The organism is Microbulbifer mixtoriginis (SeqCode) (assembly GCF_052466765.1).
Genome location: NZ_CP174289.1, coordinates 2,464,043 through 2,579,385 on the forward strand (window position 1 = coordinate 2,464,043; position 115,343 = coordinate 2,579,385).

General features: G+C 53.0%; 102 protein-coding genes (2 of these 102 running past the window's edge). 68 read left to right on the forward strand and 34 right to left on the reverse strand.

The genetic code is table 11. The features are described 5' to 3' along the window. The 6 genes from trkA to ACJJIV_RS10930 form a co-directional block, all read left to right on the forward strand. Positions 1–661 carry the 3' portion of a Trk system potassium transporter TrkA gene (trkA, locus tag ACJJIV_RS10905; RefSeq protein WP_252083983.1) on the forward strand. It extends 725 nt beyond the left edge of the window, so the window shows 661 of its 1,386 coding nt (coding positions 726–1,386); its start codon lies beyond the left edge, outside the window; the stop codon is at positions 659–661. Between the two features lie 89 nt (positions 662–750). After that, positions 751–2,202: a TrkH family potassium uptake protein gene (locus ACJJIV_RS10910; protein ID WP_252083982.1), complete on the forward strand. Its 1,452-nt coding sequence runs from the start codon at positions 751–753 to the stop codon at positions 2,200–2,202. 97 nt (positions 2,203–2,299) lie between these two features. After that, the gene (locus ACJJIV_RS10915; protein WP_444888977.1) at positions 2,300–3,334 is read left to right on the forward strand and encodes an efflux RND transporter periplasmic adaptor subunit; all 1,035 of its coding nucleotides are present in this window, start codon (positions 2,300–2,302) and stop codon (positions 3,332–3,334) included. Positions 3,335–3,381: 47 nt separating this feature from the next. Next, a complete protein-coding gene (locus ACJJIV_RS10920; protein WP_444883271.1) occupies positions 3,382–4,077 on the forward strand; it encodes an ABC transporter ATP-binding protein in 696 nt (231 codons plus the stop codon). After that, positions 4,074–5,234, forward strand: a complete 1,161-nt coding sequence (locus ACJJIV_RS10925) for an ABC transporter permease (protein WP_444888978.1) — start codon at positions 4,074–4,076, stop codon at positions 5,232–5,234. The genes ACJJIV_RS10920 and ACJJIV_RS10925 overlap by 4 nt, the downstream gene beginning before the upstream one ends. Before the next feature lie 67 nt (positions 5,235–5,301). Beyond that, positions 5,302–6,489, forward strand: coding sequence for an ABC transporter permease (locus tag ACJJIV_RS10930; protein ID WP_444887627.1), 1,188 nt, complete (start codon positions 5,302–5,304; stop codon positions 6,487–6,489). A 42-nt stretch (positions 6,490–6,531) separates the two neighbouring features. On the opposite strand, the gene ACJJIV_RS10935 is transcribed toward ACJJIV_RS10930, so the two are convergent. Continuing rightward, a complete protein-coding gene (locus ACJJIV_RS10935) occupies positions 6,532–7,419 on the reverse strand; it encodes a lysophospholipid acyltransferase family protein (RefSeq protein WP_444888979.1) in 888 nt (295 codons plus the stop codon). A 157-nt stretch (positions 7,420–7,576) separates the two neighbouring features. Here ACJJIV_RS10935 and glyQ point away from each other — a divergent pair, with 157 nt between their 5' ends. The 4 genes from glyQ (at position 7,577) to ACJJIV_RS10955 (ending at position 14,555) form a co-directional block, all read left to right on the forward strand. Continuing rightward, on the forward strand, positions 7,577–8,533 hold the full coding sequence (gene glyQ, locus ACJJIV_RS10940) for a glycine--tRNA ligase subunit alpha (RefSeq protein WP_444883267.1): 957 nt from the start codon (positions 7,577–7,579) through the stop codon (positions 8,531–8,533). After that, positions 8,533–10,614: a glycine--tRNA ligase subunit beta gene (gene glyS, locus ACJJIV_RS10945; RefSeq protein WP_444888980.1), complete on the forward strand. Its 2,082-nt coding sequence runs from the start codon at positions 8,533–8,535 to the stop codon at positions 10,612–10,614. The genes glyQ and glyS overlap by 1 nt, the downstream gene beginning before the upstream one ends. A 54-nt stretch (positions 10,615–10,668) precedes the next feature. After that, positions 10,669–11,220, forward strand: coding sequence for a D-glycero-beta-D-manno-heptose 1,7-bisphosphate 7-phosphatase (gmhB, locus tag ACJJIV_RS10950; RefSeq protein WP_252083974.1), 552 nt, complete (start codon positions 10,669–10,671; stop codon positions 11,218–11,220). Positions 11,221–11,573: 353 nt separating this feature from the next. Next, complete coding sequence (locus ACJJIV_RS10955) at positions 11,574–14,555, forward strand: S8 family serine peptidase (protein WP_444888981.1); 2,982 nt, start codon at positions 11,574–11,576, stop codon at positions 14,553–14,555. A 79-nt stretch (positions 14,556–14,634) separates the two neighbouring features. On the opposite strand, the gene ACJJIV_RS10960 is transcribed toward ACJJIV_RS10955, so the two are convergent. Next, the gene (locus ACJJIV_RS10960; RefSeq protein WP_444888982.1) at positions 14,635–15,909 is read right to left on the reverse strand and encodes a serine hydrolase domain-containing protein; all 1,275 of its coding nucleotides are present in this window, start codon (positions 15,907–15,909) and stop codon (positions 14,635–14,637) included. A gap of 331 nt (positions 15,910–16,240) precedes the next feature. Next, entirely contained in the window at positions 16,241–17,227 is a 987-nt protein-coding gene (locus ACJJIV_RS10965; protein WP_444883263.1) for a GlxA family transcriptional regulator, read from the reverse strand. Positions 17,228–17,605: 378 nt separating this feature from the next. Here ACJJIV_RS10965 and ACJJIV_RS10970 point away from each other — a divergent pair, with 378 nt between their 5' ends. Then, positions 17,606–18,793: a class I SAM-dependent rRNA methyltransferase gene (locus ACJJIV_RS10970; protein WP_444888983.1), complete on the forward strand. Its 1,188-nt coding sequence runs from the start codon at positions 17,606–17,608 to the stop codon at positions 18,791–18,793. 76 nt (positions 18,794–18,869) lie between these two features. Here the strand turns inward: ACJJIV_RS10970 and ACJJIV_RS10975 are convergent, their stop codons facing one another. Continuing rightward, the gene (locus ACJJIV_RS10975) at positions 18,870–21,038 is read right to left on the reverse strand and encodes a TonB-dependent receptor family protein (protein WP_444888984.1); all 2,169 of its coding nucleotides are present in this window, start codon (positions 21,036–21,038) and stop codon (positions 18,870–18,872) included. A 229-nt stretch (positions 21,039–21,267) separates the two neighbouring features. Here ACJJIV_RS10975 and ACJJIV_RS10980 point away from each other — a divergent pair, with 229 nt between their 5' ends. Together ACJJIV_RS10980 and ACJJIV_RS10985 are read left to right on the forward strand one after the other, a co-directional pair. Next, the gene (locus ACJJIV_RS10980) at positions 21,268–21,711 is read left to right on the forward strand and encodes a GNAT family N-acetyltransferase (protein ID WP_252083968.1); all 444 of its coding nucleotides are present in this window, start codon (positions 21,268–21,270) and stop codon (positions 21,709–21,711) included. Positions 21,712–21,848: 137 nt separating this feature from the next. Continuing rightward, positions 21,849–22,529: a phosphoadenosine phosphosulfate reductase domain-containing protein gene (locus tag ACJJIV_RS10985; RefSeq protein WP_444888985.1), complete on the forward strand. Its 681-nt coding sequence runs from the start codon at positions 21,849–21,851 to the stop codon at positions 22,527–22,529. A 260-nt stretch (positions 22,530–22,789) separates the two neighbouring features. On the opposite strand, the gene ACJJIV_RS10990 is transcribed toward ACJJIV_RS10985, so the two are convergent. After that, positions 22,790–23,296, reverse strand: a complete 507-nt coding sequence (locus tag ACJJIV_RS10990) for an SRPBCC family protein (RefSeq protein ID WP_444888986.1) — start codon at positions 23,294–23,296, stop codon at positions 22,790–22,792. Between the two features lie 96 nt (positions 23,297–23,392). Between ACJJIV_RS10990 and ACJJIV_RS10995 the strand changes: the two genes are divergently transcribed. Next, positions 23,393–23,653, forward strand: coding sequence for a LysR family transcriptional regulator (locus ACJJIV_RS10995; RefSeq protein ID WP_444888987.1), 261 nt, complete (start codon positions 23,393–23,395; stop codon positions 23,651–23,653). Then, positions 23,607–24,278: a LysR substrate-binding domain-containing protein gene (locus ACJJIV_RS11000; RefSeq protein ID WP_444888988.1), complete on the forward strand. Its 672-nt coding sequence runs from the start codon at positions 23,607–23,609 to the stop codon at positions 24,276–24,278. The genes ACJJIV_RS10995 and ACJJIV_RS11000 overlap by 47 nt, the downstream gene beginning before the upstream one ends. Before the next feature lie 82 nt (positions 24,279–24,360). Here the strand turns inward: ACJJIV_RS11000 and gyrB are convergent, their stop codons facing one another. From gyrB to dnaA, 4 genes are all read right to left on the reverse strand, one after another. Further along, positions 24,361–26,781 carry a DNA topoisomerase (ATP-hydrolyzing) subunit B gene (gyrB, locus tag ACJJIV_RS11005; protein WP_444888989.1) on the reverse strand — a complete coding sequence of 807 codons (2,421 nt, stop codon included), beginning with the start codon at positions 26,779–26,781 and terminating at the stop codon, positions 24,361–24,363. A gap of 21 nt (positions 26,782–26,802) precedes the next feature. After that, positions 26,803–27,906, reverse strand: coding sequence for a DNA replication/repair protein RecF (recF, locus tag ACJJIV_RS11010; RefSeq protein ID WP_444888990.1), 1,104 nt, complete (start codon positions 27,904–27,906; stop codon positions 26,803–26,805). Positions 27,907–28,031: 125 nt separating this feature from the next. Next, on the reverse strand, positions 28,032–29,138 hold the full coding sequence (gene dnaN, locus ACJJIV_RS11015; protein ID WP_444888991.1) for a DNA polymerase III subunit beta: 1,107 nt from the start codon (positions 29,136–29,138) through the stop codon (positions 28,032–28,034). A gap of 32 nt (positions 29,139–29,170) precedes the next feature. Further along, the gene (dnaA, locus tag ACJJIV_RS11020) at positions 29,171–30,883 is read right to left on the reverse strand and encodes a chromosomal replication initiator protein DnaA (protein ID WP_444888992.1); all 1,713 of its coding nucleotides are present in this window, start codon (positions 30,881–30,883) and stop codon (positions 29,171–29,173) included. A 507-nt stretch (positions 30,884–31,390) separates the two neighbouring features. On the opposite strand from dnaA, the gene rpmH reads away from it, so the two are divergent. The 22 genes from rpmH to ACJJIV_RS11130 all read left to right on the forward strand — a co-directional run bounded on the left by rpmH (position 31,391) and on the right by ACJJIV_RS11130 (position 51,505). Then, the gene (gene rpmH, locus ACJJIV_RS11025; protein WP_020413885.1) at positions 31,391–31,525 is read left to right on the forward strand and encodes a 50S ribosomal protein L34; all 135 of its coding nucleotides are present in this window, start codon (positions 31,391–31,393) and stop codon (positions 31,523–31,525) included. Positions 31,526–31,552: 27 nt separating this feature from the next. Next, positions 31,553–31,939 (forward strand): ribonuclease P protein component, encoded by a 387-nt coding sequence (gene rnpA, locus ACJJIV_RS11030; RefSeq protein WP_020413886.1) that lies wholly within the window; start codon positions 31,553–31,555, stop codon positions 31,937–31,939. Then, positions 31,936–32,169, forward strand: coding sequence for a membrane protein insertion efficiency factor YidD (yidD, locus tag ACJJIV_RS11035; protein ID WP_083922742.1), 234 nt, complete (start codon positions 31,936–31,938; stop codon positions 32,167–32,169). The genes rnpA and yidD overlap by 4 nt, the downstream gene beginning before the upstream one ends. Before the next feature lie 8 nt (positions 32,170–32,177). After that, complete coding sequence (gene yidC, locus ACJJIV_RS11040) at positions 32,178–33,845, forward strand: membrane protein insertase YidC (RefSeq protein ID WP_444888993.1); 1,668 nt, start codon at positions 32,178–32,180, stop codon at positions 33,843–33,845. A gap of 75 nt (positions 33,846–33,920) precedes the next feature. Continuing rightward, on the forward strand, positions 33,921–35,297 hold the full coding sequence (gene mnmE / locus ACJJIV_RS11045; RefSeq protein WP_444888994.1) for a tRNA uridine-5-carboxymethylaminomethyl(34) synthesis GTPase MnmE: 1,377 nt from the start codon (positions 33,921–33,923) through the stop codon (positions 35,295–35,297). 892 nt (positions 35,298–36,189) lie between these two features. Beyond that, positions 36,190–38,079: a tRNA uridine-5-carboxymethylaminomethyl(34) synthesis enzyme MnmG gene (gene mnmG, locus ACJJIV_RS11050; RefSeq protein WP_444888995.1), complete on the forward strand. Its 1,890-nt coding sequence runs from the start codon at positions 36,190–36,192 to the stop codon at positions 38,077–38,079. Positions 38,080–38,164: 85 nt separating this feature from the next. Next, the gene (rsmG, locus tag ACJJIV_RS11055; RefSeq protein WP_444888996.1) at positions 38,165–38,794 is read left to right on the forward strand and encodes a 16S rRNA (guanine(527)-N(7))-methyltransferase RsmG; all 630 of its coding nucleotides are present in this window, start codon (positions 38,165–38,167) and stop codon (positions 38,792–38,794) included. Between the two features lie 126 nt (positions 38,795–38,920). Further along, complete coding sequence (locus ACJJIV_RS11060) at positions 38,921–39,730, forward strand: ParA family protein (protein ID WP_444888997.1); 810 nt, start codon at positions 38,921–38,923, stop codon at positions 39,728–39,730. A gap of 12 nt (positions 39,731–39,742) precedes the next feature. After that, positions 39,743–40,645, forward strand: coding sequence for a ParB/RepB/Spo0J family partition protein (locus ACJJIV_RS11065; protein WP_444888998.1), 903 nt, complete (start codon positions 39,743–39,745; stop codon positions 40,643–40,645). 201 nt (positions 40,646–40,846) lie between these two features. Further along, on the forward strand, positions 40,847–41,209 hold the full coding sequence (locus ACJJIV_RS11070; RefSeq protein WP_444888999.1) for an ATP synthase subunit I: 363 nt from the start codon (positions 40,847–40,849) through the stop codon (positions 41,207–41,209). A 50-nt stretch (positions 41,210–41,259) separates the two neighbouring features. Further along, entirely contained in the window at positions 41,260–42,186 is a 927-nt protein-coding gene (gene atpB, locus ACJJIV_RS11075) for a F0F1 ATP synthase subunit A (RefSeq protein WP_252083952.1), read from the forward strand. Between the two features lie 59 nt (positions 42,187–42,245). After that, positions 42,246–42,491, forward strand: a complete 246-nt coding sequence (atpE, locus tag ACJJIV_RS11080) for a F0F1 ATP synthase subunit C (protein ID WP_020413895.1) — start codon at positions 42,246–42,248, stop codon at positions 42,489–42,491. Between the two features lie 52 nt (positions 42,492–42,543). Continuing rightward, the gene (locus ACJJIV_RS11085; RefSeq protein ID WP_252083951.1) at positions 42,544–43,014 is read left to right on the forward strand and encodes a F0F1 ATP synthase subunit B; all 471 of its coding nucleotides are present in this window, start codon (positions 42,544–42,546) and stop codon (positions 43,012–43,014) included. A gap of 12 nt (positions 43,015–43,026) precedes the next feature. Then, positions 43,027–43,563 carry a F0F1 ATP synthase subunit delta gene (locus ACJJIV_RS11090; protein WP_444889000.1) on the forward strand — a complete coding sequence of 179 codons (537 nt, stop codon included), beginning with the start codon at positions 43,027–43,029 and terminating at the stop codon, positions 43,561–43,563. A gap of 49 nt (positions 43,564–43,612) precedes the next feature. After that, positions 43,613–45,157, forward strand: a complete 1,545-nt coding sequence (gene atpA / locus ACJJIV_RS11095) for a F0F1 ATP synthase subunit alpha (protein ID WP_152455988.1) — start codon at positions 43,613–43,615, stop codon at positions 45,155–45,157. A gap of 77 nt (positions 45,158–45,234) precedes the next feature. Beyond that, on the forward strand, positions 45,235–46,095 hold the full coding sequence (gene atpG, locus ACJJIV_RS11100; protein WP_252083949.1) for a F0F1 ATP synthase subunit gamma: 861 nt from the start codon (positions 45,235–45,237) through the stop codon (positions 46,093–46,095). A 59-nt stretch (positions 46,096–46,154) separates the two neighbouring features. Continuing rightward, entirely contained in the window at positions 46,155–47,558 is a 1,404-nt protein-coding gene (gene atpD / locus ACJJIV_RS11105; protein ID WP_444889001.1) for a F0F1 ATP synthase subunit beta, read from the forward strand. An 18-nt stretch (positions 47,559–47,576) separates the two neighbouring features. Next, the gene (locus ACJJIV_RS11110) at positions 47,577–47,996 is read left to right on the forward strand and encodes a F0F1 ATP synthase subunit epsilon (RefSeq protein WP_020413901.1); all 420 of its coding nucleotides are present in this window, start codon (positions 47,577–47,579) and stop codon (positions 47,994–47,996) included. A gap of 191 nt (positions 47,997–48,187) precedes the next feature. Further along, entirely contained in the window at positions 48,188–49,177 is a 990-nt protein-coding gene (locus tag ACJJIV_RS11115) for a hypothetical protein (protein ID WP_252083947.1), read from the forward strand. A gap of 20 nt (positions 49,178–49,197) precedes the next feature. Continuing rightward, the gene (locus tag ACJJIV_RS11120) at positions 49,198–49,638 is read left to right on the forward strand and encodes a VOC family protein (RefSeq protein ID WP_444889002.1); all 441 of its coding nucleotides are present in this window, start codon (positions 49,198–49,200) and stop codon (positions 49,636–49,638) included. A 176-nt stretch (positions 49,639–49,814) separates the two neighbouring features. Then, positions 49,815–50,447, forward strand: a complete 633-nt coding sequence (locus ACJJIV_RS11125; RefSeq protein WP_252083945.1) for a glutathione S-transferase family protein — start codon at positions 49,815–49,817, stop codon at positions 50,445–50,447. A 263-nt stretch (positions 50,448–50,710) separates the two neighbouring features. Next, positions 50,711–51,505 (forward strand): formate/nitrite transporter family protein, encoded by a 795-nt coding sequence (locus ACJJIV_RS11130; protein WP_444889003.1) that lies wholly within the window; start codon positions 50,711–50,713, stop codon positions 51,503–51,505. A gap of 118 nt (positions 51,506–51,623) precedes the next feature. Here the strand turns inward: ACJJIV_RS11130 and ACJJIV_RS11135 are convergent, their stop codons facing one another. After that, entirely contained in the window at positions 51,624–54,965 is a 3,342-nt protein-coding gene (locus tag ACJJIV_RS11135; RefSeq protein WP_444889004.1) for an amidohydrolase family protein, read from the reverse strand. Between the two features lie 214 nt (positions 54,966–55,179). Between ACJJIV_RS11135 and glmU the strand changes: the two genes are divergently transcribed. From glmU to ACJJIV_RS11180, 9 genes are all read left to right on the forward strand, one after another. Then, a complete protein-coding gene (gene glmU / locus ACJJIV_RS11140) occupies positions 55,180–56,541 on the forward strand; it encodes a bifunctional UDP-N-acetylglucosamine diphosphorylase/glucosamine-1-phosphate N-acetyltransferase GlmU (protein WP_252083942.1) in 1,362 nt (453 codons plus the stop codon). 126 nt (positions 56,542–56,667) lie between these two features. Then, positions 56,668–57,759, forward strand: a complete 1,092-nt coding sequence (gene pdhA, locus ACJJIV_RS11145; protein ID WP_252083941.1) for a pyruvate dehydrogenase (acetyl-transferring) E1 component subunit alpha — start codon at positions 56,668–56,670, stop codon at positions 57,757–57,759. Beyond that, positions 57,759–58,754, forward strand: a complete 996-nt coding sequence (locus tag ACJJIV_RS11150) for an alpha-ketoacid dehydrogenase subunit beta (RefSeq protein WP_444889005.1) — start codon at positions 57,759–57,761, stop codon at positions 58,752–58,754. Before pdhA ends, ACJJIV_RS11150 begins: the two co-directional genes overlap by 1 nt. Beyond that, complete coding sequence (locus ACJJIV_RS11155) at positions 58,751–60,022, forward strand: dihydrolipoamide acetyltransferase family protein (RefSeq protein WP_444889006.1); 1,272 nt, start codon at positions 58,751–58,753, stop codon at positions 60,020–60,022. The genes ACJJIV_RS11150 and ACJJIV_RS11155 overlap by 4 nt, the downstream gene beginning before the upstream one ends. A gap of 114 nt (positions 60,023–60,136) precedes the next feature. Next, positions 60,137–60,913 (forward strand): DeoR/GlpR family DNA-binding transcription regulator, encoded by a 777-nt coding sequence (locus ACJJIV_RS11160; RefSeq protein ID WP_252083938.1) that lies wholly within the window; start codon positions 60,137–60,139, stop codon positions 60,911–60,913. Between the two features lie 46 nt (positions 60,914–60,959). Beyond that, complete coding sequence (glmS, locus tag ACJJIV_RS11165; protein WP_444889007.1) at positions 60,960–62,789, forward strand: glutamine--fructose-6-phosphate transaminase (isomerizing); 1,830 nt, start codon at positions 60,960–60,962, stop codon at positions 62,787–62,789. 23 nt (positions 62,790–62,812) lie between these two features. Continuing rightward, positions 62,813–63,661 (forward strand): alpha/beta fold hydrolase, encoded by an 849-nt coding sequence (locus ACJJIV_RS11170; protein ID WP_444889008.1) that lies wholly within the window; start codon positions 62,813–62,815, stop codon positions 63,659–63,661. A 557-nt stretch (positions 63,662–64,218) separates the two neighbouring features. Then, positions 64,219–65,838: a Na+/H+ antiporter gene (locus tag ACJJIV_RS11175; protein ID WP_444889009.1), complete on the forward strand. Its 1,620-nt coding sequence runs from the start codon at positions 64,219–64,221 to the stop codon at positions 65,836–65,838. A 41-nt stretch (positions 65,839–65,879) separates the two neighbouring features. Beyond that, entirely contained in the window at positions 65,880–66,242 is a 363-nt protein-coding gene (locus tag ACJJIV_RS11180; protein WP_252083934.1) for a cupin domain-containing protein, read from the forward strand. Between the two features lie 117 nt (positions 66,243–66,359). Here ACJJIV_RS11180 and ACJJIV_RS11185 read toward each other — a convergent pair whose 3' ends face one another. Then, positions 66,360–68,216, reverse strand: a complete 1,857-nt coding sequence (locus ACJJIV_RS11185; RefSeq protein WP_252083933.1) for a monovalent cation:proton antiporter-2 (CPA2) family protein — start codon at positions 68,214–68,216, stop codon at positions 66,360–66,362. Between the two features lie 13 nt (positions 68,217–68,229). Continuing rightward, positions 68,230–69,537, reverse strand: coding sequence for a cation:proton antiporter (locus ACJJIV_RS11190; RefSeq protein WP_252083932.1), 1,308 nt, complete (start codon positions 69,535–69,537; stop codon positions 68,230–68,232). Between the two features lie 442 nt (positions 69,538–69,979). Here ACJJIV_RS11190 and ACJJIV_RS11195 point away from each other — a divergent pair, with 442 nt between their 5' ends. Continuing rightward, on the forward strand, positions 69,980–70,378 hold the full coding sequence (locus ACJJIV_RS11195; RefSeq protein WP_252083931.1) for a DoxX family protein: 399 nt from the start codon (positions 69,980–69,982) through the stop codon (positions 70,376–70,378). A 65-nt stretch (positions 70,379–70,443) separates the two neighbouring features. Beyond that, complete coding sequence (gstA, locus tag ACJJIV_RS11200) at positions 70,444–71,043, forward strand: glutathione transferase GstA (protein WP_444889010.1); 600 nt, start codon at positions 70,444–70,446, stop codon at positions 71,041–71,043. A gap of 124 nt (positions 71,044–71,167) precedes the next feature. Here the strand turns inward: gstA and ACJJIV_RS11205 are convergent, their stop codons facing one another. Further along, entirely contained in the window at positions 71,168–72,157 is a 990-nt protein-coding gene (locus tag ACJJIV_RS11205) for a helix-turn-helix domain-containing protein (RefSeq protein WP_444889011.1), read from the reverse strand. Positions 72,158–72,300: 143 nt separating this feature from the next. Between ACJJIV_RS11205 and ACJJIV_RS11210 the strand changes: the two genes are divergently transcribed. Both ACJJIV_RS11210 and ACJJIV_RS11215 read left to right on the forward strand, forming a co-directional pair. Beyond that, positions 72,301–72,714, forward strand: coding sequence for a rhodanese-like domain-containing protein (locus tag ACJJIV_RS11210; protein WP_444887604.1), 414 nt, complete (start codon positions 72,301–72,303; stop codon positions 72,712–72,714). A 90-nt stretch (positions 72,715–72,804) separates the two neighbouring features. Then, complete coding sequence (locus tag ACJJIV_RS11215; RefSeq protein WP_444889012.1) at positions 72,805–73,254, forward strand: GNAT family N-acetyltransferase; 450 nt, start codon at positions 72,805–72,807, stop codon at positions 73,252–73,254. A gap of 57 nt (positions 73,255–73,311) precedes the next feature. On the opposite strand, the gene ACJJIV_RS11220 is transcribed toward ACJJIV_RS11215, so the two are convergent. Next, on the reverse strand, positions 73,312–74,571 hold the full coding sequence (locus ACJJIV_RS11220; protein WP_444889013.1) for a multidrug effflux MFS transporter: 1,260 nt from the start codon (positions 74,569–74,571) through the stop codon (positions 73,312–73,314). 119 nt (positions 74,572–74,690) lie between these two features. After that, positions 74,691–75,545 carry a transcriptional regulator HexR gene (gene hexR / locus ACJJIV_RS11225; RefSeq protein ID WP_108735063.1) on the reverse strand — a complete coding sequence of 285 codons (855 nt, stop codon included), beginning with the start codon at positions 75,543–75,545 and terminating at the stop codon, positions 74,691–74,693. 139 nt (positions 75,546–75,684) lie between these two features. Between hexR and uvrD the strand changes: the two genes are divergently transcribed. Together uvrD and ACJJIV_RS11235 are read left to right on the forward strand one after the other, a co-directional pair. Next, entirely contained in the window at positions 75,685–77,889 is a 2,205-nt protein-coding gene (uvrD, locus tag ACJJIV_RS11230; RefSeq protein WP_444889014.1) for a DNA helicase II, read from the forward strand. 139 nt (positions 77,890–78,028) lie between these two features. Beyond that, the gene (locus tag ACJJIV_RS11235) at positions 78,029–79,177 is read left to right on the forward strand and encodes a TRAP transporter substrate-binding protein (protein WP_252083924.1); all 1,149 of its coding nucleotides are present in this window, start codon (positions 78,029–78,031) and stop codon (positions 79,175–79,177) included. A gap of 70 nt (positions 79,178–79,247) precedes the next feature. Here the strand turns inward: ACJJIV_RS11235 and ACJJIV_RS11240 are convergent, their stop codons facing one another. From ACJJIV_RS11240 to ACJJIV_RS11260, 5 genes are all read right to left on the reverse strand, one after another. Continuing rightward, on the reverse strand, positions 79,248–79,646 hold the full coding sequence (locus tag ACJJIV_RS11240; protein WP_152455932.1) for an acyl-CoA thioesterase: 399 nt from the start codon (positions 79,644–79,646) through the stop codon (positions 79,248–79,250). A 170-nt stretch (positions 79,647–79,816) separates the two neighbouring features. Next, positions 79,817–83,398, reverse strand: a complete 3,582-nt coding sequence (locus tag ACJJIV_RS11245) for an ABC transporter permease/M1 family aminopeptidase (protein ID WP_444889015.1) — start codon at positions 83,396–83,398, stop codon at positions 79,817–79,819. A 19-nt stretch (positions 83,399–83,417) separates the two neighbouring features. Further along, positions 83,418–84,311 carry an ABC transporter ATP-binding protein gene (locus ACJJIV_RS11250; protein ID WP_444889016.1) on the reverse strand — a complete coding sequence of 298 codons (894 nt, stop codon included), beginning with the start codon at positions 84,309–84,311 and terminating at the stop codon, positions 83,418–83,420. Positions 84,312–84,614: 303 nt separating this feature from the next. After that, a complete protein-coding gene (locus ACJJIV_RS11255) occupies positions 84,615–85,979 on the reverse strand; it encodes a TRAP transporter large permease (RefSeq protein ID WP_444889017.1) in 1,365 nt (454 codons plus the stop codon). Continuing rightward, a complete protein-coding gene (locus ACJJIV_RS11260; protein WP_252083918.1) occupies positions 85,976–86,548 on the reverse strand; it encodes a TRAP transporter small permease subunit in 573 nt (190 codons plus the stop codon). The genes ACJJIV_RS11255 and ACJJIV_RS11260 overlap by 4 nt, the downstream gene beginning before the upstream one ends. A gap of 183 nt (positions 86,549–86,731) precedes the next feature. Between ACJJIV_RS11260 and ACJJIV_RS11265 the strand changes: the two genes are divergently transcribed. The 8 genes from ACJJIV_RS11265 to ACJJIV_RS11300 all read left to right on the forward strand — a co-directional run bounded on the left by ACJJIV_RS11265 (position 86,732) and on the right by ACJJIV_RS11300 (position 94,836). Then, on the forward strand, positions 86,732–87,784 hold the full coding sequence (locus ACJJIV_RS11265) for a PstS family phosphate ABC transporter substrate-binding protein (protein ID WP_252083916.1): 1,053 nt from the start codon (positions 86,732–86,734) through the stop codon (positions 87,782–87,784). A gap of 138 nt (positions 87,785–87,922) precedes the next feature. After that, on the forward strand, positions 87,923–89,302 hold the full coding sequence (gene pstC / locus ACJJIV_RS11270) for a phosphate ABC transporter permease subunit PstC (protein ID WP_252083915.1): 1,380 nt from the start codon (positions 87,923–87,925) through the stop codon (positions 89,300–89,302). After that, on the forward strand, positions 89,295–90,581 hold the full coding sequence (gene pstA, locus ACJJIV_RS11275) for a phosphate ABC transporter permease PstA (protein WP_252083914.1): 1,287 nt from the start codon (positions 89,295–89,297) through the stop codon (positions 90,579–90,581). The genes pstC and pstA overlap by 8 nt, the downstream gene beginning before the upstream one ends. Before the next feature lie 31 nt (positions 90,582–90,612). Continuing rightward, positions 90,613–91,491 (forward strand): phosphate ABC transporter ATP-binding protein PstB, encoded by an 879-nt coding sequence (gene pstB, locus ACJJIV_RS11280; RefSeq protein WP_252083913.1) that lies wholly within the window; start codon positions 90,613–90,615, stop codon positions 91,489–91,491. 25 nt (positions 91,492–91,516) lie between these two features. Next, complete coding sequence (phoU, locus tag ACJJIV_RS11285) at positions 91,517–92,224, forward strand: phosphate signaling complex protein PhoU (protein WP_252083912.1); 708 nt, start codon at positions 91,517–91,519, stop codon at positions 92,222–92,224. Positions 92,225–92,311: 87 nt separating this feature from the next. Further along, positions 92,312–92,641, forward strand: a complete 330-nt coding sequence (locus ACJJIV_RS11290) for an antibiotic biosynthesis monooxygenase family protein (protein ID WP_444889018.1) — start codon at positions 92,312–92,314, stop codon at positions 92,639–92,641. Between the two features lie 283 nt (positions 92,642–92,924). Continuing rightward, complete coding sequence (locus ACJJIV_RS11295; protein WP_444889019.1) at positions 92,925–93,719, forward strand: putative porin; 795 nt, start codon at positions 92,925–92,927, stop codon at positions 93,717–93,719. A 160-nt stretch (positions 93,720–93,879) separates the two neighbouring features. Next, positions 93,880–94,836 carry a putative porin gene (locus ACJJIV_RS11300; protein WP_444889020.1) on the forward strand — a complete coding sequence of 319 codons (957 nt, stop codon included), beginning with the start codon at positions 93,880–93,882 and terminating at the stop codon, positions 94,834–94,836. Between the two features lie 70 nt (positions 94,837–94,906). Here the strand turns inward: ACJJIV_RS11300 and ACJJIV_RS11305 are convergent, their stop codons facing one another. Continuing rightward, positions 94,907–96,193, reverse strand: coding sequence for a M48 family metalloprotease (locus ACJJIV_RS11305; RefSeq protein ID WP_444889021.1), 1,287 nt, complete (start codon positions 96,191–96,193; stop codon positions 94,907–94,909). Positions 96,194–96,262: 69 nt separating this feature from the next. Here ACJJIV_RS11305 and ACJJIV_RS11310 point away from each other — a divergent pair, with 69 nt between their 5' ends. The 4 genes from ACJJIV_RS11310 (at position 96,263) to ACJJIV_RS11325 (ending at position 98,554) form a co-directional block, all read left to right on the forward strand. Beyond that, complete coding sequence (locus ACJJIV_RS11310) at positions 96,263–96,742, forward strand: DUF4265 domain-containing protein (protein WP_252083907.1); 480 nt, start codon at positions 96,263–96,265, stop codon at positions 96,740–96,742. 65 nt (positions 96,743–96,807) lie between these two features. Continuing rightward, positions 96,808–97,584, forward strand: a complete 777-nt coding sequence (yaaA, locus tag ACJJIV_RS11315; RefSeq protein WP_444889022.1) for a peroxide stress protein YaaA — start codon at positions 96,808–96,810, stop codon at positions 97,582–97,584. After that, positions 97,581–98,192 (forward strand): DUF938 domain-containing protein, encoded by a 612-nt coding sequence (locus ACJJIV_RS11320; RefSeq protein ID WP_444889023.1) that lies wholly within the window; start codon positions 97,581–97,583, stop codon positions 98,190–98,192. The genes yaaA and ACJJIV_RS11320 overlap by 4 nt, the downstream gene beginning before the upstream one ends. 2 nt (positions 98,193–98,194) lie before the next feature. Continuing rightward, positions 98,195–98,554 (forward strand): hypothetical protein, encoded by a 360-nt coding sequence (locus tag ACJJIV_RS11325; RefSeq protein ID WP_252083904.1) that lies wholly within the window; start codon positions 98,195–98,197, stop codon positions 98,552–98,554. Positions 98,555–98,575: 21 nt separating this feature from the next. Here the strand turns inward: ACJJIV_RS11325 and phoR are convergent, their stop codons facing one another. The 4 genes from phoR to ACJJIV_RS11345 form a co-directional block, all read right to left on the reverse strand. Continuing rightward, positions 98,576–99,907: a phosphate regulon sensor histidine kinase PhoR gene (gene phoR / locus ACJJIV_RS11330; protein ID WP_252083903.1), complete on the reverse strand. Its 1,332-nt coding sequence runs from the start codon at positions 99,905–99,907 to the stop codon at positions 98,576–98,578. A 134-nt stretch (positions 99,908–100,041) separates the two neighbouring features. Beyond that, on the reverse strand, positions 100,042–100,746 hold the full coding sequence (gene phoB / locus ACJJIV_RS11335; RefSeq protein WP_252083902.1) for a phosphate regulon transcriptional regulator PhoB: 705 nt from the start codon (positions 100,744–100,746) through the stop codon (positions 100,042–100,044). A gap of 109 nt (positions 100,747–100,855) precedes the next feature. Further along, on the reverse strand, positions 100,856–101,698 hold the full coding sequence (gene ubiA / locus ACJJIV_RS11340) for a 4-hydroxybenzoate octaprenyltransferase (RefSeq protein ID WP_252086045.1): 843 nt from the start codon (positions 101,696–101,698) through the stop codon (positions 100,856–100,858). A gap of 63 nt (positions 101,699–101,761) precedes the next feature. Continuing rightward, the gene (locus ACJJIV_RS11345) at positions 101,762–102,373 is read right to left on the reverse strand and encodes a chorismate--pyruvate lyase family protein (protein WP_252083901.1); all 612 of its coding nucleotides are present in this window, start codon (positions 102,371–102,373) and stop codon (positions 101,762–101,764) included. A 115-nt stretch (positions 102,374–102,488) separates the two neighbouring features. Here ACJJIV_RS11345 and ACJJIV_RS11350 point away from each other — a divergent pair, with 115 nt between their 5' ends. Then, on the forward strand, positions 102,489–103,805 hold the full coding sequence (locus ACJJIV_RS11350) for a dicarboxylate/amino acid:cation symporter (RefSeq protein ID WP_252083900.1): 1,317 nt from the start codon (positions 102,489–102,491) through the stop codon (positions 103,803–103,805). 10 nt (positions 103,806–103,815) lie between these two features. Here the strand turns inward: ACJJIV_RS11350 and recG are convergent, their stop codons facing one another. Further along, positions 103,816–105,918, reverse strand: coding sequence for an ATP-dependent DNA helicase RecG (recG, locus tag ACJJIV_RS11355; RefSeq protein ID WP_444889024.1), 2,103 nt, complete (start codon positions 105,916–105,918; stop codon positions 103,816–103,818). Further along, a complete protein-coding gene (locus ACJJIV_RS11360; protein WP_252083898.1) occupies positions 105,897–106,820 on the reverse strand; it encodes a hydrogen peroxide-inducible genes activator in 924 nt (307 codons plus the stop codon). The genes recG and ACJJIV_RS11360 overlap by 22 nt, the downstream gene beginning before the upstream one ends. Before the next feature lie 189 nt (positions 106,821–107,009). Between ACJJIV_RS11360 and ACJJIV_RS11365 the strand changes: the two genes are divergently transcribed. Then, the gene (locus ACJJIV_RS11365) at positions 107,010–107,270 is read left to right on the forward strand and encodes a GlsB/YeaQ/YmgE family stress response membrane protein (RefSeq protein ID WP_252083897.1); all 261 of its coding nucleotides are present in this window, start codon (positions 107,010–107,012) and stop codon (positions 107,268–107,270) included. Positions 107,271–107,499: 229 nt separating this feature from the next. Beyond that, positions 107,500–108,384, forward strand: coding sequence for an NAD-dependent epimerase/dehydratase family protein (locus tag ACJJIV_RS11370; protein WP_444887588.1), 885 nt, complete (start codon positions 107,500–107,502; stop codon positions 108,382–108,384). An 81-nt stretch (positions 108,385–108,465) separates the two neighbouring features. Here ACJJIV_RS11370 and ACJJIV_RS11375 read toward each other — a convergent pair whose 3' ends face one another. From ACJJIV_RS11375 to ACJJIV_RS11400, 6 genes are all read right to left on the reverse strand, one after another. Then, entirely contained in the window at positions 108,466–108,849 is a 384-nt protein-coding gene (locus tag ACJJIV_RS11375) for a Rid family detoxifying hydrolase (RefSeq protein WP_444889025.1), read from the reverse strand. Between the two features lie 156 nt (positions 108,850–109,005). Continuing rightward, a complete protein-coding gene (gene spoT, locus ACJJIV_RS11380; RefSeq protein WP_252083894.1) occupies positions 109,006–111,123 on the reverse strand; it encodes a bifunctional GTP diphosphokinase/guanosine-3',5'-bis pyrophosphate 3'-pyrophosphohydrolase in 2,118 nt (705 codons plus the stop codon). A gap of 54 nt (positions 111,124–111,177) precedes the next feature. Further along, on the reverse strand, positions 111,178–111,441 hold the full coding sequence (gene rpoZ / locus ACJJIV_RS11385; RefSeq protein WP_252086044.1) for a DNA-directed RNA polymerase subunit omega: 264 nt from the start codon (positions 111,439–111,441) through the stop codon (positions 111,178–111,180). Positions 111,442–111,541: 100 nt separating this feature from the next. Beyond that, on the reverse strand, positions 111,542–112,162 hold the full coding sequence (gmk, locus tag ACJJIV_RS11390) for a guanylate kinase (protein WP_444889026.1): 621 nt from the start codon (positions 112,160–112,162) through the stop codon (positions 111,542–111,544). Positions 112,163–112,403: 241 nt separating this feature from the next. After that, entirely contained in the window at positions 112,404–113,648 is a 1,245-nt protein-coding gene (locus ACJJIV_RS11395) for a sterol desaturase family protein (protein ID WP_444889027.1), read from the reverse strand. Positions 113,649–113,786: 138 nt separating this feature from the next. Further along, on the reverse strand, positions 113,787–114,383 hold the full coding sequence (locus ACJJIV_RS11400) for a TetR/AcrR family transcriptional regulator (RefSeq protein ID WP_444887584.1): 597 nt from the start codon (positions 114,381–114,383) through the stop codon (positions 113,787–113,789). Between the two features lie 156 nt (positions 114,384–114,539). Here ACJJIV_RS11400 and ACJJIV_RS11405 point away from each other — a divergent pair, with 156 nt between their 5' ends. After that, positions 114,540–115,082 carry a carboxymuconolactone decarboxylase family protein gene (locus tag ACJJIV_RS11405; protein ID WP_444889028.1) on the forward strand — a complete coding sequence of 181 codons (543 nt, stop codon included), beginning with the start codon at positions 114,540–114,542 and terminating at the stop codon, positions 115,080–115,082. A 78-nt stretch (positions 115,083–115,160) separates the two neighbouring features. Here ACJJIV_RS11405 and ACJJIV_RS11410 read toward each other — a convergent pair whose 3' ends face one another. Then, positions 115,161–115,343 carry the end of a S8 family peptidase gene (locus ACJJIV_RS11410; RefSeq protein ID WP_444889029.1) on the reverse strand. Its footprint extends 1,212 nt past the window's final position, so 183 of the gene's 1,395 nt are visible here — the last part of the coding sequence; its start codon lies beyond the right edge, outside the window; the stop codon is at positions 115,161–115,163.

Below are 115,343 nucleotides of genomic sequence, written 5' to 3' on the forward strand. Positions count from 1 at the left end.
TGGCCTGCGGCTCGCAACCAAATTGGAAAACCGCTACTCGGTTAAAATTATTGAGCGCAGCCATGAACGCTGCGTATTTTTATCCGAGGAGCTGTCCCACACCATTATCTTGCACGGCAGCGCCTCGGACCAGGAGCTGTTGTTGGAAGAAAATATTGAGGACACCGATGTTTTCCTCGCACTCACCAACGATGACGAAGCTAACATCATGTCATCGCTACTGGCCAAACGCCTGGGCGCGCGCAAGGTGATGACCCTGATCAACAACCGCGCCTACGTGGACCTGGTGCAAGGCGGGGAAATCGATATTGCCATTTCGCCCCAGCAAAATACTATCGGCAGCCTGCTCACCCATGTGCGCCGCGGCGATATGGTTAATGTGCACTCTCTACGTCGCGGTGCCGCCGAGGCGATCGAAGTTGTCGCCCACGGCGACGAGCGCACCTCCAAGGTGGTAGGAAAGAAAATCGAGGATATCGATCTGCCCGAGGGCGCCTCCATCGGTGCCATAGTGCGCGAAACAGAAAATGGCAGCGAAGTGTTGATGGCGCACGACGATGTAATTGTGCAAAGCGACGATCACGTGATTGTATTCCTGGTGGATCGCCGCCAGACACGTCATGTGGAGCAGTTGTTCCAGGTTGGCTTCGGCTTTTTCTAAATCATATTTTTTATTGAATAGTCCGGCGATTACAAACTCCGCCGTCCAAATATATAAAGTAACAACAGATAACAGGCTGACAGGCGCCAATGCGAATTGCGGTAATTGCGCGAGTTTTCGGAATTCTCCTCACTGTGTTCAGCCTGACACTGCTGCCACCGATCGCCGTGTCCCTGTGGTATGAGGACCATACACACAACGCCTTCGTTATTGCCTTTGTGATCACTCTGGTGACCGGCTTGTTTATGTGGCTGCCGGTGCACGATCTACGCCAGGATCTGCGTACCCGCGACGGCTTTGTGGTGACTTCGCTATTCTGGCTAATCCTCGGCAGCTTCGGCTCCCTGCCGTTTATTATTAGTCCGCAGCCGGACCTGAGTATTACCGATTCGATTTTTGAGTCGATTTCCGGGCTCACCACCACCGGCGCCACCGTAATTACCGGCCTGGACTCCCTGCCTCCAGCCATCCTCTACTACCGCCAGCAGCTGCAGTGGTTTGGTGGTATCGGCGTAATTGTTATTGCACTGGCAATCCTGCCCATGCTTGGCATCGGTGGTATGCAGCTGTACAAAGCGGAAATACCCGGCCCAGTGAAAGATACCAAGCTGACACCGCGTATCGCCGAGACGGCGCGGGCACTGATCGTGATTTATGTAATCCTGACCATTCTGTGCGGCATCGGTTACTGGTGGGCGGGCATGACCGTGTTCGATGCCGTGGGACATGCCTTCTCCACCGTGGCTAACGGCGGCTTTTCCACCCACGATGCCAGTATGGGCTTCTACGCTCACAACCGGGCCATTATGGTGATCTGCATTATTTTCATGTTCACCGCAGCAATTAACTTTGGCCTGCATTTTTATGCCTTCCGCAATAAAACCCTCAAGCACTACTGGCGCGATTCCGAATTTCGTTTCTACGTAATGCTGATTTTGGGGGCCGGCCTGTTGATCAGCTGTTATCTGTGGATTCTGAATATCTTCTCACCAGGCAACAGTCTGCTACACGGTTTCTTCCAGGTGGTTTCTATCAGTACCACTGCCGGCTTTGCCTCTGAAAACTTTTCCGCCTGGCCGGTATTCCTTCCCTACGCATTGCTTCTTCTGGGTATTCTCGGCGCCTGTGCCGGCTCTACCTCCGGTGGTATCAAGGCGGTGCGCGGCATGTTGATTATGAAATCCGGTATGCGCGAATTGAATCGACTGGTGCACTCCAATGCGGTGATACCCATTAAGATCAACCGCAAGATCGTACCCGATCGGGTAACCGATGCAGTGTGGGGCTTTTTTGCCGTCTATGTGCTGTCGTTTTTCATTCTCTCGATTATTGTGATTGCCACCGGCGAAGATTTCGTCACCTCTGTGACAACGGTGGCCTCCTGCCTGAGCAATATCGGCCCGGCTCTGGGTGAGGCCGCATCTCACTACGGTTCAGTCAATGAGGTGGCCAAGTGGTTTCTGATCCTCGCCATGCTGATGGGACGCCTGGAAATTTTCACCCTGCTGGTGCTCCTAACTCCCGCCTTTTGGCGCCACTAATTTGGCGCCAACGCCGCAAGTCAGATCGAATAGCAATATTTTTTAGTTTCTGCCACAGTTGTTCTTTACAGGAAGTAATCAATAAGAACATGGCTGTATGAGCAGAAACACCAGTGAGCTGCTCGGTCAGTTGAAAATTGACCGGGATACGGCTCCCAATGATTTACCGTCATCGTCCCGAAAAACCCTGCTGGCGGCTTCCACCGGTGCAGTCGCCGGCCTGCTAGTTGGTTTTTTTGGCGCCTCCCTCTTGGCCGAAGACCCACCCGCAAGCCCTAACACAATCCCAACTCCCGCCAACACACACACTACGCCATCTGCCCCCTCCAGCGCACACCTGGAGACGGTGTTGAATGCCTCCGGATATATCACCGCCCGACGCATGGCTACGGTGTCAGCAGAGGTGATGGGACTGATCAGCAGTGTAGATGTCGAGGAGGGTATGCAGGTACAGGAAGGTCAAGTACTAGCCCGCCTCGACGACGTCAAAGCGCGCGTCAGCCTGGCATTTGCCCGTGCGCAGATTCAGGTACTGCAAGCCCAGGAAGCCAGTATTCTCGCCAAGCTAAAAGAAGCAGAGCGTCAGTACCGGCGTTTCGCTGGCTTGCGTGAAAAAAACTACTCCAGCAAAGCACAACTCACCCAGAGTGAGGCCACTGTTGAAGGCTTGAGAGCCGATTTAAACAGCGCTCGGGCAAATATTGAGGTGGCTAAACTGGAAGCCGAGCGACAGCGGGAGCGCTTGGAGGATCACACGATACGCGCGCCCTTTGCGGGAATCGTTACACAAAAAAATGCTCAGCCCGGCGAAATTGTCGCACCCAGCTCCGCCGGAGGCGGTTTCACCCGCACCGGTATCTGTACCATTGTGGATATGAACTCCCTGGAAATTGAAGTGGATGTCAACGAGGCATTTATCGGCCGGGTCTCCACTGGTCAAAGGGTAAACGCGAATCTTGACGCCTACCCTGAGTGGGATATTCCCGCCACGGTGGTGGCAATTATTCCAACCGCCGATCGCGCCAAAGCTACAGTGCGTGTGCGTATCGGTATCGATCAAAAAGACGCCCGTATCCTACCGGATATGGGGGTGAAGGTCGGCTTCCTGGCCGGGGAGGAAGTCGCTCTTTAACGGCACAGACTACGGCTCTAATTATTCATTAAAAAAGGAAATTACAGATGTCTGAAGATGTGTTGTTTCAGTTAAAAAATGTCGGCAAGAGTTTTATCAAAGGTAAAGAGAAAATCTCTATTTTTGACGATCTCAATATGAGTATTGAGCGAGGAGATTTTGTCGCCATTATGGGGCCTTCCGGCTCCGGAAAAACCACTCTGTTAAATATGCTCGGCGGTGTCGATCAACCCACCAGCGGGGAAATTTGGTTTGATGGTACCCGCATAGACTCCCTCAATGAGAGCGCCCTAACCCGTTGGCGCGCGCAGAATATTGGTTTTATTTTCCAGTTCTACAACCTGATGCCGATGCTCAATGCCCAACGCAATGTAGAACTACCGCTACTGTTAACCAAGCTCTCCAAGGCACAGCGACGCAAAAATGTAGAAACCGCCCTCGCTTTGGTGGGCTTGAGCGATCGCGCCAAACATATGTCCAGTGAAATGTCCGGCGGCCAGCAACAGCGGGTGGCCATCGCCCGCGCAATTGTCTCGGATCCAAAACTCATTCTGTGTGACGAGCCCACCGGTGATCTCGACCGCGCCACCGCCGATGAAATCCTGGAGATGCTGCAACTACTCAACCGCGATCACGGCAAGACCATTGTCATGGTTACCCACGACCCGGCCGCAGCCAAATACGCCAAACGCACCCTGCATCTCGACAAGGGGCAATTTGTGCAGAGGGAAATAGTGGCATGAACGATCTCTATTTAATTTATAAAAACATGACGAGGAAACCTCTGCGGTTATTTCTCACCTGCTTTGCAATTTTTATCGCTTTTTTAATTTTTGGCGCAGTGACCAGTTTGAAATCTGCACTCAATTCCAGTGTGGAGTTATCCGCTGATAATCGCCTGGTAGTTTTTAACCGGATTAATTTCACCCAATCGCTACCCATCTCTTATTTCCAAAAAGTCGCTGCGGTCGAGGGAGTAAAAGATGTCACTCACCTGAACTGGTTTGGCGGTTATTATCAGGAACAAAGTAGACAAATTGTCTCGCTAGCAGTGGACCCCGAATCCTATTTACGCGTTTACGAAGAAATAGTGATTCCGGATGAGCAAAAACAGGCTTGGTTTAACAATCGTCAGGGCGCACTGATAGGTGAGAAACTCGCGCAAATATATGGCTGGAAAATTGGTGACCGGATCCCTATCTCCTCAAATATATTTACCCATAAAGATGGTGGCTATACCTGGGAGTTTGTAGTCTCAGGTATTTTTAAAGGGGATACCGAGCAGTACGATACTCGCCAAATGTTATTCCATTATAAATACTTCATGGAAACTCAGACATTTGGCAATGATTGGATAGGGTGGATGGCACTCACTACTGACGATCCCTCTCTCAATGAGAAAGTAGCCAAAACCATTGATGACAGTTTTGCCAATTCGCAAAGTGAAACCGATACCAGTACGGAAAAATCCTTTAATAAAGCTTTTATCGAGCAAATTGGCAATATCGGTTTGATTATTTTCTCGGTGGTTTTTACCGCGTTTTTCACCATTCTGATTGTGGTTGGCAATACCATGGCCTTGGCAATTCGCGAGCGCACCGGCGAGATAGCTGTACTCAAAACCCTGGGCTTTTCCAGCGCACGTATTTTTCGCATGGTGCTATCAGAATCCCTGTTGGTCGCATTTATCGGCGGTCTCTCCGGACTCGCTGCGGCCTGGCTGTTAGTTGAAGGAATAAAAACCTTTCTCGCCCGTTTCCTGCCCAACTTGATTCTCGATGGCGATATCGCTCTGCAGGCGCTGTTTTTTATGCTACTGCTGGGAATTATTACCGGCTTGCTACCGGCTTTTAACGCGCTGCGACTGAATATTGTCTCGGCATTTAATCGTCAGCCCTAAATACATCAGATCGAGTTCCTAACAACTGTAGGTGCCCGATTGATCAAGCCCAACCGGAGGAAAGCCAATGGGCTCTCTAATTGCACAAATTATTTCAGTGACCCTGATGAACCTGGGCAGCCTGCGCCGGCGCCTGTGGATGTCACTGGCGATGGTACTGGCCTCGGCGGTGGTGGTGGCAATACTGCTGGCATTTCTCGCCATGGCCAAAGGCTTCGAAGAAACTATGCGCGGCGCCGGTTCCAACCAAATCGCCATCCTGATGCGCGAGGGTTCCTCCACCGAGCTCAACTCGGTGATCCTGCAGGATCAGGTCAACCTGGTTAGCGAATCTGCAGGAGTCGCCCGGGACGCCAACGGCCCACAGGTTTCACCGGAACTCTATGTCATTGTGGATGGTATCAAAAAGTCCAGTGGTACCGAGGCCAATATCCCCCTGCGCGGACTCAACCAAACCGGTATGGCCATGCGCACCAACATGCACTTAACCGAAGGCCGTATGTTTGTTCCCGGAACCAATGAAATGATTGTCGGCGAGGGCGTACTGCGGGAATTCAGCGGTTTCGAGATTGGCAAGGAAGTGCGCTTTGGTAAAAACCTGTGGACAGTTGTCGGAGTTTTTTCCACAGGGGGCAATATTTTTGAAAGTGAGCTGTGGGCAGATATCAAAACAATCCAGAGCCATTACAACCGTGGCAGCAGTTATCAGTCCATTCGCTTGCAACTGGACAATGACGACGGCCTCGCATCGGTCAAGGAAACCATTGCGCGGGAACCGCGCCTTAATCTCGAGGCGCAGACCGAGCGAGAATACTTCGCCAGTCAGGGTAAACAACTGCAGTACATCGCTACCTTTGGCTGGATTATCAGTGCGGTGATGGCCCTCGGCGCCCTGGCTGGTGCACTCAATACCATGTACACCTCAGTGGCGGACCGTGCCAAGGAAATTGCCACCCTACGCGCCCTCGGCTTCAGTAATTTTTCCGCTTTCTGCGGCACGATTGCTGAAGCGATGGTACTGGCGGTGGCCGGTGGACTACTGGGGTCATTGGCCGCCTACTTGTTCTTCGACGGCCTAAATACCTCAACCCTGGGCGGCAGTTTTACCCAGGTGGTGTTCAGTTTTGAAATGTCCCCAGACCTGTTCGTGCAGGGCGCCGTGTTGGCGCTGGTAATCGGCTTTGTCAGTGGTTTTTTCCCCGCCTGGCGCGCCGCGCGTATGCCGGTAATTGTGGCATTTCGCCACGCGACGTAAATTTTACCTAGATGCCGATAGACAAAGGGGCCGCTCAGGCCCCTATGTTTGTTTGCGGTAAATTTTACTCTTGCCTTCCGGCTGTCTGCGAAAGCGCTTGTATTCCCACTGATACTGCTCCGGCGCCTGGGCGATGCAGGCCTCCACACCGCGGTTCATCGCCGCCAGGGATACTTTTTGCTCTTCACTGTAAATCGCTTTTTCTGCGGGGACAAAAACCAGCTCAAAACCGCCTTCTATACGCTTGCCAAACCCAAAAACCACATGGCACTTGGTGCGCTGTATCAGATTGTGCACCAGGGTCATAGTCAGGGCCGGGCGCCCAAAAAACGGGGCAAAGTCACCGCCCATATCCGGTTCCTGGTCGGGAAGAATCAGGGCTAAATCTCCAGCCTTCAATGATTTAAGCAGCGCGCGTACACCGTGCACATTGGTGGGCACCATCTTGCCGCCGGTTACTTCGCGCCCGCTGCGAATCACCGGGTCCAGGGCTTCTATTTTTGGAGGCTGGTAAAGTACAGTACAGGGGGACAAGGTACCCACATACAGGCCGAATATTTCCCAGTTGCCAGTATGCGGCATTAACACAATGGTGCCGCGCCCATCGGTCTCACCGGCGTTGAGTAACTGCTGATTGCGCACACGAACAATGGCATTTTCATTTTTTGCCCAGGGCGTATTCCACAGTGACGCCATCTCAAAACCCGCCATGGCCGTGTTGATCACACTCTCCCTTGCCAGCTTTTCGCGCTGTTTGGGGTCCATTGCCGGATAGCAGAGTTTGAGATTAATACGGCTCAGGCGCAGGCCTTCGGAACGAGTCCACACAACCATTTTGCCAGCAAACCAACCCAATCGCCGCGACCAGTGCAACGGCAATTTGCCGATGATTTTCAGTGCCGCTACAGCAAGGCGCCCCTTAATATCCACTCACTACTTCCTATACAAAAACCACTTTAAAGTGGTCGTGTTGCCCAAGTATGGCCATTGAAACCTCTTGACGCGGCTATAGCGCTTTAAGCGCAGCAGTCGCTGCCGCTATAATTGCGTCCCTTTGCCCACAGCAGATACTGATCCGGAGATAGCGGTGTCCAAGCAATACGATCTCAGTACCTTCCAGGGACTTATTTTTGCCCTACAGGATTATTGGGCGCGCCAAGGGTGCGTCATTCTACAGCCTCTGGATATGGAAGTGGGCGCCGGCACCTTTCATCCGGCCACTTTCCTGCGCGCCATAGGCCCGGAAAACTGGAATGCGGCTTATGTACAGCCCTGCCGCCGCCCCACCGATGGCCGCTACGGCGAGAACCCCAACCGCCTTCAGCACTACTACCAATACCAAGTAGTGATGAAGCCATCCCCGGACAATATCCAGGAATTGTACCTCGACAGCCTACGCGCCATGGGCGTAGACCCGGCTATCCACGATATCCGCTTTGTGGAAGATAACTGGGAATCCCCAACCCTGGGCGCCTGGGGCCTCGGCTGGGAAGTTTGGCTGAACGGTATGGAAGTCACCCAGTTTACCTACTTCCAGCAGGTGGGCGGCCTCGAGTGCTACCCGGTTACCGGCGAAATCACCTACGGTCTCGAGCGTATCGCCATGTACCTGCAGGGGGTCGAGTCTATCTACGATTTAGTGTGGACCCGCAACCCGGACGGCAGCCCCGTCACCTATGGCGACGTTTTCCACCAGAACGAAGTGGAAATGTCCCACTACAACTTTGAACACGCCGATGTGGAGTTCCTGTTCGCGACCTTCGATCACTGCGAGCGTGAGAGCACACGCCTGATTGAGCTGGGCCTGCCGCTCCCCGCTTACGAGCAAGTTATGAAGGCCTCCCACGCCTTCAACCTTCTGGATGCGCGCCACGCCATCTCAGTGACTGAGCGCCAGCGCTATATCCTGCGCGTACGCACCCTGGCCCGCGCCGTGGCACAGGCTTACTACGATGCGCGCCGCGCCTTAGGCTTCCCCATGGCAGATGAAGCACTGCGGGCAGATATTTTGGCGGAAGACATCGAGCAAGAGGAGAAGCAGTAATGGCTCAGGATTTTCTGGTAGAGCTGGGCACCGAAGAGCTGCCACCCAAAGCGTTACACAAATTGATGAGCGCTTTCGCCGATGGTATTACCCAAGGCCTCAAAGGTGCCGAGTTGTCTTTTGGCGAAGTGAAAGCTTACGCAGCCCCCCGCCGCCTGGCGGTAGCGGTGTTCGGCTTGGCGGATAAGCAGCAAGACAAACAAATTGAAAAGCTGGGCCCGGCCGTCAAAGCCGCCTTCGATAAAGAAGGCAAGCCCAGCAAGGCCGCAGAGGGTTTCGCCCGCAGCAACGGCGTAACCGTTGAAGAGCTGGGACGCAAAGAGACCGACAAAGGCGAGCGCCTGGCCTTTATCAGTGAACAGAAAGGCGCTGAAACTGAATCCCTGTTGGCTGGTATTGTCGAAAAGGCACTGGCTCAGCTTCCTATTCCCAAGCGCATGCGCTGGGGTGCGCGCCGCGAAGAGTTCGTGCGCCCGGTGCACTGGCTCGTTATGCTGTTTGGCAACAAGGTCGTAGATGGTGAAGTACTCGGCTTGAAAGCCGGAAAAATCAGCCGTGGTCATCGCTTCCACTGCAATCGGGAACTGGAGATCCACTCCGCCCACGACTATGCACAGGTTCTGCGCGAACCCGGCTACGTCATGGCAGATTTCGCCGAGCGCCGCGAAGCCATTCGCGCTCAAGTTATTGCCGAAGCCAATAACGTCAATGGTGAAGCGGTCATCGACGACGACCTGCTCGACGAAGTCACTGCGCTGGTGGAGTGGCCTGTCGCCCTTACCGGCCGCTTCGAAGAGCGCTTCCTGGAAGTGCCCGCTGAAGCCCTGATCTCCTCCATGAAGGAGCACCAGAAATATTTCCACGTAGTCGATGAAGACGGCCAGCTATTGCCGTTCTTTATTACCGTATCCAATATCGAGAGCCAGGATGCCGCCCAGGTTATCCACGGCAACGAGCGGGTAATCCGTCCGCGCCTGGCGGATGCTGCCTTCTTCTTTGAGACCGACAAGAAGACCAGCCTGGAATCACGCCGTGAGAAACTGCGCCAAATCGTATTCCAGCAGCACCTGGGTAGCGTCTACGACAAGACTGAACGGGTAGCTGCCCTGGCCCGCACCATCGCTGAGAAAACCGGAAGCAACGGCGACTGGGCCGAGCGCGCCGGCCGCCTGTGTAAATCGGACCTGGTTACCGAGATGGTGTTCGAGTTTGCCGATATGCAGGGCATCGCCGGCTACTACTACGCCGAAAACGACGGCGAGCAGTTGGATGTGGCCAAGGCCATGTACGAGCAGTATATGCCCAAGTTTGCTGGTGACGAGCTGCCCGCCAGCGACACCGGTACTGTAATTGCCCTGGCAGATCGCCTGGATACTTTGGTCGGCATCTTCGGCATAGGCCAACCCCCCAGCGGCTCCCGCGACCCCTTCGCCCTGCGCCGCGCCAGCCTGGGCATCATCCGCATCCTCGTCGAAAAGCGCCTCGATCTGGACCTGCGAGAATTGCTGGAATTGGCCCGCGACAACTACCCGCGCACCGCCCTGGGTGAATACGACAAGGTGGTAGAGCAGACCCTGCAATACGTACTGGAGCGCTTCCGCGCCCGCTACGAGGATCAGGGCATTGCCGCCGAGGTATTTATGTCTGTTGCCGCGCGTAAGCTGTCGCGCCCGCTGGATATCGACAACCGTGTGCACGCGGTTAACGCCTTCAGCCAGCTGCCAGAATCCGGTGCTTTGGCCGCCGCGAACAAACGCGTTTCCAATATCCTTGCCAAGCTGGATGGCACAGTGCCCAGCAGTGTCGATGAAGCACTATTGCAGGAGGAAGCGGAGAAAGCCTTGTTCGCCGCAGTACAGGTTGCCCGCACAGAAGTTGAACCGCTGTATCGCGATGCGCTTTTCGCTGAAGGACTCGCCGGCCTGGCGGGCCTGCGTGAAACCGTGGACAACTTCTTCGACCATGTGATGGTAATGAGTGACGACGAGCAACTGCGCAACAACCGCTTGGCTCTACTGGCCCAGCTACGTGCACTGTTCCTCGAAGTTGCCGACATCTCCCTGTTGGTTCCAGCCAAGTAATAGCGACTTGAAGCGGGGCTCTGCGCCCCGCCTCAACGAAACAGGCGAATCGACATGGCAATAATTCTTCTTGGCCGCGATGGGGTCATTAATCAAAACCCCAACCAGTTCGTAAAATCCGCAGACGAATGGCAGCCCCTGCCCGGCAGTATTGAAGCACTGGCTGCGCTCAGTCAGGCTGGCCACCAACTGGTGATTGCCACCAACCAGAGCGGCCTGGCCCTGGGCCAGTTTGACTTGGATGACTTGGAGGCGATACACGCCAAAATGCGTTCCCAGGTAGAGGATGCAGGCGGTGAAATTGCCGCGATTTTCTACTGCCCCCATGGGCCCGAAGACAACTGCCGTTGCCGCAAGCCCCAGGCGGGCCTGCTGGATGCCATCGAAGCGGAATTCGACACCAGCTTGCATGGCTGCTATCTGCTCGGTGATAAACTGGCCGATTTACAGCTGGCCTTGGTCAAGGGGTGTAAGCCGGTACTACTAAAAACCGGTGCAGGCGCAGAAACCCTGCAACAGCTAGTAGAGAGCCCCGATCCGCGTCTGGCGGAAACCGCTGTGTTTGCCGACTTAGCCAGTTTCAGCCTGTTTCTAGTGGGCCCCTGAGCCCACTGATCTCTCTTTTTCAGCCCTCTAAATTTAGTGAGCTTTTCCAATCTCGAGGAAAAGCGTCATCAGAAACCCTCTCCACTACTGCGCCACCTCGCATTTGTGACTTACGTTTTTTTCTTTCTCGCCAGTTAGCAAAAATAGTACAAAACAATGACTATGACGCCAGTTTATTGAGTCCTGCGACACATTACTTTAAAAGCGAGTAACAGGTCGGGTGGCTTTATCCCAGTGAAAGCGCGCTCTGCCAGACCAAGGATGGCTTGTTGGGTGTCAGTGACATTGGATAAACAGCGCACTTTCTCTCCCACCTCTACCCGCCTGTTAAAATAAAAAAATGGGACAACTCAATGAAAAGAAAAATAATTTCCTCGCTTATTGCGGGCCTGCTTTGCTCTGGCAGTAGTTTCGCAGCCTCAGTAGCAGACACGCTCACCCCCGAAATCCAAAAGAATAAAAAGGTCTATATCGTACAGCTCGATGGCGAGCCACTCTCCACCTACAACGGCACAGTCGCGGGCCTCTCCAGCGCTAAGTCCAATGTACGTCGCAAGGCTGACCCGCGCAGTAGTAGCTATCGCCACTACTCCGATTTTCTCAAAACACGACGTCAACAGGTGCTTTCCGCGGTGCCCGGCGCACGCAAAGTGCATGAATACAAGGCGGCCTTTAACGGCTTTGCCGCAGTTATGAGTGAAAAGGATGCCGAAGCACTGCGTAGCCATAAAGATGTGAAAGGCGTCTGGGAAGATCGCCTGCTGAAAATGCATACCGATTCCACTGCAGACTTCCTCGGCCTGACAAATACACCCAGTCCCTGGCTCTGGGGAATCACCGGTGAGGATGTGGTCGTGGGTGTAATCGACTCGGGTATTCATCCAGAACACCCGAGCCTGATGGATGTTCCAACGCCACGGCAGGGTAATCGTGGCGTCAATATTTCCTATGGTCCGGTGCCTGAATCCTTTATCGGTGAGGGCTGTGAGTTTGGTAACACAGACTTTAACCCCGGTGACGCCGCCTTTACCTGCAATAACAAACTGATCAAGGCCAAGTCTTTTTCAGACGCCTTCCTCTCCAACAAGACTCTGGCGGATTACGAGTTTCTCTCTGCACGGGATGCGGACGGACACGGCACCCACACCGCCACCACTGCCGCAGGAAACTACGGTGTAGTGACCCCAGATGGGAAAACCCTGACCGGTATGGCGCCGCGTGCCCGTATCGCGGCCTATAAGGTGTGCTGGGATGCCCCAGACCCGGACGATAGCGGCTGCTCCTCGGCAGACTCCATGGCTGCTATTGACGAAGCCGTGGCCGACGGTGTGGATGTCATCAACTTCTCAGTGGGTGGCTCCAGTACCGTTTTTACCGGTGCTGATGAGATCTCCTTCCTGTTTGCCGCCGATGCGGGCGTTTTTGTTGCCACTTCTGCCGGCAATGATGGCCCAGGCCCACAAACAATGGGCACGCCTTCCGGTGTCCCCTGGATTACCGCAGTGGCGGCTGCCGAAGACGACCAGAGCTTTGGCACGGCCCTGCAGGTGGATGCCCCTGAAGCGGTTGTGGGCACCTACGATGCCCGTGAAGGCAACGGCCCGATCACTATGGAAGATGCAGGTCTGCTATCGGCACCTGTTGTTGTGGGTGCCCCTCTGGAGGCCTGCTCCGCACTCACCAACTCCGAGGCCATTGAAGGCAAAATCGCGCTGGTGAAGCGTGGGGGATGCTCCTTCAGTACTAAATACAACAATGCTGCAGACGCCGGCGCAGTGGCCATTGTTGTCTATAACGACGGCAGTGCTGTAGACCGTATGGATCCGATCGTTATGTCGGCACCGGATACTACGATCCCCGGTGTGATGATTCGCCATGCAGATGGCGCCATGCTGGTTGAGAATTCAGGGGTCACGGGCACCCTGGATCCTGAGCTGAAGATTTCCCGCGAAGACCGCATCGCCAGCTTCTCTTCCCGCGGCCACAACGTGGGTGCGACGGATATTATCAAGCCGGATGTGGCAGCACCGGGCGTAGGCATTCTCGCCGGTACTTCACCGGTGCTGAGTGGCGGCAACCTATTCGCCGCCAAAAATGGCACCTCCATGGCCAGCCCCCATGTCGCCGGTATTATGGCCCTGTTAAAACAGGCTCATCCGGACTGGAGCCCGGCCATGGCCAAATCCGCACTGATGAGTACGGCGCGCACCGACCTGCAAAAGTCCTTCGGGCCCGAAGTCGCTGACCCCTTCGATATTGGTGCAGGGGCCATAGTGCCCGCCGCGGCTTTCGACCCTGGTCTAGTCTACGATGCCGATTTCAACGACTATCTAGCCTTCCTCTGTGGCGCAGAAAATCAGCCGCAGATTATCGAGGCCAGTACCTGTGAGGGACTGGTTTCCGCTGGCTATTCTTTGGATTCCAGTGATCTCAACCTGCCATCAATCGGCATCGGTGAATTGGTTGGCACCCAAACCATCAAGCGCCGTGTCACCAGCGTCGGCCGCGGCCAGAGATGGTATTGGGCTTCTGTAGAGGCACCCGCAGGTGTCGAGGTCAGTGTTAACCCTAAAACCCTACGCCTTAGAGAGGGAGATAGCGCCGAGTTTAAAGTTACCTTTACGGTTACCGAAGAAGCGGCCATGAACGAGTGGGTATTTGGCGAATTAAGCTGGAAATCTGTTAGTTTACGCCAGGAAGTACGCAGTCCTATCGCTGTACGCCCGGTTCCACTATCCACAACTCAGAAGATCAGTGTCGATGGCAGCGATGGTGCAGTAAACCTGCCCGTACAATTTGGTTATAACGGCAACTATCAAGTGGATATCAACGGCTTGGCGGAAGGCGTACCTTTCCCTGGTAGCGTTGAGGATGGAGAAAACCAGCTGATTTTCTTCGATATTCCGGAGGGTACAAAGCTTGCCCGCGTAGCCTTATTTGATGCGGATGTGGGCGATGGTAGTGGCAGCGACGACTTGGATTTACAAGTCTACGGCCCCGGCCCCGATTTCCCAGAGGTGGGCACCAGTGGCTCACCGACTTCCGCTGAATCTGTCGATTTGGTCAATCCCGCCGCAGGTCAGTATGCGGTATTCGTAGTGGACTACGCCTCTGCGGAGGGCCCTACGCCATTTACCCTATTTAACTTTAACCTGAGTGGAGACAACGGCAATACCCAGCTCACAGCTCCGCCGCAGGCACAAATAAATAGTAGTGGCACTATCAATCTGGAGTGGCAGGATCTCTCCCCAGGTACCCGAGCCTTGGGAATTCTCAGCCACGGTAACGGTGAGACTGTATTTGCCGAAACCGAGGTTATGGTGAATACCCAATAGAAAGCCATTCCCTCCAATGATTGACAGAGAGGGGGGTATTTTTAGAAACCGGCCGAGCTATTGGTCTTGGCCGGTTTTTTTATTTACAACGTAATTTACCCTGTTGCCGAATAAAAGCTTCAGCAATATCCATTGAGATACGACCAAAATCCCAAAAAGCTTTTGTTTTACGATTGATATTTACTGCCACTGACAGGTTGTGATCCGGCATAATCATCAACCAGCTTTGACTGCCGCGGCTGACACCACCATGATTAGCATGACGCACTATTCCCACAGATGGAATTTCTTGTTCTCGGTACCGCCAACCCAACGCATAGTGCTGCTTATTGACCTCTCCATTAGCAAGCTTTTGTGGGGACCAAAAAACTTCCCGAGTTTCAACAGCTAAAAAGTTGTCGTCAAGATAGTGTGCACCCAACTTTACCAGGTCAGTGGGTGTGGAAATAAAACCACCTCCCGGCAGACGATGACTTAAATCCACCGGTCGCCATTCACGTAGGCGAAGTTCATCCCCGCTTAAACCATTACTTTTATAGAAACGGGCAATGTTTCTTTCCATATTGCCATTTAATGGAGAGACTTCAGTATTTTTCATTCCGGCAGGAATAAAGACTTCGTCTTCCATCACATTCAAATAGCTTTTTTGCTCTGAACCAGCCAGAACGGCTCCCAGAAGAACAGTGCCCAAGGTGCTGTAATTAAAATTTGTGCCTGGCTGGAATAACAATTCACTATTGTCAAAAATTTCCAGGGCCTGATGCATGCTGTCGTAATGAGTGTCCAGTGCCAGTGTCTTATACAAACCAAGCCAATCAGAATTCTTCTTATAATGTGGTAAACCCGACATATGAGAGGCCAACTGGCGTGGAGTTATCTCTGCCCATTCCGGGTTGGGCAATGCTTCTAGGTAGTTTGATATTGAACTGTCAAGATCAACACTTCCCTTCTGTGCCAAGCGCGCCAGAGCTGTTCCAGTCAGAGCCTTAGAGGTACTGCCGATACGAAAACGAGTCTCAGTGGTAACAGGTATTTGCTCTTCCAAATCTGCCCATCCAGATGCGCCCGCCCAAACAAGCTTGCCACAAGCCGAGACTGCAGCAGAAATTGCAGGAGAACCTATCTTCTGGCGATGCTTTTCAATGGCTTTAAGCGATTGATCTGCTGCCAGTTGCAGCTCTTTTTGGTAAAGCTTTTGTGTCGATGGTGCCTCGGTGGCTAACGCCTGCCAACCAAATGGACTAAGTGGTAACGAATCCAGAGACCAGGCATAAAATTGATAAACCGGCCAGAGCAAATAGCCAATACAAGACAGCAGGGCAAAGATACCCAACACAAACTTTTTATTTTTCATCTGATCTATCTATTTAGCCCCTAAGCCATATCTGCGAGATCTAACGGTTAACACGTACCCAAAAATTTTGAACCTAGAATTATTACATTGCAGCTATTGGAACAAGAGACACACTTACGACGAATTCTGACATTTTAATTGGGGAGCAATCTAAGAAAGTGTTTTTCCCATACTGTGACTATTCATCTTTTTTAGTTGAAAAAGCAGTCATTCAGGAGAATTAAAAAATTATCAAAAGGCCAATAATTCATTTAATTCTCAATTGAACACAGCCGAACCCAAAATAATATTATTTCACGATGGATTATGAGTTTGCCTTTGTAGTTTTTAATTAGTGAAATCGCCGACGAAACTCACTGGGAAGTATGCCTTTATGTCTGCGAAACGTGCGTCTCAATTGCTCCTGGGATTGAAAGCCACAGAGGCAGGCTATTTTTTCCTGCGACAGGTTTTGTTCAGACAATAATTGGCAGGCTTTTTCCACACGGATATTTTCGACAAAGCGCGCTGGGGTCACTCCCAGCTCCTTGAGAAAGCAGCGGGAAAAATTACGGGGACTCATAGCAGATTCCTGTGCCAATTTTTCTACTGTGAGAGACTGATTCAAATTTTGGTAAATCCACTCCACAAGCCTGGCAAAGCGATCACTCTGTTGCTGATTCATCAAGTGGCTGCTGTATTGCCGCTGGCCGCCATCTCGCTTGAGATAGAGGACCATGAGTTTGGCGATTGCCAGTGCCAAACTACGCCCGTGATCTTCCTCGACTAACGCCAGAGCGAGATCAATACCCGCGGTAATACCGGCCGAGGTATAAATATGATCATCACATACATAAATCGCATCAGGGTCTACTTCAATATCGGCAAACTGCCGTAGCTCATCCACATTTGCCCAATGGGTAGTTGCTTTATGACCAGCCAGCACCCCAGCCTTAGCCAAAATCAAAGCACCATTACAAATTGAGCCCATCCGTTTAACCACCTGTTTTTGTTCACACAGCCAGTCGAGAATGTCTGTTTGGGAATAGAGGGCTTTATAACTTCCAGGCGGCCCACCACTCATCAACAGGGTGTGGATATCTTTCACCTCTCGATATCCACAATCCGCATACAGCTTTACACCCGTGCCCATCTGTACCAGCCCGGATTCTTCAGCCAATAACTGGATTTTGTAAAAGTCAGAAGGGTATCGCCCCTCCTCACGGAGGAGATGATTGGCCAGAGCAAAAACCTCCAGTGGCCCAGTCACATCCAAGCTGGAAGCGCCCGGATAGATAAACATGGCAATTTGAATAGACTGGTCCTGAGTCAATTTCATTGATAGAGTTTTCCACAATGCCAACAAGGCACAATTTTATCTTGGCGGTAAATTCTGCCGATTAATTCGCACTTTACCAACCATTTCTGCTAAATACCCATCCTTCTGCAGAAGTTGTGGCTACATTTATTGTCGAGAACACATTATGTTTGTAAGTGCTCACATCCTAGTGAGCTACTCTGCTTACTGGATATCTGAATTCCTGTGGGTTATCCACAAAATGAACCAATAGCTAGTTATTCACACTTTTACTCGTACTTTGCTCTTTGATCACTGCGCATCGATCCTGTTTATCCACAAAGACTCGAAATCCTTGACCTATCCCCCGAGCCAAGCACAATTGCCTCCGCGAATCACCCCAGCTTACGGAGACCCCAATTGGCGGAATTAATATTGAATCGCGGCGCAGAGCGCCGTTTAAAGCGCGGCCACCTGTGGATATACAGTAATGAGGTGGACACCAAGCGCTCCCCGCTGAAAGGCTTGGAAGCGGGGAGCCAGTGCCAGGTTCTGGATAGTCAGGGTAAACTTCTGGGCACAGCCTGGGTCAACCCCAGTCAATTAATCTGCGCCCGCCTATTGAGCCTCAAGGACAATTTTTCCGAAGACGACATTGGTGAGCGCTTGCAAACCGCATTGCTACAGCGGCAACGCTACTTCGACCACCCCAGCTACCGTATGGTTTACGGAGATTCCGATGCCCTACCGGGGCTGGTCGTTGATCGCTTTAACGATCATCTAGTCGTACAAGTCAGCAACTGGGGCATGGATCGCTACCAACAGGTGGTTGTGGATAAGTTAATCGAGCTGACTCAACCTACAGGAATTTTACTGCGCAATGATCACCAGGGCCGTGCAGTTGAGGATATGCCCCTCATTAACCAGATTGCTTACGGAGAAGTGCCAGAACTAGTGCCCTTTGAGGAAAATGGCGTTCCGCTTTTGGCACCAGTTCACCAGGGGCAAAAAACCGGTTGGTTTTACGATCACCGCGAAAACCGCCGCCTGTTGAATCGCTGGGTGCGGGGAAAGCGCGTGTTGGACCTTTTCTCCTATGCGGGCGGCTGGGGAATCCAGGCTCTGGCCAACGACGCCAGTCACGCGGTTTGTGTAGATGCCTCGCAGCAGGCCCTGGACTGGTGTCAATTGAATGCACAGCACAACGGCTTTGCCGACAGACTGGATACGGTGCAAGGTAAGGCGCTAGAGGTTCTGAAGGCCATGGTGGCCGAGGGCGAGAAGTTTGATGTCATAGTGCTCGACCCTCCCGCGTTTATTAAAAGACGCAAAGATCACAAGGCCGGCCTTGCCGCTTACCACCACATAAACGAACTGGCTATGCGTTTATTGTCGGAGGACGGCTTGTTAGTAAGTGCTTCCTGTTCTATGCATCTTCAATCGGAAGAACTGCTCGATTGTGTACGCGGTGCGGCGCACCGATTGGGCCGTAGGGCTTCAATACTCGCCAGCGGTGGCCAGGGCGCAGACCATCCAATACATCCGGCAATTCCTGAGACCAACTACCTCAAGGCCCACTTTGCCCATTTGGGCGGCAGCCGCTGGTAGCGTGCACTTATTCGCTATAAAAGAAACCCCGGCGAAAGCCGGGGTTTCTAATTGAGTGCTCTGTCACTCTGTGGGATTAGAAAACGTATTTCATACCCAGTGTGGCGGTGCGCGGCCGGTTGGCGCGGGCACCATCGGGACTGCGGCTGATAATCACCTGCTCATCAAACAGGTTATCCACTTTCAGGTAACCGGTCAGGTCTGCGCTGAAATCGTAGTGCGCAGCGGCATCCACAACCCACAGAGACTCTGTGTAATCGAATTTATCGGTATTCCCCCGGTTACAACCGGTATTCACACACATCTCGTCCTGGTAAGCCGCGGTCAGGTTTAAACGCCAGGCTGCACCGCTGTCGAGGCCGGCGGATACGGCAAAAACATTTTCCGGCAGATATTCGAGATTATCGCCGGCAAGCAGGTCATTGCCATCACTATCTTCACTGATTTCTGCATCAGTAAAGGTATAGGTTGCCCGCACCGGTAGTATCCAACCATTTGTGAGCACCCACTCACTTCCAAACGTAGCTTCCAGCCCTTTGATTTCTGCTTCACCCAACTGGTAGGTACCACTCTCGGCACCATTGGGGCATTTCACTGCCACCGAGCAGTTTTGCACAGCATTTTCATAGTCACTGTAGAAGGCGATCAATTCAGCATTCAGGCTGCCGTTATCGAAGCGAGCACCCCATTCATAGTTTGTGGATAACTCCGGCCCCTGGCCATCGGCTGCACCTGCACCGGGAGGGGCAAAACCACGGTGCACACCTGCCAGCAGGCTCCACTGTTCGCTTGCCTGGTAAACAAGCCCCAAACCTGGCAGCCATTCATCCACCTGATTGGTGCGGTAACTGCCCTTCTCGGTACGCTCTGCGTCGTTATAGCGCTGCTGCTCTGTCTCTATATCTTCGTAGCGAAGAACAGCAGTGAGAGTCAGCTTATCGTTCAGCTGGATATCGTCGTAGATAAAGAACGAAGTGGCCTCAGCTTCTTCAACACGGTTATTGCTTGAACTTGGCAGCTCAACACGTTCGTATACCAGCTGGCCATCGGTCTGATTAAAAACTTCTACGGGCTGATATCTGTCGACTTCATCCTGATGTTGACGTATACCGAAGGCTAATTCATGGGCGACGGTGCCAGTGCTAAAGCGCCAATCGGCACTAATCTGTAGGCCCTTGGCCTCGTACTCACGGTTGTTGTGCTTAACACCGAAGGTGTAATCCTCAGTGCCATCCAATACCGCCTGTGGGTCTAGAACTCCATCAACACTGCCGCCGGTATTAACAGCATCTATCAAGTCACCCTCGCTGACCTTAAACCAGTCGCGCTTAAACTTGTTGTAGTAAGCCTGGGTATGCAGGGTAAAACTGTCACTCAGTTCGATGCTGTGGTTCAGCTGGATAGTGCTGTGGCGATTCTGCATTTCATCCAGGGCGCTGATACCGTATCGACGGTTCGGATCTTTCTTAAAGTCGGCATCCGTTAGGCCCAGATAACTCATGCCAGACTCCTCTTCGGAGTACTGCAGCTTGATATCCAACTGCTGGCGGTAGGTCGCATCCGCATTGGATTGCAGGCGACCTTTCAGCAGATAGTCTTCTTTGGCGATATCTGCACTGCCAGATCGATCAATTTCGCGGAAACCGTCGGCATACTGTTGCTGGGTCTCCAGTAGCCAGCCGGTATTTTCTGTGCTGGTGCCATAGTGTGCGTGCACACGGGTCTCACCGTATTCACCGGCTTCCAGCTGCACCATCCCCTGGCTGGAAGTGGGTATGGGGGTACTCAACATATTTACCGCACCACCCACGGTGAATGGGCCATATTGCAACGCAGCGGGGCCCTTCACTACTTCAATGGCATCCATGCGGCCGGCACTCGGGAAATAATACGCTTCCGGTGCCGAGTAGGGTGCTGGAGCCACCAGGACTCCATCTTCCATCAGGGAAATTTTGGCGGAGCGCCCACCCTGGGCACCGCGAATTCCAATATTCGGGCGCAGACCGTAGCCATCCTCTTCAAGGATGTAGACCCCCGGAACCGAGCGCATCATACGGTTGATATCCACAAATTCGAATTTTGCCAGCTCTTCGGCATCCACCAGGTGCGCGGAGCCCGGCAGCTTGGAGACAGAATCGGAGTTACCAATAACGGATACGCTCTCTAAACGTTCCTCAGCGATGCTGGGAGCTGCGACAGCAACCGCCAGGGCAAAAGCCATTGGCGACAGGAAAAATCTCTTCATGAACCCTCCAATGAATCTAAGTAATTTGTAATTGTTTTTGTTAATAAGAATGATTGTATTTTACCACTTAGAAGTGTGGGATATGACAGAACATTTTTTTGTTTTTTGGCGCCTTTATGAGGAAAAAACCTCTTTGTTTTTAGTTTCTATCCTAATAACTGGATGTTTCCTAGGATCTACTCTTTGAGCTGACTAGCATTGGGCCCATGTATCCACTTTGGGAATGCCCATGATACGAATGGCAGAACTCAAAGAGTTGGATAGGCTGGAACAGCTCTGGCTACACGCTGTAACAAATTCACACCCTTCGCTGCCCCGTCAGTTCTGGTTGCAGCGCCGAAGTGAATTTCGTAGAGACTGCCGCCGATCCAACCAATGCCTGGTCTTTACCGGCCGCCACAGCGCCGTTGCGGAGGCTTTTATTACCCTGGTGGACAGGGATAACATCGCCCACCTCTGTGTTAGCCCACTGTTCACCGGCTGTGGTATTGGCGCCACCTTACTTCAGGCTGTTGCCAGGGGATGTAAACAACTCCAGGCTCAAGTATTTCGTGAAAACCTGCGCACGCGTTATTTCCTGCAAAAACATGGGTTTGTAGAAACACAACGCGGATACAATGCCGAATATGGCCAGCATCAGATTTTTATGTCCTGTGGAGGTCTTCGCCCCTGAGTTCATAACCTAATATCCGAGGTTGAACCCATTACTTATAACCGAAGCTTATTGATTCACTCCTTTTTATTGTTTCTACGCGACAAGCTATCCGGGTAGCATGACTTCCATTCTAGTTTTCCAATGCGCTGATTTTTATGGGACACAACGCTTCCAGTAATGCCCTGCAGCCTTCGAGAGGCCGCTTCTTTCATCACAATGCCAACCTGGCAGTATTGAATCAGACTTTTGCTGAGGCTAAACCCAGCGAAATCATGCAATTCACCATGGAAAAGGCCCAGAACCCGGTAGTCTTTACCAATTTCCGCCCCCTTGCTGTGGCCTTTCTGCATCTTGTGAGCAGAGCCAAGCCGGATATTCCGGTGATCTGGGTGGATCACGGTTACAACACTCCTGAGACCTATCGCCATATTGAAAATGTGGTAAAACAGCTGGGCCTCAATCTGCGTACCTACTCTCCAAAGATGTCCGCGGCCCACTACAACGCTGTATACGGTGGTATTCCAGCCTTGGATACTCCCGAGCACGACTTCTTTTCGCGTACGGTCAAGCTCGAGCCGTTTAACCGCGCCATGCAGGAATTGAAACCGGATGTGTGGTTAAACGGCATTCGTCACGATCAAAATGCACACCGTAAAAACCTGGATGTTTTTACCCAGGGGAATCACGGCACCATTCGCGTAGCGCCAATGTTTCATTTGAAAGAGATTGATGTAGAAGAGTACGTTTACGAAAACGAACTGCCAGATAATGATGTGTATTTCGATCCGACCAAGGGTGAAGAACATCGCGAGTGCGGGTTATTACTGGAGAAATAAATTCATAGATCGGCGGGGGAATTTTTTCTCCGCCTTTTTTCTAAAAACTTTCTTTTTCCCTTAATTTTTCTTCCAAGATACCCAATCTTCCGCGATCAAATAGTTCTTATTTATGCATAGCGATTAATTCGTAATTTTGGCTTTTGTCAGATTTCTCTGCAAAAAATATTTTTTTATCTTTGCTTTTTTCCCATTCCCTTCTGCTTGCTGACAGCAGAAACAGAAGGGCTTATAAAACTATATTCTTAATATTCAGCCAACTAAACAGCGGCCTCACCGGTAAGATGCCGGCCTTTTTCCAAATGATTTTTTAGGTCCTCCAACATTTTACCAAACTGTGTGCCCGTCATTTTTTTCACTACCGGGCTCAGTACGCCACCAATGGCACCCAGCTCCATGTTCGCAGTGAAGCTCACCCTTGTCCCATTTTCGGATAAAGCCTCTAATTTAAACTGCGATAAACTTTTCTTCACCGGAAATCCTGGCGGTGTGTTCTTGGTTTCTACAGACACATCCAGTTCATGCTTTTTATCATCAAATCTTGTGATGGTTTCATCGGCGACAAGACCATTGGGGCCTTTATTTGTCAGTACACAGACACGCCCTTTTACACTGGCATTGCCAACCGGTGTACCCTCTTTGGCAAAGGAATGCGGTATCAGCGTCATCCATTGGTAAGCGGTGTCAAAATCCACAGCAAGCACTTTCCAGACTTCCTCAATCGGGCGGTCTATGGCAACTTCTCTCTTAACTTGAACGATTTTCATTGGATTCTCCCAGGATGTTCGGTGCAATAAATATTGACGGGAGACAGATTAGCTGGACACTATTTGCAACGGAATATAACAAAATAGGACACTGTGTTGCATAAAGGATCCATTGAATGGACTGATATTCAGTTCTTTATTGCGGTTGCCAGAAGTCATAGTGCCCGTAGCGTTGCTGAAGACCTTGGAGTGAGCCACTCCACTGTATCCCGCCGTATTGACGCTCTTGAAGAGAGGCTTCAAGCCAGGCTGTTTTACCGTAACTCCAAAGGTTATCAACTAACCGAAGATGGAGAAGCCATGCTCGGTTATGCCAAATCCGCAGAGCACGGCACAGAAGCACTTGCAGGGTGGTAGCCATCGGCTCTCTGGGGAAATACGCGTTACCATGCCTGATGTCGTGGCCTCCCATCTTGTGATTCCGCACCTCAATGAGTTCACCAACGCTTACCCACAGATAAACGTTCAGCTCCTAGTGACCAGCCAGGTGCTCAGCCTCGAGAAACACGAGGCAGATGTGGCTTTGAGAATCCTCCCCAAAGAGGCCGAGATACCCGAAAGATTTATTGCCCGCAAGCTAACCAACCTACCTAGCTGCTGTTACGGCTCGCCAACTTATATTACAGAATCCCTACCAGAACACGGCCGCTGGCTCGGCTGGAGTAGTGAGGATGGCAAGGTGAACTGGGCTCAAAACACCCCTTATCCGGATTTGCCCTATCAACATCAGATCAGCCATGGCCTGATACAGCTAGAAGCCGTCAGAAGTGGACTGGGCTTAGCCAGGCTTCCCTGCTTTCTTGCCGATGGGATTAATGGAGTAATTCGCTTACCCGGCGCGGAGCCCTCCAGCCTGCACGATCTCTGGCTGGTATCTACACCGGAACACCGCAATGTGCTGCGCTTTAAAGTCTTTCGAGAGTTTATTGTGAGTCTATTCAGGTGCCTTGAAGATAAGTTGGAAGGCAAGCTGGCGGGGTGATTTCGATCGATACTTACCTGGAGCGGTATAAAACCGCCCCAGGCAATCCATCTATTTTTAAGCGTAAGAGCGTCTGGAAGACTTAAACATCCAGGTTTTCCACTGCCAGGGCATTGGTCTCGATAAAGTCACGGCGTGGCTCTACCTGATCCCCCATCAAGGTGGTAAAGATCTGATCTGCTGCGATAGCATCTTCAACAGTTACCTGCAGCATACGACGGCTCTCTGGGTCCATGGTGGTTTCCCAAAGCTGCTCCGGGTTCATCTCACCCAGCCCCTTATAGCGCTGGATACCATAGCCTCTTCGACTCTCACCCATCAGCCAGTCCATAACCTCAGGGAAACTACCAACAGCGTGTTGCTTCTCACCGCGCTGAATAAAGGCGCCCTCTTCCAACAGTCCCACCATCTTCTCACCCAGAGCACAAACAGACGCGTACTCAGCGGAATCGAAGAACTCGTGGTTGATCAGGTAGTCACTGCCGACACCGTGCGCCACTATGTGAATATGTGGCAGGAATAGACCGCGCTCGGTATTTTCCTGCACAGTCACTTCATGGCGACGGGTTCCGCCGCTCTCCTCATCGGCAAGTTTTTCCTGCAGCTGAGCACACCATTCAGCCACCTTCTCCTGGGATTGCAGATCCTCCTGAGACAAGCTGGGCAGGTAGATCATGCTGCGCAGCACCTCCTCTGGATACAGGCGGGACAGACGATCAATAGTAGCCAGCACACTGCGATACTCGCCCACCAGGCTTTCCAGGGAAGCGCCAGATAGTCCAGGGGCATCCGGGTTCACAAATAATGTGGCGCCTTCTAGGGCGGCGTTGGTGAGGAACTGAGTCAGAGCACCCTCATCTTTCAGGTACTGCTCCTGCTTACCCTTGGAAATCTTATACAGTGGCGGCTGGGCGATATAGATATGGCCACGCTCAATCAACTCCGGCATCTGGCGGAAGAAGAATGTCAGCAGCAATGTGCGGATATGGGCTCCATCCACATCCGCATCGGTCATGATGATGATGCTGTGGTAACGCAGCTTATCGGGGTTGAATTCGCTCTTACCGATGCCACAGCCCAGTGCGGTGATCAAAGTGCCCACTTCGGCACTGGAAAGCATTTTGTCGAAGCGCGCTTTTTCCACATTTAGGATTTTGCCCTTCAGCGGCAGGATCGCCTGGGTACGACGATCGCGGCCCTGCTTAGCAGAACCACCGGCAGAGTCACCCTCCACCAGGTAGATTTCCGACAAGGCAGGGTCTTTCTGCTGGCAGTCTGCCAGTTTTCCGGGCAGACCAGCGATATCCAAGGCACCCTTACGGCGGGTCATCTCACGCGCCTTACGCGCCGCCTCACGGGCTTTGGCCGCATCGATCATTTTAGTAACGACGGACTTGGCTTCCTGGGGGTTCTCCAACAGGTAGTCGTTGAAGTGGTGTCCCATCTCCTGCTCAACAGCGGGCTTCACTTCAGAGGAAACCAGCTTGTCTTTGGTCTGCGAGGAGAATTTCGGGTCCGGTACCTTCACAGAGATAATCGCAGTGAGCCCTTCTCGGGCATCGTCACCGGTGGTGTTGACCTTATCTTTTTTGCCCAGGCCCTCGCGCTCAATATAGGTGTTCAAACCGCGAGTCAGCGCCGCGCGGAAGCCTGCCAGGTGGGTGCCACCATCGCGCTGGGGGATATTGTTGGTGTAGCAGAAAATGCTTTCCTGGAAACTGTCATTCCACTGTAGCGCCACTTCTACGGCGATGCCGTCATCGCGCTGGCTCTGGAAGTGCAACACCTTGTTGATGGGAGTTTTGTTTTGGTTAAGAAACTCCACAAAGGCACTCAAGCCACCCTCGTATTCATAGACCTCTTCCTTACCACTACGCTCGTCCTTCAAGACAATACGTACACCGGAATTGAGGAAGGACAGCTCGCGCAAGCGCTTGGCCAGTACATCGAAATGGAATTCGATATTGCTGAAGGTATCTGCAGAGGGCTTGAAGTGCACGGTGGTGCCGGTAGTATCGCTATCTCCCACCACCTCCAGTGGAGCCTGGGGCACACCGTGATGATAGGTTTGCTCGTGGATCTTACCCCCACGGCGAATAGTCAGCTTCAACTCTTTTGACAGCGCATTTACTACTGACACACCCACGCCATGCAGACCACCGGATACCTTATAGGTATTGTCATCGAACTTACCACCGGCGTGCAGCACGGTCATAATTACTTCTGCAGCAGAAACCCCCTCTTCTGGGTGGATTTCTGTTGGAATACCACGGCCGTTATCTGAGACAGAAATCGATTCATCCGGATGGATGGTTACGCGAATCTCATCGCAATGGCCTGCTAGTGCTTCATCGATGGAGTTGTCGACCACCTCGAACACCATGTGGTGCAGGCCGGTGCCATCGTCGGTATCACCGATATACATTCCGGGGCGCTTGCGCACCGCATCCAGGCCTTTGAGTACCTTGATACTGCTCGAGTCATAGCTTTGCTGCTCTGACATTTATTCGCTCCATTCAACTTATTATGCAGCCGATGCATCGGCGCTGATATTCCCATGTTCCACGTGGAACACTTTTGGGCAATTCCAAGGGGCTTCCAATTGTCGCCAGGGGCGGCTTGTAATGCCCTCATCTATTCCGGTTACCAGTACCTGGCTGGCACAACGACCAACCCACTGGGCAAAAACTTGCTGATTGTGATCATCCAGCTCTGCTGGGAGGTCGTCCACAAGAAATACCGGTTTCTCTCGGTGACGACAAACCAACTGCGCCATAGCCGTGCGTACGGCGCATACCAGCATCTTCTGCTGGCCACGGGATAAAACATTGTGTGCAGGCTCACCTGCAACGGTAAAACGGAGATCTGCTCTGTGAGGCCCAGTGCGGGTATGTCCCTGACTGAGATCACTATCCCGAGACTCTCTAAGCGCCTCGGCCAGTTCAACCTCTTTTCGCCAACCGCGTCGATAACTCATATCCACCCGATTTAGCAGGCTGGGAGGTAACTCTTCCAGTAGCGTTGTTACGGCCGCACGCAATTCCTCGAATTGGCTGCGACGTAGGGTATCCACCTGTTCGCCACTTTGGGACAACTGATGCTCCCAAATCCCGATCGCGTCCGGATCGATTTTACCACGTCGCAACAAGGCATTTCGCTGCTTCAGTGCGATTTGATAGTTTTTCCATTGCTGAGCAAAGAGATGTTCCACGTGGAACACTGTCCAATCCAGAAGTCGCCTACGCACCCCAGGGCCACCATCCAGGGCAGAGAAACTATCGCTGTTAATCAGTTGTAAGGGGAGACAGTTCGCAAGCTGTGAACTGGACTCAGCCGCCGCCTGGTTGATACGCACACGGCCACCGCCATCGGCTAGGCGCTCGACCCCAAGATTGAAGCCCGTATCCAGCTGGGTAAAAACCGTGAGCCCTGAATGATCATGGCGGATAACGGATTTGTGTTGGCGAGACCGAAAAGAGCGGCCTGTAGCCAACATATGAACAGCTTCAAGAATGGAAGTCTTGCCACTACCATTGACGCCACAGAACAGGTTAACCCCAGTGTCTAACAGCAGATCGGCGTGAGAGATATTTCGAAAATTAGAAATCAGAAGGCGGGTCAGCGCCATAGACCCCTCGCCCCGCTGGCTGGGAAAATTTCAGCGGCAATATTCAGAAAAAATAAAGGGACCGCCTGTTGATAATACAGTGCGGTCCCTTCTCGATTGTGAGCCAAATGCTTACTAACCAGGGCTTACAGACGCATCGGCATAATCACGTAGAGGGCATCTCCATCCTCAGGTTGCTGCAGTAAAGCACTGCTATTGGCATCCGCCAGACTGATGCGAATCTGGTCGCTGTGAATAGCACCAGTAACATCGAGCAAATAGGAAACGTTAAAGCCTATTTCCATGGGCTCCCCCACGTAATCCACCATCATTTGCTCTTCGGCCTCCTCCTGCTCGGGGTTATTGGCCACAATCTGCAGCAAACCCTCGGAGACCTGCAAACGTACCCCACGATATTTTTCATTGGAAAGAATCGCTGCTCGGGAGAAAGCCTGACGCAGGCCCTGACGGTCGGCATAGACCACGTTGCCGGCACCACGTGGCAGAACGCGCTCATAATCCGGGAACTTGCCATCCACCAGCTTGGAGGTAAAGGTGAACTGGCCACTCATCACACGGATATGGTTGTTGCCCAATACTACCTGCGCCTGCACGTCGCTATCTTCCAGCAAACGCCCCAATTCCAACACGCCCTTGCGCGGTACAATCGCCTGAATGGGTGCCGATACATTCAAGCCCGGAGCATCGCGGTCGCACAGTGCCAGGCGGTGACCGTCAGTGGCGACTGCGCGCAGCTGCTGTGGGCGGCACTCCAGCAGTAGGCCATTCAGGTAATAGCGCACGTCCTGCTGGGCCATGGCAAAGCTGGTTGCCTCGATCAGACGGCGAATCTCGCGCTGAGAAATATCGAATCGAGTCTGGGCACTGGCTTCCTCCTGATTGGGGAAGTCCGCTGCGGGTAAAGTGGATAACTGAAAACGGCTGCGGCCACTGCGCAATACCAGGCGCTCGCCATCGCGCTCAAATTTTAATTCAGCGCCATCCGGTAATGAGCGACAGATATCCAGCAGCTTGCGTGCTGGAACAGTTACTTCACCTTCCATTTCCACGCCATCCACCGGCAAGCGGCCGACAATTTCCACTTCGAGATCAGTACCAGTCAGGGACATCTCCTGACCTTGTAATTGCATCAATACATTGGCCAGGACCGGCAGGGTCTGGCGTTTCTCAACGACACCGGCTACCAGTTGTAGGGGCTTCAGCAGGGCGTCCCGGCTCACATTGAATTTCATCGGTAGTTTCGCCTTGTTTGTCAGTTATTCGATTAAGTGGTCAACGACCGTGTCAGTAACTTTACGTCCTCGCGGATATCCGCATCAGACTCCTGCAATTCGCGAATTTTGCGGCAGGCATGCAAGACCGTAGTGTGGTCACGCCCGCCAAAGGCATCGCCAATCTCTGGCAAACTGTGGTTGGTCAACTCTTTAGCCAGAGACATAGCCACCTGACGCGGACGCGCGACAGAGCGGCTGCGGCGCTTGGACAACAGGTCGGCCACCTTGATCTTGTAGTACTCGGCCACCACGCGTTGAATATTGTCCACACTCACCAAACGATCCTGCAAGGCGAGTAGATCCTTGAGGGCCTCGCGCACCAATACATCGTCAATGGCACGGCCGGTAAATTGGGAGTTGGCTATCACACGGCGCAGGGCGCCTTCTAGCTCGCGTACATTGGAGCGGATACGCTGCGCGATAAAGAAAGCGGAATCGTGGGGTAACTCTACACCGAACTGCTCCGCTTTCTTCATTAATATGGCTACCCGCGTCTCCAGTTCAGGCGGTTCCACAGCCACGGTCAGGCCCCAACCAAAGCGGGACTTGAGACGTTCTTCAAGGCCGTCGATCTCCTTGGGATAGCGGTCGCAGGTGAGGATAATCTGTTGGCCACCCTCGAGAAGCGCATTAAAGGTATGGAAAAACTCCTCCTGAGAGCGCTCCTTACCAGCAAAGAACTGAATATCGTCAATCAGCAGCGCATCCACAGAGCGGTAATAGCGCTTGAAATCGCTGATGGCGTTGAGCTGTAGAGCCTTCACCATATCCGCGACAAAACGTTCAGAGTGCAGGTAGACCACTTTGGCATTGGGATTGCGCTCTAACAACGCATTGCCCACCGCATGCATAAGGTGCGTTTTACCCAGGCCCACACCACCATAAATAAAGAGCGGGTTGTAGGCGCCACCAGGGTTGTCGGAGATTTGCTGCGCAGCAGCCAAGCCCAGTTGGTTGGACTTACCTTCAACAAAAGATTTAAAAGTGAAGTTTCGATTGAGGGAGCTGCCGTGCTTAATGGCGCCCTCAACCTCAACCTGCCGCGCGGGCTGCTCCGGGATAGAACGCACCATGTCGTTCATTACCGCAGGACGAATATCGGATACCGCCTGCTCCCCCTTGCTGACCTGTCTGGAGTTGGTCTCCTCTTCCAGTATTGAATGAGGATTTACACCAGGGCCACCACCAAAGCCGCCACCATTCAGCGGCTGATTGGAAACAGGAGCCTGTGGCTCCGCATGGCTCATAAACCCCTGAGAGACAGAAGGAGAAACCACACCAGGTGTTGTGGAAAAGTCCACCGAACCCGATGAAACAGAAGGTGCAGGGGAAGTTGTAGGTGCTATCGGCGGCGGCATAGCACTGGCAACCGGAGCCGGAGCAGTAGGGGGCACGGGAGCCGATACAGGTGCCGCTTCCATTGCTGCGCGACTGCGCTGAAAACGCGCGGGGCGACGAGCAGTGATCTCCAGCCCTACTTGAAGTGGCTGTCCAGGAGAGAACTGGTGGACCAGCTCGCGGATACGATGAAGGAATTTACCGCCAACCCAGTCCAGAACAAAGCGATTTGGTGCAACCAGTCGCAACTCGCCCTCTGCACACGCGGGATTGACGCGCAGCGGTCTGATCCAGGTATTGAACTGCTGAGATGGCAGCTCATCCTGCAAACAGCTCGCGCACTGCTTCCAAACGGATTCAGTCAAGAAACCCCCCAAAACCCCAAAATGGTAAGACCACGGAGACAACGGCATGAAAGGACTGGAGTGCCCTAGCCGTCAAATAAGATCGGCGCAGTATACCTTTCCATCGATGGGTTATCCACAAGAAAGCGTGGCGCTGTTGAAAAAATTGCGCAAAAATGTCCATGCAATCAGGTATTTGCGTAACAATTAGACAATTGAAGCCTACGCCTTTGGAACTTTATCCACAGCCGACTGTGTATATCTTGGGGTCAATCGGTGGGCATCACGAAATACATCAGGTAGCTCAAGGGCTTGTCTAGTAGCCGTTATTTGGCATCAGTGATTTAGTGGTAAACAAGCCGAATATCTCCCGTCTGTGCGTTGCTTTCACTGTTGCCTTTCTATACAATCCGCGGCCTTCGCAGCGCGTAGCTCCGTCTGCGCCGGCTCTGTGCCGGACCGGAGCCCAGGCCGCGGCCGGGGATGGTCCCGAGAAATCTTGAACACAAAGTCTCAGGTAGCAAGACTATGAAACGCACATTTCAACCCAGCAACTTGAAGCGCAAACGCACTCACGGTTTCCGCGCTCGTATGGCAACCAAAAACGGCCGTAAAATCTTGGCCCGCCGCCGCGCAAAAGGCCGCAAAGTACTGTCTGCATAATATCTCTTCTTTTTAGAGATTCTCCCTATGCAGCAGGTGCGCAGCAGCTTTGGATTTGCCAAGACTCTGCGCCTGCTTAATGCGGCGCAGTATCGCAAGGTTTTCAATGAAAACGTTGTGCGCGCCGCGCATCCCCACCTCCTGATCCTCGCATGCCCCAGTGATTCTGAGCATCCGCGCCTCGGCTTGGTAATTGCCAAGAAGCATGTGCGCAACGCCTCCGACCGCAATCGAATCAAGCGAATTACCCGAGAAACCTTCCGCTTGCAGCAACACCAGTTGCCGCCGCTGGATGCTGTAGTATTGGCTCGCCCGGGGGTTGCAGATCTGGATAAGGCCGCACTGGCGAAGACACTAAACAAGCTCTGGCGCAAGCTGGCCAAGCGCGCGCAACAGCCACAATCGAAGTCATGAAGTGGCTACTGATCAAGCTGATACACGTCTACCGCTATTTGGCCAGCCCATGGGTAGGTAACCAGTGCCGCTTTTACCCAACCTGCTCGCGATACTCCGAAGAGGCGATTGAAACTCACGGAGCCTTAAAGGGGGGTTATTTAACTGCGCGCCGCCTTATAAAATGCCACCCCTGGCACCCTGGTGGACTGGACCCGGTTCCCCCCACCAAACACAAGAACACGCTCTAGGTATTAAGATGGATTGGCAACGCTATACGCTGCTAGGTGGAATTCTCGCGGTTCTCCTCGCACTTATCTTCCAGTGGAATGCATTTCAAGAGCAGCACACTCCTGAACTCGACCGCGAAACCATAGTTCACGACGATATACAGAGCGGCAGCCAAATCCCGGCGCAGACCAGCGAAAACGGCAATGGCGATGTACCCCAACTGGAGTCCCAAGCGCCAGCAGAGACAGGCACCGATAGCGGCCAACGCACGCTCATCAATGTCACCACCGACGTCTTTGATCTGCTCATTGATCCTCGTGGCGGTGATATCGTAAAAGTAGCCCTGCGACAGTTCCAGGAAAAGCTGGATACGCCTGACCAGCCATTAATCCTGTTAAACCAGACCCGCTATCACACCTATATCGCCCAAAGTGGTCTGATCGGTAACAACGGCACTGATAGCGCCGCTGGCCGCCCTCTATTTAAGGTTGAAAAGACCAACTACGCCATGGTCGAAGGGCAGGATCAGCTGATTGTGGACCTGACCCTGCAGCAAGAAGGTGCAAATATCACAAAACGCTACACCTTCAAACGTGGTGACTACCTCGTTCAGGTGGCCTACCTGGTAGATAACACCAGCTCCAAGCCTTGGTCTGCCGCCATGTTTGGCCAGATCAAGCGCGATGCCAGTGAGCCGGTGACCGATACCGGTTTTGGTATGTCACCCTTCCTCGGTGCCGCTCTTCACACCAACGAAGAAAATTACTTCAAGCAGGATTTTGAAGAAATCGCCGAGAAACCCACCCGCACCACAGTGGAAGGCGGCTGGGTAGCCATGGTGCAGCACTATTTCCTTAGCGCCTGGATTCCCCCACAGGATGAACGCAACACTTTTGAGCTGCGCGAATTGTCCAACGGACTATTCCGTATGGGCTTCACCGCCCAGCCGGTACAAATCCCCGCCGCGACTCAGGGCGAGCTGAGCGCTTCCTTCTATGCCGGCCCCAAGGATGTCTACCGCCTGGAGGAGATCTCACCCTATCTTGACCTGACCGTGGATTACGGCTGGCTGTGGTGGATTGCCAAGCCGCTGTTCCGCGTACTGCACTTTATCCAGGAGCATATTGTCAGCAACTGGGGCTGGGCGATTATCTTGCTCACCGTCTTTATCAAGACACTGCTGCTGCCGCTGTCCGCCGCAGGCACCAAGTCTATGGCGCGCATGCGCAAGTTTGCTCCACAGATGAAAAAACTGCAGGAGCAGTACAAGGACAATCGTCAGAAGTTGGCGGAAGAGACCATGAAGCTCTACCGCCGCGAGAAGATCAATCCCATGGGGGGCTGCCTGCCGATCCTGCTGCAGATGCCGGTGTTTATCGCCCTCTACTGGATGCTCACCGAAACCGTAGAGCTGCGCCACGCGCCCTGGATCTTCTGGATTCACGACCTGTCGGCAAAGGACCCTTATTTCATCCTGCCAGTACTGATGGGCCTGTCCATGTGGTTTATGCAGAAGCTAAACCCGGCCCCCACCGACCCGACCCAGGCCCGTATCATGCAGCTGATGCCGGTGATGATGACGGTGTTCTTCCTGTGGTTCCCGGCTGGCCTGGTTCTGTACTGGATCGCCAACAACCTGATCACCATCGGTCAGACCTGGTATATCAACAAGCAGGTGGATGCCGGAAAATACTGATCAAGTATCCACAGATCACAAACAACAAGGGCCGCAACTGCGGCCCTTTTCCGTTATGTCGAGTACACTCAGCCGATGACACAAAAAAGCCTTAATCGTGACACCATCGCCGCCGTCGCCACCGCACCAGGGCGCGGTGGTATCGGTGTAATCCGCCTCTCTGGCCCCAAAGCCCTGTCCATTGCCCAGCAAATCTGCGGGGATAAACCGCTCAAAGCGCGCTATGCCCATTACCGAAATTTTTTCCACAGTGAGCAACTGATCGACCAGGGACTCGCCCTATTCTTCCCAGGCCCCAACTCATTTACCGGAGAAGACGTGGTGGAACTGCAGGGCCACGGTGGCCCGGTCATTCTCGATCAACTGCTGAAGGCAACGATCGAACTGGGAGCCCGCCAGGCACGTCCCGGGGAGTTTTCTGAACGCGCCTTCCTCAACGACAAAATGGATCTCACCCAAGCCGAAGCGATCGCCGATCTGATTGATGCCGGTAGTGCCCAAGCGGCGCGCAACGCCATGCGTTCACTACAGGGCGCTTTTTCCGACAAGATCGAAGACCTTGTGGAAAGTCTTACCCACCTGCGTATCTACGTAGAAGCCGCCATCGATTTTCCCGAAGAAGAGATCGACTTTCTCGCCGATGGCAAGGTGGCTGCGGATATCCAGGCCCTACTGGCACAAATGGCTGGCGTAGAAGCCCAAGCGCGCCAGGGCGCCATTATGCGCGAGGGTATGCGGGTGGCCATTGCCGGGCGTCCGAATGCCGGCAAGTCGAGCCTGCTCAATGCCCTCGCGGGGCGCAATACCGCTATCGTCACAGATATCGCCGGCACCACACGGGATATTTTGCGGGAAGATATTCACATTGACGGCATGCCCCTGCAATTCGCCGATACCGCCGGCCTGCGGGATGCGCCAGATAAAGTAGAGCAGATAGGCATCGAGCGCGCCTGGGAGGAGATTCACCAGGCGGATCGGGTGCTCCTGGTAATGGATGCAGAGCAACTTCACTCACTGAACCCAGCAAAGGCCTGGCCGGAATTTACCAATCAGCTTCAGGACTTAGACAAGCTCACACTGGTACTGAACAAAATTGATCTCAGCGATTACAGTGCCGGACTCCAAGCTCACACTGAAGGAGTGCCGGTTATAGCCATCAGCGCCAAGACTGGCTCAGGCCTCGAAGCACTAAAGGAGCATTTGAAACAGTCTATCGGCTTCAGTGGTGCTGCCGAAGGCACTTTTAGTGCGCGTAGACGTCATTTAGAGGCTCTTGAGCGCGCCCGTGCCTTTATTGAGCAAGGTTCCCAGCAGCTCCACAGCCATGGTGCCGGTGAATTACTCGCGGAAGACTTGCGTCAGGCCCAGCAGGCGTTGGGGGAAATCACCGGTGCAATGAGTGCGGACGAGCTGCTCGGGAAAATTTTCGGCAGCTTTTGTATCGGAAAATAAGAAGGTGTGGAGTTCCACGCACTTATCCAATTGGGGGCGCTAGCTAATAGCGTCCTCTTCTCTTCCCTATAGTACCTCCCCACTCTCCTTCTTCTTATTCTCCTTCTGGCACAAGTTCCACACCTCTTGCTCACAGGAAGAGCTCAGATCTATCCTAGGTTGTTAAAAAAGTTCTATTTAATCCCCAGCTTTCCCGCATATTTTCCACGAAATAGGTGAGAAATAAGCTTGAGATAGCTGTTTAAATGGCTCTTAAGGGAAAGAAGTTATACATGTCCACGGGGATTTCCCGTGGATAAGCTTATTGGCAGTTATCTCACTATTAACCCACACCCATTCAATGGGTATATGCACAGATTTATACATTGCCTTCGACTACTCACAGGTATCCCCCAGAAAGTCTGGGTAAAGCACCACAGACACTAGTCAAAAAAAACTGACTGTGGGCAAAAGAGGGGATAAGCACCTGCAAAATAGAATAATCGTATGATGATAACTTCCTAATAAGAGTAGATAGGGCAAAGTTGTCCCAAGTTTTCACAGCCTCATACCCCGGTTACCCCTGTGTCCACCAAGGGTTTGTCGGCAGGGTTTTCATCTTTATAACTTATTGTTTTTAAAGGTTTTTTTGTGCTTATACCGAGTTGCCGCAGGTCTAATAAAAACAATAAATATAAAAAAATACTCTTTAAGATATACATATATTCATTAGTAAGAGTATTTAAGAAAGCAAAACAGAGTTTTGAAATTCATCCGATCAGAAGTTGATATTCAGGAAGGAGAGAGAAAGACAAAGGCAGAGCTTTCCTAAACGGCTTGAATAAAGCCAATTGCTGAGGACACTTACTGACTATAAAATGTGCGCCCCAAGTTGTAACCAGTAGCAGCCATTATGGAATTCCCTAAGACCTATGATGTGATCGTGATCGGCGGAGGCCATGCAGGTACCGAAGCCTCACTGGCAGCGGCACGTATGGGAGCTTCCACTCTGCTACTAACCCACAATATCGAGACCCTCGGGCAAATGTCCTGCAACCCGGCCATTGGCGGTATTGGCAAGAGTCATCTCGTGAAGGAGGTCGATGCCCTCGGTGGCGCTATGGCAACGGCAACAGACCTGGGCGGAATTCAGTTCCGGGTCCTCAATGCCCGCAAAGGCCCCGCAGTAAGGGCAACTCGTGCCCAGGCCGATAGAGCCCTATATCGCGCCGCGATCCGTTCGATCCTGGAAGCACAGGAAAACCTGGAGATCTTCCAACAAGCGGCAGATGACCTGATTGTCGAAGGTGAACGCGTTGTGGGCGTTGTCACCAACGCAGGAGTACGCTTTCGAGCCAAGACAGTGGTACTGACCGCCGGGACTTTCCTCGGTGGGCGTATCCACATCGGCTTGGATAACCACGCCGGCGGCCGCGCCGGAGACCCACCCTCGATTGCCTTGGCGGATCGTTTGCGCGAACTGCCTTTCCGCGTCGATCGCCTCAAAACCGGCACCCCTCCCCGTATTGATGCCCGCTCAGTAGATTTCAGCGAGTTGGAGGAGCAGTGGGGAGATAGCCCCACACCGGTAATGTCTTACTTGGGCAGCCGCGATCAGCACCCGCGCCAGGTCTGCTGCTGGATTACCCACACCAATGCCCGCACTCATGAAATTATCCAGGGGGGGCTCGATCGCTCGCCCATGTATTCCGGCGTGATTGAAGGGATTGGCCCACGCTACTGCCCCTCCATCGAGGACAAAGTGCACCGCTTTGCGGACAAAGATAGCCACCAGGTGTTTATCGAGCCGGAAGGGTTGACCACCAACGAGCTGTACCCCAATGGTATTTCCACCAGTCTGCCCTTCGACGTGCAGATTGAGCTGGTGCACTCCATCAAGGGCTTTGAAAAGGCGCATATCACCCGCCCCGGCTATGCGATTGAGTACGATTTCTTCGATCCGCGGGATCTACTGCCCTCCCTGCAGACCAAATTTATCCAGGGGCTCTATTTTGCTGGCCAGATCAATGGCACCACCGGCTACGAAGAAGCGGCCGCCCAGGGACTCCTGGCTGGCGCCAATGCCGCCCTGCAGGCCCAAGAGCGCGAAGCCTGGTCCCCGCGTCGGGATGAAGCCTACCTGGGCGTGCTTGTGGATGATTTGATCACCAGTGGCACCAAAGAGCCCTACCGCATGTTTACCAGCCGTGCGGAATATCGCTTGCTGCTCCGTGAGGACAATGCTGACCTGCGCCTGACCGAAAAAGGTCGCGAATTGGGCCTGGTCGACGATACCCGCTGGGCAGCGTTCAGTGAAAAGCGTGAGGCGATCGCCCGGGAAACCCAGCGACTGCAAGATACCTGGGTGCACCCAAAGACGCCCCAGGCCGCCTCTGTAGAAACCAAATTGCCGCAGCCATTGGCGCGGGAATACAGCCTGATGGACCTGCTGCGCCGTCCGGAACTGGGCTATCAGGATGTGGCGGGCCTCAAAGGGGAAGCGGTAACCGACGAGCAGGTTGCCGAACAGGTGGAAATCTCGGCCAAATACGCCGGCTATATCGATCGCCAGCGCGAGGAAATTGAGCGCTTGCAGGCCTACGAAGATACCCCGATCCCGGCGGACTTCGACTATAGCGATATTTCCGGTCTGTCCAATGAGGTCAAGCAAAAGCTGGGAGAGACCCGCCCGGATACCCTGGCGCGGGCCTCGCGGATACCGGGTGTGACGCCCGCATCCATATCCCTGCTGCTGATCCAGTTGAAAAAGCGCGGACTGCTGAAGCGCAAAAAAGCGGTATAAATCGGTTTTCCACAGGGTATCCCGCGAGGCCCTGCGGGGTTTGAGTTTCGCGGGACAACTGGGGGATAGACCCATTTCTCACTCAATGGAACAGTTTTGTCCGCGCCTGTTAGAGGCGGCGGCACAGATGTCGGTGGCACTCAGCGACCGGCAGCAGGACCAGCTACTGGAATACCTGGCGCTTTTTACCCGCTGGAACAGTGCCTACAACCTGTCCGCCATACGCGACCCGGAGCAGATGCTGGAGCGCCATATTATCGACAGCCTCAGTGTGGTAAATCTCTGTGGCGAAGGCTCTTTAATCGATGTGGGTAGCGGTGGTGGCCTGCCGGGAATCCCCCTGGCAATTATGCATCCGGAGCGCGCCATCACCCTGCTCGACAGCAATGGCAAGAAGACCCGCTTCCTGTTCCAAGTGGCCAGCACCCTGCCCCTGCCCAATATCACGGTAGTCAATGAGCGGGTAGAAGCCTTTGTGCCAGAACAGCCTTTTGCCGGTGTGGTGTCCCGCGCCTTTGCCTCCATCGAGGATATGGTCAATGGCAGTGAGCATATGCTGGCGCCTAAGGGTCGTTTTTATGCCATGAAGGGCAAGCTGCCTGAGGATGAGTTGAGCGCTCTGCCAAAAGGCATTAAGGTCGAGCAGGTGCACCGTTTGTCGGTGCCCGGTTGCGACGGTGAGCGACATATGATTCAGCTCTGTCGCACAGAATAAGATGATAGTTTGGTGGGGCTGTCGCCTGCCCAATCCTGCTCCCCTTTCGTGGGGCACAATAGCCGCTGCCCGAAGCTGAGTCAGCGTGGGGGCAAACGCACCCGGAAACAACAAAGGACAAGAATCTTGAGCAAGATATTTGCTGTGGCCAACCAGAAAGGCGGGGTTGGTAAGACCACTACCTGCGTCAACCTGGCCGCATCTTTGGTTGCCAACAAGCGGCGCGTATTGCTGATCGACCTGGACCCCCAGGGCAATGCCACCATGGGCAGTGGTGTGGATAAAAGTGACCTGGAGGTGTCCGGTTACGATGTGCTGGCCGCTGAATTACCCGTTGAGCAGGCCATTGTATCCACAGAGAGCGGTTTTGATTTGATCCCGGGCAACGGTGACCTGTCTGCGGCAGAGGTGGAGTTGCTGAATCTGGAGGGGCGCGAATCCCGCCTGCGCCGCGCCCTGGTTGCGGTGAGTAATCGTTACGACTACGTGATTATCGACTGTCCGCCATCGTTAAATATGCTGACGGTAAACGCCCTCTGCGCAGCTCACGGCGTGCTGATTCCCATGCAGTGCGAATATTATGCCCTGGAGGGACTGTCAGCCTTGGTGGATACGATCACCCAGATCCAGCAGACCGCTAATCCGGACCTGAAAATCGAAGGCATCTTGCGTACCATGTACGATCCGCGCAACAGTCTTACCAGCGAAGTATCGGCGCAGTTGCAGGAGTATTTTGGCGATAGCCTGTATCGAACTTGTATTCCGCGCAATGTGCGCTTGGCGGAAGCGCCCAGTTTTGGCAAACCGGCGTTGGATTACGATCGCCACTCCAAGGGCGCTATCGCCTACCTGGCATTGGCTTGTGAAATCAATCGCCGCCATCCCGCCAATCAATCTACCAAAAAGAAAAACCGCCCTATGGCGGAAGCGGTATAAGGGGTAATAACTATGGCCGCCAAACGCAAAGGACTGGGCCGGGGCTTATCCCACCTGATCAGCAATAAAAACAGCACCGCGATCGCCGAGGCTACCGGTGAGGCCGAAACCGAAACTGCCGTGGTCGACGGTGAGTTGAAAGAATTGCCGATCGAGTTTTTGCAGCGGGGTCGCTACCAGCCGCGCCGGGATTTTCCACAGGAGTCCCTGCAGGAACTGGCGGACTCGATTCGCGCCCAGGGTATTATGCAGCCGATCGTCGTACGTGGTATCGGCGAGCAAAGCTACGAGATTATTGCCGGTGAGCGGCGTTGGCGTGCCGCCCAACTGGCGGGATTGGAGAAAGTGCCGGCGCTGGTGCGCAGCGTTTCCGATGAAGCCGCCATCGCCATGGCATTGATCGAGAATATCCAGCGTGAAGATCTGAATCCGGTCGAAGAAGCTGTGGCCCTTAAGCGACTGCAGGATGAATTCAAGCTGACTCAGCAGGAAGTGGCCGATGCGGTGGGCAAGTCCCGAACTGCCGTGACCAACTTACTGCGCTTATTGAGCCTCAGTGAAGAGGTGCGCACTTTCCTTGAGCGCGGTGACCTAGAGCTGGGCCACGCCAAGGCGCTGCTCGGTCTCTCCGGTGCCACCCAGCGTTCCGCTGCACGCCAGGTTGTCGAGCGCAGCCTCACCGTGCGCCAGACGGAAGCGCTAGTGCGTCGCCTGCAAAAGCCGGCCACGCCAAAGCAGGAAAAGCCCAAGCCCGACCCCAATATCCGCCGCCTTACCGAGCGCCTGGCGGAAAAGGTCGGAGTGCCTGTCTCTATCGATCACAACGAAAAGGGCAATGGTCGCTTGGTGCTGAAATTTACCACCTTGGAAGAGCTGGACGGAATCCTTGCCCACCTCGGTTACGCCGAGGATTAAAGCCGTGGTGAAATGCGCGTCCTAGTGGCGCGCGCAATAACTGTTGGCAATTACTCACTGCGCCGAGTAATTCCGCGCAAAACCTCCCGAAAATCAAATAAGTTGGCGACATTTGCCGGTTGAATCGGCGATGCTGTTGCAGCATAATTCGCACGCCCAAATTTTGGGCGGACAGCGCACAGAAGTCGGCTTATCCCGTCTATGAGAAAACCCCCGGTATTACGAATTGCCGCGGTACAGCTTCTGCTGATATCGGTGGCCAGTGCGGTACTGCACTTTAGTGGCAAACCGGTGACGGCGCTTTCCGTATTTATCGGCGGTGCCCTATGTGCACTGCCCGGAGCATATTTCGGCAGGCGCGCCTTTCGCGATAGCGGTGCGCGCGCGGCCCATCGCGTGGTAGGCAATTTCTACCGCGCGGAAACCGGCAAATTTATATTGACCATGGCGGGTTTTGCGGCAGTTTTTGCCACCGTCAAGCCGCTGAATGCGGCAGCGCTTTTTATCAGCTACGTCCTCTGTGTGATCGTGCAGTGGATTATGGTGGCGCGCATGGTCCGCTAGCCGGTGGATAAGAAAAAAAGAATTCTTACTTTTACGATTGTTGAGGAACTATGGCGGGCGAAGCTCTAACTGCGACGGGGTATATCCAACACCACCTGCAAAATATGACTTACGGCAAGCTGCCGGCCGGGTACACCCGCGCCGATGGTTCTGTGCTTAGTGAGTCCACCTGGACTATGGCGCATTCCTCTCAGGAAGCCGCGGATATGGGCTTTTGGGCCCTACATGTGGATACCCTGGGTTGGTCTATCGGCCTCGGTCTGATTTTCTGTTTCCTGTTTGCCCGCGCTGCCAAAAAGGCCAGTGTGGACAAGCCCACCGGTTTCCAGAGTTTTGTGGAGCTGGTCACCGAGTTTATCGACAAGCTGGTTAAGGAAACCTTCCCCCACCGCAACACCATGGTTGCCCCGATGGCGTTGACCATTTTTGTGTGGGTGTTCCTGATGAACCTGATGGACCTGGTGCCGGTGGACTGGCTACCGATGGCTGCCGCCAAGATTTCCGGTAACGATCACCTCTTCTTTAAAGTGGTTCCGACTACCGACCCGAACGCCACTCTGGGTATGGCCCTGGCGGTGTTTGCGCTGATGATTTTCTTCAGTATTCGCGAAAAAGGGGCCATCGGTTTCCTGAAAGAGCTGACTCTGCACCCTTTCCATACCGGCAAGCTGTTCTTTGACATCCTGCTGATCCCGGTCAACTTCCTGCTGGAAGCAGTATCCCTGATCGCCAAGCCGATCTCCCTGGGCCTGCGTCTGTTCGGAAACCTCTACGCCGGTGAAATGATCTTTATCCTGATCGCGATTGTCTTTGGCGTTGGCGTTCTCGGCTTTATTGGTGCGGGTCTCCTGCACATGGGCTGGGCGATCTTCCACGTACTGGTAATCGTGCTGCAGGCGTTCGTATTTATGGTATTGAGCACCGTGTACATGGCGATGGCACACCATCGCGACGATGAGCACGAGCACGATCAATAAGTTTTTAACCCTTTTTTCGACCTTTACAACAACTCTTTAACTTTGATTTGGAGAACACAATGGAAGCATTAGGTCTGGTTTACATCGCAAGTGCACTGCTGATCGGTCTGGGCGCCCTGGGCACCGCTATCGGTTTCGGTACTCTGGGTGGCAAACTGCTGGAAGGTTCCGCTCGTCAGCCTGAACAGGCTCCGGCTCTGCAGGGCAAAATGTTCCTGATGGCTGGTCTGCTTGACGCGGTTCCGATGATCGGTGTTGGTATCGCTATGTACCTGATCTTCGCCGTAGCTCCTGGTCTGGTTTAATTACGCCGTTCCAATTGCCCTTAACCCTATTTAAAGAGCAAGAGGTGTCGGTGTGAATATCAACCTGACTCTAATCGGCCAGTCGATTACTTTCCTGTTTTTCGTCTGGTTTTGCTGGAAGTTTGTTTGGCCGCCGCTTTTGGGCGTGATGAAAGAGCGTGAGCAGAAGATCGCAGATGGTCTCGCTGACGCCGAGCACGCGCAGAAAGATCTGGAACTGGCCAAGCGCAAAGCTGCCGAGCAGCTGAAAGAAGCCAAAGATCAGGCGAGCGAGATTATCGATGGCGCCAACAAGCGCGCTAATCAGATTATCGATGAAGCAAAGCAGGCTGCGCATGCCGAGGGCGATCGCCTGAAAGCTGCGGCTAAAGCTGAGATCGACCAGGAAGTGAATCGCGCTAAAGAGCAACTGCGCAGCCGTGTGGCAGACCTGTCTGTCCTGGGTGCGGAGAAGATTCTCGCGGTCAATATCGACGCTAAGGCGCACGACGACCTGATCGACAAACTGGCAGCCGAGCTGTAAGCGAGGAACCCCATGGCGGAACTCAGCACACTGGCCCGGCCCTACGCTAAAGCTGCATTTGCCTATGCGCAGCAAGCCTCCAACCTCAGTGGTTGGAGCGCTGCGCTGGAAACTGCGGCGGCGGTCAGCCAGAACGAAAAAGTGCGTGAGCTGCTGGATAACCCACAGCTCACCAGTGAAGAGCGCGCAGATAAATTCCTGTCGATCTGTTCAGACGAGCTCGGCGAGCACGGAAAAAATTTCATCCGGTTGCTGGCGGAAAACCACCGCCTGCAGCTGCTGCCGGAAATTTCCGAGCTGTTCGAAGAGCTGAAAGCGCAGGCGGAAGCCACCCTCGAGGTGGAAGTTGTTTCCGCGCACGCCCTGAGCGATGCACAGGCGCAAGCACTGGGCCAAAAGCTCAGGGCGAAGTTTGAACGCGAAATACATCTGCACAGCTCGGTGGACGAGAGCCTGCTGGGCGGCGCGATCATCCGCGCCGGTGATACAGTCATCGACGGTTCCGTACGCGGCCGTCTGGCCAAGCTCGCCGAGGCGATGAACTCCTAAATTACTCTCCCCGTCGGCGTCAGCCGGCGGGGGACTTGAGGAACAGAGCATGCAGCAACTGAATCCCTCTGAGATCAGTGAAATCATCAAGAGCCGCATCGAAAATCTCGATGTGAGCACTGAAGCCCAAAATGAGGGCACCATTGTTTCCGTATCCGACGGCATCATCCGCATCCACGGCCTGGCCGACGTGATGTACGGTGAGATGATCGAGTTCGAAGGCGGCGTTTACGGTATGGCGCTGAACCTGGAGCGCGACTCCGTTGGTGCTGTAATCCTGGGCGACTACAAATCTCTGGCCGAAGGTCAGAAGTGTCGTTGTACCGGCCGTATCCTGGAAACCCCGGTTGGTCCGGAACTGCTCGGCCGCGTTGTAGACGCGCTGGGTAACCCGATCGACGGCAAGGGTCCACTGAACAACAAGCTGACCGACGCGGTAGAAAAGGTAGCGCCTGGCGTTATCGCCCGTCAGTCCGTTGACCAGCCTGTACAAACCGGCTTGAAAGCGGTTGATACCATGATCCCGATTGGCCGTGGCCAGCGTGAGCTGATCATCGGTGACCGTCAGATCGGTAAGACTGCTGTGGCGATCGACGCCATCATCAACCAGAAAGGTACCGGCGTTAAGTGTATCTACGTTGCCGTGGGCCAGAAGCAGTCCTCTATTGCCAACGTAGTGCGCAAGCTCGAAGAGCACGGCGCTATGGACCACACCATCGTAGTGGCCGCTGGCGCCGCCGATCCGGCAGCGATGCAGTTCCTGGCTCCTTACGTCGGCTGTACCATGGGTGAGTACTTCCGCGACCGCGGTGAAGATGCCCTGATCGTATACGATGACCTGACCAAGCAGGCTTGGGCCTACCGTCAGATCTCCCTGCTGCTGAAGCGTCCGCCTGGACGTGAAGCCTACCCCGGTGACGTTTTCTACTTGCACTCCCGTCTGCTGGAGCGCGCTGCGCGTGTAAATGCCGACTACGTAGAGAAATTCACCAATGGTGAAGTGAAAGGCAAGACCGGCTCTCTGACCGCCCTGCCGATCATCGAAACCCAGGCCGGTGACGTATCCGCGTTCGTACCGACCAACGTGATTTCCATTACCGACGGCCAGATCTTCCTCGAGACCGATCTGTTCAACTCCGGTATCCGCCCTGCGATCAACCCGGGTATCTCCGTATCCCGTGTAGGTGGTGCAGCGCAGACCAAGGTGATCAAGAAACTGTCCGGTGGTATCCGTACCGCTCTGGCTCAGTACCGCGAATTGGCGGCATTCTCCCAGTTTGCCTCTGATCTGGACGAAGCTACCAAAGCCCAGCTGGATCACGGTGAGCGTGTAACCGAGCTGATGAAGCAGAAACAGTACTCTCCGCTGTCTATCGCGGACATGGCTGTTTCCGTTTACGCCGCCGACAAGGGTTACCTGAAAGAAGTAGAAGTTGCCAAGGTTCTCGATTTCGAAGCCGCCCTGCTCGCTTACATGAACAGCGAACACGCAGAGCTGATGGAGAAAGTGAACGCGACTGGTAACTACAACGACGAAATCGACGCAGCTTTCAAAGCCGCTATCGAGAAGTTCGTCGCTACTAGCAGCTGGTAAGAACTCCCTGGAGAGCGCGAAAGAGCGGCGTGTCCGCTCTTTCGGAATCTAACTTCCAGCGAACAAGGTAAATCACTATGGCAGGCGGAAAAGAAGTACGCACAAAAATTGCCAGCATCAAGAGCACGCAGAAGATTACTGCCGCAATGGAAATGGTTGCAGCCAGTAAGATGCGCAGGGCTCAGGATCGCATGGCACTGGGGCGTCCCTACGCCCAGCGCATACGCGCAGTGATCGGCCACGTCGCCAACGCTTCGGCCGAGTACCAGCATATTTACCTGCAGGAGCGCGAGGCCAAGCGGGTCGGTTTTATCCTGGTATCCACTGACCGCGGTCTCTGTGGTGGCCTGAACATCAACATGTTCAAAGCGGCCATTCGCGAGATGCAGGCATGGTCCGAAAAAGGCGTTGACGTAGAAGTCTGCGCAGTAGGTAACAAGGCGGCCAGTTTCTTTAACGCCATCGGCAGCAAGGTTGTCGCAGCAGTTCGCGACCTGGGCGATGCGCCCCAGGCCAACAAGCTGATTGGCTCAGTTAAGGTAATGCTGGACCGTTACGCAGAAGGCGATATTGATCGCCTGTTCCTGGTATCCAACGAGTTTATCAACACCATGTCACAGAAGCCGCGGGTTGAGCAATTGCTGCCGCTGCCGAAAGACGAAGATGAAAAACTCATGCACGAGTGGGACTACCTCTACGAGCCGGATCCGGTTGAATTGCTGGATGGATTGCTGGCTCGCTATATCGAGTCTCAGGTATACCAGGCAGTAGTTGAAAACAAAGCCTGTGAGCAGGCAGCGCGTATGATCGCGATGAAGAGCGCCACCGATAACGCCGGTGAGCTGATCGATCAGTTGCAGCTTGTCTACAACAAGGCGCGCCAGGCGGCCATTACCCAGGAACTGTCCGAAATTGTCGGCGGTGCGGCGGCGGTTTAATCCGCTGCCCCTAGCAGTAATGGTCAGCCTAGAAAGAATTTAAAGCTGAGGATCCGGAAATGAGTAACGGGCAAATTGTGCAAGTGATCGGAGCGGTCATCGACGTGGAGTTCCCACGCGATTCTGTTCCGAATGTATACGACGCACTGGTGGTTGAGGACAAGAACCTCACCATGGAAGTGCAGCAGCAGTTGGGTGACGGCGTGGTACGCGCTATTGCCATGGGTTCATCCGAAGGTATCAGCCGCGGTCTGCCCGTGTGCAATACCGGCGCTCCGGTTTCTGTACCGGTAGGCCTGGAAACCCTCGGTCGCATCATGGACGTGCTCGGCAACCCGATTGACGAGTGTGGCCCTATCGGTGAGAAAGAGCGCTCCTCTATCCACCGCGCTGCACCGACCTACGAAGAGCAGTCCAGCTCTACCGAACTGCTGGAGACCGGCATTAAGGTAATCGATCTGGTTTGCCCGTTCGCCAAGGGTGGTAAGGTTGGTCTGTTCGGTGGTGCCGGTGTAGGTAAAACCGTAAACATGATGGAACTGATCAACAACATCGCTACCGAGCACTCCGGTCTGTCCGTGTTTGCAGGTGTTGGTGAGCGTACCCGTGAAGGTAACGACTTCTACTACGAGATGGCTGAATCCGGCGTTGTTGACCTGGAAAACAAAGCCAACTCCAAAGTGGCGATGGTTTACGGCCAGATGAATGAGCCGCCCGGCAACCGTCTGCGCGTAGCCCTGACCGGCCTGACCATGGCGGAAAAATTCCGTGATGAAGGCAAAGACGTACTGTTGTTCGTCGACAACATCTACCGCTACACCCTGGCCGGTACCGAAGTATCCGCACTGCTGGGCCGTATGCCTTCTGCGGTAGGTTACCAGCCGACCCTGGCGGAAGAGATGGGCGTTCTGCAGGAGCGTATTACCTCCACCAAGACTGGCTCTATCACCTCTATCCAGGCGGTATACGTACCGGCGGATGACTTAACTGACCCGTCTCCGGCGACCACCTTCGCGCACTTGGACTCTACTGTAGTACTGAGCCGTGACATCGCCGCCAAAGGTATCTACCCGGCTGTTGACCCGCTGGATTCCACCTCTCGTCAGCTGGACCCGCAGGTAATCGGTCAAGAGCACTACGAAGTGGCTCGTGGCGTACAGTCTGTATTGCAGCGCTACAAAGAGCTGAAGGACATCATCGCGATCCTGGGTATGGACGAACTGTCTGAAGAAGACAAGCAGATCGTAGCCCGCGCCCGTAAGATCGAGCGTTTTCTGTCTCAGCCTTTCCACGTTGCGGAAATCTTCACTGGTGCACCAGGTAAATATGTTTCCCTGAAAGAAACCATCCGTGGCTTCCAGGGCATCCTGAACGGTGAGTATGACCACATGCCTGAACAGGCCTTCTACATGGTGGGAACCATCGACGAAGCCGTGGAAAAAGCCAACAAGACCAAAGGCTAAGCCAGAGAGGCATATACTATGGCCATGACAGTACATTGTGACATTGTCAGCGCCGAGCAGTCTCTCTTCTCCGGACTGGTGCAGATGGTGATAGTGAGTGGTATCGAAGGTGAGCTGGGTCTCTCCTACGGCCATGCACAACTGCTTACCGCCCTGAAGCCCGGTCCGGTACGCATCATCAAGCCCGGTGGTGAAGAGGAAGTACTGTTCGTCAGCGGTGGCTACGCCGAAGTGCAGCCGAACATGGTTACCATCCTCGCGGATGTAGCCGAGCGTGAAATTGATGAGGAAGCCGCGCAGAAGGCCCGCGAAGAAGCGGAACACGCCCTGCACAAAGCGCCTTCTGAAGTTGATTATGCGCGTATCTCAGCCCAGCTAGCCGAAGCCGAGGCGCGTCTGCGCACTCTGCAGGCAATCCGCAAGGCGGCCGGCAAGTAAGTAGCGCTTACATTTGTGTAAAGCGCCTACTTCAAGGCGATAAAAAAGCAGCTTCGGCTGCTTTTTTTGCATCTAGAATAAGCCTCCCTGTAATTATCCCTATTCTTGTTTCTCTTCTCCGTGCCTTTTCTATACTGGATATTGGCTTAATTAGCCAAATGTATTCATTCAATTTAAAGTGGCGCTGATTTATGGTTTTCAATAAGTTGTATCAGGCCTCATTTCGAAAAATTTCGATTTTTCTGACATTTTTTTTATTGTTCTTGGGTGTAAATAGCCACTCTCAATTTTATGACGCCCCCACCCCCGCCGAATATCTCAGTAACACCAAGCCTTTTTATATTCCCGGTAATATTTTTGTCACAGGAATTACTCCTGAGAAAAATAGGGTGCCAAGCCACCTAAAAGAATTTGGGTTTTATCACTCTGGTTGGGATGAAGATGATATTCCTGAAGTCGCAAGATTCTCTACTTTCGTTGATATTTGGTACTTCGATAAAGACCTAATGGCAATTGCCAGGAAGCATGGGTTAAAGATCTGGGTGGCTTTGGCCCCTATTTTTTTTAAGGATTTTGGGAAAAGTAAGCAGGAGGATTATCTGGATAGATGGGAAAAAGCCAGGCAAGAGTTGCTGCCTTTTAAAGATATTATTTACGCTTTTGATCCGCTAGATGAACCCTTCCAAAGATCTCTGTTACCGGATAAAGATTTGAAAAATTACCTTGAGGAGATTGGAGAATTGATAAGGAGAGATTTCCCTAAGGCAAAACTTGCTATTACATTTACACACAACACTGTGAGTCAGGCTAGATTCCAGCTAATCGTACCAGAGAACTACAATTTATTCGGTGTTGATCACTATGTTGGGGTGAACTTTCAGGACGAAATTGTTGAAAAATTGATGCATAAAACTCAGCATATGGATGCTAAATATTATTTAATTCCGAGAGGGTTCAAGACCACTAATCGAGATTATGGAATTTTATCAGAGGCACAACTTATTTCTCGAGCTCGACAAGCTTATAACTTTGCTATTTCAAATTCCAAGGTGGAAGTGATGTTTCCTTTTCATTGGAAAGGATTTGCCGAAAATTCAAAAGAATATATTGGCGCCGAGAGTATGCCCAACTTACTCCAACAGTACGAGAGAATTGGTAGAGCAATTTCCAGGAATCGATAGAGAGAGTGGAGGATTAGTCGATGATAAAGAATCCTGATCATGTAACCATCGCTGTCACCAATTTGGAAAAAAGCCAAAAATTCTTTGAATTATTAGATTTTGAATTGGAGATTACTGATGTTATTTCAGGAGATAAAATCTCTAAATATCTGGAGGTCCCCAATGTTCAGGCAGACCATTTAACAATGGTTTTGAAGAATGCTGAGCCAAGATTTGAAATTCAGTTGTTACACTTCCGTACACCAAGGATATTTTCTGATTCCAATTTATTAAATCTGGCAAGACCTGGCTATAACCATCTTTGCTTGAGGGTTGATGATATTGAGTTTTCTGTGGACTACTTGAAGAAAAATGGAGTTCATATTCGTGGTCAAATTATAGAGTATTTGAGCAGAAAGTTGGTATACATTGAGGGTCCTGAATACATCACGATAGAGTTGGCTGAATGGCTGAATGGCTGAATGGCTGAATGGCTGAATGGCTGTGATGAAAAATTAGCCTTATCAAATTTTTAAAAGCTTAATTATTTACAAGATTATTCTAATCACACAGCAAGAACCTCCCTACTGGCGCAAAAGTCTCTCGAAAAATAATAATATTAAAATAAACTATTCTCTCCATTTTCAGGGAGAGAATCATGTCAGATCATTTGATTTTATATACTAATCCCCAGTCCCGCGGATGCATAGTGCGCTGGATGCTAGAAGAATTGGGCTTATCTTATCGTACAGAGGTACTTGAGTACGGTGAACCTATGAAGACCACAGAATACCTTGCTATTAATCCAATGGGTAAGGTACCTACTCTGGTTCATGGTGAGAGAATTATTACAGAAGCTTCAGCTATATGTGTTTACTTGGCGGAAGTGTTCCCTGAGTCAGAATTGGCGCCAATGAATGACGATGAGAGAGCGAGCTTTTATCGCTGGATGTTTTTTGCGGCTGGCCCTATGGAATCTGCCATTGTGAATAAATATATCTTTGGGGAAGAGGCAGGTGCAGACAAGCAGCTAATGCTCGGTTACGGTTCCTATCAGTTGGCATTAGACACACTTTCTAAGGTGATTAAGTCCGGACCCTATATTCTCGGTGAGCGTTTTACTGCAGCGGATGTTTATATCGGTGCCCAGTTAGAATGGGGGCTTCAGTTTGGCACTATAGAGAAGCGAATAGAGTTTCAGGAGTATGTTGAGTGCTTATCTAAACGTGAAGCTTTCCAGCGAGCGCATGCATTGGATAAAGCTCTAATAGAAGAGGTTAATGAAGTTTAGTTATCACTTTTTGAGATTACTATGTAAAGCCTCGCTATACGAGGCTTTTTAATGCATGAGTGTTAAAGTCTGGAGACAAGTATTGGGTGTATTTGAAGATCACCTGTAATTATTTAGAGTGAATAATTACCCCATATTTTATGATTTTTTTAATTTAATGGCGAGGCTAGTTAGGGCCTTGTTCAAGTCCAAAGCAGCTATCCTGAATGCTGTGTCGCGTCTTCCCATGATGTGATTTTTTTCATCTCCCATTCTGATTTTCTATGAGTATCAATAGCGATAGACCCAAGAGTGAACGGGTGGTTTTGTGTGGACAGATGGATGCCAGCCTGCATGAATATGAATGTGATAGTCGCTCTCTGTTATGGTCATCTATTACTGCGGGATTGGAAATTGGTTTTAGTTTTTTCTTGATGATAGCGCTGTTTAGCAGTTTTCATGAAGAGCTGGATAAATCGGCGTTACTCCTTGTGTTGTCGATGAGTTACCCGGTTGGCTTTATTTTGGTCATTATAGGACGCACGGATCTTTTTACCGAACATACGACATTGGCAATTTTACCAGTTACTAATAGAAGGCAGCGTTTGCGTAATCTGGGGCGTATCTGGGGATTCATTTATCTCGGCAATATGATTGGCACTTTTTTATTTGCGTTGATACTGGTGGGTTATGTCTCAGTCAGTCAAAACATTGTCTCAGCAGGTTTTGATTACTATGGTCAAAAGCTGATTAGTACGAATAATAGTGCGTTATGTCTTGGTGTAATTTTGGCTGGGTGGCTAATGGGTTTACTCGGTTGGCTGGTTTCATCCAGTACTGACACCATTAGTCGAATAATGGTTATTGTAATAGTGACCTTTCTAATCGGTCTGGGCAGTCTGCCGCATTGTGTAACAGGAGCCGTAGCAATATTTAGTGCCTGGATAGGTGGTGATGGCTCGGTAGGTTTGATGGAAGTACTGCGCTTTCAAATCTTAGCCACGTTGGGTAATACCTTTGGCGGGGCCGTATTTGTGGGTCTTTTGAAATATGGCTATATCACCAATAATTTGCTCTAGCCGAAAACCCTCTTTAGTAGGGTTATAAGAGATAGGTAATTGGGCGCTTTGATAGTTCTCCGCGCCCTAAAAGTTGTATCCGGCGGAAGCCACCGGATACAAACTAAGACTCTGGGAATTAATGTACCCAGTGGTGGCGTTCCATTTTCTCTTGTACCGCCTCTGCCGTAGGAGCGGGCATAGCGCTGATAGGCAGGCGTTCGTGGAAGAATGCCAAGCGTTCGCCAGCACCGACTTCGTTCATGGTTTCTGCCTCGAACACACGGCCATTAATTACCGTGTAGGTAATGTTCTCTGACAGACGCAGGTTATCCAAGGGGTTGCCGTCAACCACGATCAGGTCAGCCAGCTTACCAGTCTCAATGCTGCCAATATCACCGTCCATACCCAAGTAGCGGGCACCATCGATGGTACCGGCGCGGAAGGCTTCCCAGGGGGTAAAGCCGCCCTGCTCCATCATCCACATCTCCCAGTGCGCTCCAAGTCCTTCGCGCTGACCGTGGGCGCCGATATGTACGGTGACACCTTCGTCGCGCAGCTGCTTGGCCTGACGGGCCACATTAAAGTGGTTGTAGTGGGCATCCGGCGCAGTGGGGCGACGGATAGAGCGGGGGTTAACGATAAAATCGGGGGTAAAGCGGGTCAAGCGCTCGTTCTTCCATACCTCGGTGCGGTCATACCAGTACTCCTCACCCCAGAGGCCGCCGTAGGCCACAACGAAGGTCGGTGTATAACCCACTTGGGTTTGGCTCCACAGTTGCTCCACATCGCCGTAGACATTGGCGATCGGCAGTGAGTGCTCGATACCGGTGTGCCCGTCCACAATCATGTTCATATTGTGCTGGTACTTACCGCCGCCCTCGGGCACTACCATAATGCCGGCTTCGCGGGCTGCCTGCAGCACTTGCTGGCGCTGGTCGCGGCGGGGCTGGTTGTAGCTCTTCACCGAGATGGCGCCCATTTCCTTGAGGCGGTTGACGTGGAACTGAGCGTCCTCCAGGGAATTGATCTTGGCTTTGTAGCCTGGACCTTTGGCGCCATAGAGGATGGTGCCAGTGGAGAAAATACGCGGTCCGGTAATCAGGCCAGCCTTTTGCATTTCTGCGGCGGAGAATATCTCACTGCTGTCATTGGAGGGGTCGTGAATCGTGGTCACGCCAAATGCCAGACTGGAGAACAGGTTCCAGTTTTGCTGCGGGATAATTTCTTCGCGACCCTGAGCGCCGTGGGCATGAGCGTCAATCAGCCCTGGCAATACAGTTTTGCCGGTGATATCGATGCGCTTCGCCTCGGCGGGAATTTCAACTTCTGCAGCTGGGCCCACCGCGACAATGCGGTTGCCCCGGAATAGAACCACGCCATCCTCGATAATTTCGCGGGTGTTCTCCGCATCGCGCATAGTGACGACTTTGCCACCGGTGAGGGCAACGAGGCCAGCGCGATTGTCGAAGGACTGCTCAAAGCTCAGGTCGATGCCTTCAGAAACCGGCTCTGGTAGTTCCTCCGGAGCGCCGGCGACAAATTCGAAGGCGTCTTTCAGTTCCCGCTCGAACAGCTTGGGCCCGTGTGCCCAGCCTAGGGTGTCACTATCGGCAGACCAATGCAGGTTTTCACCGGCGCGCTTGGATACCTGGGTGACTTTGACCGCTTTACTATTAGGGCCGATCACCTCGGACTTGCCGGTGTGCATAAAAGGCGCGACGAAAGCTTTGAAGTCTTGGGTAAAGGCGACCCACTTGCCGTCTGGGGACAGGCGGAAGGAGGTAATCTCGGCACCGTGCAGGTGCTCACGCTCATCTTTGCCTTCCAGGTTGGTGCTCTTCAATACGCGCTTGCCGCCGCCGGCGTGTTGGTACTCGGAGAAATAGATACGGTCCTTGCTAGCACCGAAGTGCGGCTCATAGCCGGACTTCACGACCCGGCGTTGCCATTTGCCGTTGACGTCTGCCAGGTAGATACCCGGTTCTAAAGAGTACTCGGGGCTGAGTAGGTAACCGCCGGTAAAGCGGCGGTAGGCCACGGTGTCACCACTGGGGGAGAAGCTCGGCTCTACGTAGAGGCCGGGCTGTTTGGTGATGTTCTTGCCGCGACCGCTGCGGGCGGATACTACACGCACATGGCCGAGTTTTTGGTCGTCCCAGGTGACATAGGTGATCTCGCGACCATCGCGGGACCAGCTGGGATAGAATTCAAAGTGGTCGTCCTGGCGGGTCAGCCGGCGGCGTTCACCGCTGGCAATATCCTGGATATAAATTTTGCCCAAGGCCTGGAAAGCGACCTGCTTGCCATTGGGGGATTTTTGCGCCCAGCGAATCATTTTCACATCGAAGGTATCCGGGGCTACTTCCACAGGGAAGCGCACCGCATCCGCGACCTGTTTCTCGACCTTCACATGAGCCGCAATCGGCGCAACACTGTCGCCGTTGATGGAGATACGTAGGAATTTACCGCCAGTCCAAACGACCAATGACTCACCATCGGGCATCCAGTCGTATTGAACGTAGTTACCATGAGGGCCGAAAATTTCCTGTAGGTCTCGCTCAAGGCCGGCGTAAACAGGGGTTTCCAGCCCAGTATCCAAATCTTTCAGAAATAGGGAAGTTTGGTTGTCCTGGCGTCGGATAAAGGCCAGCTTGCTGCCGTCTGGAGAGGGTACAGGAGCTACTGCACCGCCGGGGCCGGAGATAAAGGTTTCCTCTTCACCGTCCTGCAGGTCGTAGCGCTTGATCGCAAAAATTTCCTTGGTGGAGTTCTTATTGTATTCCCATACGGTACCCGGTGTGGTGTCGATGGAGTAATAGACGTAGCGTCCATCTGGGGAGAAAGCCGGGTCGGCAATGTTTTTCTGGGCGATATCGCCACCAATGCGCTCTTTCAGTTGGCGGCCTTCACCTCCACCATAGTGGTACATCCAGATCTCACCGGCGGGGATACTGCGCCCGGACATAAATCCTTTGCGTGCCACCAGGTACTGGCCATCTGGACTCCAATTCGGCGAGTGCAGCAGGTTTTCCTTTTCAGTTGTGAGCTGACGTAGGTTTTCTCCATTGCGATCCATGAGCCAGATATTGTCGGCGCCGTCTCGGTCGCTGATAAGCACAATAGTCTTGCCATCTGGGCTGAAGCGAGGCTGCATATTCCAGGCGATTTCATTGGTCAAGGCTACAGCTTCACCACCGGCGACGGGCACAGTGTAGATATCGCCGAGCATATCGAACAGGATGGTTTTGCCATCTGGGCTGATATCCAGGTTGCTCCAGGTAGTCTCGCGGGTGTCCAACTGGATCGGTTTAAAATCGTAGGGCGGCTTGTTGATATCCCAGGATTGGGCTTTTGCCTTATCTCCTTCTTGTTCCTCAGCGCCTTCGGCTTCTGCTACGGCTCCCAGGGGCAGGGACAGCATAAGCGCTGCCAGGGCCAATAAATGGCGCCGTGTTTTTTTTTGCTCGATTGTATTCATGGACAATTTCCCTCCACCGCATTGTCTGCGTTGGCTCTGACTGTACTGTTGTAATGGGCAACGTATTGATCTTCAGGAGGCTAAATTACCGGGATTGCCGTCCGGCGGCAATCATGATGAGTTAAGCGACAAGCTGTTACATCGGGTTGAGTTACAACTGACTAGTAGCCACAATGCTGACAAATTTAAGGAGTTAGTGAGATTTCAGACCATTATGACTATTGACGTAGTAATTTTGGCTGCGGGCAAAGGTTCCCGTATGCGATCGGACTTGCCCAAAGTGCTGCACCCGATTGGCGGAATTCCCATGTTGGGGCATGTCATTGAGACGGCGCGACAGTTGCAGGGTGTTGAAATTACCGTGGTTGTCGGACACGGCGCAGACCAGGTACGTCAGCGCTTTGCCGATAGTGGTGTGAAGTTTGTTGAGCAGACGGAACAGCTGGGCACCGGCCACGCTGTGGCACAGGCTATCCCTCAGTTCCGCGAGGGTGCCACCGTGTTGGTACTTTATGGTGATGTGCCATTGGTCAGGGCGGGAACTCTACAGTCCCTGCTGTCGGCTGCGGATCATGGCCCAGCCCTGCTCTCGGTAGAAATGGCCAATCCGGCCGGTTATGGGCGCATAGTGCGCGATACGTCGGGTCGGGTGCGGGCGATTGTAGAAGAGAAAGATGCGGATGCCGATACACTGGCTATTAGTGAGGTGAACACCGGTATCCTGGCGGCGCCGGCAGATCTGCTGGCTCGTTGGTTACCTGAGTTGTCTTGTGAGAATGCCCAGGGCGAGTATTACCTGACCGATGTCATCGCACGTTCTGTGAGTGAGGAGATCGCGGTGACGGGCGAGCGTGCCAGTGACACGCTGGAAGTCGCCGGTGTCAACAGCCGCGCCCAGCAGGCTCAGATGGAGCGGGCCTTACAACATACCCGCGCAGTGGCACTGATGAATGCCGGTGTCACTTTGCTCGATCCAGCCCGGATCGACATCCGTGGCAGCCTCGAATGCGATACCGATGTATCCATTGATATCAACTGTATCTTCGAAGGTGATGTCTTACTGGGCAAGGGGGTACAGATTGGCCCCAATTGCCTGCTAAAAGATTGCCGTCTGGCGGATGGCACCCGTGTAGAGGCCAATTCTGTCATTGAAGGTGCCCATGTGGGTGAAGCTTGTACCATTGGTCCTTTTGCTCGCCTGCGCCCTGGCACCGAGCTGGCTGACGGAGCCAAGGTGGGTAACTTTGTAGAGACCAAAAAGGCCAAAGTGGGAGTCGGCAGCAAGATTAATCACCTCTCCTATGTAGGGGATTCAGTCGTGGGTGAGTCTGTGAATATCGGTGCCGGCACCATCACCTGTAATTACGATGGTGTGAATAAGTCCCTTACTGAAATTGGTGACGGCGCCTTTATTGGTTCCAATACCGCTCTGGTTGCTCCGGTGAAAGTTGGCAGTGGTGCCACCATAGGAGCGGGCTCCACCATTACCCGGGAGGTGGGTAGTGAAGAGCTGGCCGTTGCGCGGGGCAAGCAACGCAATATCACCGGTTGGGAACGTCCCATTAAACGAAATTAGTTTTTACCCTTCCTAAAAGGGGAAACCCGCTGGAAAATCGAATTCCGGCGGGATTTCACTCCTCCCACCCGGTGGGATATCTCCTTTCCATTAAACTTGCGCTTCGGGAACAAAAGGAATGGCCCGATGCACAAGCCCAGAATGCAGCTGCTCGCCAGCTTTGATATCGCTTCTTTACAGTATCTGGATGAGTCAGGACAGACTACGCAGGCGCTGCCCGATTTCGCTACCCCGGATACTCTGGTTTCCCTATACCGGCAAATGACCCTGGCGCGTATGGTCGATGATCGCGCGGTGAAGATGCAGCGCACCGGTCAACTCGGTACCTACCCATCCAGTCTTGGGCAGGAAGCGATCGGTGTGGGCGTCGGTGCCGCCATGGCAAAAGAAGACGTCTACTGCCCCAATTACCGGGAAACCGGTGCTCTTTTGGAGCGCGGTGTGCGTATAGAGGAAATCTACGCTATTTGGGGAGGAGATGAACGCGGCCAGAACTATCGCCACGTATGCGAGGATCTACCGCTAAGCGTACCTATTGCCACGCAAATGTTGCATGGAGCCGGCGTTGCCTTTGCGCTCAAATATAAACACGAGCAGCTGGGGGAGCCTATACGCGCGGCGGTTACCAGTGGCGGTGACGGCGCCACTTCCAAGGGAGATTTCTATGAGGCGATCAACCTAGCGGGGGACTGGAAGTTGCCGCTGGTGGTGGTGATCAATAACAACCAGTGGGCCATCTCCCTACCCCGTTCTGGGCAGACTGCTTGTAAGACCCTCGCGCAGAAGGCAATCGCCGCCGGTATCCCCAGTTTACAGGTTGATGGCAACGACGTTATCGCTGTGTATCAGGCCGTGTTGGAGGCGCTGCAACTGGCCCATGAAGGTGGCGGGCCTTCAATGATTGAGGCGGTGACTTATCGTCTGTGCGATCACACCACTGCGGATGATGCCAGCCGCTACCAACCACAAGAGGGCGTCAAAGAAGCTTGGGGTAGGGAGCCGCTCAGGCGGCTGAGAATCTATTTGGAAAGCCTGGGTATCTGGGGAGATTCACAGGAAGAGGAATTACAGCGGGAGTTGAAGGAGATGCTGGAGGAGGCAGTGCGGGTGTATCGGCAAACTCCTCGAGATAAGTCTACGGCTATTTTCGATCACCTCTATGGAACCTTGCCCGAGGCCTTTATCGAGCAATACCAACAATTGCAGGGGGACAGCTGATGGCGCAAATTACCCTGGTCGAAGCGATTACCCAGGCGCTCGCTTTCGAAATGCAGAGAGACCCCAAGGTGGTTGTCTTCGGTGAGGATGTGGGACTGAACGGCGGCGTTTTTCGTGCTACCGATGGCCTGCAGGCGCGTTTTGGCCATGAACGGGTACTGGATACTCCGCTAGCGGAAAATATGATTGCCGGGATTGCGATTGGTATGGCGGTGCAGGGCCTGCGACCGGTGGCCGAATTCCAGTTTATGGGGTTTATCTATCCCGGCCTTGATCAGATCCTCAGCCACGCCGCGCGCTATCGCAATCGCACTCGCGGCCGTCTCTCCTGCCCGATTGTCTACCGGGCCCCCTATGGAGGTGGAATCCATGCACCAGAGCATCATTCGGAGAGCACTGAGGCCCTGTTCGCCCATATTCCCGGATTGCGCTTAGTGGTGCCTTCCTCTCCGGCACGGGCCTATGGATTGTTACTGGCGGCGATCCGCGATCCTGACCCGGTTGTCTTTCTCGAACCCAAGAGGATCTACCGTGCGGTGCGCCAGGAAGTCGTCGACAATGGTGAGGCTCTGCCGCTGGACCGTGCCTTTGTCTTGCGAGAGGGCTGTGATATCACCTTGATCGCCTGGGGAGCTTCGCTGAAGGAGACCCTGCAGGTTGCCGAGCAGCTCTCCACTGAAGGCATCGAAGCGGAGGTGATCGATCTAGCCACTCTAAAACCCCTGGATATTCACACCATTATTGATTCCTTGGAGAAAACCCACCGCTGTGTCTTGATACATGAAGCCGCACGTTTTTGTGGTCTGGGTGCGGAGGTGGCTTCACAGATCAATGAATACGCCTTTGACCTATTGCATGCACCGGTGCAAAGAGTAACGGGGTTCGATACGGTGATGCCCTATTACCAGCTTGAAGATGTTTACCTACCTGGTGTGCCGCGAATTATGACGGCAGTGCGCGAAGTGCTCGAATACGCAAATGGAGGGGTGGCATGAAAATTTTTACCCTGCCCGACCTCGGTGAGGGGTTGCCGGATGCAGTAGTGCGGGAATGGCATGTGCACGAAGGAGATGAAATTGCCGCCCACGAAAGCCTGGTAACCGTTGAGACCGCCAAGGCTCTGGTAGAAGTTCCAGCTCCTTGGGGAGGCAGAATAGAAAAGCTGTTTGCAGAGCCGGATCAAACCGTCAATGTGGGTGAGCCCTTAGTGGGCTTTGTCGCTGAAGGCAGTAGCCAAGAGACATCGCAATCAGCAGTGCCTGCTGAAGCTTCTTTCCCCAAAGAGTCTGTCATTCAGGAAGAACCAGAAAAGGAAAAAGTGTGCGGCGCATCGGCACCTAGTTGGTCGCGGGACGACAGTGGAACGGTGGTTGGGAAGCTCGAACAGAGTGAAGATGTCCTCGGCGCCGAACAGGGTCTTACTGAGGGACCTAAACGGCTGGCAACACCCTCGGTTCGTGCCCTAGCTCGGCGCCTGGGGGTGAATTTGGAAAAGCTCTCCACGGACGGGGGACTGATCACAGCTGCACAGGTGCGCTCTGCCGCGGGGGCAAAATTTAGTGCCGCGGAAATAGCTACCGGTCAAGCTGAGCAAAATACAAGGAAGCCTTTGCCTGAGAGGGATTTGATAAAAGCTCAAGAGCCTGGGGAAATTATGTCCCCGGCTCGGCGTGCCATGGGCCTATCCATGAGCCGCGCTAGGGACCAGGTGGCGCAGATTACCCTATGTGATGATGCGGATATCTCCAGTTGGTGGGGCAGCGAACCGGCATTATTGAGACTGATTCGCGCTGTGCAGTCTGCCTGTGCTGCGGAGCCTACCCTCAATGCGTATTTCCAAGATGATCAGCTTTCTCCTCAACAGCCCGTCAATATCGGATTGGCGGTAGATTCCCCGCGAGGCCTATATGTCCCTGTGCTCAAAGATGTAGCCACGCGATCAGATGAATCACTGATGGCCCAGGTGGCCGACTTCAAGCATCAGGCCAGGGAGACCGGAATCGCCCAGAGCGATTTGCAGGGCGCAACGATTCTCTTGTCCAACTTTGGTGCTATTGCCGGGCGCTATGCGACACCCGTTGTGTTGCCCCCTACGGTGGCCATTGTCGGTGCGGGCAGGGTTTGCCAAGGAGTCGTCGTCATAGACCGTTGGCCGGCTATGCGGCCACTGTTGCCGCTTTCTATTAGTGCTGATCATCGAGCGGTGACCGGCGGTGAACTGGCGCGCTTTCTCCAGGCGATGCTAGCCGCGCTTTCCACCTGAGTAGCGGCATCATTTCTGCTGTTTCCCTGTTGGGACTCTGCCTTTTTGAAATTCCTGTGGGAATTTATCTTTCATTTTGCTATCTTTAAGTTTCGAAATGAAAGTTAGCATGTTATGTCGAAACGCAATACCCAACAACGCCGCCATGGGATTATGAGTCTTTTGAATGAAACTGGGGAGGCCAGTGTCGAAGATTTAGCAAGGCGTTTCGAAACTTCAGAAGTTACGATTCGAAAGGACCTTACTGCGATGGAAAACCACGGCCTGCTGCTGCGTCGGCGTGGTGGTGCCATACCGGTTCCACGAGAGTTGGTTGTGGAGGATGGGCCATCGGAAGTGAAGCGCGCTATTGGCCGTGCCGCAGCGGCCTTGATTCCCGATCATCATCGCATCGTGATCGATTACGGCCGCACGACTGCGGCGATGATTCCCGAGCTGGAATCTAAGCGTGGCCTCGTGGTCATGACCAACTCTTTGCATGTGGCTAATGCCCTGCGGGAGCTGGAAAACGAGCCAACCCTGTTAATGACAGGCGGCACCTGGGACCCCCACTTCGAGGCCTTTCAGGGCAAGGTGGCAGAGCAGGTTTTACGCGATTACGACTTCGACAGAGCTTTTATCGGTGCCGATGGCATAGATCTGGAGCGCGGCACTTGTACGTTCAACGAGCAAATAGGTCTTTCCAGGGTGATGGCGGAAGTTGCACGGGAAGTGGTGGTGTTGGCGGAATCCAGCAAGGTTGGCAGGCGCATCCCCAACCAGGAACTATCCTGGTCACAAGTCGATGTACTGGTGACGGATTCTGGTTTGGAAGAGAGTGCCCAGGAGAAACTGAAGGATATGGGCGTGCGGGTGATTTGTGCATCCCCAAAACCTGTTGCCGGTGACTAGCGAAAGAATAAGCAAAAGACTTTTAGGAATTTGAGAGGAAATCGATATGTGTGGGATTGTTGGGGCACTGGCCCAGCGTAATGTGACGGGCATTCTTCTTGAGGGCCTGCGCCGCCTGGAGTACCGGGGCTATGATTCTGCGGGCGTCTGCCTTCGCGATGAAGATGGCCAGCTACAGCTGCGTAAGAGCTTGGGCAAGGTCGCAGACCTGGAGGCCAAGTTATCGACCGAGCCTGCTGAGGGCCTCCAGGGAATTGCCCACACTCGCTGGGCAACCCATGGAGTGCCTTCCGACGAAAATGCCCATCCCCATATGTCCGGACATATTACCCTAGTTCACAACGGGATCATTGAAAATCACCAATCCTTGCGTGAGGATCTTCAGGCTAAGGGCTATGAATTTGCCTCGGATACCGATTCTGAGGTGGTGGTTCACTTAGTTCATTCTTTGAGTACCAATGGCCATGGGTTAGTGGATGCAGTAAGCAAGGCTACCAAGATGCTTGAGGGCGCTTACGCGCTCGCTGTGATCAGTAGTGAGGAGCCCGAGGTCCTGGCCTGTGCGCGCTACGGCAGCCCCTTGGTTTTGGGGGTTGGCATTGAGGAGAACTTTATCGCTTCAGACCCAATGGCACTGCGCCAGGTTACCGATCGCTTTATTTTCCTCGAAGAGGGGGATGTAGCGGAAGTGCGTCGCAGCGGAATTTCCGTTCGCAATAAGCAGGGCGAAGAAGTGAGCCACCCGGTGCATAAGCTGGATAGGGGCCACGACGTTGCCGACAAAGGGCGCTATCGCCACTATATGCAGAAGGAAATCTTCGAACAGCCTGAAGTTGTAGCAGCGACTCTGGCTGGGCGTATTGGAGAGCGTACGGTCTTGTCCCAGGCACTGGGTAGCCTCGCCCAGGAAATTTTACCCAAGGTAGAACAGGTGCAGATCGTCGCTTGCGGCACCAGCTACCACGCAGGCATGGTTGCGCGCTATTGGTTGGAGGAGTGGGCGGGAGTGCCCTGCTCGGTGGAAGTGGCAAGTGAGATCCGCTACCGCAAGACCGTTGTGCGTCCGGGTACTTTGTTTGTGACTATTTCTCAGTCTGGCGAAACTGCGGATACCCTGGCAGCTCTGCGTCAGGCCAAAAAACTTGGCTACCTGGGTTTTATGACGATCTGCAATGTGCCCAACAGTTCTCTGGTGCGTGAGTCTGAACTTTCGCTGATGACGGAAGCGGGCCCGGAAATTGGTGTGGCCTCAACTAAAGCCTTCACCACCCAATTGGTGGCCCTGCAGTTATTCAGTATTGCATTGGCCAAGGCCAACGGCCTCCCCAGTGAGCGTGAGGCGGAACTGGTGAGTGCGCTGCATCAGCTGCCGAAGCTGATGGAAGAATTTACTGATCTCGATGCACTGGTTCAGCATACTAGCGAGGCTTTTGCGGAGAAGAACCATGCGCTGTTCCTCGGCCGTGGTGTCGAGTTCCCCATCGCCCTTGAAGGTGCATTAAAGCTTAAGGAAATCTCTTATATCCACGCAGAAGCCTATCCGGCAGGTGAGCTCAAGCACGGCCCGCTGGCATTGGTAGATGCGGATATGCCAGTAATTGTTGTGGCCCCCAACAACGAGCTGTTGGAAAAGCTTAAGTCCAACTTGCAGGAAGTGCGTGCGCGCGGTGGACAGCTGTTTGTCTTTGCCAGCCCTAAGGCCGGCTTCACCAGCGAGGAAGGGATCACTGTGGTTGAAGTGCCGGACTCCCCAGAGAGCTTGGCACCTATCCTCTACACAGTGCCTCTGCAGTTACTCAGCTATCATGTGGCGTTGCTGAAAGGTACCGATGTTGATCAGCCTAGGAACCTGGCTAAGTCGGTGACGGTAGAGTAACTCTCCAAGGCCATGGATGGCTTATGAACAAATCCACGCAGCGCTTTAGCTTTACCACGTCGGATGGGGTAAAGCTCAGCTATCTGTGTGCCGGGACTGGTCCGACTCTACTGATACTGCACGGTTGGTCTCAAGGGGCGGCCCTGTTCAAGCATCAACTTGCCGGTTTATGTGATCGCTACCGAGTCATTGCTCTCGATATGCGCGGCCACGGTCAGTCAGAAAAACCCTTGTATGGCTACCGTATTGCCCGCTTGGCGAAGGACTTACAGGAGTTGATCACAGCCCTGGACCCGGCCCCTCTCTATCTACTTGGCCACTCGGCCGGTGCTTCGGTGATCTGGAATTACCTGGAGATGTTTGGCGATACGCGAGTTTCCAAACTGATTTTTATTGATGAACCCGCCGCCTTACTTGCCCAGCCTTATTGGTCTGAACAAGAGCGTTTGCAGGCCGGTGCAATCCTCACTGCCGAACAGCTCTTCCAGTTTACCGGTCAACTGCGTAGCTCCCAGGGCGAGCAGGCAACCCGTGACATTTTGATGTCAATGGTGACTCCGGCAATGACACAGGATCAAAGGGAAGAGCTGGTTGGGGTCAATTTGCAGTTCCCGCGCGCTCTGGCGGCGCGCCTGTTTATTGACAATGTTACTCGAGATTGGCGCGATTTTATCCCCAGAATTGAAAAACCCTCTTTGATCGCCTTCGGCCGTGCCAGCCCTCACCCAGTAGAATGCCAGGAATGGATTCATCAACAAATTAAAAGTTCTCGGTTGGAGATTATCGAGGCTGAAGATGGAGGCAGTCACTTCCTATTTCTTGAAGCGCCACAGAGGTTTAATCGGTTGCTGAGTGATTTTCTCGCCAGTTAGTCGGGTTTAAATAGAGGCCTATTAATATTTTTTTGGCTGGATTGATTATTATCCGCTGGTTTTCCACAGGTACTCTGTTACCTGGTCTGCGTTCTTTTTCGGTGGGTAAGATAGGGAGTGTTATTAACAGGTTGGAGTTTTAAAATTTACCCTACGGCAGCAGGTGGCTGTTGATGTGGATATGTATTTTTTAAAAAAATCCAACTTTCCCAAAATTATGCACAAGGAACTCTAATTTATGAGAAAGTCCTTAGGTTATTAATAATCTTTCCCTATTTTTAATGAACTCTCTCTAGAGAGTATCTCTCTACCGATGCCAGAGGTGCCTGTTCGAAATTAATTGTTAGGTTTACAGCGTTTCGGTTAACTCTTTTCCCTCTTGTAGGGATCTTTGTTTCTTAAAGCGTCTGTGATCTTGCTTAGGCGCTAAAGCCCACACTTTGAATGACTTTGTGAAGCCTCGGTAATCCTCTTTTCTATACTGGCGGAATGCCTGACCTGTTAAGTCGGGTTGAAAATTGCAGTGCCGCGGTCTTTCAAAGGAATATGAGTGGGCGATGCACTATCTCGTTGTTGCTCTACTGTTACTGCTGGTAGTGGCGCTCAGCCTGATTGTCGCTAGAGTTTTGCCTTTTCCTGTTCCCTTGCCTCTTATTCAAATTTTGGGTGGTGTTCTTCTCGGCGCCGTGTTCGGCATAAAAATACCATTAGACCCAGAAATATTTTTTCTGCTTTTTATTCCACCTTTGCTTTTTTTGGCTGGCTGGCGCATTCCCAAGGGTGCTCTTTTCAGAGATCTAGGTTCGATAATTACCTTGGCTGTAGGGCTGGTAATATTTACCGTATTTGGCATGGGGTTTTTTATCGCTTGGTTGTTGCCGATTATGCCGATCGCCATGGCATTTGCACTAGCAGCAATACTTGCCCCCACGGATCCTGTGGCCGTATCGGTTGTGCAGGGCACCAATAATATTCCCCCAAGGCTTGAGCATATTCTTGCTGGAGAATCATTATTTAATGATGCCTCTGGTCTGGATATTTTTCGTATTGCTTTGGCTGCGGCGATGACTGGCAGTTTTTCTTTTCCACAGGCTGTAACCGGTTTTTTTTGGGTTGCCATAGGAGGGGTTGCCATTGGTGCGGGGGTGGCATTTATCTGTGGATATCTGTTGCGCTGGTTGGTGTACCTTCGCGGTGAGGATACGGCGATCCAGATATTGGTAAGCTTATTGGTCCCTTTTGCCGCCTACCAAGCCGGTCAAAGTGTGGGTGTGTCGGGAATTCTTGCTGCTGCAAGTGCGGGAATTGCCACTCATTACACCAGCCTGCATGGTTCAGAAAAATCCGCTACACGGATGGACCGTAGAGCAGTTTGGAATACCGTACAAACTGTGCTCGATGGCATTATCTTCGTGCTGCTGGGAGAACAGCTGGTGCGCCTTATCGATGTAGATTCGAGTTGGGCGCAGGATATTGGATTAGGTTGGATTGTATTGTATGTCCTGGCAATTTCTTTTGTTCTTTTGATGCTGCGTTTTATCTGGGTTTGGGTATCGCTTTACCTTTCGCGCTTTCGCCGCAACCTTCCCTCTCTCTCTACTCAGTTTGCTCTGGTCAGTGTGTTGAGCGTGGCTGGTGTGCGTGGGGCTATCACTCTTGCTGGTGCATTTTCAATGCCTCTGTTAATGCCTGATGGCAAACCATTGCCTGGCCGTGAAGCATCTATAGCGATAGCTATGGGGGTAATTCTGATTTCATTATTGGTTGCCAGTATTTTCCTACCATTTCTTCTTAGGCGCTTACCGGATACGCCCAGTCTTGCGGCGATTGGCGATGAAAAGGGAGCAAGGGTTTCTGCCGCTAAGGCCGCGGAACATCGTCTGATCAATTTGCGTAAAGAAATAGATGTACACTGGAAAAATAAAGAGATTGCCTACGAGGCGATCGATCACCTGCTGGAGATATACCGTCGGCGCATCAACATCGGTGATGATGAAGCGGGGGAGACGGTATGGTTGAGGGCACGGGTGGAACGCCGTTTTCGTCTGGCGGCATTGGCCGCAGAGCGACAGCGTCTTTTGGAACTCCGTGTGAGCCGGGAGATTGATGATGAGTTGCACAGAAAATTAGTGCTGGAAGTTGATCTGATAGAGGCCAGTATTTTGTCTAAGGAATAGAAATTTTCCCGGATCAATATTCGCAATAGGTTGGGAAAGGTATGAAGTATATAGAGCTGCTAAGTGTTGATGGCGTATCTACCTTTAAAGAGCGGAAAATAATCCAGAAGAACCATCAGCCACTTGGGGATTATTCTGATCCCTATCAGGTGCGGCAAATATATTTTCGCGAGTTCGATGAGCATCAGATTTTTGATTGGCACTGCGCGCCACGAGAGCAGTTTATTTTTTATCTGGAAGGTGAGGTGAAAATAACGACCAGCTCTGGCGAACAGCATATTTTTAGAGCTGGCGATATTTTATTAGCCAAGGATTTGTGTGGAAAGGGACATGTGAGTGAAACTCTGATACCAGGTCGGGCTGTGATCGCTGTGCTCGATCACAGCTCCGCAGTTGGCCACTAAGTCGCACTCAACCATATTGCGCTCAAAAGTTTGCGCCGTCAGCCAATACTCTAATCTGGGTAAAAGCTATCTTGGCGCTATGTTCCTAAGTCTTTTATCGGCACAGGCAGTGGCCAATTAAGACCTTTCGGTCTCCACTTTCGCCTCTTCCCAGTAATGATCCAGGTGCAGGTCCCTATCGCGGCGGTCTTCTTGTAGAGCCTGCAAGAGTTGTTCACGATAGATACGGCTTTGCGCGATATGCTGTGCCTCATCGCGCCAGTAGGGAAACAGTGCCTCCAGCATACGCTGGTCGTGCTGTTTAAATTTGCGTGCAGCGCGGCGCGCTTGCAAGGGGCTGAGTCCCAGCAGCTCCAGGGCCTTCTCACCAATTGCCAAGGCGGGATCGACGGTCTCGCGAAAAATATATTTTACCCCGGCTTCCATCAGCGCGTATTGGTGCATACGGCTGCGCGCCCGCGCGAGAATCTTTAAGTGCGGAAAGTGTTTTTGCAGCTGCGCGATGATCTCCAAAGACGCGGCCTGATCACTCAATGTGAGTATCACCAAGCGTGCCTGGGCGGCGCCGGCGGCGCGCAGTAGGTCTTCCCGCGTGGCATCACCGTAATAGGCCTCAATACCATAGCGACGAACTAAATCCAGCTGTTCGGCGTTGCGCTCCAGTAGGGTGGTGCTAAAACCACAGGCATTGAGCAGGCGTCCGGCAATCTGGCCGAAACGGCCGTAACCGATGATGATGACCGGTGAATTGGAATCCATCGGTGGTTCGTGTTCGACTGCCTGTGGGGCTTCCGGGCCGATAAGAAAACGCGGCTGAATAAACCTTTCAAATACCAGTAACAGAATCGGTGTGAGCGCCATAGTCAGGGCGATCAGTGCTACCAACAAGCTGCTGGCCTCGGCGTCGAGTACTTGGATTTGAGTGGAAAAGGACACCAAAACGAAGCCAAATTCTCCCGCCTGGGCCAGGGATAGAGCGAATAACCAATCTTCGCCCTTGGACATGCGCAGAAACCTTGCCAATAGGAACAGAACGCCAAATTTCACCACTACCAGGGCTACTACCAGGCCAAACAACAGCAGTGGGTTTTGCGCGATCTGCGCAAAGTTCAGGCTGGCGCCTACGGCGATAAAGAAAAGTCCCAGTAACAATCCTTTGAACGGCTCAATATCTGCCTCCAGTTCGTGGCGAAACTCACTCTCCGCCAACAGTACTCCGGCGAGGAAAGTACCCAAAGCCGGTGAGAGGTCGAGCCAGCTCATTACCGCCGCTGCAGCAAAGACAATCAGCAGAGCGGTAACGGTAAACATTTCGCGTACCTGGCTGCCAGCTACCAGGCGTAACAGCGGTCCCAGCAGATAGCGGCCGGTGATAGCGAAGGCGGCGATGGTGGCAATAACCGCAGCGGCATATCCCCATCCCTCCAAGCCGCTGGCGTGGGATTCGGCGGTAGTACCTGCGAGCAGTGGCAGCAGGGCGAGAATGGGGATTACAGCGATATCCTGGAGTAACAGCACCGCAAAGGCACTGCGCCCGCCTTGAGTTTTGAGAAGCCCTTTTTCATTGAGGGACTGTAAGACGATAGCGGTGGAGGACAGGGCCAGGATCAAACCGATCGCTACGCCGGTGCGCCAGCTCATGTCGAATAACCACAGCGCTATTGCCGCCACTGCAGCAGCGGTCAGGAGTAGTTGCGCGCTGCCGGTGCCGAGGATGGCGCCGCGCATTTGCCACAACTTTTTAGGTTGCATCTCCAGGCCGATCAAAAACAGCATCAACGCTACGCCGAATTCGGCCACATGCATTTCATCGCTGGCATCCCCCACCAGGCCCAGTGCGCTGGGTCCAATGGCCACCCCGGCCAGTAGGTATCCGAGTACGGAACCCAGGCCCAGGCGTGTGGCGATAGGCACAGCGATAACCGCGGCCCCCATAAAGATGACGGCTTCAACAAGGAAGTTAGAGTGTTCCATTGATCGATTATCGCTAGTTAGCAGTGTGTTGCTGATCGCTGGCGGGCGCGCTTTCCGGTTCGGCAAATTCGCGACTGCGGCGTATTAATGGCGCTATGGTAGAGCCCTGCACCACAATAGAAAAGAGCACTACGCCATAGGTCATAACCACCCATAGGTAGCGCAGGTCCTGCCCCTGAACAAAAGCACTGCCAGAGGGGATGGACATGGCCAGGGCCAGGGCCAGGCCGCCTTTGAGACCACCCCAGATCAATATCCGGTTGGTGTAAGGGTGGTAGCTGCGGCGCCTTTTCAGGTACAGGAAGGGCACCCCCACAGCCAGGACTCGTGCCATTAGTACGATGACAATCCCCGCCACCATTAGCAGGTAGTCCGCCGGGCGCAGATCGATAGTAATCAGGAACAGGCCCACCAACAGGAACAGCAGTCCGTTGAGGAAATCCTCGGTGATATTCCAGAAGTTATCCAGTTCGTGCTGGCTCACCCTGGAAAAGCCGCGCTCGCGGGTGAAGTTGCCGATAATAATTCCGCTCACTACCATCGCCAGGGCACCGGAGACACCGAGGATATTGGCCAATGAGAATCCGGCAGTTGGAATGACCAGAGTGAGCAACAGCTCCAGGCTGTGGTCGTCGGTGCAACAGATCAGCCAGTGGAACAGCCCTCCGATAATCAAGCCGAGCAGAATCCCCCCAATCGCTTCCAGCACGAATAGCTCTGCCACTGCCGGTACAGTTGGTTGCCCCCCTTCGAAAGCCACCGCGTAAATTACTGCAAATACCACAATACCGAAGCCATCGTTGAACAGGGATTCCCCTTCCACCTGAATGGAAACCTGCTCCGGTGCCTTAAGGTTTTTCATAATGGCCAATACGGCGATGGGGTCGGTGGGGGAGATCAAGGCACCAAATAATAGACAGTAAATGAAGGCTACCGGCATATTGATCAACATGAGGAACCAATACAGCAGGCCGCCCACCGCAAAAGTGGAAATCAAAGTACCAACAATCGCCAGCAAGCCAATTTCCAGTTTTTGATTGCGCAATTCCAACAGGTCGATATGCAAACTGCCGGCGAAGAGCAGGAAGCCCAGCATTCCCTTGAGTAGGATGTCTTCCAGGTTAAGCAACGGCAGCAGTTGGTCGGCCCAGGTGCGCAACTCCACTATCCCCAATTTGCCCAGGCCGGTGACAATGAGCGACAAGGCCAGGGCCCCAGTGGTGATGGCAATTGTGGTTTGCGCACGCAGCACATACTGATTTAGGAAACCGAGAAAGACCGACACCGCGGCAAGAAAACAAAAGGTGTAATAGACTTCCATGCCGTGCGTGGACTCCAGGGATAAGAATTGCGGGGCCTTGCCCACCCCTCAAAAGCGATGCTTTTACGGGCGAAATTATCAGTTGCTGAGTGTGCCGTTAGTGTAGTCGCGCAGGGGCCCACTCGAGTTTCCCTGACAGGGCTCTGGGCACAGGGGTGTCAGGTATAGATACCGCCGGCTGCGCCCTGGTTGGGGGCGCGCAATTGTAACGGCTCCTCAGTGCGGTACAACCGCATTTTCTATTTATATCTACAACAACTTTTCCGCGCCTGCCGAAACTGTCATTCGTTAATTTCCGCCTCGTCTGACTCTCAATTGCGGTGCAAGTTTCTCTTAGTGGAATACATTGCTGTCGGCATCGCCCCCATTTCGATATGGCTTCCCAACTACACTGGAGGCATCAGGTAGAGCCCAATGTAACAGTTAAAGAAGAGAGAAGGCCGTGGCACATCATCCCCTGTTATGTGATACCTCTAAACTTGTCGGGCGGGTATTAATGTCCCTGCTGTTTATCTTTGCCGGCTGGAATAAGATCGGCGGCTACAAAATGACGGAAGCCTTTATGGTTTCCATGGGAATCCCCGCCCTGTTACTTCCCTTGGTGATTATCGTAGAACTGGTCGGTGGCCTGGCGATATTGCTCGGATTCTTTACCCGCTTTTCCGCAGTGATTCTTTTTCTCTTCTGCCTGGCTAGTGCCTGGATGGTGCATTACTCACCAGGCGATCCCGCAGAGATGACCAGCTTTATGAAGAACATCACCATTGCTGGAGGCTACCTGATTCTCGCCTGCGCGGGTGCTGGGCGCTTCAGCCTAGATCACTGGATTCGCAAAAAATAGCGCCTTGTGAAGCCAGTAGGCGCCTATATTGCCCGATGCCGCACAGTCCACTCAGGAGGGTCACCGTGAAACTCTTTTATGCGCCAGGAGCCTGTTCTCTATCCCCACATATTGTCGCCCTGGAGGCGGGTATTGATCTCGAACTCTGCAAGGTGGATCTAAAGACGCATACCCTGGAAAACGGCGACGACTTTTATAGAGTTAACCCTAAGGGCTATGTACCAGTACTGCAGCTAGAGGGGGGCGAGTTACTCACAGAGGGCGTCGCTATTATGCAGTTTCTCGCCGAGCAAAAGCCCGATGCCGGTTTGGCGCCACCGTTGGGCACTTTGGACCATTACCGCTTGTTGGAGTGGTTGAATTTTATCAGTGCGGAGGTTCATAAATCTTTCTTGCCCCTGTTTTGGAAAGGCACTGAGGAAGAAAAGAAAAAAGCTCGGGAAAGGATTCTACGTCGCATAGACTATATTGAAGAGCAGCTACAGAACGACTACCTGCTGGGGAATTCTCTTTCTGTCGTGGATGCGTATCTCTACCTGATAAACCGCTGGCTCAAGGTGCAGGATTTTGATATGACACGGTGGCCCAGGTTACAGGCTTTTCAGGAGCGTATGGCAGCGCGCCCGACAGTTCAGCAGGCCTTGCAAGAGGAAAATCTCAGTTAGATTGAGGGCCCAAGAGTATATTGCCGCCAAATAAACAGTGCATCAGCTCCGCTAGCGTTGGTCGAAGTTGTGGCTGTACTCACTGAAAGCATCTTATCCCGTTCAGGAATAGTCCTCGATTTATTTACTCCCCACACATATCTTCTGCCTTATCTGGACAGGCAAATTGTCGTTGGTACTGACCCGGAGAGATACCGAAAGCTTTACGGAAGTGATGGCGAAGAGTTGCACTGCTCTCAAAACCAGAAACTTGTGCTGCATGATCAATGGTCTCACTGCCTGACTCCAGTGCTTTCTGCGCTACACGAAGCCGTTGTTGCGTTAACCATTCTTTAGGGGCCAGCCCCATGGATTGGCGAAATTTTCTATCGAAACTGCGACGAGAGAGATGCGCTTGCTTCGCCAAGTCGCCCACCATGATGGGTTTATCCAGGTTGGCAAGGGCCCAATCCAGGGCGCCCGCGAAATGATCGGGCCGCTTGGGAACTGGGGTCTCTACAAACTGGGCCTGTCCTCCCTGCCGATGAGGAGCCATCACCAGGCGCTTGGCTACAGAATTAGCCAATTCATAACCATGGCTACGCCGTAAATACTCTATTCCCAAATCTATTGCTGCTGAGCTTCCTGCAGAACAGGCCAATTTGTCCTGCCAGACATAAAGTACATCCCCTACATACTCTACTTTGGGGAATCGCTTTTTAAAGGTATTCGCATAGCGCCAATGAGTGGTGGCTTGCCTTCCATCCAGCAAACCAATTTCGGCAGGTAAAAATGCGCCAGAACAAAAAGTCAGAATTTGCCGGCGTTCCGCCGCAAAGGCTTCCACAGCAGCGTATACAGATTGTAGGGAGCAGTCCTTGGTTTGTGGTGTAGTCGGCCAGCTGGGTACGACTAACAAATCGTAATCCATCAGGCTGCTCACTTGTCTGCACTGTAGGGATACCCCCCCAAGCCCCAGCTGTGCCTTGGCAGTGAAGGAAACAACCTCTCCCTCATAGAGCGTATCGGTACAGGGGCGGGGTAAACAGAACAGTTCGGTCGCGCAGCCAAGTTCAAATAAGGCAACCTGGTGATGAACCAGAATCGCTACGCGCTTTGCTTTTCCCTTATCCATCATGCCCTCCCTTGATTTCTCACTTCGATACTCAGATTGGCTCAAATTTAACGCTATATGGCTTTTAAGCCAATCGTTAAATAAATAGCCAAAGAACAGAATACATACATGACAAAGAGTGAGTGTTAACCAAGGAGATAATTATGAGTTCTGCTGTAAGTCGTATTGCCCCAGCTAGCAGTCAAAAAGCCCTGCAACATTTCCAAGAACTGATGGCCTTTGAGACGGACTGCTGGGATGTTCATCATGCCCTAACCAATGGGCGCCAGGACTTTGTCCTGTTGGATGTTCGCGGTGAAGAAGCCTTTCGTCAGGGGCACATTTTGGGCGCTGAGTCCTTACCTTATCAGCACATCAATAAAGAGCTTGTATCTCGCTATCTAGATTCCACTCTGTTCGTCGTCTACTGCGCCGGGCCCCATTGCAATGCAACGGAGAAGGCTGCTGTCCGGTTGGCAAAATTGGGGCTTCCAGTGAAAAAAATGATTGGTGGTATAACCGGATGGATAGATGAAGGGTTCAAACTGGTGGGAGAAAAGGAAACTATCAGCGCCTAAGATCAAAGTGAGATTCTATCTCTCAAGGCCAGAAACAAAGAGGGTGAAGATTGCACCCTCTACCAATCCATCAAATTTGGCAACAAATAAATGCTTATACGTGACGCAAAGCCTAGTGATATTCCCGAACTATTGGAAATGATGCGTGGGTTAGCTAAATTCGAAGGCTACTTAGATAAGTTCAAGGTTACTGAGGAAGAATTAAATAATCGGCTATTTAAGCGGGCAGACTTTCAATGTTTAGTGGCCGAAGACAGTGGCGTGGCTATTGGCTACCTGGTTTTTTATGCCCTTCCCTTGACCTACGATTTAACTCCCTGGCTGTGGATTAAAGAACTTTACGTAGTTGGTAACAAAGAGTATCGCCGTAAAGGAGTAGGAAGGGCATTGATGGGGTATTTAATAAAAGAGGCCTATGAGCGGGGTAGTGCCAAAATAAAGTGGGAAGTTCTTTCTACTAATGTAGATGCACAAGCTTTTTATCAACAACTAGGTGGAGCTCCGGAACAGAAGTGGCAAATATGGTCCCTGAGTACTTAGCCAATGTGGCCGGGCCGAAATACCCCCTTTTCAATAGATGAACACAAAACTGACTCTTCAACGCGGGGTAAAGCGCCTGGTGATTGGTATATCCGAGTCGATGGGTGTGCGTGCCTGGGCGATTACCAGAGTGGAGAATAGGGCCACTACTGCACACCCAAACATGGACGCGGCAATAGGAACCAGGGTGCCGGTGTGCAGGCTGCTGACCAATCCGCCCAGCACACCGCCTGTGATAAAAATTGTGGCGCCATACAGGGCGTTGGCGCTGCCGCTGATTTTGGGAAAAAACTCCAGATAACAGGCGGCGGCATTGGGCCCGGTAATACCGATACAGCTCATTACCAATACCAGCGGTACCATCCACAGAGTCAGCTCTTTAATACCGGTCAAAGTGCCGAGTAATAGCAAACCACAGCCGAGCATCTGCAGAGTGACGCCAGCCAATAAAATATTGCGCGGCTGGAACAGGTTGAGCAGGCGGATATTGACCTGCACCATACAGATCAGCCCCAGAATACAGGCGCCAAAGAACAGCGGGAAGCGGCTCGGACTGACACTGAAGTAGTCCATAAAGACAAAGGGTGCGGTGGTGATATAGATAAACATCGAACCACTGACACAGGCCTGGGCGCCGAGAAAACCGAGGGCGCGGCGGTTGCGTAGCACTTGTCCATAAGTGGAAATCAGTGAAGCTAATGGCATCAACTGGCGCCGCGCGCGGGTAAAACGCGATACAGTTTCTGGTAACAGTAAGCGCACTAATAGCAGCATGGCAGCGGCGTACAGTAGCAGGAATACAAAAATACTCTGCCAGCCACCCACTGCGAGCAGTAGAGAGCCGATTACTGGAGCGATCAGGGGGGCGATCAGCATGATGGTACTGATCATAGAAATAATTTTGGCGGCTTCACGCCCACTGTGCAGATCGCGCACTATGGCGGCGCAAATCACTGTAGCAAAACCGCCCCCCACGGCCTGGAAAAAGCGCAGGATAATCAGTTGATCGACATGGTCGGCAAATAGGATCAGCAGTGAACTGACGATATAAATGCACAGGCCGATAGTGCCGACCAGTCGCCTGCCCCAACGATCGGAGAGAGGGCCGCCGAAGAGCTGGCCTAGGGCAAAACCCAGTAAAAAGCTGGAGACCGAATACTGCACCCGCTCCACTTCGGTATCGAGCGCACCGGCCATGGCCGGGATAGCCGGCAAGTAACTGTCGATGGAAAATGGCGTCAGGGAGACCAGCGCCGCTAGCCATACCACCAACCAGCGCGGTGCTTTTTGCTCAGCGGATAATGCGGTGGATGTCATGGAATTGCTCTGGAACGGCTAGGGGCACTTGTTGGCAGTGGCAGTAGATTGCCGGATACAGCAGGCATGGTAGAGGGGCTGCGACACATTATCCAGTGCCGCATTCTTGCAAATTTCCCTCAGTGTTTGTCTTCCCGCAATGTGTACAGGCCCTGCTTCAGCTTTAGTAGGTGCTCTTGCAACTGGGGGCCTTTGCGCTGGGCAACGCCGATGGCGAGCACATCAATCACCACTAGGTGGGCGATGCGTGAGGACAGTGGTGTATAGATCTCAATATCTTCTTCCACATCCACTTCTAGCGGGATACTGGCCTGCTGTGCCACCGGCGAACCGCTGGGTGCCAGGCCAACCACCAGAGCGCCCTGCTCCTTTGCCATGCTCATGGAGCGCAGTAGTGCCTTGGTGCGGCCACTCTGGGAGATAGCAACGACTACATCGCCCGGCTGCATAGACATGGCTGACATATTCTGGATGTGGTGGTCCGAGTGGGCGGCGGTGGCCAATTGCAGGCGGAAGAACTTGTGCTGGGCATCGGCGGCGACAGCACCAGAGGCGCCAAAGCCGAAGAATTCCACCCGCTTGGAAGCGGCCATCGCAGTGACAGCGGCCTCAAGGGCGCGGTCGTCAATTCTATCGCGCACTTTTAGCAAAGTATCTACTGTTGAGTCGAACACCTTGCGTTTGTACTCGGCAATGGTGTCGGTCTCGGTCACCGCGATTTGGCCGAAGCTGGGGCTGGAAGCCAGCTGTTGCGCCAGGTTCAACTTGAACTCCTGGAAGCCGGAACAGCCCACGGCGCGACAAAAGCGCACCACGGTCGGCTCGCTCACCTGGGCCTCGGTGGCCAGGTCGACGATGCGCATATGAATAATTTCATCGGGATTGGCGAGAATATACTCCGCCACCTTGCGCTCAGATTTGCGCATGGATGACAGTTGCTCACTGATTCGTTGCGTTACTTCCGCCGGTTTCACAGGACTTCCTTCTCTATGCCAGTTGGCGCAGTTTAGCCGCTGCGCCCCCGGCTGGCGAGGGGCTTTGCATTGTCAGCCGGGGTAAAATCCTGTTTATTTACACAGGTCTTATACAGCAGCTCTGGTACAATCTTCGCCCATGGACGTATCTCAGATTTTAGACCCCCTCAACGACGCCCAGCGCGAAGCGGTAGCTGCCGCGCCCGGCAATCAATTGGTTCTGGCCGGTGCCGGCTCGGGCAAGACCCGGGTGCTGGTACACCGCATCGCTTGGCTAATGCAGGTGGAGGGCGCCTCGCCCTACTCCATTATGGCGGTGACCTTTACCAACAAGGCGGCCCGCGAGATGCGCGCCCGTATCGAAGAGTTGCTGGGGGTGAATACCTTTGGCATGTGGGTGGGCACTTTCCACGGCCTGGCTCACCGCCTGCTCAAAGCCCACTGGCAAGAAGCCAAGTTGCCGCAGAACTTCCAGATTCTGGATTCCGACGACCAGCTGCGCCTGGTCAAGCGGGTACAGGCAGATCTGGGGCTGGACGATAAAAAGTGGCCGCCGCGGGAAACCCAGTGGTGGATTGGCGCGCAGAAAGATGAAGGCCTGCGCCCGCAATATATCAATGCCGGCGCCGATCCCTGGTTGCAGACCATGGTGCGCATCTACTTCGCCTATGAAGAGGCCTGTCAGCGCGGTGGGCTGGTAGATTTTGGCGAGTTGCTGCTGCGCGCCCACGAACTTTGGCTGAATAACGACAGTATTCTGGCCCACTACCGCCGGCGTTTCCCCCATATCCTGGTGGATGAGTTCCAGGATACCAACACGATTCAATACGCTTGGTTGCGCCTGCTCGCAGGGGAACAGTGCCATATCACCGCTGTGGGTGACGATGACCAGTCCATTTACGGTTGGCGCGGCGCCAAGATCGAGAATATCCAGCACTTTTCTACAGATCTGCGTGAAGTGCAGACGGTACGCCTGGAGCAGAATTATCGCTCCACCTCCACCATTCTGAATGCGGCCAACGCGGTGATCGCCAATAACAGCGGTCGTCTGGGCAAGGAGTTGTGGACCAAGGGGGAAGAAGGCGAGCCCATCGCCGTCTACGCCGCCTACAACGAGCAGGATGAGTCGCGCTTTATCGTCGAGCGTATCAATGATTGGGTGCGCGATGGCAATCGCCGCGACAGCATTGCCATCCTCTACCGCTCCAACGCCCAATCCCGGGTGCTTGAAGAGGGGCTACTGCGCGAACAGGTGCCCTACCGTATCTACGGTGGCCAGCGCTTCTACGATCGCCTGGAAATCAAAAATGCCCTGTCCTACCTGCGCCTGATCAGCAATCGCAATGATGACACTGCATTTGAACGGGTGGTGAATACCCCCACTCGTGGCATTGGTGCGCGCACGGTGGAAATGGTGCGCTCCTTTGCTCGCGAGCAGGGCTGTTCCTTGTGGCAGGCGGCCAAGCTGATGTTACAACAGCGCGTACTGGCTGCGCGCGCCGGTAATGCTCTGCAGAGCTTTCTGGATCTGATCAACCAGCTGGCTGCAAATGCGGAAGATAAAGAGCTGGATGCCATTGCCGAGGATGTGATCGAGACTAGCGGCCTGCTGGAATTCCACGGCAAAGAAAAAGGTGAGAAGGGCCAGACGCGGGTGGAGAACTTGCAGGAATTGGTCACTGCTTGTCGCTCTTTTGCCGGTGTGGACCTGCCCGAGGGGGAGGAAGATGAGGAGGAAATCCCTCTTCTTAACCAGTTCCTCGACAGCGCCGCCCTCGATGCCGGTGAAGGCCAGGCGGATGAGTTTGAAGATGCCGTCCAGCTGATGACCCTGCACTCTGCCAAGGGCCTGGAATTTCCTTTGGTGTTTATGGCGGGCGTGGAGGAAAACCTGTTCCCCCACAAGATGTCTGCACAGGAGCCCGGCCGTATGGAGGAAGAGCGGCGCCTCTGCTACGTGGGTATCACCCGCGCCATGTGTAAACTGTATATTACCTACGCGGAAAACCGGCGCCTGTTTGGCAGCGAGACCTACAACAGTCCGTCTCGCTTTATCGGTGAGATTCCGCCAAATTTGGTGCACGAAGTGCGCTTGAAGACCGAAATTTCCCGTCCCCTCTACCAGGCGGATTATGGCAAGGTGGGCCAGTTTTCCGACCCGGCGCCAGATTTCGATGATTTACCACCATTGGCACTGGGTGGCCGGGTTGAGCATGTCAGGTTCGGCGAGGGCACCGTAGTGCAGTTCGAAGGTAATGGCCCCCGTACACGTGTACAGGTCAATTTCGATGATGTTGGCAGTAAATGGCTGGTAGTGGCTATGGCTAAGCTGCAGCCTTTATAGATTGTTTGCTTTGATAAAAACCAAGTCAGATTAGAAATTTTTTCTGCACTGATTTTGGTTTTTCCCAAAATCCCGACCATTTAAAAAAGATCATTTATCGATGATCAGCGCCTTACAAGAAAAAAGATAATTAAAAGCGATGAAAAAAGTTAACTGGTATCCCGCTATTATTTTGGGCCTTATCGCCCTGCTCGTTATTACCTTTGCTGCACTGGTCACTTCCCGTGTGGCACAGGGCCCTGCACAACATTTTTCCGATAATGGCAACAAAGAGTTGTTTGAGTGGAAGCTTGTTACCACTTGGCCAAAAAATTTCCCCGGCCTCGGCCAGGCCCCGGAGCGCTTTGCAAAAAACGTTGAGTTGATGTCCTCCGGCCGCCTCAAAATTAAAGTTTATGGTGCGGGTGAGCTGGTACCCGCTCTGGGTATTTTTGGTGCGGTATCTGAGGGCGCTGCACAGATGGGACATGGTGCCGCCTATTATTGGAAAGGCAAGATTCCAGCGGCCCAGTTTTTTACCGCGGTACCGTTTGGTTTAAACGCCCAGGAAATGAATGGCTGGCTGCACCACGGTGGTGGTTTGGAACTCTGGAAAGAGATTTATGAACCGTTCAACCTGATCCCCCTAGCGGGTGGCTCCACTGGGGTACAGATGGCCGGCTGGTTTAACAAACCAATTAACTCTGTTAAGGATTTGCAGGGCTTAAAAATGCGAATTCCCGGTCTGGGCGGAGAAGTATTAAACCGGGCCGGCGGTACAGCTGTGACTATTCCCGGTGGTGAACTCTATACCGCGCTGCAGACTGGTGTTATTGATGCGACCGAGTGGGTTGGACCTTATAACGATCTCGCTTTCGGTTTCCATCAGGTTGCCGAGTACTACTACTATCCCGGCTGGCATGAACCCGGCTCAATGATGGAATTTATCGTCAATAAAAAAGCCTTTGAGAAATTGCCCAAAGACCTACAGGCCATTGTGCGCGTGGCTGCCCGCGAAGCAAACCAGGACATGTTGGATGAGTACACCGCTCGTAATAATCGCGCCCTGCGTGAGCTGGTGGAAACACATGGAGTCAAAGTTAAGCGTTTACCAGACGATGTACTTGCCCATTTAAAGCAGATCAATACTCAGCTGATGCAAGAGACCGCAAATAAGGACCCAGAATTTGCGCGTATCTATAAAGCCTTTAAGGATTTTGAGCGGGATGTGCGGCCCTATCACCAGATAAGTGAAGAGGCTTATTACCAGGCGCGTGAACTTGATGGGGAAAGCAAGAAACAGGAATAAAAGGCAAAATTAATATCATAGAAGGGAAACTGGTTTAAGGCAGTTTCCCGAAATAGTTTTGCAAGTCGTTTCAGGGCAGTGGTCTGGTATGCCCTCTATCGTCGATAGCGACAAAAACAAACTCACCCTCGGTGACCTTTACCTGCTCACCAGAGTCCACCCGTGTCAGCCATACCTCAACCATTGTTCTAATAGAGGAACGCCCTACCTCTATAGCCTCGGCATAACAGCTGACCGTAGAGCCAACCGGAACCGGGCGTAAGAACACCATACTGCCGACCGCTACGGTAGTTACCCTGCCGCGCGCAATGCTTTGGGCCAAGATTGCTCCAGCCAGGTCCATTTGCGACATCAGCCAACCAGCGAATACATCCCCCTGGGGATTGGTATCACGGGGCATAGCCAGGGTTTGCAGGGTAAGCGTGCCTGTTGGTTGCGGGTTTTCATCAAGGGCTGAAAGTGCGGACATCGACTACTCACAGATTGTTAGAGTTATTGGTTTCCACCTGAGGGAAGGTGGCGCATTCTAGCACAAATTGAGTAGTATTTGACCAGTGCTTGTCTGAGTTTTTCCAACGAAAACGAGTGAAGTTTTTCCCAGCCACCCCCTAGGTGGCCGGGAAATTAGTGACAAGAGCCCTAAAGTGCCTCTATTGCCAACAGATTGTCGTCCGGGTTTTTGTCGATCATCTTGATATAGGGATCAAAGCCAGCAATGCTCGGTTTGCCCTTCACCTCAAACTCCAGCAGGGTGGTCTCTTCACTGATCTCCTGTTTGGCCAAGTAGAGCACATTGTCTGAACTGGTGTTCTTGTCGGGATCTTCTGCAAAAATGGCAACATCTATCCAGTTATTGATGGGAATTTCTTGTTCCTGTCCATCCCCTTCGGCTTCATATTTGTGCGCTTCCAGCTCCAGTAATACGCGATAATTGCCGTTCTCCAACAGCTCATAGGTGGCATTTGCGACTTTGAGATCAAAGAGGACTACTCGCTCCAGCATATCGGTGATCAGCTCTTGCTGGGTGGGGGCGGCGTGGGCTCGGAGTCTTGCCACTAAATCCATGCTGGTGGGATAGGGATCACTGGAGAAGCCTTTTTCTTTTAACAGGGAAGCCAAAGCCGCATTGACGGCATCTTCACCCATCGCATCCTTAAGGGCGTACATCGCTAGCGAGCCCTTGTCGTAATGGATATAGGTCTGGTTTTCGTTGCGAGATAAAGGTAACTCCTCAAGCAACTCGGTACCCCGAGCGCTCAGGTAGCCATCTAGCTCATATTTGAGGAAACGACGCATTTTTTCAGGGCCGTATTCCCGCTCCATCACCATTAGTGCTGAGTATTGCGCCAGGGTTTCAGACAGTAGAGTCGCTCCCTGTACATTGGCGCCAATCAATTGATGCGCCCACCACTGGTGCGCCACCTCGTGGGCGGTTACATAGAAGACGTAATCAATCTCATCCGGGTCCCGCAGATCGGCGACAAAACCGATAGATTCAGAGAAAGGTACGGTGTTGGGGAATGCCTGGGCAAAGGATTCATAGCCTGGGAACTCGACGATACGCAGTTGGCGATACTGATAAGGGCTGAATGCCTCACTGAAATACTCCAGGGACTTTTTCACTCCCTCAACCATACGATCTATGTTGTAGTCGTGGGGCTTGTGGTGGTAGACCTCAATGGCAACGTCCTGCCATTTATCTTTGACCACTGTGTAGTCCGCTGAAAGGTAGGAAAAAAAGTTGTGAATGGGCGCGTCCATCTTGTAATGAAAGTAATGGCGCTCTCCCTCCTGCCAGTCTTTTTGTAGGTAGCCGGGGGCCAGTGCTATCTGTCCCAAGGAAGTACTGACGGTGGTTTCAAAGTTGATCCAGTCGGAGTCGCTGCGAAGATAGGATTTTCGGTAGTGCTCTTTGTCCTCCAGTTTGGGCATACGCTGCGGCGGCGGTAGATCGTGCTTTTTACGCAGGTGACGATCAGTCAACTCAAAATTGCTGTTGTAACCGATAAAGGGCAGCGCTTCGTAGTTATTAAAGAAGGTACCGTTCTGCACCAAGGTGGTGGAGGAGCCGGAGTTCATAAAGCCGCGATTGATCCTGCTCAGATCAAACTCCAGCGTGAGGGACTGGCCGGATTCAAGTGGGCGATCCAGCTCGAAGAAATAGTGTCCGAACTGCTCGTCCTTTTCGCGTAACTTGGCCTGATTTAGGGATAACTGGTTAACTGTAAGGCCGCGATCCAGCCCTATAACTACCTCATCAATCGACTCCTCACGCTTGTTAACCAGGAAGTAGCGGCCGCGCACTTCATAGCGGCGTTCATTGGGGAAGATATCCACATCCACTTTGACATCGGTGATATGTGGTGCGAGTTTATCCTCCAGGGCCTTGTATTTCTTCTCATAGTTTGCGGCCAGTCGCTCACGATCCTTGCTGGTTTCGTAGTGATTGAGAATATTGGTGTTGTAGAAAATAAAGGCGCCCGTGCCGATAAACAGTAGCAGGGTTGTGGAGGCAGTTAATCGACTGGAAAGCCCCAGTTGGAAGCGCAGGGCTTTGACCCGGCTAGTTAGAGGAGCCAGGGTACCGCGCTGCCAGAGCCCGTAACTCAAGATGGCCAGTATCAGGCTGAAGCTGATCCAATATAACGCAAACCAAGCCCGACCCTGATCAAAGTGACCATAACCATTCATATCCGAGTAAGGTGCGGCGTTCCAGTCTGCAAATTGATAGAGGTTGTGTTCGAACCCAAGGCCATCAAGGACACTGGAGCTAATTAAGTAGCCCACCATCAGTAGCATGCCGAGGAATTTATTGCGGGTTATCACCTGGGCAAAGATAGATAGGACTGCCATCAAGTAAAACGGCAGCGCAAACTGATACCAGAGTCCGTAAAAATACAGTCCAGGCTCAAGCGTTGTATATCCCTTGCCCAGCTGTACAGCCACAGTGGTAAGCATGCAGGCTATCAGGATACCGGCCAGAACCACCAGCATTGCAATAAACTTGCTCGCTACGAAAATCCAGCTGGGTGTGGGCACGGCATCCATAATTTCATGGCAACCGGCCTGGCGTTCTCGCCACACCAATTCAGCCCCATAGTAGATCAGAATAATCAACATGATGAGGCTAAAAGCACCTTCTATCAGACTGACCATAGAACGAGTCACCGGGTATACCGAGGTGCCAAATACTGCCTCCAGGCTCAGGGATGCGCCCAAGACATTCAGAACACCCAGTGCCAGGATTACCCAAAAAGCTAGGCTTTTTACTACTGCTTTTACTTCAAAACCGCAGCGTATACGGAATTGTTGCCAAACCGTGGCTGCCCCAAAGTTTGGAGTAATTCGCGGTAGGGGCTTGATGTACCTAGGTATCTCACTGTCTGCGGCTTCTGTGGTGCGGCGGCGCGACCAGAGAGATTTACGTTCGGCAAATGAAAAGCATTTATAGCCTAAGCCGATAAATAATAAGCTGGCGCCCAGCCATAGTAAGCGGTTGATTAGAAAGTTTCCCTCTAGTGCGATCATAGAGGTATTGCGATCGAAAGCGGTCCAGTAGCGAGTTGTCTCCTGGAAGGCGGCGATACCAAAGGGGTCAGCCAGTGCGGCAGCACTTCGATAGGCGGGTTCATCCATGATTCCCTGGCTGGTGAAATAGAGTATCAGGAAGGCGATCAACCCCAGGTAAGTGGCCATCATGCTGCGAGTTATGGCTGCCAGGCTAAAAAACATGGCGCTGCAAAACAGCATGGTGGGAAAGATAAGTATGAATAAGGTTTGCAGGTAGTGGGATATTTGAGTGGGGCCCAAGCGCTCTGGGTCTAGCCAAGGCATCCATGAACCGAACAGCATACCCAGCGCCGTAGATGAGAAAGCCAGAAAGGCCACGGCGAATGATCCTGTGAAGCGCCCCAATAAATAATCACGCTTATTAATAGGGGTACTGAAGACAATACCTTCCATTTTCATATCGCGATCACGCAGCACCGGATTGGCTGCGAAGGCGGCAGTGATAAAAATACTGAAAACGCACATTACTAACAGGGTTAGCATAATCGCGTAGGGAGAGTTGATCAGGGTGCTACCTCCACCGCCGCCGATCTGTATATTGTCGACGGTCATAGCACCAAAAGTCAGTAGAAAAAATACCAGGCTGGTCACATAAAACAGTGGCTGGCGCAACTGGTAGTGAAATTCAAACTTAGCAACCGATAAAAACATTTAGAAATCCTCCCCCACCTCAAGCGACGCTAGCCACTTGAGCTTTTTTATTGCTAAACAGGGTGGAGAAGTAGACATCTTCAAGGTCCGGTTGCAGCTGCTCAAAGCCTACTGCCGGTTGGGTATCTGCCAGCGCATGCACAACATGGCGCCCGGCTAATAAACGAGTGGAAATCACATCAAAATTATTGTGGCATTCTTCCAGCTCAGATTTATCGACGGTGCGCCGCCATACACGCCCTTGCAATTTAGAGATAAGTTCTTCGGGTTTACCTTGGGCCACAATTTGACCTGCGGCCAGGATCGCCATATTGGGGCACAGATCGGCAACATCTTCGACAATATGGGTGGAAAGAATTACCACTACGTTTTCGCCAATTTCGCTAAGCAGGTTGTGAAAGCGATTGCGCTCCTGAGGGTCGAGACCAGCGGTAGGCTCGTCGACAATAATCAGGCGTGGGTCGCCGATCAGGGCTTGGGCAATACCAAAGCGCTGGCGCATACCCCCAGAGTAACCGCTTAGGTTTTTTTTGCGATCCTTAAATAAATTGGTCTGGTGCAGTAATTCAGCCACCATTTCGTGACGCTCTTTGCGATTACTAATACCTTTTAGAACTGCCATATGATCGAGCATATCTTCGGCACTGATTCTCGGATAAACCCCGAAATCCTGTGGTAGATAACCCAAGGTGCTGCGAATTTTCTGAGGGTTACTGGCCACATCGATACCATCAAAAGTGATGGAGCCGCTGTCTGCAAATTGCAGCGTGGCGATAGTACGCATTAAAGAAGACTTGCCGGCGCCATTGGGGCCGAGTAATCCGAACATACCCTTGGGAATATCCAAATTGACGTTTTTAAGCGCATGCACGCCGTTATCGTAGGTCTTGGAAAGACTAGTTATATTTAGCATTTTTTAAATCCTTTTTAATTTTTTATTCGTGCTTGGATATCGATAGCAGTATTTAATTCCTTTTGATGGGTCTATTTTTTTAAGGAAAGATATCCGCAGAGGTTTATTGATGGTCTGGCGAGCAAATTAAAAATTGAATGCCAATTTAGCAGGTGCTGGTGACTTGCCGTAGGGAATCAAGATGTGCCGATGAATTTAAGGGGCGAAGGGTTTATTAAGTTTCAATGTTAGTACGATCGTTTTGGGCTGGATCCAATCGGTAGCGATACAAGGTCTTATCACTACCGATCGTTGTCTTTTGGGTTAATTCTGAACCACCCCCGGCAACCAAGTCACCAGAGCAGGCCAGAGTGCTAGGAGGCACAAAATCAACAGCTGAATAGCGATAAATGGCATAACGCCGCGATAGATAGCGGAAGTGGCCACTGAACTTGGCGCAACGCCGCGAAGATAAAACAATGCAAATCCAAAGGGTGGAGTAAGGAAGGAAGTCTGCAAGTTGATTGCAATCATGATGCCCAGCCAAATCGGGTCCACACCCATCGCCAACAACACCGGCCCAACAATGGGCACCACCACAAAGGTGATCTCAATAAAGTCGAGAATGAAACCGAGCAAGAAGATCACCAGCATGACCAGCAAGGTCGCACCAATAACACCCCCAGGCAGACTGTGGAAAATACTGGTGACAAGTTCTTCACCGCCATATCCACGGAAGACCAGTGAGAACAATGAAGCACCAATAAGAATGGCAAACACCATCGCGCTTACCTGTAGAGTGCTGCGACCCACCTCCCCCGCTTGCGCCCAATGCAGAGCACCGCGACTGTAAGCCAGTAATCCCGCCCCCAGAGCACCTACGGCGGCGGCTTCTGTAGGCGTTGCGGCACCGGTAATAATTGAACCCAGCACTAATAGCATCAAAGCGATAGGAGGAAAAAGGCTACTCAGTAGCGGCCAAACTTCCAGAGGTTGCTGCTGCGCGGTCTTGGCCTTACTCGGAGAACGGCGCGCCACGAACAATAGATAAACAATGTAGGCTGCTACCAGCAATAGGCCGGGAATAATGGCACCGATAAAAAGGTCACCAACGCTGACCGGCTTGGGGTTAAAGATACCTGCGGATAGTTGTGCCTGCTGGTAGGCGTTGGAGAGAGTATCCCCAAGCAGCACCAGAGCAATAGAGGGGGGAATAATCTGCCCGAGGGTGCCGGTGGCGCAGATGGTGCCAGTGGCTAGCTTTGGGGAGTAGCCCTGTTTCAACATGGTGGGCAGGGACATTAAACCCATAGTCACCACGGTGGCGCCCACAATACCGGTACTAGCGGCCAGAAGTGCGCCGACAACTACTACAGAAATGGCCATACCCGCCGGCGCACCCATAAATACTTTGGTCAGATTAACCAACAAGTCTTCGGCGATTTTTGCTCTCTCGAGAATGACTCCCATCAAGACAAAGAGCGGCACGGCAACCAAGGTGCCGTTTTGCATAATGCCGTAGAGGCGGTCGGGGAAGGCACGCAGTAGCTCGGCATCGAAAGCGCCATACACGATACCCAACCCGGCGGTGATTAGGGCCGTACCGGCGAGCGTGAAAGCTACCGGGTAACCGAACATCAGTAGCCCGCAAACGGCGGCAAACATCAATAGAGGTATCAGCTCGATCATGCCTCTGCCTCCTCCACCTGCTTGAGCAATCGTGGTTTCGCTACAGATTCGCTTACCGGGCTTGAAACCTCCATAAGCTGTAGCAGAGCACGAATAAACTGGGCGGTGCCGGCGAGACCGAGGGTTACTGCCGCGAGGGGAATCAGACTTTTCAGCAGGAAAACACCGGGAAGGCCGCCGGCATTGGCGCTCTCCTCAAGCACTGACCAACTATTCAGAGCAAACTGCCAGCTGCTCAGCAACATAAAAGTGCAGACTGGCAAAAGAAATAGCAGAAAACCCAGAGCATTAACCCAAGCCTTACCCCTGGGACCCATTCGCCGATAGAAGACATCGACACGCACGTGGGCGTCGGTTTGCAGCGCATAGGCCAGGCCCAACATAAAGGCGGCACCGTGCAGATAGATTACGGACTCCTGTAGCGCTATGGAGCCACTGTCGAACAGGTGGCGCAGAGCCACAACGCAGGACTGTATTAAGACCATGGCCCAGGTAAACCAGGCGAGCAGGTGGCCGGTGCGACTGGATAGACTCTCCAGTGCACGCGCTCCACGCATCAGAAATAGCATGGGGGCTTCTCTCTTTACATCTTATTGTTATCTCGTTTGTATGCAGGTTACCGCTTTGCCTGCCCGGGCACCAGCGGGGTAAATTTCCGGCTGTAACTTTTTTGTCATGTTTTATTCATAGAATCGTCATCCGTTGTTCCTAGCATCGCCGCGTGAAATAAAAAACACTCATCGGAGTTACACATGAACAAGCAAATTTTGGCTACTTCCCTGGCGGCATTGACCCTTGCCACCTCTCAGGTAGCCCTGGCGGCTCGCGACTACATCAGTGTTGTGGGTTCTTCCACTGTTTACCCTTTTACCACCACTGTGGCGGAGCGTTTCAGCCGTGCTACCCAGTTCAAGACTCCGGTAGTTGAATCCACAGGTACTGGCGGCGGCATGAAGCTGTTCTGTCAGGGCGTTGGTGAAAGCACTGCAGACATCACTGGTGCTTCCCGCCGCATTAAGCAGTCCGAGCTGGAAATGTGTAACGGCAACGGCGTTGATGTTGTGGAAGTACAGATTGGCTACGACGGTATCGTGCTGGCCAATGCTAAGAAAGCAACTCCTTTCAAGCTTTCCCGCAAAGATATTTTCCTGGCCCTGGCAAAAGAAGTACCGAACCCGGACGGTTCCGAAACGCTGGTAGCTAACCCTTACAAGACCTGGAAAGACGTAAATCCTGCGCTGCCCAATACCAAAATTGAAGTTTTGGGGCCGCCCCCCACTTCCGGTACCCGCGATGCCTTCGCGGAGCTGGCAATGGAAGGTGGTTGTAAGAAATTTGGCTGGATCAAGGCCATGAAGAAAAAAGACAAGAGCGCTTATAAGGCGATCTGTCACAACGTACGCGAAGACGGCGCTTATGTTGAAGCCGGTGAGAACGATAACCTGATCGTCAACAAGTTGGTTGCCAATCCAAATGCCCTGGGCATCTTTGGTTTCAGCTTCCTCGACCAGAATGCCGATAAAGTACAAGGCTCTTTGATCGAAGGACAGGCTCCGACTTTCGATTCTATCGCCGATCAGAGATATCCAGTTTCCCGCCCGCTGTTTATTTACGTGAAGAAGGCACATGCCGACGTAGTGCCAGGTATCAAGCAGTTCCTGGCGGAGTTCACCAATGAGCGCGCTTGGGGTGATGAAGGTTACCTGACTGACAAAGGTATGATCCCGTTGCCCCAAGAGAAACGCCAGAAAATTGCTACTGACGTTCGCAAACTGAATGCCCTGAGCAATCTTGCTGCGAAGTAAATTTATCCTGGAGTAGTACAGTCAAAGGGAATTGACGGCCAAGCTCGAGAGGGCTTGGCCGTTTTTATGAAAGCCAAGTGGAAACACAGGGAAAAGTCGGGATAATGCCGACATCGACATTTTTAGCACGGTAATTCAATGCAAACCCCCACACTGTTCGCCCTTTTGCTGCTGTTGATTTTAGTGGCCTACGGTACCGGCTTTAGTCGTGCACTGAGTGCAGCGCGCAGCCGAGGAGGCCTGCGTAATCTGGCCTCACTGCCCAGCTATCACGGATTATTTACCGCGCTTTGGTGTGGTTTACCGGCACTTTTACTACTGGGTGCCTGGCTGATTTTTGACGATGCCATTATTCGCTCTATGGTGATGCACAGCATCGCCGATAAGCCCGATACCATTGCCGGGCAGAACCTGCTCTATGCACAAATTCAAAACCTTGCCGCTGGCCATTTGGTGGGAGAGTCATCTCCACAGTTACAGTCGGCTGCCGAGCACCTCAGTCAGTTGCGCAATAATTCCAATACTCTACAGGCCTTTTTAAGCCTGGTATTGGCGGTGGGCCTGGGGGCATTTGCACTGTTGCGTTTTTCTCCGGAGCTGCGTGCCCGTGAGAAAGTGGAAAAAGTCCTGAAGGCTATTCTGATTACCTGTGCCTGCGCCGCGATTTTTACCACTGTGGGTATTTTGTTCTCGGTACTGTTTGAGTCGCTGCGCTTTTTCCAGTCGGTGCCAGTGACTGAATTCTTGTTCGGCCTGCACTGGAGCCCGCAGATGGCCCTGCGTGCCGATCAGGTTGGTTCCAGCGGAGCCTTTGGTGCGGTACCCCTGTTTACCGGCACCCTGATGGTTTCCGCAATCGCCATGTTGGTGGCGGTGCCTGTGGGCCTGATGGCCGCTATTTATCTGGCCGAGTACGCCAGCAAGCGCGTGCGCAACGTAGCCAAGCCTATTTTGGAAATTCTCGCCGGTGTACCTACCGTGGTATACGGCTTTTTTGCGGCACTGACTGTTGCCCCATTTATTCGCGACCTGGCCACCTCAATGGGTTTACAGGCCTCCAGTGAGAGCGCCCTGGCCGCTGGCCTGGTAATGGGGATTATGATTATCCCATTTGTCTCTTCATTATCTGACGATGTTATTAATGCAGTTCCGCAATCCCTGCGCGATGGCGCTCTGGGGTTGGGTTCAACCCAATCGGAAACCGTGCGCAAGGTGGTGATTCCCGCCGCCTTGCCGGGCATTGTCGGCGGTGTACTCTTGGCGGTATCTCGCGCAATTGGTGAAACGATGATCGTAGTGATGGCCGCGGGCCTCGCCGCCAACCTGACTGCGAACCCTCTGGATTCGGTCACCACTGTTACCGTGCAAATTGTGACACTACTGGTCGGCGACCAGGAGTTTGACAGTCCCAAGACCCTGGCCGCATTTGCGCTTGGCCTGATGCTATTTATCTCCACTCTGGTGCTGAACTTTATCGCCCTGCACGTAGTGAAAAAATACCGGGAGCAGTATGACTAACCTCACCCAGACGCAGGTTCGTGAGCGCATCGAGAAGCGCCTTGCCAGCCGCCATCGCAAGGAAAAACTGTTTCGCGGGCTGGGCATTGCCAGTATCGCTTTCGGCATACTCGCGGTTGTCATTCTATTCAGCGATATTATCAGCAAGGGTAGCGGCGCCTTTGTGCAGACCGCCATTGAGCTGGAAGTGCACTACGATGCGCAGGTACTCGGTATTGAGAAGGTCGATGACGAGAGCCTTGCCTGGGCCAATTTCACTGGGGTGATCCGCGCGGCGTTGCGCGAGCGTTTTCCCTCGGTGACTGGCCGCAGTGACAAGCGTGAGCTCTATAGCCTGGTCTCCTCGGGGGCACCCTTTAACCTGCGTGATCGCCTGGCTGCAAACCCAGAGCTACTCGGTACGAGCGAGAAAGTATGGTTTGCCGCTGACGACGATGTGGATACTTTTGTTAAAAGCCTGAAGGATTCTAAAGAGGGCTTCCGTGGCCGCACATCCGAACAGAAAGCCGGCTGGATCGAACAGTTGCTACAAAGTGGCGAACTGAAGAAGCGTTTTAATACCACTTTTTTTACCAACGGCGATTCGCGCGAGCCGGAACAGGCAGGTATCCGCGCCGCTTTGATGGGCTCGCTGTTTACATTGCTGGTGACTTTGGCGCTGTCTTTCCCAATCGGGGTGGCTGCCGCTATCTACCTGGAAGAATACGCGCCGAAGAATCGTTGGACCGATTTGATTGAGGTGAATATCAATAACCTCGCGGCAGTGCCGTCCATCGTATTCGGCTTGCTGGGGCTGGCGATCTTTATCAACTTTTTTGAGTTGCCGCGCTCTGCGCCTCTGGTTGGCGGTCTGGTACTTACCCTGATGACGTTACCGACAATTATTATTTCCAGCCGTGCGGCGTTGAAGGCGGTGCCGCCTTCGATTCGCGAAGCGGCGATGGGTATGGGTGCCTCGCGTATGCAGGTGGTTTTCCACCATGTATTGCCGTTGGCCATGCCCGGTATGCTCACCGGTGCGATTATTGGTATGGCCCAGGCCCTGGGTGAGACCGCGCCCCTTCTGATGATCGGTATGGTTGCCTTTATTGTGGATGTACCCGGCGGAGTTACCGATCCGGCCACGGTATTGCCGGTACAGATTTTCCTCTGGGCCGACAGCCCAGAGCGCGCCTTTGTGGAGCGTACCTCTGCAGCCATTATGGTGCTGCTGAGTGTATTGATTCTTATGAATACCAGTGCAGTAATGCTGCGCAAGAAACTTGAGCGCCGCTGGTAACAGCGCGGATAATCGGAAAACAGGATTATTTATGAGTACCATGACCCTGGATGCCGCCGGACATTCTGAAGCGGCGCAACCCGAACTGACCGGTGAAAAAATGGCAGTGAGCCAAGCCGAGGTGCGGAAAACAGTGGGCCAGCCCTTTACTGATACCGCCAAGTTACGCATGCGCAATGTGAATGTGTTCTACGGTGAAACCCAGGCTATTCACAATGTGGGCCTGGATATCGGCCGCAATGAAGTTGTGGCGATGATCGGCCCATCCGGTTGTGGTAAGTCCACTTTCCTGCGTTGCCTCAACCGCATGAATGACACCATCGAAGGCTGTCGGGTGGAGGGCGAACTGAGCCTGGATGGCGACCCCATTTATGGTCCCAAGGTGGATGTTGTGCCTTTACGCGCTCGGGTGGGGATGGTGTTCCAGAAGCCCAATCCCTTCCCCAAGTCTATCTATGAAAATGTGGCCTACGGCCCCAAAATCCACGGGATCGCCAGCCGCCGCGCCGACCTGGATGAAATTGTGGAAAACAGCCTGCGCCGCGCCGGCCTCTGGGATGAAGTTAAGGACCGTTTGGACAAGCCGGGCACCGGCCTGTCTGGCGGTCAGCAGCAGCGTCTGTGTATCGCCCGAGCCATTGCCGTGAGCCCGGAGGTTATCCTGATGGATGAGCCCTGTTCCGCCCTGGACCCGATCGCTACTGCGCGTATTGAGGAGCTGATCGATGAGTTGCGCGAGAACTACACTATTGCCATCGTGACCCATTCCATGCAGCAGGCGGCCCGCGTTAGTCAGCGCACGGCTTACTTCCACCTGGGGCACCTGGTTGAAGTCAACGATACAGAGACCGTGTTCACCAATCCGGAGCACGAACTAACCGAAGCCTACATTACCGGCCGCTTCGGCTAAGCCAATCTTGCTCCGAGGGATAACTATGGAAATGCACTTCGATCAGCATATCTCCCGCCAGTTCAACGAGGACCTGGAGGGAATCAAGACCGAGATGTTGGAAATGGGCGGCATGGTCGCCCGCCAAGTGGCTGACGCCGTCGATGCCCTGTCGAATGCCGACAGCCAGCTCGCCGAGGAAGTCCTGCGCGTCGAAGAGGAAATCGACAAGTGCGAGATGGCCCTGGACGAACACGCGACTTTAATCATCGCCAAGCGCCAGCCCGCCGCTTCGGATCTGCGTATGGTGATGTCGGTAACCCGTATCGCCCGCGACCTGGAGCGTATCGGTGATGAGGCCAGCAAAATCGCGAAAATGGCGATTGCCCTGACCGATGAAGGCACCTCACCGCGCGGCTATACCGAGATACGCCATCTGGCAAATGCTGTACGCAAAATGCTCAACGACGCCCTGGATGCCTACACTCGTTTCGATGTGGAGTCCGCATTGCGCACCCTCGCCGAGGATGAACAGGTGGACATGGATTACCGCACCGCCGTCCGTGAGCTGGTGACTTATATGATGGAAGATCCGCGCAGTATTTCCCGCGTCATTAATGTGCTGTGGACACTGCGCTCACTGGAGCGTATCGGTGACCACGCCAAGAATATTTGTGAGCAGGTAGTCTACTTGGTGGAGGGGGCGGATATTCGCCACGGCCACGAGAGGAATTTGAATTTAAGGAAATCCTAAGTTTCCTCAGCCAAAGAAAGGTCGCTCATAGCGGCCTTTTTTATTGCAGGCAGATTTTAAGAACTTGAAATATTTAGGGGCTTGGCGATGAAATATATTTTTGAGGTTCAAATTAAGGAAGGTTTCACAGCGGAAGAATATGCCGATGCCTGGGTACGTGCGTCTCAGTTAATTCAGCGGGCACCTGGGGCTATGGGCACGGAACTTTTGCAAAAGATCGGTGACGAAAATAGCCTCATAGCGATAGCCACTTGGCACAGTAAAACAGAACGCGATGCTATGCAGGCTGAACATACGTTTGCGATTGATAAAATTATTCAAAGCGTGGCTCCTTTTGTGGGTATACGACCTTTAGGAGAGTTTAAAGAATTTAGGGAGGTAGTAGCTTCTTATGCTGATGATGATGAACTTTCTTAAGATTGCCTCGTCAAAACTGAACAGAAGCTGAATCAATTAAATTTTTCAAAAATTAAAAAACTGTAAATTTTAATCGGTCTCTGAATGAGTATTTAAAATACTTGATTACGGATAATTACATCTAAGCAAGAAGCTTTAATTCTGTCTGCCCCCTGTTCTCATTCCCTTCGTCGCAAAGTCTTCTCAAACTGACTTTGTGTAATTAACTGTTGTTGCAGACAAAAATTCTTTTGTTACAATCCGCAGCCCAATTTGGATCCCTACGTTAACGAAGGATTTTGATATGAGATTCAAGCTCGCAGCTCTTCCCCTGATGCTTCTTGCGGCTACTGCAACTGCTGAGGAGTACAACTCTTTTACTAAAGCTAAATACAGCGATTTAGAAAATGGTGCAGATAGTTTTAATCTTGGCAGCCAGTATTTTTTCGGTGGAAAAGAAACTCTTGGCCCACTGAAAGAATTTGAGTACATCAATAAAGTTAGCAACATCTACGGTGGTTACTCTCACCTCAACGTTGGTAGTGAAGATTTCGATACCTTTACAATAGGTGGAGAATATTTTGCATCCAATGGTCTGGTTTTGGGTGCTCAATTAGCCGATTGGGGTGAAGAAAATATTGATACTTTATCAGTAGGTTATCTCTTCACTCCTAACTTCTTGGTTAGCCTGGAGCATGAAGATAACGATAGTGATAATGAACTGTCTGTTAATGCCCGTTATAACCACCAGCTGAATGGAACCGATTATATCGGTTTCGATTTTTCCGTTGATGAAGAATTTGATACTCGCAGCCTGTCTTCCAAGTACTTTACCCACCTGGGTGGCGAGCAGTACCTGACTGCAGAATTGGATTATGTCAGCTACGATGAGGGCGATGACTATTGGAAGTTGGGTACTGAATACTTCTTTACACAGCGTACTTCTGTTAGTTTTTCCTACGATGAGGTGGAACAGTACAAGCTGGGTATGAACCACTTCTTCAACCGTAACTTCGCTGTTGAAGCAGCTTATGTTTCCAATACTGATAGTGATATCGATTATGATATTTACCAAATTGGTATGACCGTACAGCTGTAAGTAAGAAAAGGGCTATCTTAGATAGTCCTTTTCTTTTCTTAGTTAATTATTGGATGTTACCTAAACGTTTATTTCTTGTCGTATTGTTATTGTCTCTAGAAATAAAAAATAAATCCTATTAAAATCTTACAAATCAAATCTATAGTTGGAAAAGGATTTTATGAGGGGTTTTAAAGTATCAGTTGTTCCCCTGATGGTGCTTGCTACTGGCGTTACGGCGGAGGAGTATAAGTCGATAACTACTTTGAGTTATTCAGATTTAGAGTACTCTTATCACGATCATTACTACAGCCCTATGGGATGGCCATATAGCCCAACGTCCGGTTATAGTGTTGAAGAAACTAAGTATAAAACCTCTTCCGTTGGTACTACTTACTTTTTTGGAGGAAAAGAAACTCTAGGACCTCTTAAAGAGTTTGAGTATATCAATAAGGTTAGCAATATATCAGCACAGTTCTCCCGATACGAAATTCGGAATGATTATTGGCGGGATGATCACCATCAAAATTCACTTTCTACAAAAGGTGAGTATTTTATAGAAAATGGTGTGGTGCTGAGTGTTGGTATAGAAGATCAAAAATATGCCAATATTTATGATCAATCGATTGGTTATTTTTTCACTCCGAATGTTTTAGTGAAATTAAACTACAGTAATACTGATTTTAAGTATTTTGATGAAGAAGAAGAGTTTTCATTAACCGCTCAGTATAGCCACCAATTAAGTGATGCTGGTTATCTTGGTTTTACGATGAATGTCGCTGAGGAAACTGACGATCACATTTTGTCGTCTAAATATTTCGTAGATTTCGGAAATGATAAGTATTTAAGTGTTGAGGCGAGTTATTATCATGGAAACGGAAGAATATGGGGGGATGCCTCGGAGTTGAGTGCAGAGTTCTATTTTAATAAAGAGACTTCCGTCAATATAGCCTATGATGAAAATCATCGTTATAAGTTAGAGTTCTCCCACTTCTTTAATCAGAATATTGCCGTTGACGTAGCTTACTTAGCTGCAGCAACAAATAAGTACAATGGATATTACGAAGATTATGGGTGTGATGATTGCGATGCTTATCGGTACGACGAATACCGGCTGGGCTTGAGAGTTCAGTTATAATCTTCTAAAAAGAAAAGGGCTATTTAATAGCCCTTTTTAATTTTTAAATCAAAATTTCTAAACGATAAATTTAGCCCTTCCCAGTTAAGGCCTGTATCCGGGCCTGAGCTTTAGAGCCAATCTCTCCCCCTGCCCCGGCTGCTGTCTCGTAGTGCTTGAAAGCGCTTTGCTTATTCCCCTGCTTTTCATACACCTCGCCCAAATAGAAGTGTGCGTAAGCTGTTTCCAAATAACGTAGAGAACGGTTTAAGTCCCTCTCCGCAGCAGTGTAATTTTTAAGTTGCGCACTAGCCATGCCGCGTTTTAACCAGTGGGAAAACAGTGCAGGGTTTTTCTGTACGGCACGGTCGTAGGCCTGGTGGGCTTTATCAAATTGTTTTTTCTGGGCGAGCAAATCTCCTTCCAGTGCGAAGAAAGAGGCTTCTTTTGGTTGTTGCTTTTGTGCCTTTCGTACCAGATTCAGTGCCGTATCAAACTGCTTTTTATTGGCTGCTTTTAGAGCATCATCATAATTTTCATAGGCATCGGCATCGCGTTTTAGTTGTGCTATGGCCTTTTGGTAGGCATCGCGGTTGGTGACCCCGTTCTTGGGCAGTGATTTACTGTGCTCGATATTGGCGCTGACGCGGGACTGTGATGGGGGGTGGCTGGCGAAGAGGGCTTCCAGGCCATTGCTCTGTTGCCCTTTGGAGAGTTCGACGAATTTGCGCTGCAGTCGCACGGCGCCCTGGGGATCATAGCCGGCAGCAGCCATATATTTCATGCCGTATTCGTCGGATTCCAGTTCGTTGCCGCGACCGTAGCGGGCGATATAGGCAGAACCTCCCAGCTGGCTGCCGGTGGAGATAAGGTCCGCATAGGCGGACTCTTTGGTGGCCGCACCGAGTACAGCCAGTCCGGCCCCGAGCACCTGCTGTTGTGACATGGCGGTAGCGGAGTGGCGTGCGGCGGCATGGACAATCTCGTGGCCGAGTACAGCGGCCAATTCCGCCTCATCCTCAAGCAGGACCAGCAGGCCTCGGTTAATGGCGATTTTGCCACCGGGAAGTGCCCAGGCGTTGGGAACGGAGTTATTCAATACTACAAATTCGTAGGGCAGCTGCGGCTGGTCCGAGACACGTGCCAGTTTCTGCCCAACCCGGTCCACATACTCCTGCAAGTTGGGATCTATGGTGTACTGACCGCCCTGTTGTTGTTGGTTGATAGGGTATTGCTGCTGCCCTAAGTTCAATTCCTGCTGGGCCGATACCAGAGAGAATTGTTGCTCTCCGGTCACTGGATTGGTGACACAGCCACTGATAATAGAGGTTGCCGTCAACGCCACTGCGGCGAAGAAAGCCTGGTTACGCGAGATCATTGCTTGCCTCCCTGTATAATGCCGATTATTCAACGATCACCCATTGTACACAGTCGGGGAATAGAGGTTATGACGGCACTTCAGGTAATAGAGTTATTTGCGGGTACCAACCCCGATGGCGAGCCGGTGGTAGAGCGCTTACAGGTACGAGTCAATGAGGACGACAGTTGCCAGCTGGTACGTTCTCCCGCATTTATTAAAGGCATCGCCAGTGGCGATTGCATTAAAGTGGATAAAGATACCCAGCAATTCGAGCTGGTTAAGCGCTCCGGCAATTTGGCGATCCGTGTTTTCTGTCGCGGCGATAGCGCCGAACTCTCCGACCGCTTGAGCCCGCAGCTGGAGAAGCTTGGAGGAGAGCTGGATCTGGAAGTTCCACGCATGCTGGTTTATAGCATCCATGTCAGCTGTGGTTTCGATAAGATTGAGGAAATTCTCAATAGTATCTGTGATGGTGCCAACAGTGCCTGGTACTACGGCAATGTCTACGATCCCAAGGATGGCCAAACACCTCTCAACTGGTGGCAGGATATATTGAAGCCTGAATAGGCCATTACCCCGGACCGAGCAGTTGGGCTCAATTAGAAAGCGAAGCAGCACAAGTAAGGCATCCGATGTTAATAGTGATTTCTCCAGCCAAGACGCTGGATTACGAGAGCGAAATTCCCACACTGGAAACCACTCAGCCAGATTTTCTCAAGGAGTCAGCGGCATTAATTGGCGAACTGCGTGATCTGAGCCCACAGCAGATCTCCAGCTTGATGAAGATTTCCGACAAGCTCGGTGTGCTGAATTACGACCGCTTCCAAGCCTGGAAACGCCCTTTTACAAATAAAAATGCGCGCCCAGCTCTACTCGCCTTTAAGGGGGATGTTTATACCGGCTTGGCCGCTGAAACTATGGGCAAGCGCGATTTCAGTTATGCGCAAAAGCATTTGCGAATGCTCTCCGGTCTCTATGGCCTGTTGCGCCCGCTGGACCTGATGCAACCCTACCGCCTGGAGATGGGCACCAGATTTGAAAACAGCCGCGGTAAAAATCTGTATGAATTTTGGGGAGAGCAAATTACTGAGACGCTCAATGCCCAGTTGCATGCGCTGAAGAGCCGGGAATTGGTCAATCTTGCCTCTAATGAGTACTTCAAGGCGGTAAAGCCCAAGGCGCTCAATGCAGAGGTCATTACCCCCCATTTTAAAGATCTAAAAAATGGTCAGTATAAGATGATCAGCTTCTTTGCCAAGAAAGCGCGGGGCATGATGAGCCGCTGGGCGATTGAGCAGCGGGTGAAGAAAGCGGAGGAGCTTAAGGGCTTTGATGTGGCTGGCTATACCTATAACTCGGGCATGTCCAATGAGCGCGACTGGGTTTTCACTCGGGATGAGCAGCAATGAGCGATACCAGCCTGCCGGATGCGCCGGCTTGTACGCGTAATCGCGATCCAATTTTTACTCATCTGCGTCGCCTGCTGGATGGTAGCCATAAGGTGTTGGAGGTGGGGAGCGGCACAGGTCAGCATGCGGTCTTTTTTGCACCGCGCCTGCCCCACTTAATTTGGCAGACCTCGGAGCGGGCGGAAATGCTGCCCGGTGTGCGTGCCTGGTTGGCGAGTGCGCCCGCACAGAACTTGCGCGAACCTCTGACTCTGGATGTCGATGCGCCCTGGCCAGCGCTGAATTTCGATGCGGTGTTTACCGCGAATACCCTGCATATTATGTCGAGGGAGTCAGTACAGCGATTCTTTCACAAACTGCACACCCTGTTAGAACCCAATGGCTTGCTGGTTGTATATGGACCCTTCAAGATTGATGGCAGTTTTATCGGGCCCAGCAATGCGGATTTCGATACCTACCTCAAAGAGCGCAACCCCGATAGCGGTATCCGTGATCTGGAGTGGTTGGATCAATTGGCCAGTGATGTCGGCATGCGTCGGGAAGAGCTAAATTACCTGCCAGCGAACAACCAGCTGGTCGTTTGGCGTAAATACGATAACAAGGAGTGATTATGCCCGTATGGTTTGAAGTTTCCGTTGTTGTGGCGTTTGCCATTGCAGCTGTGTTTTTTTTCGCCAAATATCGTGAAACTGCTGCAGCCCTGCATGAAAGTGAGCGCATGAAAACGCGTCTCTCCAATGACCTGAATCGCTATAAAGATGTGCCGCGGCTGCGCGCTCTGCGCGATGCCTTGGTGGGAAACAAGCCTCTGCCTGTGGATGACAATGGCAATGAGCATCTGTTGTTAAGAGATGGGGATTTAAAGTTGCACCACCTGATCCTGCGCCGGGAGAGCACCCCGGTGCACGATGAAGAAGAGGCCACCTATATCAAAAATGGTGAGCCGGTAAAGCTGCCGGAATTTGAATAGTTTTATCATTGAGGGGGTGGATCAGGAATCCGCACCCTCGGTCTCCATTAGTTCCCGAGAGGGGCTCTCTTCCAGCTTGGTAGAGGGGAAGTGCAGGGTGAAAGTACTGCCCTGGGCCGGGACACTGTGCACGCTCATTTCCGCACCGTGGCGCAATAGTACATGCTTGACGATAGCCAGGCCCAATCCTGTGCCGCCGCTGTCGCGGGAGCGGCCGGGGTCTACCCGGTAAAAACGTTCGGTAAGGCGCGGGATATGCAGCGAGTCTATACCGATACCCTGGTCCCGCACACTGAAGTGGCCGCCATCGTTATCCTGCCACCAGCGCAGTTGTATCTCCCCGTTCCCCGGGCTGTATTTCACCGCATTGAGCGCCAAGTTGGCGAAAGCGCTGTGCAGCTCACTGGCATCGCCGCGGATACTGCAATCCCCTTCGCACGCCACACTGACCTGGTGACGGTCGCCGCTAAAGCTGCGCGCCTCACGGGCAACTCTCTCCATCAACTCGCGCACATCTACAGAGACGTCACCCGTTTTTCGCTCTGACGTTTCCAGGCGTGCCAGAAGAAGCAGGTCGTTGACCAAGGTGGTCATACGTGCCGCCTGCTCCTCCATCTGAACCAGCGGGCGCCGCCAGGCGGGAGGTGCCATATCGCTGTTCTGTAGGGTTTCCAGGTAGCCGGCGATTACGGTAAGAGGAGTGCGCAACTCGTGAGAAACGTTGGCGACAAAATCGCGGCGCATCTGCTCGAGATTGTGCAAGCGGGTGATATCGCGAACGATCACCAGGGCTTCATCCTTGCCGTAGCGGGTCACTTCCAGTTGCAGGTGCAGGGCTTCATTACCCGGCGCGGGCAAGGTCAGCGGTTCGCGGGGGCTGTTGTCCTCGCTGTGCATATAGCTGACAAAGCCAGGGTCGCGCACAAAGTTCACTAGGGACTGCCCCTGATCGCTGGATTGCAGGCCGAGCAGCTCGCCGGCGGCGGGGTTCCACCAGGCCAGGTGGTCGCCATTTTCCAGGGCTACAATGCCTTCGCGCAGGGCGCTGGTGCTGTCCTGAACACGGCGTAACATGACATGCAGCTTTTGCTTCTCACGGCGGTGACGGCGTTGCATACGGTAGAAGTCGTCATAGATTTCACCCCAGATACCAAAAGCAGTGGGAGCGGGGCCGCGGCGGCCATTGGCAAGCCAACGATTGAAGCGGTGCTGCTGCCACAGCACTGAGAGCAGGTAGGCTGCCAGCCCTAAAATCAGGGTGAGCGACCACTCGGACGTGGTGAAGCCGAGGGTCAAGCAGCCCAGAGCAATAATTAAGAAGCGCGAAAATTCGCCAATACTGCGATCCAACATAGCCTTGCCGTGTTACCTGGCAGTTGTCGGGAGGGCTGATGTCCACCCCCGCACTTAATACATCTTAGAAACCCGGTCCTCTGTGGGAGTGACCAATGGTTACCGCGGGAGTCAGTGCCGATCTTTGCAGATTGTCACACTTTTTCGGCAGTTTGCACAGAAAATCGATAGCCGGTGCCGCGCACTGTCTGGATATAACGGTCGTGACCGTCAAGTGCCAGAGCTTTGCGCAGGCGGCGGATGTGTACGTCGACGGTGCGCTCCTCCACATAGACATTGCCACCCCAGACGTGATCCAGCAGCTGGGTGCGTGTGTAGGCGCGCTCCTGGTGAGAGAGAAAGAAAGTCAGCAGGCGAAATTCAGTAGGCCCCATATCCACCGGCTGTCCCTTGATGGTGACCCTGTGGCTTAGAGGGTCCAGTACCAGATCGCCGGCGCTGAGGGGGTCTTCGGGGGTGGCCGGGCCGGCGCGGCGCAGTACCGCCTTGAGGCGCGCCACCAGCTCGCGGGGGGAGAAGGGCTTGGTGATATAGTCGTCGGCGCCCGTCTCTAACCCTTTGATTTTATTGTCTTCTTCGCCTTTGGCGGTGAGCATGATGATGGGCACCGCGGTGGTCAGCTCATCGCGCTTAAGTCGGCGGGCCAGCTCTACTCCGGATACATCGGGTAGCATCCAATCGAGAAGAATAAGGTCTGGCTTTTCATCGATGACTAAGGCGTGGGCCTCTTGGGCGTTTTCCGCCTCCAGGCAACGGTAGTCTGCCATTTCTAAAGCCACCCGCAGCATATCGCGTACAGGGGCTTCGTCGTCGACAATCAGGATCGTTTTACTGTGCATTTGGCTGCCATACCCGCTCTGTTGTCAGAAGTTCCCGGTTATGGCCGAGGATTAAACGGGATTTATATGACAAATATATGACGGTTATGCCTGAACTCCCAGACCTGGATCAATTGAAGAGGTAATGCAGGAATATTCCGGCAAAAAACACCAACCCTACCCAGTTGTTGTGGAGAAATGCCTTGAAGCAGGCCTCTCTATCGCGGTTGCGAATCAGCCATTGCTGGTAAGCGAAAAGCGCCGCTATAGCCGTAACTGCCAAGTAGTAAATGGCGCCGAGGCCGAAGCGCTGGCCGATCAACACCAGTGCCATTAGAACCAAAAGCTGCAGAGTGGCAGTCATGGCTCTGTCCATTTCCCCGAACAGAATTGCCGTGGATTTAACTCCGATTTTTAGGTCGTCATCCCGATCCACCATGGCGTAAAAAGTGTCATAACACAGGGTCCACAACAGGTTGGCGACATAGAGAAGCCAGGCCTGGGGAGGCACTTCGCCGGTCACTGCGGCGAAGGCCATGGGGATCCCCATACTGAAGGCCGCGCCCAATACGACTTGAGGCAGGTGAGTGTGCCGCTTGGCAAAGGGGTAGCAGAAGGCCAATGCCAGTGCTGGCAATGACAATAAAATCGTTAGCTGATTGGTGGTGAGCACCAGCAAAAAAGCCGCGAAGCTGAGCCCGGCGAATAGGCCAAGAGCCGCCTTGGGAGTAACGTTACCGGTGGCCAGGGGGCGCGTGGCGGTGCGCTTAACATGGCCGTCAATCTCGCGGTCGGCGAAGTCATTTATCGCGCAGCCGGCCGCACGCATCAGGATGACGCCCAAAGTGAACACTGCAAATAGATGCAGCCCTGGCCAGCCCCCCGCCGCAAGCCACAGTGCGACCCAAGTGGGCCACAAAAGTAATAGGGAGCCAATGGGCCTATCCATACGCGCCAATTGCCAGTAGGGCATTGCGGCGGGCCAGCGCGCGGCGATTTGTTGGCTAATCACGGTGGCTAATCTCCCTGTATTTGGTTATTGGTTTGCGGGGACTGCAGGTGGGTCATCGGGGCAGAACTGCGATAGAAAGGCCTCTGCGACCAAAAGGGGTTTGCCCCGCAGCCAAAAAATTGAGCGGCGCCCCCAGGCACTGTCGCCGCCGTCGCAGAGTCCTTGAGCCTGCAAGTCGGGGTTGCGCCGCAATTGGTTGAACTCTATTTCGCCTCGGCGAATCCCTGGTTCGCTGAACAGCAGCTCCCCCAGAGGGCGGTCGTCGAGACTGCGTAAGTTGCGGGACTTGCCCTGCAAACTGCGCAGGGGAAGTACACTGCGCGCGTAAACCCAGGGTTGGCCACACCCTATCAGTAGTACCTCCCGTACCAGGGCGCGGCTGTGGCGATTTAAATTGAGCGCGCGGCATTCCTCCGCGCGGGGTAGCTGCCAGCTCTGACCAAGTACCTGCACACTGAAATCCCCTCCACTCAGTTGCTTCAGTGCAGCGGTGAGCGAACCGGTGTATGCCAGCCACGGCATCAGGTTTTCTGGTGGTTGGAACTGTGCCGATTCAAATGGCCGCCCCCGCCAATCGCCCGCAGGTACAAATGGAGACTGGTGCAACGATAACTCCGCAGTCGGTAAAAAGGGCATTGTACCCTGCCCACTGGCGGCTGGCGCCACTCCGTTGGATTTTTGCTCACCGGGGCGGCAATGGATATAGTGCTCCCTTTAATGAAAACAATGAATTTATAAAGAGAAGCTTGTTATGGGGCTTACGACCAAAATTCTGCTGGGGATGATCGCGGGTATTGGGCTGGGAATCCTGATCAATATCCTGAATATGAGCCAGTTGCTCGGTGAGGGTGTTACCAACGCAATCAACCTCTACCTGACGGGTGGCCTGTTCGACATTATCGGGCGAATTTTTATCGCCTCTCTGAAGCTGATGGTGGTGCCGTTGGTGTTGGTTTCTCTGATCAGTGGTGCCTGTGCCCTGTCTGAAGGAAGCCGGATCGGTCCGTTGGCGGGTAAAACCGTGCTGCTCTATATGCTGACAACGGCTATCGCTATTACCCTGGCCCTGTGCATGGCACTGATCTTCCAGCCTGGGGTCGGTGTGAGTGAGGCTGCTGCTGCGGCAACGTCTTCTTTCCAACCAAAAGAATCCCCCCCACTTTCTGAAGTGCTGGTAAATATTTTTCCCACCAATCCAGTCGCAGCCATGGCCGAGGGCAATATGCTGCAAATTATCGTGTTTGCCCTATTGATGGGCTATGCGATCTCCCGCTGTGGTGAGCCAGGGAAGCGCGTTGCAGCTTTCTTCAACGATCTCAATAGCGTTGTGCTGCGCATGGTGGGGGTGTTGATGGTGTTTGCTCCCTACGGAGTTTTTGCCCTGTTGGCGAAAACTTTTGCAGGATTGGGCTTAGAAGGCTTACTGCAACTGGGTAAATACTTCCTGGTGGTACTGGCAGCCTTGATTATTCATGCACTGGGCGTCTATTCGATTCTGCTGAAGCTGTTGAGTGGCCTAAAGCCCCTTGAGCTGCTGAAAAAGATGCGTCCGACGATGATTTTTGCCTTTAGTACAGCTTCCTCTGCAGCAACCATACCGGTAACCCTGGCGACAGTTGAGAAGCGCTTAGGTGTGGACAACAAGGTGGCTGCTTTCACCGTCCCCTTGGGTGCAACCATCAATATGGATGGCACCGCGATTATGCAGGGTGTGGCTACGGTCTTTATCGCTCAGTTCTTTGGTATTGAGATCGGCTTGACTGGCTTCCTGACAGTGATCCTGACAGCAACCCTGGCTTCTATTGGTACTGCCGGGGTGCCCGGCGTCGGCCTGATTATGCTCGGTATGGTGCTGCAGCAGGTGGGACTGCCGCTGGAGGGGATTGCCATTGTGATCGGCGTTGACCGCCTGCTGGATATGGTGCGCACCGCAGTGAATATCACCGGGGATGCGGTAGTGAGCAGTGTGGTGGCGAAGAGTGAAGGCGCCTTGGACGAGGAGACTTACTACGACGCCAATTACAAGAGTGTCAGCATCAACGACAACAGTACAGTAGGCGCCCACTAGGGCGTTCTCCTCAAGCCTCGGCGAAACGGGGCTTGTTTTGTAACCAGCGCTTAATTAGCTGCTGTCGCATCCCTTCCGTCAAATGTGGGGATATGGCTATTTTTTGTACTTGTGGCAGCAGTTCCGCATCCCGTTGCAGATCTGCGATACGGTGTTGGATCTCTCCAGTCTGGCGGGTGCCGAGAATTTCCCCTGGTCCGCGCAGACGCAGGTCTTCCTCAGCGATGGCGAAGCCGTCGCTATGCTGACGCAGCGCCTGTAGGCGCGCCCGTCCATTTTGTGACAGCGGTGTACCGTAGAGCAGCACACAGTGACTGGCTATGGAGCCGCGCCCAACCCGACCGCGCAGCTGGTGCAGCTGGGCGAGGCCCAAGCGCTCTGGGTTTTCGATAATCATCAGACTGGCGTTGGGCACATCTACCCCCACCTCGATCACCGTGGTTGCCACCAGCAGGTCTACCTCACCAGCTTTGAAGGCGCTCATTACCTGCTCTTTCTGCTCCGGCTTAAGGCGCCCGTGTACCAGGGCCACACGCGCCCCGTCGAGCATCTCCACTAATTCCTCGGCGGTGGACTCTGCGGCCTGAGCCTGCAGGCTCTCGGATTCCTCAATCAGAGTGCAGACCCAATAGGCCTGGCGCCCCTCGGCGATGGCACTGTGCACTCTTACCATCACCTGGTCGCGGCGGTCGTTAGAGATCGCCACGGTGTTGATAGGCTGGCGACCGGGAGGCAGCTCATCAATGATGGAGCAGTCCAGATCGGCAAATGCAGACATAGCCAGGGTACGGGGGATCGGGGTGGCGGTCATAATCAACTGGTGCGGTTGCAACCTGCCGGTGGCACCGCTGGCGGCGCCCTTCTCACGCAGCTCCAAACGCTGGCGCACCCCGAAACGGTGTTGCTCGTCGATAATCACCAACACCAGATTGTGGAACACCACACCCTCCTGGAAGAGTGCGTGGGTGCCTACCACCAGCTGCGCCTCGCCACTGGCAATTTTGCCCAACTGCTCGCGGCGCTCGGCGGCTTTTAAGCTGCCGGTAAGTTGCGCTACCTGTACGCCGAGAGGCTCAAGCCAGTTACAGAAATTGATTCTATGCTGCTCGGCGAGAATCTCTGTCGGCGCCATCACCACCACCTGAGCACCAGCGCCGATGCCTTTGAGGGCAGCCATGGCCGCTACCAGGGTTTTACCGGCGCCGACATCTCCCTGTAGCAGGCGCATCATGGGGAGGTCCTGGGCGAGGTCTTCGGCGATCTCCTCACAGACTCTTTGCTGTGCACCGGTGAGCGAAAATGGCAGTCGCGAGAGGAAATCTCTCTCCAGAGATTTGTTGGCGGGCAGTGGCGGTGCCGCAACCCTTGCGCTGTTGCGCCGCAATTCCAGCAGGCTCAAATGGTGCGCGAGCAGCTCTTCCAGGGCCAGGCGCTGTTGTGCGGGGTGTGTGCCGGCGGCGAGTTTTTCCAACTGGGTGCCGGCAGGTGGCGAGTGCAAATAAACCAGGGCGTCACTCAGGGGGTAACGCAATGGCTTTGGTAGTAAATCTGCAGGGAGCAGTTCGGTCACGGCTCCACTGCGCAGGAGCTCCACGGCTTGCTGCATCAGACCGCGCATACGCCCCTGGCTGACGCCCTCGGTCAGGGGGTAAACCGGTGTCAGGGTTTCCTCGGTAGTGGCGTTTTCGCTGCCGACAACTTCAGTCTCGGGATGGTAGAGTTCCAGGCCGGCGGCGCCACGCCGCGCCTCGCCGAAGCAACGCAGGCGTACGCCGCGGGCAAAGCGGTTTTTCTGCGCAGCAGAAAAGTGGAAAAAACGCAGAGTGATACTGCCGCTCATATCCTGAAGCTTGACTACCAGACTGCGTCGGCGGCCGAAAACTACATCGGCGGCAGTTACCTCGCCCTCAATAACCGCATCCATCCCGGCAGTGAGCCCGGCCACCGGCACCACCCGGGTGCGGTCCTGGTAGCGCAACGGCAAGTGGAACAGCAGGTCTTGCAGAGAGTGGATATGCAGTTTGGCCAGGACCTGGGCAAACTTGTCTCCTACCCCTTTGAGGTTGGTAACTGGCTGATCTGCAAGGTTGTTTATGGCTCGATCAGATGACACTGGCTGATGGCCTCACGCAATATATCGATAGCTCGGTGGCGTGGAAAGCTGGCACGCCAGGCCAGTGCGACGGTGCGTCGGGGCCCCGGCGCCTTGAAGGGGCGTGTTTCCAGCAGCCCGCTGGCATATTGCGAAGCGGTGGCTGCGGAGAATGGCAATACGGTGATACCGAGCCCCGAGGCCACCATGTGTCTCAGGGTTTCCAGCGAACTGCCATCGGCGGCTGTACGAATGCCTCCACCACCGCTCTCCTTCTCCATAGTGACCTGCAAATGTGGGCAGGCCTCCAGCACTTGGTCGCGGAAGCAGTGGCCCTCCCCCAGCAATAGCACATTATCTTTGGTGAGCTGCTCGGGATCTATGAATTCCTGCTGGGCAAGGGGGTGCCCAGCTGGCATCAATACCACGAAAGGTTCGTCATAAAGTGGCTGGGTGACCACATCGGGCTCGGTGAATGGCAACGCGATAATGATCGCATCCAGCTCGCCCTTGCGCAGGCGTTGGCGCAGAGTGGCGGTGTAGCCCTCTTCTACGTAGAGAGGCATATCTGGGGCCAGGTGCTGTAGCTGCGGAATAAAGTGCGGAAACAAATAGGGGCCGATAGTAAAAATCGCCCCGACCGAGAGGGGGCTCGCCAGCTGGTCCTTACCGGCGCTGGCGATATCCTTAATGGCGGCAGACTGTTCCAGTACTAGTTGGGCCTGGGCGACGATACGTTCCCCCAATGGCGTGGCCTGCACCCGAGTTTTGGAACGCTCGAAAAGGGCGACCCCCAGCTCTTTCTCCAGCTTTTTTACTGCGATAGACAGGGTCGGTTGGCTGACGAAGCAGCGCTCGGCGGCGCGGCCGAAATGCTGTTCCTGAGCGAGAGTGACGATGTAGCGCAGTTCATTGAGAGTCATGGTAAAGACAATTAAGCGATAGTATTTGATAGCTATTATTCATAAATAATAGCTGCTGACCACACCCTAGCGCTAAGCTGTCACCTCAGGCACAAAGTTGGGAAAAATTACCAATTGTGGACGCCTTTATGGAATTGAGGCGCAAAATTTTGCTATATCTTATGAGGGCCAACAGAATGGAGAAACGCCATGGGAGTTTTATCCTGGATTATTCTCGGACTGATTGCCGGCGCCTTAGCCAAATGGATCATGCCAGGTAAAGACCCAGGTGGTTGGATAGTCACAATGGTGATTGGCATTATCGGTGCCTTCATCGGTGGTTGGCTTGGTGCCCTGATTGGATTCGGTGGCCCCGTGACCGGTTTCGGATTTGGCGACATAATAACAGCCACCATTGGTGCGATTATCTTTCTCGCTGTCTACCGCCTACTCAAAGGGCGCGGTAATTAGTTCAATACCAGAGCGGCAGATGGAATGGTGAGGCGTGAAAGTGCCTCGCATCGTTATTCATGGATGGCAAAACCGCAATCGTTTGCGGATTTTTTTTGGCGCACCGTTTAATAGTTAATAAATAAGACTAGGGACTTCTCATCTGAGGAGTTCTGCGGGACGCAACAGCACAATATCAAGGGAATATGGCAGTCGACGCTGTCCCAGGCGCAAGATTGTCGGGAACTATATGACACAAAAAGAGAAGCTTTGGATCCTTGGGTGTGGTGATCTGGGGGCGCGCCTCGCTCTAAATATAGATCGCAAGCAGTACAGTGTTTACGGCATGCGACGCAACCCTCTGGTGGCCCTGGCGAGTAAGCGCAGAGCGGATGCGGTTAATTGGCGTCGGGGGGATGCCACCAAGGTGGGGGATATCGAGCGCTTGCTGACGGATGGTGCCGATATCGTCCTCGCCACATTTACTCCGGATGAACATACCCCCGGCGGTTATCAGCGCGCTTACGTGGAAACCGCGCGGGCTTTGGGCGAGGCCATTTCACGCCTGCCAAAACCGCCGCGCTTGGTGATATGGGCGTCTTCAACCCGCGTGTATGGCCAGAGCGGTGATGATTTTCTCGATGAGCAGACGCCTCCTGCACCTAGTGGTTTTCAGGGAGAGGCGCTGCTCGCGGCAGAGGAGATCATACGCTCGGCGATTCCCGGGGTCTGTATTGTACGATTTGCCGGAATTTACGGTCCGGGGCGTGACCGCTTGCTCTCTCAGGTACGCGCCGGTCGCTGTGCCCCGCCCCAGCCCCCCCAGTTCAGTAACCGTATTCATGTGGACGATTGCATTGGCTTTTTGTTGCACCTGGTTGAAAGGCACAAGCAGGGTTGGATACCAGAGCCACTGTATATCGGCGCCGATAGTAAGCCGGTCCCCATGTATGAACTACAGCAGTGGCTGGTGAAGGCTATGGGCTATACCAGCGCTCATTTGCGTGAGATTGTGCAGACCAGCGAACGCCGCTCGAAAAAACTCAGTAATCAGCGCTTGCTCGCTAGTGGTTACCAGCTCAAGTATCCCGATTACAAAGTGGGCTACAGTGCGCTATTGGAAGCGGAAGGCTGACAGCGGCAAATCTACGAGAGAGAAATCTAGAAATGCAGTGCCGGACGGAAGTCCTGCACTGCAGGTTGGTGCTCTGCTGGGTTAAGGCACCATCACCCCCTCGGCTTCAAACTGGGCACCAAGCGGCAGCTCCTTAACGACCACCGTGGCACGCGCTGGGTAGGGCTCCTGAAAAAACTCCGCCATAACCTCATTCACTGCGGCAAAGTTGTTGCTGTCGGTGATGTAGAGATTGAGCTTCACAATATGCTGGAGCGATCCATCCGAGGCCTCACAAACGGCTGCAAGGTTGCGGAAAACCTGGTGGGCCTCATCGACAAAACCACTGGAAACCATCTGCTGAGTCTCGGGATCGAGTCCTATTTGCCCGGACAGGTATACCGTATCGTTGACCTTTACCGCCTGGGAGTAGGTACCGGCTGCTGCCGGAGCCTTGTCTGTTTTGATAATTGCGCGGTTGGGCATTGGGCACTCCATTACTTATTGCTATTTGTTGCGGAAAGCCAGTAAATATAGCGCGCTTTTGTAGTGAATGGCAGCGAAGCCATAGGCCAAAAAGCGGAGTAAAAGCTCGCTCTCAGTGAGTCGATAATTAGCTCGCCAGAACGATATCCAAGTATCTTACGGGCGCGAGATACGGATCACCGACGGCAGGTTACGCAGCCTTTTCATGACTCTTGCCAGATGAATACGGCCACTGACCTCTAATGTGAGGGAAATTACGCTGTTATGGGCGTCTTTTTCATCCACATTAATCTGCTCGATACTGGCCCCCTCTTCGGTAATACGGGTGGCCAGGCGCGCGATAATGCCGCGTTCGGACTCCACTTCCACCCGCACATCCCCAAGGAACTCTCCGCGTACGTCTGGGGACCAGTTCACCAGCATCAGGTTTTCCGGGTGTTCGCGGAATTCGTTGGTATTGCGGCAGGTATCCCGATGTACCACTACGCCTTTGCCGGAGCTGATATGGCCGATGATGGTATCCCCCGGAATTGGTCGGCAGCACCGGGCGAAACTGATCATCATGCCCTCCTGGGCATCAATGGTCAGTGGCGAGGAGATATTGCTCGCTTCCGCCTCTTCACTGTGCGCGGGAGCCAACAGCTTGGCCGCCGAGAAGGCGACTTTGTTGCCGAGTCCTATCTCCTCCAGCAATTTCTCCAGAGTGGCACACTTGGCTTCCTGCAGACCTTTTTCTAGTTGCTCCGGTGTCAGTTCTTCCAGGCGGGTATTAAATTTACCCAGGGCCTTTTCGAGCAGGCGCCGCCCCAGAGTAATGGAGTCGTGGTGGCGTTGGTGTTTGAGGAAGTGTCTAATGGCGCTGCGGGCTTTGGCGGTTACAACAAAGTTGAGCCAGTTTGGATTTGGCTGAGCATTTTTACGGGTGAGAATTTCCACCTTTTGCCCGCTGGCCAGCGGCTGCGACAAGGGCGCCAAGCGCTGGTTGATCCGCACGGCCACACAGGAGTTGCCGATATCAGTATGCACTGAGTAGGCGAAATCCACAGCGGTGGCACCGGCGGGCAGGTCGACAATCTGTCCTTTGGGGGTGAATACATAGACCTCGTCGGGGAAGAGGTCGATTTTAACGTTCTCAATAAACTCCAGGGAGTCGCCGGCACGCTGCTGCATCTCCAGCAGGCCCTGCACCCAGCGGCGTGCACGTACCTGGCTAGTACCACCAGTGTTGATCACCTCATCGCCGGAAGCTTTGTACAGCCAATGGGCGGCGATACCGCTATTGGCCATTTCGTCCATTTCCTTGGTGCGAATCTGCACCTCGATAGGCACCCCGTGCATCCCCAGCAGCACTGTGTGAAGTGACTGGTATCCATTGGATTTGGGGATGGCAACATAATCCTTGAATTCGGAGATGACGGGTTTATAGAGGCTGTGCATTACGCCCAACACCCGGTAGCAGGTGTCCACGCTGTCCACGATGATGCGGAAAGCGTAGACATCCATGATCTCTTTAAAGGATTTCTTCTTGGCGCGCATCTTTTGGTAGATGCTGAATAGGTGTTTCTCGCGACCAATCACCAGTGAGCTGATTCCTTCACGCTGCAGGCGCAGCTCAATGGCGTTCTGGATCTGCTCCAGCAGTTCCTTGCGATTGCCGCGCGCGGCTACCAGAGCGGCACGCAGTCGGCTGGCGCGCAGTGGGTGGATTGCAAAGAAGGATCGGTCCTCAAACTCGATACGCACATCGTTCATACCCAGGCGGTGGGCAATGGGTGCGTAGATTTCCAGGGTTTCGCGAGCGATGCGCTGGCGTTTTTGTGGCTTGAGTGCGCCGAGGGTGCGCATATTGTGCAAGCGGTCGGCCAGCTTGACCAAAATCACGCGGATATCGCGCGCCATGGCCAGAGCCATTTTCTGGAAGTTTTCCGCTTGTTTTTCCGCGGCGCTGTCTGTCTCAAACTGGGTCAGTTTGGATACACCGTCGACAATATCGGCAACCTCGCCACCAAACTGCTCCTCCAGTGCGGCTTTGGGGATTCCGGTGTCTTCGATCACATCGTGGAGCATGGCAGCAGCCAGGCTCTCGTGATCCATATGCATGCCAGCGAGAATTGTGGCCACCGCCAAAGGGTGGGTCACATAGGGTTCACCGGAACGTCGCTGCTGACCGTCGTGGGCTTGTTCCGCGTAGAAATAGGCGCGACGGACTATTTGGATTTGCTCGGGAGGCAGGTATGAGGAGAGGCGGTGGGCCAGACTATCGATGGTGTGCAATGCCGCGCGCGCCTCTCGTAAAACTCATAAACTCTAGGTCAGAACAGATCGAAATCAGATTTCCTGGTCGGACAGATAGGCCGGGGCCGCCATGGGTGCCGGGGCCTCTTCACGATCTGGCTGGTCGAGAATGCTCGCATCAACCAGGCCCTCTTCGATTTCACGCAGGGCGATAACCGTGGGTTTGTCGTTCTCTTCTGGAACCATCGGATCCTGTCCGCCGGTGGCAATCTGGCGGGCGCGCTTACTACCCACGATAACGAGTTCGAAGCGGTTGTCGACGTGCTCCAGACAATCTTCAACGGTGATACGTGCCATAAACTTTCGGTTCCATTCACTGTGCCCGGGTGGGCGAATTCTGTTCGGGGGACCGGTTATTTTACCGGACCGGGGAGTGTACGCAATTCGATCAACCGGCTCAATGGCGCAACAGTGCCTGCAACAGTTCACCGTGGCGTTTCTGTTGCTTTTCCAGGCGTTGGCGCTGGGCGGTGAAGATGGAGCCAAGCTCTATTAGGGCCTGCTCGAAATCGTCGTTAATCACCAGATAGTCGGCTTCCACGTAGTGGGTCATTTCATCAATGGCCTGATCCATACGACGCTCGATCACACTTTCGTCATCCTGGCCTCGACCTGTGAGGCGTTCGCGCAGGGCCTCCTGAGAGGGCGGCAAAATAAAAATACTGACGGTCTCTGGGTGCAGACGGCGCACTTGAGCGGCACCCTGCCAGTCAATTTCCAGGATTACATCGCGGCCACCAGCGAGAATTTCCTCGATACTGCCCTTGGAAGTACCGTAGTAATTATCACCGTATACCTGAGCGTGCTCGAAGAAGGCACCTTGCTCAAGCATTGCCAGAAACTCCTCGCGCGACACGAAGTGGTAATCGACACCGTTGACCTCGCCCGGACGCATGGAACGGGTGGTATGGGAGATAGAAACGGTGACCTGATTGTCGCTATCCACCAGTGCTTTGACGAGACTGGTTTTGCCTGCGCCGGAGGGGGCGGATACGGTATAGAGGGTTCCTGTTTGCACAACTGATCCTGTTCGGGGGCAAAGCGCCCATTATAACCGAAGCCGTTACCTGAGCGGTGACTGGCAGTTGCGCAATTCCAGGAGAAAGGAGGAAAAGGCTAAACCCCGGCCGGAATTGGGGGGTAAGTGTTGGGAGTTTCAGGAGGCGCTATAAACTGCCTTCTGAGCCCGGCCGGGATCGCCCAGCGGGAGATCACTCGATCACCACCAACATCCTGCAATCGAGGTTCACTCCTTGTTGCTAATCGCAAACGACAGCGACTGTATCCTCTTTGCAAGTGATTGCCAACCACCCCCAGACCAGAGCACTGATCGCAATATAAGCGCTGAAAATTGGGACAAATTGTGTGTTTAACAGCGGCAGCACCCCGCAGTAGAGGGCCAGGCGTAAGGGTTCCAGATATTTGGTCAGTGGATGGTTATCGAGAATTCGCCCATTGATTACCAGGCCAAAAACCAACAGTGCTACTGCCCCCAGCAGTGAGGGAATTTCCAGGCTCTGGTAGTACCACAGGAGTGCCAGGGTGGCGGCGGAATAGCACAGGTGCTGGCCCAGCGCGTAGTTGCGTCGGGCCCGATGAATCTGTGGGTTGTAACGCTGGAAAGATTTCAGGTTGGTGGAGGGGACTGGCATTGCCGCTTCGGCATCTGCGGGACGATAGCCGGTGGGGCGGAACCAAAGGGTAAATTTGTCCCACCAGTTTTTTGTATACCAGGCGTCTTGCGCCATGCGTTTCAGATGTTGCAGGTTTGCCGCCAGAGGGTCGAAGGTATTAAGGGGTTTGCGCACACCGTAAATACAGGGCTCCCCCTCCAGCTCCTCTTGATAGGTACCAAACAGGCGGTCCCATAAGATCAGGATTCCGCCGTAGTTTTTATCTACGTACACCTTGTTCTGCGCATGGTGCACTCGGTGGTTAGAGGGGGTAATCAGCAGCCATTCCATCCAGCGGATTTTGGGAATTTTTTGCGTGTGTACCCAGAATTGGTAAATCAGATCTATGGCTCCGGCCACGATCACCATTTCCGCTGGCAAGCCAATCAGCAGCAGGGGTAAATAGAATACCCAATCCAACTGCAACCCACCGCTAGACTGGCGCAAGGCAGTGGTGAGGTTGTAATCCTCGCTCTGGTGATGCACCAGGTGTTCCGCCCAGAACACGTTGACCTCATGGCAGATGCGGTGCTTCCAGTAATAACAAAAATCGTAGGCGAGTACAGCTAGCGCCAGGTGCCAGCCATTACTCATGGACCAGTCGAAGCCGACTGCTTGGTAGTAAGGCAGCAGCAGCTGGTATAGCGGGATATAAATGACTAGAAATAGGCTTTTATAAGTAAGCCCAAGTATGCGGCTTAGGATACCCGTACTCAAATTTCCCAGGGCATCGTTGAGGCGGTAAAGCCCCCAACCTTTCCAGCGGTCCAGTGCGAGTTCTGTGAGTACGGCGATCAGGAAAAAAGGGATGGCGAAGGTAATCAGATCCACGGTGACCTCTTATTGTTATTACTCGATACCGTTTCTCCTGAATGTGCCATAGGGGCTGCGCTGGTCAAATAACCGCAGAGGCTGGATTCCGAAATCCGTCAGCGTTTGTATAAGAGGCCGCTTATAATCGCCTTTTTCTCAACTTGTGGTCTGCACGCAGGCTGGGTCAAACAACTGTTCGATCATTTGCCCAACCGCAGCGCGGTCCGAGGTGGCGCGGAGATAAGTTCGCAGCCCAATCATTTGAACCTGCAACTGGCGAGCGAGCAGCGCCGAGTCTGTCTGTTTGGAAAGCTCTCCAGCAGTCACCGCACTCTCCAGATACTGACGGAACTTTGCCCCATGTGCAGCCAGTAAAGCGCGGGCCTCGGCCAATAGTGCTTCTTCTCCTTCATCCAGCTCTGAGATGGCTTTAGCTAATAGGCAGAGCTCGTTTGGGGCATCAACATCGTCACCTAGCAATATGTGATGGAAATAGGCACGCAAGCCTCCAAGGTTGCTGCCTTCGTCATTTATGCATTGAAGGAGTAATTGGTCGCGATTTTGCGCGTAATAGCTGAGAACCTCTTTGAAAAGTCCAGATTTACTACCAAAAGCAGCATAAATACTACCAGGACGAAGATTGGTGGCCTGTTGCAGGTCACGAGTCGATGTGGCGTGAAACCCTTTTTGCCAGAAAAGCCAGGTTGCCCGCTGCAATACTTCCTGGCGGTCAAATTTCGCGGTATTCGCCATGTTGCCTCCACTTGAGCAATTGCTCAAATTTTACCCTTTCAAGAGATATCCGCCAATTACTCTTTGCTGTTGAACGATCGCTCAATATTGGTTAGTCTCATAATACCTGATCGATCGCTCAAGTATTTAACCCAAACATCAAAGGTGAGTTCAGCGATGAAAGAGTTCCAGATTTACGATCTTGAAAGTGCACCGCAAGACAGCAAACCCCTCCTCCAGAAATCTATCAAGGCCTTTGGCTCTATCCCCAACTTGCACGGGGTTATGGCAGAGTCCCCCCAAGCCCTGGCGGCTTACCAGGATTTACATCAGTACTTCCTGGACACCTCATTCAATGCCGAAGAAATGACCGTGATCTGGCAGAGCATTAATGTGGAGCATAACTGTCACTACTGTGTACCGGCACACAGCGCTATTGCCAAGGCGATGAAAGTAGCGGATGAAGTGAATGAGGCCCTTCGCAATAAGACGCCCCTACCTACTGAAAAACTTGAAGTACTGCGGGACACCACCCTGGCGATTGTGCGTGAGCGCGGTGTGATTTCAGATGAGGTATCAGAGAGGTTTTACGCAGTGGGCTATAACCGCCAAAATCTGCTGGAGATTATTGTTGGGGTTGCGCAGAAAGTGATGAGCAATTACATCAATCATCTTGCAGATACGCCGGTTGACCCCCAATTTGCCGCATTTGTTCGTTAGATTGCGTGGGCCGGCACGGGAAAGCTATAAGGCCGGCATTTGCCGGCCTTTCTATAAGATCCACAAGCGGTGGGGATATCAGTTACTGGCCGCTGCCACTGCCGAAGCAGCGTCGACAATGCCAGAGCCACAGCGCGAGCAAGAGGATGGGAAACTGCGCGCGGTGCTGGTGAGAATAGACTCTACCTGATCGGGTGTCACATTGGGGTTCACCGAATAGATCAGAGCTGCGGCACCGGCTACATGGGGGGTGGCCATGCT

Coding starts and splice junctions, on each gene's coding strand:
- ACJJIV_RS10910 (WP_252083982.1), top strand. CDS start 751: ATGCGAATTGCGGTAATTGCGCGAGTTTTCGGAATTCTCCTCACTGTG.
- ACJJIV_RS10915 (WP_444888977.1), top strand. CDS start 2,300: ATGAGCAGAAACACCAGTGAGCTGCTCGGTCAGTTGAAAATTGACCGG.
- ACJJIV_RS10920 (WP_444883271.1), top strand. CDS start 3,382: ATGTCTGAAGATGTGTTGTTTCAGTTAAAAAATGTCGGCAAGAGTTTT.
- ACJJIV_RS10925 (WP_444888978.1), top strand. CDS start 4,074: ATGAACGATCTCTATTTAATTTATAAAAACATGACGAGGAAACCTCTG.
- ACJJIV_RS10930 (WP_444887627.1), top strand. CDS start 5,302: ATGGGCTCTCTAATTGCACAAATTATTTCAGTGACCCTGATGAACCTG.
- glyS (WP_444888980.1), top strand. CDS start 8,533: ATGGCTCAGGATTTTCTGGTAGAGCTGGGCACCGAAGAGCTGCCACCC.
- gmhB (WP_252083974.1), top strand. CDS start 10,669: ATGGCAATAATTCTTCTTGGCCGCGATGGGGTCATTAATCAAAACCCC.
- ACJJIV_RS10955 (WP_444888981.1), top strand. CDS start 11,574: ATGAAAAGAAAAATAATTTCCTCGCTTATTGCGGGCCTGCTTTGCTCT.
- ACJJIV_RS10960 (WP_444888982.1), bottom strand. CDS start 15,909: ATGAAAAATAAAAAGTTTGTGTTGGGTATCTTTGCCCTGCTGTCTTGT.
- ACJJIV_RS10965 (WP_444883263.1), bottom strand. CDS start 17,227: ATGAAATTGACTCAGGACCAGTCTATTCAAATTGCCATGTTTATCTAT.
- ACJJIV_RS10975 (WP_444888984.1), bottom strand. CDS start 21,038: ATGAAGAGATTTTTCCTGTCGCCAATGGCTTTTGCCCTGGCGGTTGCT.
- ACJJIV_RS10980 (WP_252083968.1), top strand. CDS start 21,268: ATGATACGAATGGCAGAACTCAAAGAGTTGGATAGGCTGGAACAGCTC.
- ACJJIV_RS10985 (WP_444888985.1), top strand. CDS start 21,849: ATGGGACACAACGCTTCCAGTAATGCCCTGCAGCCTTCGAGAGGCCGC.
- ACJJIV_RS10990 (WP_444888986.1), bottom strand. CDS start 23,296: ATGAAAATCGTTCAAGTTAAGAGAGAAGTTGCCATAGACCGCCCGATT.
- ACJJIV_RS11000 (WP_444888988.1), top strand. CDS start 23,607: ATGCCAAATCCGCAGAGCACGGCACAGAAGCACTTGCAGGGTGGTAGC.
- gyrB (WP_444888989.1), bottom strand. CDS start 26,781: ATGTCAGAGCAGCAAAGCTATGACTCGAGCAGTATCAAGGTACTCAAA.
- recF (WP_444888990.1), bottom strand. CDS start 27,906: ATGGCGCTGACCCGCCTTCTGATTTCTAATTTTCGAAATATCTCTCAC.
- dnaN (WP_444888991.1), bottom strand. CDS start 29,138: ATGAAATTCAATGTGAGCCGGGACGCCCTGCTGAAGCCCCTACAACTG.
- rpmH (WP_020413885.1), top strand. CDS start 31,391: ATGAAACGCACATTTCAACCCAGCAACTTGAAGCGCAAACGCACTCAC.
- rnpA (WP_020413886.1), top strand. CDS start 31,553: ATGCAGCAGGTGCGCAGCAGCTTTGGATTTGCCAAGACTCTGCGCCTG.
- yidD (WP_083922742.1), top strand. CDS start 31,936: ATGAAGTGGCTACTGATCAAGCTGATACACGTCTACCGCTATTTGGCC.
- yidC (WP_444888993.1), top strand. CDS start 32,178: ATGGATTGGCAACGCTATACGCTGCTAGGTGGAATTCTCGCGGTTCTC.
- mnmE (WP_444888994.1), top strand. CDS start 33,921: ATGACACAAAAAAGCCTTAATCGTGACACCATCGCCGCCGTCGCCACC.
- mnmG (WP_444888995.1), top strand. CDS start 36,190: ATGGAATTCCCTAAGACCTATGATGTGATCGTGATCGGCGGAGGCCAT.
- rsmG (WP_444888996.1), top strand. CDS start 38,165: ATGGAACAGTTTTGTCCGCGCCTGTTAGAGGCGGCGGCACAGATGTCG.
- ACJJIV_RS11065 (WP_444888998.1), top strand. CDS start 39,743: ATGGCCGCCAAACGCAAAGGACTGGGCCGGGGCTTATCCCACCTGATC.
- ACJJIV_RS11070 (WP_444888999.1), top strand. CDS start 40,847: ATGAGAAAACCCCCGGTATTACGAATTGCCGCGGTACAGCTTCTGCTG.
- atpB (WP_252083952.1), top strand. CDS start 41,260: ATGGCGGGCGAAGCTCTAACTGCGACGGGGTATATCCAACACCACCTG.
- atpE (WP_020413895.1), top strand. CDS start 42,246: ATGGAAGCATTAGGTCTGGTTTACATCGCAAGTGCACTGCTGATCGGT.
- ACJJIV_RS11090 (WP_444889000.1), top strand. CDS start 43,027: ATGGCGGAACTCAGCACACTGGCCCGGCCCTACGCTAAAGCTGCATTT.
- atpA (WP_152455988.1), top strand. CDS start 43,613: ATGCAGCAACTGAATCCCTCTGAGATCAGTGAAATCATCAAGAGCCGC.
- atpG (WP_252083949.1), top strand. CDS start 45,235: ATGGCAGGCGGAAAAGAAGTACGCACAAAAATTGCCAGCATCAAGAGC.
- atpD (WP_444889001.1), top strand. CDS start 46,155: ATGAGTAACGGGCAAATTGTGCAAGTGATCGGAGCGGTCATCGACGTG.
- ACJJIV_RS11110 (WP_020413901.1), top strand. CDS start 47,577: ATGGCCATGACAGTACATTGTGACATTGTCAGCGCCGAGCAGTCTCTC.
- ACJJIV_RS11115 (WP_252083947.1), top strand. CDS start 48,188: ATGGTTTTCAATAAGTTGTATCAGGCCTCATTTCGAAAAATTTCGATT.
- ACJJIV_RS11120 (WP_444889002.1), top strand. CDS start 49,198: ATGATAAAGAATCCTGATCATGTAACCATCGCTGTCACCAATTTGGAA.
- ACJJIV_RS11125 (WP_252083945.1), top strand. CDS start 49,815: ATGTCAGATCATTTGATTTTATATACTAATCCCCAGTCCCGCGGATGC.
- ACJJIV_RS11130 (WP_444889003.1), top strand. CDS start 50,711: ATGAGTATCAATAGCGATAGACCCAAGAGTGAACGGGTGGTTTTGTGT.
- ACJJIV_RS11135 (WP_444889004.1), bottom strand. CDS start 54,965: ATGAATACAATCGAGCAAAAAAAAACACGGCGCCATTTATTGGCCCTG.
- glmU (WP_252083942.1), top strand. CDS start 55,180: ATGACTATTGACGTAGTAATTTTGGCTGCGGGCAAAGGTTCCCGTATG.
- pdhA (WP_252083941.1), top strand. CDS start 56,668: ATGCACAAGCCCAGAATGCAGCTGCTCGCCAGCTTTGATATCGCTTCT.
- ACJJIV_RS11150 (WP_444889005.1), top strand. CDS start 57,759: ATGGCGCAAATTACCCTGGTCGAAGCGATTACCCAGGCGCTCGCTTTC.
- ACJJIV_RS11155 (WP_444889006.1), top strand. CDS start 58,751: ATGAAAATTTTTACCCTGCCCGACCTCGGTGAGGGGTTGCCGGATGCA.
- ACJJIV_RS11160 (WP_252083938.1), top strand. CDS start 60,137: ATGTCGAAACGCAATACCCAACAACGCCGCCATGGGATTATGAGTCTT.
- glmS (WP_444889007.1), top strand. CDS start 60,960: ATGTGTGGGATTGTTGGGGCACTGGCCCAGCGTAATGTGACGGGCATT.
- ACJJIV_RS11170 (WP_444889008.1), top strand. CDS start 62,813: ATGAACAAATCCACGCAGCGCTTTAGCTTTACCACGTCGGATGGGGTA.
- ACJJIV_RS11175 (WP_444889009.1), top strand. CDS start 64,219: ATGCACTATCTCGTTGTTGCTCTACTGTTACTGCTGGTAGTGGCGCTC.
- ACJJIV_RS11180 (WP_252083934.1), top strand. CDS start 65,880: ATGAAGTATATAGAGCTGCTAAGTGTTGATGGCGTATCTACCTTTAAA.
- ACJJIV_RS11185 (WP_252083933.1), bottom strand. CDS start 68,216: ATGGAACACTCTAACTTCCTTGTTGAAGCCGTCATCTTTATGGGGGCC.
- ACJJIV_RS11190 (WP_252083932.1), bottom strand. CDS start 69,537: ATGGAAGTCTATTACACCTTTTGTTTTCTTGCCGCGGTGTCGGTCTTT.
- ACJJIV_RS11205 (WP_444889011.1), bottom strand. CDS start 72,157: ATGGATAAGGGAAAAGCAAAGCGCGTAGCGATTCTGGTTCATCACCAG.
- ACJJIV_RS11210 (WP_444887604.1), top strand. CDS start 72,301: ATGAGTTCTGCTGTAAGTCGTATTGCCCCAGCTAGCAGTCAAAAAGCC.
- ACJJIV_RS11215 (WP_444889012.1), top strand. CDS start 72,805: ATGCTTATACGTGACGCAAAGCCTAGTGATATTCCCGAACTATTGGAA.
- ACJJIV_RS11220 (WP_444889013.1), bottom strand. CDS start 74,571: ATGACATCCACCGCATTATCCGCTGAGCAAAAAGCACCGCGCTGGTTG.
- uvrD (WP_444889014.1), top strand. CDS start 75,685: ATGGACGTATCTCAGATTTTAGACCCCCTCAACGACGCCCAGCGCGAA.
- ACJJIV_RS11235 (WP_252083924.1), top strand. CDS start 78,029: ATGAAAAAAGTTAACTGGTATCCCGCTATTATTTTGGGCCTTATCGCC.
- ACJJIV_RS11240 (WP_152455932.1), bottom strand. CDS start 79,646: ATGTCCGCACTTTCAGCCCTTGATGAAAACCCGCAACCAACAGGCACG.
- ACJJIV_RS11245 (WP_444889015.1), bottom strand. CDS start 83,398: ATGTTTTTATCGGTTGCTAAGTTTGAATTTCACTACCAGTTGCGCCAG.
- ACJJIV_RS11250 (WP_444889016.1), bottom strand. CDS start 84,311: ATGCTAAATATAACTAGTCTTTCCAAGACCTACGATAACGGCGTGCAT.
- ACJJIV_RS11255 (WP_444889017.1), bottom strand. CDS start 85,979: ATGATCGAGCTGATACCTCTATTGATGTTTGCCGCCGTTTGCGGGCTA.
- ACJJIV_RS11260 (WP_252083918.1), bottom strand. CDS start 86,548: ATGCTATTTCTGATGCGTGGAGCGCGTGCACTGGAGAGTCTATCCAGT.
- ACJJIV_RS11265 (WP_252083916.1), top strand. CDS start 86,732: ATGAACAAGCAAATTTTGGCTACTTCCCTGGCGGCATTGACCCTTGCC.
- pstC (WP_252083915.1), top strand. CDS start 87,923: ATGCAAACCCCCACACTGTTCGCCCTTTTGCTGCTGTTGATTTTAGTG.
- pstA (WP_252083914.1), top strand. CDS start 89,295: ATGACTAACCTCACCCAGACGCAGGTTCGTGAGCGCATCGAGAAGCGC.
- pstB (WP_252083913.1), top strand. CDS start 90,613: ATGAGTACCATGACCCTGGATGCCGCCGGACATTCTGAAGCGGCGCAA.
- phoU (WP_252083912.1), top strand. CDS start 91,517: ATGGAAATGCACTTCGATCAGCATATCTCCCGCCAGTTCAACGAGGAC.
- ACJJIV_RS11290 (WP_444889018.1), top strand. CDS start 92,312: ATGAAATATATTTTTGAGGTTCAAATTAAGGAAGGTTTCACAGCGGAA.
- ACJJIV_RS11295 (WP_444889019.1), top strand. CDS start 92,925: ATGAGATTCAAGCTCGCAGCTCTTCCCCTGATGCTTCTTGCGGCTACT.
- ACJJIV_RS11300 (WP_444889020.1), top strand. CDS start 93,880: ATGAGGGGTTTTAAAGTATCAGTTGTTCCCCTGATGGTGCTTGCTACT.
- ACJJIV_RS11305 (WP_444889021.1), bottom strand. CDS start 96,193: ATGATCTCGCGTAACCAGGCTTTCTTCGCCGCAGTGGCGTTGACGGCA.
- ACJJIV_RS11310 (WP_252083907.1), top strand. CDS start 96,263: ATGACGGCACTTCAGGTAATAGAGTTATTTGCGGGTACCAACCCCGAT.
- yaaA (WP_444889022.1), top strand. CDS start 96,808: ATGTTAATAGTGATTTCTCCAGCCAAGACGCTGGATTACGAGAGCGAA.
- ACJJIV_RS11320 (WP_444889023.1), top strand. CDS start 97,581: ATGAGCGATACCAGCCTGCCGGATGCGCCGGCTTGTACGCGTAATCGC.
- ACJJIV_RS11325 (WP_252083904.1), top strand. CDS start 98,195: ATGCCCGTATGGTTTGAAGTTTCCGTTGTTGTGGCGTTTGCCATTGCA.
- phoR (WP_252083903.1), bottom strand. CDS start 99,907: ATGTTGGATCGCAGTATTGGCGAATTTTCGCGCTTCTTAATTATTGCT.
- phoB (WP_252083902.1), bottom strand. CDS start 100,746: ATGCACAGTAAAACGATCCTGATTGTCGACGACGAAGCCCCTGTACGC.
- ubiA (WP_252086045.1), bottom strand. CDS start 101,698: ATGCCCTACTGGCAATTGGCGCGTATGGATAGGCCCATTGGCTCCCTA.
- ACJJIV_RS11345 (WP_252083901.1), bottom strand. CDS start 102,373: ATGCCCTTTTTACCGACTGCGGAGTTATCGTTGCACCAGTCTCCATTT.
- ACJJIV_RS11350 (WP_252083900.1), top strand. CDS start 102,489: ATGGGGCTTACGACCAAAATTCTGCTGGGGATGATCGCGGGTATTGGG.
- ACJJIV_RS11360 (WP_252083898.1), bottom strand. CDS start 106,820: ATGACTCTCAATGAACTGCGCTACATCGTCACTCTCGCTCAGGAACAG.
- ACJJIV_RS11365 (WP_252083897.1), top strand. CDS start 107,010: ATGGGAGTTTTATCCTGGATTATTCTCGGACTGATTGCCGGCGCCTTA.
- ACJJIV_RS11370 (WP_444887588.1), top strand. CDS start 107,500: ATGACACAAAAAGAGAAGCTTTGGATCCTTGGGTGTGGTGATCTGGGG.
- ACJJIV_RS11375 (WP_444889025.1), bottom strand. CDS start 108,849: ATGCCCAACCGCGCAATTATCAAAACAGACAAGGCTCCGGCAGCAGCC.
- rpoZ (WP_252086044.1), bottom strand. CDS start 111,441: ATGGCACGTATCACCGTTGAAGATTGTCTGGAGCACGTCGACAACCGC.
- ACJJIV_RS11400 (WP_444887584.1), bottom strand. CDS start 114,383: ATGGCGAATACCGCGAAATTTGACCGCCAGGAAGTATTGCAGCGGGCA.
- ACJJIV_RS11405 (WP_444889028.1), top strand. CDS start 114,540: ATGAAAGAGTTCCAGATTTACGATCTTGAAAGTGCACCGCAAGACAGC.